Origin of the sequence: Anabaena sp. UHCC 0204 (genome assembly GCF_009711975.1) — a bacterium.
Classification (GTDB): domain Bacteria; phylum Cyanobacteriota; class Cyanobacteriia; order Cyanobacteriales; family Nostocaceae; genus Dolichospermum.
This window is the reverse complement of sequence record NZ_VIKW01000006.1, coordinates 29,611-144,953: the sequence shown is the minus strand read 5'-3', so window position 1 is coordinate 144,953 and position 115,343 is coordinate 29,611. Positions and strand designations below refer to the sequence as shown.

At 38.2% G+C, this 115,343-nt stretch carries 110 protein-coding genes, 2 tRNA genes and 3 pseudogenes (1 of these 115 running past the window's edge); 60 read left to right on the top strand and 55 right to left on the bottom strand.

Annotation, left to right across the window (positions count from 1 at the left end; all coding sequences use genetic code 11):
• The 3 genes from FJR04_RS07240 to FJR04_RS07225 all read left to right on the top strand — a co-directional run.
• Window positions 1–666: the 3' portion of an acyltransferase gene (locus tag FJR04_RS07240; RefSeq protein WP_168493156.1), read on the top strand. The gene continues 426 nt to the left of window position 1, outside the view; only the last 666 of its 1,092 coding nucleotides appear in the window; its start codon lies off the left edge, out of view; it ends in the stop codon at window positions 664–666.
• A 110-nt stretch (window positions 667–776) separates the two neighbouring features.
• The gene (locus FJR04_RS07235) at window positions 777–1,328 is read left to right on the top strand and encodes a 3'-5' exonuclease (RefSeq protein ID WP_168493155.1); all 552 of its coding nucleotides are present in this window, start codon (window positions 777–779) and stop codon (window positions 1,326–1,328) included.
• Window positions 1,329–2,024: 696 nt separating this feature from the next.
• The gene (locus FJR04_RS07225) at window positions 2,025–2,609 is read left to right on the top strand and encodes a carbonic anhydrase (RefSeq protein ID WP_168493154.1); all 585 of its coding nucleotides are present in this window, start codon (window positions 2,025–2,027) and stop codon (window positions 2,607–2,609) included.
• Window positions 2,610–2,861: 252 nt separating this feature from the next.
• Here FJR04_RS07225 and FJR04_RS07220 read toward each other — a convergent pair whose 3' ends face one another.
• From FJR04_RS07220 to FJR04_RS07210, 3 genes are all read right to left on the bottom strand, one after another.
• On the bottom strand, window positions 2,862–4,097 hold the full coding sequence (locus tag FJR04_RS07220; RefSeq protein ID WP_168493153.1) for a glycosyltransferase: 1,236 nt from the start codon (window positions 4,095–4,097) through the stop codon (window positions 2,862–2,864).
• Between the two features lie 181 nt (window positions 4,098–4,278).
• Entirely contained in the window at window positions 4,279–5,970 is a 1,692-nt protein-coding gene (locus tag FJR04_RS07215) for a glycosyltransferase family 39 protein (protein ID WP_168493152.1), read from the bottom strand.
• A 36-nt stretch (window positions 5,971–6,006) separates the two neighbouring features.
• The gene (locus FJR04_RS07210; RefSeq protein ID WP_168493151.1) at window positions 6,007–7,578 is read right to left on the bottom strand and encodes an LA_3751/LA_3752 family putative glycosyltransferase; all 1,572 of its coding nucleotides are present in this window, start codon (window positions 7,576–7,578) and stop codon (window positions 6,007–6,009) included.
• 24 nt (window positions 7,579–7,602) lie between these two features.
• Here FJR04_RS07210 and cofH point away from each other — a divergent pair, with 24 nt between their 5' ends.
• A complete protein-coding gene (gene cofH / locus FJR04_RS07205; protein ID WP_168493150.1) occupies window positions 7,603–8,748 on the top strand; it encodes a 7,8-didemethyl-8-hydroxy-5-deazariboflavin synthase subunit CofH in 1,146 nt (381 codons plus the stop codon).
• 321 nt (window positions 8,749–9,069) lie between these two features.
• On the opposite strand, the gene typA is transcribed toward cofH, so the two are convergent.
• The 3 genes from typA to FJR04_RS07190 all read right to left on the bottom strand — a co-directional run bounded on the left by typA (window position 9,070) and on the right by FJR04_RS07190 (window position 11,602).
• Window positions 9,070–10,860 carry a translational GTPase TypA gene (typA, locus tag FJR04_RS07200; RefSeq protein WP_168493149.1) on the bottom strand — a complete coding sequence of 597 codons (1,791 nt, stop codon included), beginning with the start codon at window positions 10,858–10,860 and terminating at the stop codon, window positions 9,070–9,072.
• 161 nt (window positions 10,861–11,021) lie between these two features.
• Window positions 11,022–11,408 (bottom strand): type II toxin-antitoxin system death-on-curing family toxin, encoded by a 387-nt coding sequence (locus FJR04_RS07195; RefSeq protein ID WP_174763514.1) that lies wholly within the window; start codon window positions 11,406–11,408, stop codon window positions 11,022–11,024.
• Complete coding sequence (locus FJR04_RS07190) at window positions 11,405–11,602, bottom strand: ribbon-helix-helix protein, CopG family (RefSeq protein ID WP_168493148.1); 198 nt, start codon at window positions 11,600–11,602, stop codon at window positions 11,405–11,407. Before FJR04_RS07190 ends, FJR04_RS07195 begins: the two co-directional genes overlap by 4 nt.
• 79 nt (window positions 11,603–11,681) lie before the next feature.
• Between FJR04_RS07190 and FJR04_RS26095 the strand changes: the two genes are divergently transcribed.
• Window positions 11,682–13,028: a serine/threonine protein kinase gene (locus FJR04_RS26095; protein ID WP_371418156.1), complete on the top strand. Its 1,347-nt coding sequence runs from the start codon at window positions 11,682–11,684 to the stop codon at window positions 13,026–13,028.
• A 155-nt stretch (window positions 13,029–13,183) separates the two neighbouring features.
• On the opposite strand, the gene glgB is transcribed toward FJR04_RS26095, so the two are convergent.
• The 4 genes from glgB to FJR04_RS07165 all read right to left on the bottom strand — a co-directional run bounded on the left by glgB (window position 13,184) and on the right by FJR04_RS07165 (window position 17,251).
• Window positions 13,184–15,475 carry a 1,4-alpha-glucan branching enzyme gene (gene glgB, locus FJR04_RS07180; protein WP_168493147.1) on the bottom strand — a complete coding sequence of 764 codons (2,292 nt, stop codon included), beginning with the start codon at window positions 15,473–15,475 and terminating at the stop codon, window positions 13,184–13,186.
• A gap of 285 nt (window positions 15,476–15,760) precedes the next feature.
• The gene (locus tag FJR04_RS07175; RefSeq protein WP_168493146.1) at window positions 15,761–16,075 is read right to left on the bottom strand and encodes a hypothetical protein; all 315 of its coding nucleotides are present in this window, start codon (window positions 16,073–16,075) and stop codon (window positions 15,761–15,763) included.
• 22 nt (window positions 16,076–16,097) lie between these two features.
• Window positions 16,098–16,766, bottom strand: a complete 669-nt coding sequence (locus FJR04_RS07170; RefSeq protein ID WP_168493145.1) for a glutathione S-transferase family protein — start codon at window positions 16,764–16,766, stop codon at window positions 16,098–16,100.
• Window positions 16,767–16,999: 233 nt separating this feature from the next.
• Complete coding sequence (locus tag FJR04_RS07165) at window positions 17,000–17,251, bottom strand: hypothetical protein (protein ID WP_254445225.1); 252 nt, start codon at window positions 17,249–17,251, stop codon at window positions 17,000–17,002.
• 341 nt (window positions 17,252–17,592) lie between these two features.
• Here FJR04_RS07165 and FJR04_RS07160 point away from each other — a divergent pair, with 341 nt between their 5' ends.
• The gene (locus FJR04_RS07160; protein ID WP_168493144.1) at window positions 17,593–18,234 is read left to right on the top strand and encodes a hypothetical protein; all 642 of its coding nucleotides are present in this window, start codon (window positions 17,593–17,595) and stop codon (window positions 18,232–18,234) included.
• Window positions 18,235–18,500: 266 nt separating this feature from the next.
• Window positions 18,501–20,327, top strand: a complete 1,827-nt coding sequence (locus tag FJR04_RS07155) for a penicillin-binding protein 2 (RefSeq protein WP_168493143.1) — start codon at window positions 18,501–18,503, stop codon at window positions 20,325–20,327.
• 24 nt (window positions 20,328–20,351) lie between these two features.
• On the opposite strand, the gene FJR04_RS07150 is transcribed toward FJR04_RS07155, so the two are convergent.
• Entirely contained in the window at window positions 20,352–21,452 is a 1,101-nt protein-coding gene (locus FJR04_RS07150) for a glutamate--cysteine ligase (RefSeq protein ID WP_168493141.1), read from the bottom strand.
• Between the two features lie 237 nt (window positions 21,453–21,689).
• On the opposite strand from FJR04_RS07150, the gene FJR04_RS07145 reads away from it, so the two are divergent.
• The 3 genes and pseudogenes from FJR04_RS07145 to ureB all read left to right on the top strand — a co-directional run.
• On the top strand, window positions 21,690–22,364 hold the full coding sequence (locus FJR04_RS07145) for a Mo-dependent nitrogenase C-terminal domain-containing protein (protein WP_168493139.1): 675 nt from the start codon (window positions 21,690–21,692) through the stop codon (window positions 22,362–22,364).
• A 204-nt stretch (window positions 22,365–22,568) separates the two neighbouring features.
• Window positions 22,569–23,606 (top strand): GTPase ObgE, encoded by a 1,038-nt coding sequence (obgE, locus tag FJR04_RS07140; protein ID WP_168493137.1) that lies wholly within the window; start codon window positions 22,569–22,571, stop codon window positions 23,604–23,606.
• A 299-nt stretch (window positions 23,607–23,905) separates the two neighbouring features.
• Window positions 23,906–24,103: pseudogene (gene ureB / locus FJR04_RS07135) on the top strand (urease subunit beta); the annotation flags it as partial.
• A 54-nt stretch (window positions 24,104–24,157) separates the two neighbouring features.
• Here the strand turns inward: ureB and FJR04_RS07130 are convergent.
• A complete protein-coding gene (locus FJR04_RS07130; protein ID WP_168493136.1) occupies window positions 24,158–26,851 on the bottom strand; it encodes a pentapeptide repeat-containing protein in 2,694 nt (897 codons plus the stop codon).
• A 232-nt stretch (window positions 26,852–27,083) separates the two neighbouring features.
• Between FJR04_RS07130 and FJR04_RS07125 the strand changes: the two genes are divergently transcribed.
• Window positions 27,084–27,218: a hypothetical protein gene (locus tag FJR04_RS07125; RefSeq protein WP_168536263.1), complete on the top strand. Its 135-nt coding sequence runs from the start codon at window positions 27,084–27,086 to the stop codon at window positions 27,216–27,218.
• A gap of 25 nt (window positions 27,219–27,243) precedes the next feature.
• Window positions 27,244–27,411, top strand: a pseudogene (locus tag FJR04_RS07120) (Uma2 family endonuclease); the annotation flags it as partial.
• 68 nt (window positions 27,412–27,479) lie between these two features.
• Here the strand turns inward: FJR04_RS07120 and FJR04_RS07115 are convergent.
• Window positions 27,480–28,610 carry an acyltransferase family protein gene (locus FJR04_RS07115; RefSeq protein ID WP_168493134.1) on the bottom strand — a complete coding sequence of 377 codons (1,131 nt, stop codon included), beginning with the start codon at window positions 28,608–28,610 and terminating at the stop codon, window positions 27,480–27,482.
• 127 nt (window positions 28,611–28,737) lie between these two features.
• Between FJR04_RS07115 and FJR04_RS07110 the strand changes: the two genes are divergently transcribed.
• Window positions 28,738–29,199 (top strand): peroxiredoxin, encoded by a 462-nt coding sequence (locus tag FJR04_RS07110; protein ID WP_168493132.1) that lies wholly within the window; start codon window positions 28,738–28,740, stop codon window positions 29,197–29,199.
• 104 nt (window positions 29,200–29,303) lie between these two features.
• On the opposite strand, the gene hpf is transcribed toward FJR04_RS07110, so the two are convergent.
• The gene (gene hpf, locus FJR04_RS07105) at window positions 29,304–29,939 is read right to left on the bottom strand and encodes a ribosome hibernation-promoting factor, HPF/YfiA family (RefSeq protein WP_168493130.1); all 636 of its coding nucleotides are present in this window, start codon (window positions 29,937–29,939) and stop codon (window positions 29,304–29,306) included.
• A gap of 668 nt (window positions 29,940–30,607) precedes the next feature.
• On the opposite strand from hpf, the gene lipB reads away from it, so the two are divergent.
• From lipB to FJR04_RS07090, 3 genes are all read left to right on the top strand, one after another.
• Complete coding sequence (gene lipB / locus FJR04_RS07100) at window positions 30,608–31,288, top strand: lipoyl(octanoyl) transferase LipB (protein ID WP_371717363.1); 681 nt, start codon at window positions 30,608–30,610, stop codon at window positions 31,286–31,288.
• A gap of 145 nt (window positions 31,289–31,433) precedes the next feature.
• The gene (locus tag FJR04_RS07095) at window positions 31,434–31,634 is read left to right on the top strand and encodes a hypothetical protein (RefSeq protein ID WP_168493126.1); all 201 of its coding nucleotides are present in this window, start codon (window positions 31,434–31,436) and stop codon (window positions 31,632–31,634) included.
• A 143-nt stretch (window positions 31,635–31,777) separates the two neighbouring features.
• Window positions 31,778–33,277, top strand: coding sequence for an ABC transporter permease subunit (locus FJR04_RS07090; RefSeq protein ID WP_168493124.1), 1,500 nt, complete (start codon window positions 31,778–31,780; stop codon window positions 33,275–33,277).
• Window positions 33,278–33,389: 112 nt separating this feature from the next.
• Here FJR04_RS07090 and FJR04_RS07085 read toward each other — a convergent pair whose 3' ends face one another.
• Window positions 33,390–33,956, bottom strand: a complete 567-nt coding sequence (locus FJR04_RS07085; RefSeq protein WP_168493122.1) for a thermonuclease family protein — start codon at window positions 33,954–33,956, stop codon at window positions 33,390–33,392.
• A gap of 128 nt (window positions 33,957–34,084) precedes the next feature.
• On the opposite strand from FJR04_RS07085, the gene FJR04_RS07080 reads away from it, so the two are divergent.
• Window positions 34,085–34,327: a hypothetical protein gene (locus tag FJR04_RS07080; protein WP_168493120.1), complete on the top strand. Its 243-nt coding sequence runs from the start codon at window positions 34,085–34,087 to the stop codon at window positions 34,325–34,327.
• 10 nt (window positions 34,328–34,337) lie between these two features.
• Here the strand turns inward: FJR04_RS07080 and FJR04_RS07075 are convergent, their stop codons facing one another.
• The gene (locus FJR04_RS07075) at window positions 34,338–35,120 is read right to left on the bottom strand and encodes an RNA methyltransferase (RefSeq protein WP_168493118.1); all 783 of its coding nucleotides are present in this window, start codon (window positions 35,118–35,120) and stop codon (window positions 34,338–34,340) included.
• Window positions 35,121–35,175: 55 nt separating this feature from the next.
• Window positions 35,176–35,257 (bottom strand) — tRNA-Leu (locus FJR04_RS07070).
• 344 nt (window positions 35,258–35,601) lie between these two features.
• Between FJR04_RS07070 and murA the strand changes: the two genes are divergently transcribed.
• Window positions 35,602–36,921, top strand: a complete 1,320-nt coding sequence (murA, locus tag FJR04_RS07065) for a UDP-N-acetylglucosamine 1-carboxyvinyltransferase (protein WP_168493219.1) — start codon at window positions 35,602–35,604, stop codon at window positions 36,919–36,921.
• Window positions 36,922–37,101: 180 nt separating this feature from the next.
• Here the strand turns inward: murA and FJR04_RS07060 are convergent, their stop codons facing one another.
• The gene (locus FJR04_RS07060) at window positions 37,102–39,930 is read right to left on the bottom strand and encodes a CHAT domain-containing protein (protein WP_168493116.1); all 2,829 of its coding nucleotides are present in this window, start codon (window positions 39,928–39,930) and stop codon (window positions 37,102–37,104) included.
• Window positions 39,931–40,068: 138 nt separating this feature from the next.
• On the opposite strand from FJR04_RS07060, the gene FJR04_RS07055 reads away from it, so the two are divergent.
• The 9 genes from FJR04_RS07055 (at window position 40,069) to FJR04_RS07015 (ending at window position 48,532) form a co-directional block, all read left to right on the top strand.
• A complete protein-coding gene (locus FJR04_RS07055) occupies window positions 40,069–41,250 on the top strand; it encodes a leucine-rich repeat domain-containing protein (RefSeq protein WP_168493114.1) in 1,182 nt (393 codons plus the stop codon).
• Window positions 41,251–41,444: 194 nt separating this feature from the next.
• Window positions 41,445–42,320 (top strand): M48 family metallopeptidase, encoded by an 876-nt coding sequence (locus FJR04_RS07050; protein WP_168493112.1) that lies wholly within the window; start codon window positions 41,445–41,447, stop codon window positions 42,318–42,320.
• A 103-nt stretch (window positions 42,321–42,423) separates the two neighbouring features.
• A tRNA-Leu gene (locus FJR04_RS07045) sits at window positions 42,424–42,507 on the top strand.
• Between the two features lie 577 nt (window positions 42,508–43,084).
• The gene (locus FJR04_RS07040; protein WP_168493217.1) at window positions 43,085–44,509 is read left to right on the top strand and encodes a hypothetical protein; all 1,425 of its coding nucleotides are present in this window, start codon (window positions 43,085–43,087) and stop codon (window positions 44,507–44,509) included.
• Window positions 44,510–45,156: 647 nt separating this feature from the next.
• Complete coding sequence (locus tag FJR04_RS07035) at window positions 45,157–45,966, top strand: DUF4231 domain-containing protein (protein ID WP_168493110.1); 810 nt, start codon at window positions 45,157–45,159, stop codon at window positions 45,964–45,966.
• A gap of 167 nt (window positions 45,967–46,133) precedes the next feature.
• Window positions 46,134–46,322 carry a hypothetical protein gene (locus FJR04_RS07030; protein WP_168493108.1) on the top strand — a complete coding sequence of 63 codons (189 nt, stop codon included), beginning with the start codon at window positions 46,134–46,136 and terminating at the stop codon, window positions 46,320–46,322.
• A 188-nt stretch (window positions 46,323–46,510) separates the two neighbouring features.
• Complete coding sequence (locus FJR04_RS07025) at window positions 46,511–47,026, top strand: inorganic diphosphatase (RefSeq protein WP_168493106.1); 516 nt, start codon at window positions 46,511–46,513, stop codon at window positions 47,024–47,026.
• Between the two features lie 208 nt (window positions 47,027–47,234).
• Window positions 47,235–47,618, top strand: coding sequence for an aspartate 1-decarboxylase (gene panD, locus FJR04_RS07020; RefSeq protein ID WP_168493104.1), 384 nt, complete (start codon window positions 47,235–47,237; stop codon window positions 47,616–47,618).
• 11 nt (window positions 47,619–47,629) lie between these two features.
• Window positions 47,630–48,532: an MBL fold metallo-hydrolase gene (locus FJR04_RS07015; RefSeq protein ID WP_168493103.1), complete on the top strand. Its 903-nt coding sequence runs from the start codon at window positions 47,630–47,632 to the stop codon at window positions 48,530–48,532.
• Window positions 48,533–48,569: 37 nt separating this feature from the next.
• On the opposite strand, the gene FJR04_RS07010 is transcribed toward FJR04_RS07015, so the two are convergent.
• Window positions 48,570–49,607 (bottom strand): anthranilate phosphoribosyltransferase family protein, encoded by a 1,038-nt coding sequence (locus FJR04_RS07010; protein WP_168493101.1) that lies wholly within the window; start codon window positions 49,605–49,607, stop codon window positions 48,570–48,572.
• 192 nt (window positions 49,608–49,799) lie between these two features.
• Window positions 49,800–50,723, bottom strand: coding sequence for a LysR family transcriptional regulator (locus FJR04_RS07005; RefSeq protein ID WP_168493099.1), 924 nt, complete (start codon window positions 50,721–50,723; stop codon window positions 49,800–49,802).
• A gap of 168 nt (window positions 50,724–50,891) precedes the next feature.
• Here FJR04_RS07005 and FJR04_RS07000 point away from each other — a divergent pair, with 168 nt between their 5' ends.
• Both FJR04_RS07000 and FJR04_RS06995 read left to right on the top strand, forming a co-directional pair.
• Window positions 50,892–52,613: a ShlB/FhaC/HecB family hemolysin secretion/activation protein gene (locus FJR04_RS07000; RefSeq protein WP_168493097.1), complete on the top strand. Its 1,722-nt coding sequence runs from the start codon at window positions 50,892–50,894 to the stop codon at window positions 52,611–52,613.
• A gap of 3 nt (window positions 52,614–52,616) precedes the next feature.
• Window positions 52,617–55,601 (top strand): S-layer family protein, encoded by a 2,985-nt coding sequence (locus FJR04_RS06995; RefSeq protein ID WP_168493095.1) that lies wholly within the window; start codon window positions 52,617–52,619, stop codon window positions 55,599–55,601.
• Here FJR04_RS06995 and FJR04_RS06990 read toward each other — a convergent pair.
• Window positions 55,598–55,873: a hypothetical protein gene (locus tag FJR04_RS06990; protein WP_168493093.1), complete on the bottom strand. Its 276-nt coding sequence runs from the start codon at window positions 55,871–55,873 to the stop codon at window positions 55,598–55,600. The two genes, FJR04_RS06995 and FJR04_RS06990, sit on opposite strands and share 4 nt — an antisense overlap.
• Before the next feature lie 246 nt (window positions 55,874–56,119).
• Between FJR04_RS06990 and FJR04_RS06985 the strand changes: the two genes are divergently transcribed.
• On the top strand, window positions 56,120–57,253 hold the full coding sequence (locus FJR04_RS06985; RefSeq protein WP_168493091.1) for a cyclopropane-fatty-acyl-phospholipid synthase family protein: 1,134 nt from the start codon (window positions 56,120–56,122) through the stop codon (window positions 57,251–57,253).
• Window positions 57,254–57,548: 295 nt separating this feature from the next.
• Here FJR04_RS06985 and FJR04_RS06980 read toward each other — a convergent pair whose 3' ends face one another.
• The gene (locus FJR04_RS06980; RefSeq protein WP_168493089.1) at window positions 57,549–57,821 is read right to left on the bottom strand and encodes a DNA-binding protein; all 273 of its coding nucleotides are present in this window, start codon (window positions 57,819–57,821) and stop codon (window positions 57,549–57,551) included.
• Window positions 57,822–57,846: 25 nt separating this feature from the next.
• Window positions 57,847–57,996, bottom strand: a pseudogene (locus FJR04_RS26090) (type II toxin-antitoxin system RelE/ParE family toxin); the annotation flags it as partial.
• An 85-nt stretch (window positions 57,997–58,081) separates the two neighbouring features.
• On the opposite strand from FJR04_RS26090, the gene FJR04_RS06970 reads away from it, so the two are divergent.
• From FJR04_RS06970 to FJR04_RS06940, 7 genes are all read left to right on the top strand, one after another.
• Window positions 58,082–58,309 (top strand): leucine-rich repeat domain-containing protein, encoded by a 228-nt coding sequence (locus tag FJR04_RS06970; RefSeq protein WP_168492932.1) that lies wholly within the window; start codon window positions 58,082–58,084, stop codon window positions 58,307–58,309.
• Window positions 58,310–58,415: 106 nt separating this feature from the next.
• The gene (locus FJR04_RS06965) at window positions 58,416–59,027 is read left to right on the top strand and encodes a Uma2 family endonuclease (protein ID WP_168493085.1); all 612 of its coding nucleotides are present in this window, start codon (window positions 58,416–58,418) and stop codon (window positions 59,025–59,027) included.
• A gap of 22 nt (window positions 59,028–59,049) precedes the next feature.
• On the top strand, window positions 59,050–61,653 hold the full coding sequence (locus tag FJR04_RS06960) for a CHAT domain-containing protein (protein WP_168493083.1): 2,604 nt from the start codon (window positions 59,050–59,052) through the stop codon (window positions 61,651–61,653).
• Between the two features lie 288 nt (window positions 61,654–61,941).
• The gene (locus tag FJR04_RS06955) at window positions 61,942–63,243 is read left to right on the top strand and encodes an efflux RND transporter periplasmic adaptor subunit (protein ID WP_168493081.1); all 1,302 of its coding nucleotides are present in this window, start codon (window positions 61,942–61,944) and stop codon (window positions 63,241–63,243) included.
• Window positions 63,244–63,284: 41 nt separating this feature from the next.
• On the top strand, window positions 63,285–66,407 hold the full coding sequence (locus FJR04_RS06950) for an efflux RND transporter permease subunit (protein ID WP_168493079.1): 3,123 nt from the start codon (window positions 63,285–63,287) through the stop codon (window positions 66,405–66,407).
• Window positions 66,408–66,980: 573 nt separating this feature from the next.
• On the top strand, window positions 66,981–67,700 hold the full coding sequence (locus FJR04_RS06945; RefSeq protein WP_168493077.1) for a DUF928 domain-containing protein: 720 nt from the start codon (window positions 66,981–66,983) through the stop codon (window positions 67,698–67,700).
• A gap of 12 nt (window positions 67,701–67,712) precedes the next feature.
• Complete coding sequence (locus FJR04_RS06940; RefSeq protein WP_371717348.1) at window positions 67,713–69,647, top strand: CHASE2 domain-containing protein; 1,935 nt, start codon at window positions 67,713–67,715, stop codon at window positions 69,645–69,647.
• On the opposite strand, the gene FJR04_RS06935 is transcribed toward FJR04_RS06940, so the two are convergent.
• The 8 genes from FJR04_RS06935 to FJR04_RS06900 form a co-directional block, all read right to left on the bottom strand.
• A complete protein-coding gene (locus FJR04_RS06935) occupies window positions 69,644–70,084 on the bottom strand; it encodes a ubiquinol-cytochrome c reductase iron-sulfur subunit (RefSeq protein WP_168493075.1) in 441 nt (146 codons plus the stop codon). The two genes, FJR04_RS06940 and FJR04_RS06935, sit on opposite strands and share 4 nt — an antisense overlap.
• 229 nt (window positions 70,085–70,313) lie before the next feature.
• On the bottom strand, window positions 70,314–70,823 hold the full coding sequence (locus FJR04_RS06930) for a DUF177 domain-containing protein (RefSeq protein WP_168493068.1): 510 nt from the start codon (window positions 70,821–70,823) through the stop codon (window positions 70,314–70,316).
• Window positions 70,824–70,886: 63 nt separating this feature from the next.
• Window positions 70,887–71,420 carry a R3H domain-containing nucleic acid-binding protein gene (locus FJR04_RS06925; RefSeq protein WP_168493066.1) on the bottom strand — a complete coding sequence of 178 codons (534 nt, stop codon included), beginning with the start codon at window positions 71,418–71,420 and terminating at the stop codon, window positions 70,887–70,889.
• Window positions 71,421–71,422: 2 nt separating this feature from the next.
• Window positions 71,423–72,568: a membrane protein insertase YidC gene (gene yidC / locus FJR04_RS06920; protein WP_168493064.1), complete on the bottom strand. Its 1,146-nt coding sequence runs from the start codon at window positions 72,566–72,568 to the stop codon at window positions 71,423–71,425.
• Window positions 72,569–72,856: 288 nt separating this feature from the next.
• Entirely contained in the window at window positions 72,857–73,243 is a 387-nt protein-coding gene (locus FJR04_RS06915) for a PH domain-containing protein (protein ID WP_168493062.1), read from the bottom strand.
• Window positions 73,230–73,619, bottom strand: coding sequence for a ribonuclease P protein component (gene rnpA, locus FJR04_RS06910; protein ID WP_168493060.1), 390 nt, complete (start codon window positions 73,617–73,619; stop codon window positions 73,230–73,232). Before rnpA ends, FJR04_RS06915 begins: the two co-directional genes overlap by 14 nt.
• A gap of 26 nt (window positions 73,620–73,645) precedes the next feature.
• Window positions 73,646–73,780: a 50S ribosomal protein L34 gene (rpmH, locus tag FJR04_RS06905; RefSeq protein WP_168493058.1), complete on the bottom strand. Its 135-nt coding sequence runs from the start codon at window positions 73,778–73,780 to the stop codon at window positions 73,646–73,648.
• Between the two features lie 262 nt (window positions 73,781–74,042).
• A complete protein-coding gene (locus FJR04_RS06900) occupies window positions 74,043–74,552 on the bottom strand; it encodes a DUF2808 domain-containing protein (RefSeq protein ID WP_168493056.1) in 510 nt (169 codons plus the stop codon).
• A gap of 518 nt (window positions 74,553–75,070) precedes the next feature.
• Between FJR04_RS06900 and FJR04_RS06895 the strand changes: the two genes are divergently transcribed.
• From FJR04_RS06895 to FJR04_RS06885, 3 genes are all read left to right on the top strand, one after another.
• A complete protein-coding gene (locus tag FJR04_RS06895; RefSeq protein ID WP_168493054.1) occupies window positions 75,071–76,225 on the top strand; it encodes a Re/Si-specific NAD(P)(+) transhydrogenase subunit alpha in 1,155 nt (384 codons plus the stop codon).
• Window positions 76,226–76,360: 135 nt separating this feature from the next.
• Window positions 76,361–76,654, top strand: a complete 294-nt coding sequence (locus tag FJR04_RS06890; RefSeq protein WP_168493052.1) for an NAD(P) transhydrogenase subunit alpha — start codon at window positions 76,361–76,363, stop codon at window positions 76,652–76,654.
• Window positions 76,651–78,054, top strand: a complete 1,404-nt coding sequence (locus FJR04_RS06885; RefSeq protein ID WP_168493050.1) for an NAD(P)(+) transhydrogenase (Re/Si-specific) subunit beta — start codon at window positions 76,651–76,653, stop codon at window positions 78,052–78,054. Before FJR04_RS06890 ends, FJR04_RS06885 begins: the two co-directional genes overlap by 4 nt.
• Before the next feature lie 89 nt (window positions 78,055–78,143).
• On the opposite strand, the gene FJR04_RS06880 is transcribed toward FJR04_RS06885, so the two are convergent.
• The gene (locus FJR04_RS06880) at window positions 78,144–78,965 is read right to left on the bottom strand and encodes a peptidoglycan DD-metalloendopeptidase family protein (protein ID WP_168493214.1); all 822 of its coding nucleotides are present in this window, start codon (window positions 78,963–78,965) and stop codon (window positions 78,144–78,146) included.
• 116 nt (window positions 78,966–79,081) lie between these two features.
• Between FJR04_RS06880 and FJR04_RS06875 the strand changes: the two genes are divergently transcribed.
• Window positions 79,082–79,342, top strand: coding sequence for a hypothetical protein (locus FJR04_RS06875; RefSeq protein ID WP_168493048.1), 261 nt, complete (start codon window positions 79,082–79,084; stop codon window positions 79,340–79,342).
• 155 nt (window positions 79,343–79,497) lie between these two features.
• Here FJR04_RS06875 and FJR04_RS06870 read toward each other — a convergent pair whose 3' ends face one another.
• From FJR04_RS06870 to FJR04_RS06805, 14 genes are all read right to left on the bottom strand, one after another.
• Entirely contained in the window at window positions 79,498–79,707 is a 210-nt protein-coding gene (locus FJR04_RS06870) for a type II toxin-antitoxin system HicA family toxin (RefSeq protein WP_168493046.1), read from the bottom strand.
• A complete protein-coding gene (locus tag FJR04_RS06865; RefSeq protein ID WP_006278807.1) occupies window positions 79,704–79,904 on the bottom strand; it encodes a type II toxin-antitoxin system HicB family antitoxin in 201 nt (66 codons plus the stop codon). The genes FJR04_RS06870 and FJR04_RS06865 overlap by 4 nt, the downstream gene beginning before the upstream one ends.
• Before the next feature lie 276 nt (window positions 79,905–80,180).
• A complete protein-coding gene (locus FJR04_RS06860) occupies window positions 80,181–80,345 on the bottom strand; it encodes a hypothetical protein (RefSeq protein WP_168493044.1) in 165 nt (54 codons plus the stop codon).
• Window positions 80,333–80,734 carry a type II toxin-antitoxin system VapC family toxin gene (locus FJR04_RS06855; RefSeq protein WP_168493042.1) on the bottom strand — a complete coding sequence of 134 codons (402 nt, stop codon included), beginning with the start codon at window positions 80,732–80,734 and terminating at the stop codon, window positions 80,333–80,335. Before FJR04_RS06855 ends, FJR04_RS06860 begins: the two co-directional genes overlap by 13 nt.
• Before the next feature lie 12 nt (window positions 80,735–80,746).
• A complete protein-coding gene (locus tag FJR04_RS06850; protein ID WP_168493040.1) occupies window positions 80,747–81,049 on the bottom strand; it encodes a hypothetical protein in 303 nt (100 codons plus the stop codon).
• Between the two features lie 299 nt (window positions 81,050–81,348).
• Window positions 81,349–82,158, bottom strand: a complete 810-nt coding sequence (locus FJR04_RS06845; protein ID WP_168493038.1) for a DUF3800 domain-containing protein — start codon at window positions 82,156–82,158, stop codon at window positions 81,349–81,351.
• Between the two features lie 230 nt (window positions 82,159–82,388).
• Window positions 82,389–82,751: a DUF5615 family PIN-like protein gene (locus FJR04_RS06840; protein ID WP_168493036.1), complete on the bottom strand. Its 363-nt coding sequence runs from the start codon at window positions 82,749–82,751 to the stop codon at window positions 82,389–82,391.
• A 7-nt stretch (window positions 82,752–82,758) separates the two neighbouring features.
• On the bottom strand, window positions 82,759–82,989 hold the full coding sequence (locus tag FJR04_RS06835; protein ID WP_168493034.1) for a DUF433 domain-containing protein: 231 nt from the start codon (window positions 82,987–82,989) through the stop codon (window positions 82,759–82,761).
• 148 nt (window positions 82,990–83,137) lie between these two features.
• A complete protein-coding gene (locus tag FJR04_RS06830) occupies window positions 83,138–83,506 on the bottom strand; it encodes a hypothetical protein (protein ID WP_217359236.1) in 369 nt (122 codons plus the stop codon).
• Between the two features lie 6 nt (window positions 83,507–83,512).
• Window positions 83,513–83,842 carry a hypothetical protein gene (locus tag FJR04_RS06825; protein WP_168493033.1) on the bottom strand — a complete coding sequence of 110 codons (330 nt, stop codon included), beginning with the start codon at window positions 83,840–83,842 and terminating at the stop codon, window positions 83,513–83,515.
• A 115-nt stretch (window positions 83,843–83,957) separates the two neighbouring features.
• A complete protein-coding gene (locus tag FJR04_RS06820; protein WP_168493031.1) occupies window positions 83,958–84,317 on the bottom strand; it encodes a DUF5615 family PIN-like protein in 360 nt (119 codons plus the stop codon).
• Window positions 84,314–84,646: a DUF433 domain-containing protein gene (locus FJR04_RS06815; protein ID WP_168493029.1), complete on the bottom strand. Its 333-nt coding sequence runs from the start codon at window positions 84,644–84,646 to the stop codon at window positions 84,314–84,316. The genes FJR04_RS06820 and FJR04_RS06815 overlap by 4 nt, the downstream gene beginning before the upstream one ends.
• 189 nt (window positions 84,647–84,835) lie before the next feature.
• Window positions 84,836–85,195, bottom strand: coding sequence for a type II toxin-antitoxin system PemK/MazF family toxin (locus FJR04_RS06810; protein WP_168493027.1), 360 nt, complete (start codon window positions 85,193–85,195; stop codon window positions 84,836–84,838).
• Window positions 85,182–85,412, bottom strand: a complete 231-nt coding sequence (locus tag FJR04_RS06805) for a hypothetical protein (protein WP_015083417.1) — start codon at window positions 85,410–85,412, stop codon at window positions 85,182–85,184. Before FJR04_RS06805 ends, FJR04_RS06810 begins: the two co-directional genes overlap by 14 nt.
• A 112-nt stretch (window positions 85,413–85,524) precedes the next feature.
• Here FJR04_RS06805 and FJR04_RS06800 point away from each other — a divergent pair, with 112 nt between their 5' ends.
• Window positions 85,525–85,776 (top strand): type II toxin-antitoxin system Phd/YefM family antitoxin, encoded by a 252-nt coding sequence (locus tag FJR04_RS06800; RefSeq protein WP_168493025.1) that lies wholly within the window; start codon window positions 85,525–85,527, stop codon window positions 85,774–85,776.
• Window positions 85,769–86,044 carry a type II toxin-antitoxin system RelE/ParE family toxin gene (locus FJR04_RS06795; RefSeq protein ID WP_168493023.1) on the top strand — a complete coding sequence of 92 codons (276 nt, stop codon included), beginning with the start codon at window positions 85,769–85,771 and terminating at the stop codon, window positions 86,042–86,044. The genes FJR04_RS06800 and FJR04_RS06795 overlap by 8 nt, the downstream gene beginning before the upstream one ends.
• Before the next feature lie 128 nt (window positions 86,045–86,172).
• Here the strand turns inward: FJR04_RS06795 and FJR04_RS06790 are convergent, their stop codons facing one another.
• Window positions 86,173–86,463, bottom strand: a complete 291-nt coding sequence (locus FJR04_RS06790) for a DUF29 domain-containing protein (protein ID WP_256366789.1) — start codon at window positions 86,461–86,463, stop codon at window positions 86,173–86,175.
• Between the two features lie 220 nt (window positions 86,464–86,683).
• Between FJR04_RS06790 and FJR04_RS06785 the strand changes: the two genes are divergently transcribed.
• Window positions 86,684–87,316 carry a bifunctional 4-hydroxy-2-oxoglutarate aldolase/2-dehydro-3-deoxy-phosphogluconate aldolase gene (locus tag FJR04_RS06785; RefSeq protein WP_168493021.1) on the top strand — a complete coding sequence of 211 codons (633 nt, stop codon included), beginning with the start codon at window positions 86,684–86,686 and terminating at the stop codon, window positions 87,314–87,316.
• Between the two features lie 173 nt (window positions 87,317–87,489).
• On the top strand, window positions 87,490–88,002 hold the full coding sequence (locus tag FJR04_RS06780; RefSeq protein ID WP_168493019.1) for a L,D-transpeptidase: 513 nt from the start codon (window positions 87,490–87,492) through the stop codon (window positions 88,000–88,002).
• Here FJR04_RS06780 and FJR04_RS26085 read toward each other — a convergent pair.
• Together FJR04_RS26085 and FJR04_RS06775 are read right to left on the bottom strand one after the other, a co-directional pair.
• On the bottom strand, window positions 87,947–88,210 hold the full coding sequence (locus FJR04_RS26085) for a hypothetical protein (RefSeq protein ID WP_254445222.1): 264 nt from the start codon (window positions 88,208–88,210) through the stop codon (window positions 87,947–87,949). The two genes, FJR04_RS06780 and FJR04_RS26085, sit on opposite strands and share 56 nt — an antisense overlap.
• Before the next feature lie 93 nt (window positions 88,211–88,303).
• Window positions 88,304–89,482: an MFS transporter gene (locus tag FJR04_RS06775; protein WP_168493017.1), complete on the bottom strand. Its 1,179-nt coding sequence runs from the start codon at window positions 89,480–89,482 to the stop codon at window positions 88,304–88,306.
• 62 nt (window positions 89,483–89,544) lie between these two features.
• Here FJR04_RS06775 and FJR04_RS06770 point away from each other — a divergent pair, with 62 nt between their 5' ends.
• Entirely contained in the window at window positions 89,545–90,468 is a 924-nt protein-coding gene (locus FJR04_RS06770; RefSeq protein WP_168493015.1) for an ion channel, read from the top strand.
• Between the two features lie 367 nt (window positions 90,469–90,835).
• Here the strand turns inward: FJR04_RS06770 and FJR04_RS06765 are convergent, their stop codons facing one another.
• Complete coding sequence (locus FJR04_RS06765; RefSeq protein WP_168493013.1) at window positions 90,836–91,657, bottom strand: DALR anticodon-binding domain-containing protein; 822 nt, start codon at window positions 91,655–91,657, stop codon at window positions 90,836–90,838.
• Window positions 91,658–91,930: 273 nt separating this feature from the next.
• On the opposite strand from FJR04_RS06765, the gene FJR04_RS06760 reads away from it, so the two are divergent.
• Window positions 91,931–92,689 carry a Crp/Fnr family transcriptional regulator gene (locus FJR04_RS06760; protein WP_168493212.1) on the top strand — a complete coding sequence of 253 codons (759 nt, stop codon included), beginning with the start codon at window positions 91,931–91,933 and terminating at the stop codon, window positions 92,687–92,689.
• Between the two features lie 262 nt (window positions 92,690–92,951).
• On the top strand, window positions 92,952–93,137 hold the full coding sequence (locus tag FJR04_RS06755) for a hypothetical protein (RefSeq protein WP_168493011.1): 186 nt from the start codon (window positions 92,952–92,954) through the stop codon (window positions 93,135–93,137).
• A 529-nt stretch (window positions 93,138–93,666) separates the two neighbouring features.
• On the opposite strand, the gene FJR04_RS06750 is transcribed toward FJR04_RS06755, so the two are convergent.
• Window positions 93,667–94,332, bottom strand: coding sequence for a biopolymer transporter ExbD (locus FJR04_RS06750; protein WP_168493009.1), 666 nt, complete (start codon window positions 94,330–94,332; stop codon window positions 93,667–93,669).
• Window positions 94,322–95,110 (bottom strand): MotA/TolQ/ExbB proton channel family protein, encoded by a 789-nt coding sequence (locus FJR04_RS06745; protein WP_168493007.1) that lies wholly within the window; start codon window positions 95,108–95,110, stop codon window positions 94,322–94,324. Before FJR04_RS06745 ends, FJR04_RS06750 begins: the two co-directional genes overlap by 11 nt.
• 188 nt (window positions 95,111–95,298) lie before the next feature.
• Between FJR04_RS06745 and FJR04_RS06740 the strand changes: the two genes are divergently transcribed.
• Together FJR04_RS06740 and FJR04_RS06735 are read left to right on the top strand one after the other, a co-directional pair.
• A complete protein-coding gene (locus FJR04_RS06740) occupies window positions 95,299–95,613 on the top strand; it encodes a YkvA family protein (RefSeq protein ID WP_168493005.1) in 315 nt (104 codons plus the stop codon).
• Window positions 95,614–95,706: 93 nt separating this feature from the next.
• Window positions 95,707–96,585: an Rpn family recombination-promoting nuclease/putative transposase gene (locus FJR04_RS06735; protein WP_168493003.1), complete on the top strand. Its 879-nt coding sequence runs from the start codon at window positions 95,707–95,709 to the stop codon at window positions 96,583–96,585.
• Window positions 96,586–96,625: 40 nt separating this feature from the next.
• Here the strand turns inward: FJR04_RS06735 and FJR04_RS06730 are convergent, their stop codons facing one another.
• Both FJR04_RS06730 and FJR04_RS06725 read right to left on the bottom strand, forming a co-directional pair.
• On the bottom strand, window positions 96,626–99,865 hold the full coding sequence (locus FJR04_RS06730; protein ID WP_168493001.1) for a COR domain-containing protein: 3,240 nt from the start codon (window positions 99,863–99,865) through the stop codon (window positions 96,626–96,628).
• A 94-nt stretch (window positions 99,866–99,959) separates the two neighbouring features.
• Window positions 99,960–103,166 (bottom strand): glycoside hydrolase family 15 protein, encoded by a 3,207-nt coding sequence (locus tag FJR04_RS06725; protein ID WP_168492999.1) that lies wholly within the window; start codon window positions 103,164–103,166, stop codon window positions 99,960–99,962.
• 35 nt (window positions 103,167–103,201) lie between these two features.
• Here FJR04_RS06725 and FJR04_RS06720 point away from each other — a divergent pair, with 35 nt between their 5' ends.
• The 6 genes from FJR04_RS06720 to FJR04_RS06695 all read left to right on the top strand — a co-directional run bounded on the left by FJR04_RS06720 (window position 103,202) and on the right by FJR04_RS06695 (window position 108,339).
• Window positions 103,202–103,990: a sulfite exporter TauE/SafE family protein gene (locus FJR04_RS06720; RefSeq protein ID WP_168492997.1), complete on the top strand. Its 789-nt coding sequence runs from the start codon at window positions 103,202–103,204 to the stop codon at window positions 103,988–103,990.
• Between the two features lie 105 nt (window positions 103,991–104,095).
• Window positions 104,096–104,593, top strand: coding sequence for an HNH endonuclease (locus FJR04_RS06715; RefSeq protein ID WP_168492995.1), 498 nt, complete (start codon window positions 104,096–104,098; stop codon window positions 104,591–104,593).
• Window positions 104,594–105,244: 651 nt separating this feature from the next.
• On the top strand, window positions 105,245–106,528 hold the full coding sequence (locus tag FJR04_RS06710; protein WP_168492993.1) for a bifunctional oligoribonuclease/PAP phosphatase NrnA: 1,284 nt from the start codon (window positions 105,245–105,247) through the stop codon (window positions 106,526–106,528).
• 108 nt (window positions 106,529–106,636) lie between these two features.
• Window positions 106,637–107,107, top strand: a complete 471-nt coding sequence (locus FJR04_RS06705; protein ID WP_168492991.1) for a DUF29 domain-containing protein — start codon at window positions 106,637–106,639, stop codon at window positions 107,105–107,107.
• Window positions 107,108–107,337: 230 nt separating this feature from the next.
• Window positions 107,338–107,658, top strand: a complete 321-nt coding sequence (locus FJR04_RS06700; protein WP_168492989.1) for a type II toxin-antitoxin system RelE/ParE family toxin — start codon at window positions 107,338–107,340, stop codon at window positions 107,656–107,658.
• Window positions 107,659–107,661: 3 nt separating this feature from the next.
• A complete protein-coding gene (locus tag FJR04_RS06695; RefSeq protein WP_168492987.1) occupies window positions 107,662–108,339 on the top strand; it encodes a Shedu immune nuclease family protein in 678 nt (225 codons plus the stop codon).
• Window positions 108,340–108,449: 110 nt separating this feature from the next.
• Here FJR04_RS06695 and FJR04_RS06690 read toward each other — a convergent pair whose 3' ends face one another.
• Complete coding sequence (locus FJR04_RS06690) at window positions 108,450–110,579, bottom strand: ATP-binding protein (RefSeq protein WP_168492985.1); 2,130 nt, start codon at window positions 110,577–110,579, stop codon at window positions 108,450–108,452.
• 735 nt (window positions 110,580–111,314) lie between these two features.
• Here FJR04_RS06690 and sixA point away from each other — a divergent pair.
• The 4 genes from sixA (at window position 111,315) to ndhI (ending at window position 115,317) form a co-directional block, all read left to right on the top strand.
• Window positions 111,315–111,809 (top strand): phosphohistidine phosphatase SixA, encoded by a 495-nt coding sequence (gene sixA, locus FJR04_RS06685; protein WP_168492983.1) that lies wholly within the window; start codon window positions 111,315–111,317, stop codon window positions 111,807–111,809.
• A 113-nt stretch (window positions 111,810–111,922) separates the two neighbouring features.
• Complete coding sequence (locus tag FJR04_RS06680) at window positions 111,923–113,059, top strand: citrate synthase (RefSeq protein WP_168492981.1); 1,137 nt, start codon at window positions 111,923–111,925, stop codon at window positions 113,057–113,059.
• A gap of 479 nt (window positions 113,060–113,538) precedes the next feature.
• The gene (gene nuoH, locus FJR04_RS06675; protein WP_168492979.1) at window positions 113,539–114,657 is read left to right on the top strand and encodes an NADH-quinone oxidoreductase subunit NuoH; all 1,119 of its coding nucleotides are present in this window, start codon (window positions 113,539–113,541) and stop codon (window positions 114,655–114,657) included.
• Window positions 114,658–114,741: 84 nt separating this feature from the next.
• Complete coding sequence (gene ndhI / locus FJR04_RS06670) at window positions 114,742–115,317, top strand: NAD(P)H-quinone oxidoreductase subunit I (RefSeq protein ID WP_168492977.1); 576 nt, start codon at window positions 114,742–114,744, stop codon at window positions 115,315–115,317.
• Window positions 115,318–115,343 lie beyond the last annotated feature (26 nt).

Sequence of the window (115,343 nt, the reverse complement as noted above, 5' to 3'; positions counted from 1 at the left end):
CATAATTTTTTAGCTACAGAACCACAATTTTGGAAATTTTTACTTATTCCTCAAGCATGGACTTTAAGTGTAGAACTCACATTTTACCTGATAGCCCCTTTTATAGTTCGTAAAAAAACTTGGATAATTTTATGTTTAATTCTGTGCAGTATTTTACTAAAGTTCTTTATTTATTTTTACATTGGCTGGAATAAAGACCCTTGGACTTATAGATTTTTCCCCACTGAAATTGCTCTTTTTTTGTTGGGTACAATCTCTTATAGGATTTATTCCTTCATAAAAGATAAACAAATTCAAAAAAAGGATTGGATAATATCAGTAACTTTTCTAGCTTCTATATTGTTTTACCAATTTATCCCGGCTTTTGATTGGAAAAATTGGTTGTTATTTCTTCTTGCAACTCTCTCAATTCCTTCTTTGTTTAAAATCTCTAAAAACTCTCGACAAGATGCAAAATTAGGCGAATATTCTTATCCTGTTTATATAGTTCATATGCTAGTAATATTAATCATTTCTCCTTACGTCCGTAGATTAGGTCTAGAAAATTCAAAAGGAGTATTAGTAGCAATTTTATCATTTGGAATTTCTTATTTTCTCATAAAATATGTATCTGAGCCAATTGAATTAATTAGAAAACAAAGATCCCAAAAGTTAAAAGCTGGTTAGTTTTTTGGTCAAAAAATAATATGCCTGTTATATTGTTCAAAACTTCATAAAAACCATCTAAATAGTCAGCACAATACCGAAATACCGAAATTTTAATTGTAAGGTTATTTATGAATCACTATTTTCTAATCATTGATCTTGAAGCTACTTGTTGTGACAAAAGAACTGTTCCCCGTCATGAGATGGAAATCATCGAAATTGGTGCGGTAATGCTAAATCGTCAAACATGGGAAATTGATTCTGAGTTTCAACAGTTTATTAAACCTGTCAGAAATCCCCAACTTACACCTTTTTGTACAGAACTAACCAGTATTTCTCAACCACAAGTTGACACAGCACCAAATTTCCCAGAAGCGATGTCAAAATTAACAGATTGGATGAATTTATTTCCTCATCATATATTCTGTTCTTGGGGTAATTACGATAAATCGCAATTTTTACAAGATTGTAAATTCCATCATATTGCTTATCCTTTTGGTGCAGAACACAGAAATATTAAACAGGAATTTTCTGAATATTTAGGTGTATCTCATAAATTTGGTATGGCACAAGCCCTTAAACATTTAGGCATAGAATTACAAGGTACACATCATCGAGGAATTGATGATGCTCGGAATATTGCTGCTATTTACCGTTATATGCAAACCACTAAAAAAAGTTAATTTTTTAGAAATCGCCCAAAAAACAAAATGACTGGGATTTGGCAGAAATTCAGCCCCATCTACTGGTAAATCAATGAGAGTGTAAATACTCACACCAATCAGATTACCAAAAAAGTTTCCTTCAACTTAGATTCAATGGTGTTATTGGATTGGTGTTTTAAGTAGTAATGCAAAATAAATTGAACATTTTAAAAATCCCTAAATCAATCAATTTTGTAGGGGCAAACCCCCTGTGGTTGCCCCAAATACCGGGGTAGGCACGGGGGCGCTACCCCTACATTAAATCCAAATCTTTTATATAATTAATTTTGCCTGCCTACTTAATAGTCTTAGCATTTGTAGAGATTTTTATCCTCAACCAAAGTGAATATACCCCCAGTATCGGCAAACACATCCACTTGGATGACTTAAAAACTAGAAATTTTTCTGGTAACGAGTCGCAAACAAGGCAACTACGTCTTTTACTCGATTCGTGATCCAGCTATTTTCAAAGTGCTAGATGCTGCACTGGAAGTGTTTAACAACCATCTTGTTAATGTGCGTGAGGCATTGGAAAAGATGGAATAACACATACTGTGTGCATCAACAAATTATGTATGAGAGTTTTTATTTCTAAAAACAACTGGCAAATTATTGACAATAATTTTAGTGCTAGGTTTAAACTTCAATGATCATCAAAAAATCTACTTATCAAAAATGAAGAATATCATCAATCAATTGCATAATCATCCATGTCCTTGTTGTCATCCCTTGGCTAGTCGTCGTTATTTTCTCAAATCGCTCCTTCCCGGAGCAGTAGCTTTTTCTGTTCTACAATCAGCAGCACCTGCTAGAGCCGTAACATATCAAGCAAAAGCTTTAATTCTGAGTTGTATAGACTTTCGATTTTTGACAGCAGAACGCTATTTTTTAAGAAATAAACATTTACTGGGTGAGTATGATTGGACAGCTTTAGCAGGTGCTTCTTTAGCTATAACAGGTTTTCCCCACCCAGCTGATGCTGAAGCATTTTGGGATCAGTTAGATCTATCCTATAGACTCCATCATATTAACAAAGTAATTATCATAGATCATCAAGATTGTGGGGCTTATGCAATCATGATTGATTCTAATTTAAGCAAAGATCCAGAAAGAGAGTTACAAGTACATACAGATTATTTAAATCGAGCTTATTGGTTAATTCGCAACCGTTATCCTCATATTGATATCGAACTTTATTTAGCGACTCTAAATCAAGATGAATTCAAAACTATCTTACCAAAACTTGAAAATCAGACCTGATTAATTAATGACCAATTTTTTGACGGTGATAATTCACATTGGTATTGTAAATATTACACATTTATCCTGGTGAGGGCTTGCTGAATCAAGCTAAAACTTAGATATATCAAGAGTTTGAAGGTTGAAAAGGTGAATCAGGTGCAAGGAATAAGCGTTGAAACTAGCAAAAACCTATCACTTGACCAGATTCAAAACTATTCTTCTCTTTTTCTAATTCTTCCTCGGTGACTCCTGACTTCTGGTTCTTGCCAATTATTTCACTTCAGTAACTCGCCAGCTTAGTTTTAGGTTAACCCAGAAATTCCAAATTGTGGCAACTGCGATCGCTATTAACTTAGCTAAATATTGATTCATACCCAAGCTATTAAAAAGGAAATTAACTACTAAAGTTTGAATGACTATCCCAGCTAAACAAACCATATTGAACTTCAAAAATCTTTTGAACCGCTGACGATTTCCTATCTGTTTGCGGGAAATATCACCAAAAGTCCACAAATCATTCCAGAGGAAATTATTGAGAATTGCGATTTCAGCAGACACAATTGTACTACGAGTTAAGCCCAAATTAATCACAGTCCGCATGACGTGAAATATTGTTAAATCAACAAATACCCCACTAAATCCCACCGCACCGAAACGAAGAAATCTGCCAATGGGAAAGTTAACTTTTCTGCGAATTTTTCCTATGCGTCCCGTAGATACCCGTAACCGGACTAGATGATGGATGTATTCTAAATATTGCTTCCATGTTACCTTGCTTTCGCCTTCTGTGCGTTCCCGGAATACATAACCAGCTTCAGCAATTTCTCCTACTCGTCCCCGGCCAATAACTTCCAAGAGAATTTTATACCCAACTGGATTAAGTGTTGCCCCGGCGATCGCACTCCGTTTTACCATGAAATAACCACTCATTGGGTCAGAAACTCTACCTAATACTCCAGGTAAAATTACTAAGCCCAAAACCTGCGCCCCCCGTGATAAAAAGCGCCTAATTATACTCCAACTACTCACACCACCACCGTCTACGTGACGACTGGCTAAAGCTAAATCTGCGCCTTGTTCTATCTTCTCTAATAGTTGTGTCAACACCTCTGGGGGATGCTGTAGGTCTCCATCAATCACACCTAAAATACTGCCTGTAGCCGCTTGCCAACCACGAATCACAGCCGAAGACAATCCCCGTTCCTCTTGACGACGCATTACCCGTAACTGGGGATAATCTGGAATCAGCGATTGTGCTACTTCCCATGTCCGATCTGGGCTATCATCATCCACTACAATTAGTTCATAATTACCAGGAATAGCCGCATCTAGTAACCCACTTAAGATATTAACGACATTTTCGATATTGTCACGCTCTTTATAAGTAGGAATAACTAAAGATAGAAGAATATGATGATCTCCATTCATATCCTCTGACTTAAATTCTGAAATTTTTAATGCACCAGTAGGGACGACTAACAGGGAATTAGATGAGTTTGTATTCATAAAATAAGTAGTAAATTCTAACTTGCCAAATCGTCTGTATAAAGGTTAACTATCAATAGAGTACAATACTCTTAGTATAATACGAACAATGGGTAAATTTTACAGCCGGAAACAGGATTGAAGATTTCTGGGTGTATGGCTTGAATCTTCAATTTTGTGCCTGATTAACCTGTAATCTCTGTTACGTTCCAGATGAGCGTGTATAAAGCTTGGCGGTAAATTTGTCAAGATTCATCGTCCCTGCCAGATTTTGAGTTGCTTTTAACTGAAATTGGGAGGATAAAATTTGTTGAATTTTTTTTTGTTCAAGTTCAACTTCTGCTTGTGTTTCCAGTTTAGACCAGAGAGGATATTCACTATCTAACCAAAGAACCCGAAAATATTTTTCTGGTTTTTCTTTGAGAACTTGTTCTAAAGAAGTAGCTAGTTTGGCTGGAGTTTGAGATAGAAGCATCACAGAAGAGTCTGTGGGTATGTAATAAGCAAGACGATTGACATGACCCCAAGCTTTAGAGTTCATAGCAATTAAAGTGGGTTGATTTACGTCTTTTGCAACTAATTCGGCAATTGAACGAAAAACTGTGCGATTTCGCAAACTCAAATCGCCGATACTAATAGTTAGATATATCAGCAATAAACCAGACGCTATCAGGGTACGCCATTGTTTAGCAATTGCCTTTTCTACCCACAAAGCTATTAATAATAAACAGCCAGGGAGAATAATGATCATTGTTCTTCCAAAACCAAAACCCAAGGTAAACTTTTTACTAGCTATGTCTACGCATAAAGCCAGTAATATCGGCACAATCCCCAATATTAAAACTATGCCTAAATTCCTTTTTTCATCTTGTTTCCACAGATGGATACTAAAACTAACAAATGCCAATATTACTAAACAACCAGCTAAAGTAATGACAATAGGATCTAAACTAGTTGCCCAGTCTCCTATCAGTATATCAGTACCTAAAGTGTTAGCAAAATCCTGTAAATGTCTTAACAAGGGAGGTGATGTAGATTGGGCTTTACCAAAACGATCTAAGTCAGCATTACGAAGTTGTTTGATTGTCCCCCATAGTATCCAAGGTATGGTGAGTAAGACTCCAGCACCTAAGCGTAAACCATGTTGAAACCAATGTCGTCTATCTAAATAAAGTACCAATACTCCTAAAACTATTATCCAATAGGCATATAAATAAAAAGTCATTAAACCAGCAGCAATAGAAATAATCAGGAGTCCGTTCCATAACAACTGACTGCGACGACTGGGGCTAATGTCAGAATTTTGTTGTGCAATCAGATGGAGTAATGCCCATGTACTCAGAATTACCCATAATACTAGAGGTGCATACATTCTGACATTGAGAGAATGAAATAAATAAAATGGATTAAGCGCCAACAAAGCTGTAAATAATAGTCCACCCCGATGTCCTAAAACGAATTTTCCTAAACCATAAGATCCTGCTATTGCCCCAATGCTAAATAATGTGTTTAAACTCCGCATTCCGGCTTCACTATTACCAAAAAGACGTAACCAAAAATGTTGACTCAAAAAGAATATGGGAGGATGAGGTTCTCCCCGTAACAAACTTTTAATTAAATCTACGATAGTTAATAAGAAGTCGCGGATACTTCCTTCATTGGGTAAATTTAATAAGGATGTGTATTGTGATAAAACTACTGGTAAATCCCCTGGGGTTTTGTAGAGACTGTTTTTACTGGTAGATAGAAGTAATGATAAAACTTCGTCATACCAAAATTCTCTACTTCCTAGATTAATGATTCGTAGAATTACGCCTAAAGCGATCGCTATTAGGGCTAATTTCTCTATGGAGAAAAACTGTTTCAGGTTATTATTTGGTAAATTTGTCTTCATTATTTTTATATTTTTCTGAATTTGATTTTATTGACTTTATTGTGCAGTAATCGTAGCTTCTTCTATTCTGTATCTTTGATTTTCTTGAATTTTTTTGATCTGAATAGTTAGATTGTTCGGTTTTGCAGCTAATTCTAATTTCTCAGGTATTTGGGGAGAGGAAAAGCATTGATCATAACCAGGACATATATAGATAAATTTTTTATAACCTTGTTCATGCAATGTTAAACCTAATTTACGCATATCATCAGGTGTTTTAGTGAGAAAAAATATTTTTTGTTTAAAAGCAGTTTCAAAACTTTGTCCAACATACTGGTTGGCTACAGCTACGATTTTATTACTATCTTTTTGCAAAAAATTAAGAACTTCAATATTGTCATTTCTAAATTTTCCAGGAGAAGCTGCTGTAATTGTATTGAGATTAAATCCCAATATTAATGGGACAAATAAAATTCCTAAACTAATATATTTTATTCCCAAATCTTTGATTTTCCAAGTTTTATCTAAACCAGAAATTGCTATAAAATTTATTAGTGGTACAAGGATTAATAAAAATCTTGGACCCCATTGTTTACCGCCATCACTAGGAATCAGAATAGGAACTATCAACAGAAATAAACCTGATATTAATAATATTTGATTAACCGCAGGTTTTAATTTGAAATCGTGTCTGAATAAGGAAATGATGAAAATTACCCCAGCAAAGTATGTAATAGGGAAATATTTTAGGAGTTCGTTTTTGAGAATATTAAAAAATTTGATTGATTTCAATATTCTTTTTTGTAGAGAAAAATTTTCGACAACTTGGAAAGCGTGAGCGCCTAAAGGATGACCATAAATCATTGCGTTCATGGCAAAAAAGCACAAAATAGTAGATATTAAACTAACAAGAAATATTATTTCTTTATATTGGATAATAGTGATAAAATTGAGCTTGGTTAAATAGGAAGCAACTACTAATACCACTAAAATAACTACTAAGGCTAAAAATTCTGGTCTAAACCAAACTGATAAACCAATGAATATACCACTGAGGATAGCTTCTTTGTTGGTAAATTCTTTTTCTCTGTTGGCAAAAATAATAACTAAGCCAGTAAATGCCAGAGATACTGCAAGTGTATGTTCCCAATACATGGAACTATACATAGTTAGGGGAGATGCAAAAATTAGGGTAATTAAACCAATGGATATAATTAGCTGATTAAATTTAAAAGATTGACAGAGACGATAAAAATTAACCCAGATTATCCATGTGGAAACTAAGGGAATTATGTAAAATCCTCTATAACCAAAAATGGCATAAAATGGGGCAGTAACTAGGGGAAATGTAAAAGGAAATGTGATATAATAAAGGTTATTAATTTTATAGCTAAATGGGGCTTCAAAAGGATATAACCCATCATTCCATAGATTATGCACCCATTGGGGTACTTGTAAGTCTAAATCAAAGCGCAGATTACCAGAACTAAGTTGTTTAGCTAACAATGCTTTGAGTCCACCATCACCACTAAAATAAATATCATCTGGTACTTGCCATACCAGATATAAAGAAAAAATCACACCTGATAGAATTATCAACAAGGGCGCTGTGGCTTTTAATTTATTCATACGTTAATAAAATTTTAATGACCTGTGACTAATATAACTTTGGATAGTATTCTGGATCATTCATTGCTAGGGTTTAATATATCACAATCGGAAGCAGTAGTATTATTAAAACAGAGTGACCCAGAAGCGATCGCTCAAATTCAATCTACAGCAGATAAACTCCGGCAAAAACAAGCTGGGAATCCGGTTACTTACGTAATTAATCGCAATATTAATTTTACCAACATTTGTGAACAGCATTGTAGCTTTTGTGCATTCCGCCGGGATGATGGTGATGCTGATGCTTATTGGTTAAATTGGGCGCAAATTTTAGAAAAATCTACAGATGCAGTGCATCGAGGCGCAACGGAAATCTGTATGCAAGGGGGATTACACCCCCAAGCACAAATCAATGGTAAATCATTACCTTACTATCTCAAGTTAGTAGAAACCATTAAAAGCGAATTTCCTCATCTACATTTACACGCTTTTTCTCCCCAAGAAATCCAATTTATCGCCAGATTAGATGGAATTTCCTACACTGATGTCATTATCGCTTTGCGAGATGCTGGTGTCGGTTCGATGCCGGGAACAGCCGCCGAAGTGTTAGATGATGAGGTACGACGGGTATTATGTCCAGAAAAGATTGATACAGCCACTTGGCTAGAAATTGTGAGTACAGCCCATAAATTAGGTGTCCCAACTACTAGCACCATGTTATCGGGGCATATTGAAACCCCAGAACAACAAATTGGCCATTTAGAAAAATTGCGATCGCTCCAACAAAGGGCGATAGAAACAGGATACCCGGCGAGAATTACCGAATTTATTGTTTTACCATTTGTCGGACAAGAAGCACCTAAATCCTTACGACGACGGGTAGGACGAGATCAACCTGTACTAGCTGATGCCCTGTTATTAACAGCCGTAGCCAGAATTTATTTAGGAAATTACATACCCAATCATCAACCAAGTTGGGTTAAATTAGGGCTAGATGGTGCGACAGAAGCCTTAAAATGGGGTTGTAATGATATAGGTGGTACATTAATGGAAGAACACATTACCACAATGGCCGGGGCTGTAGGTGGGACTTGCATGGAAGTGGAAACTTTACAAAGTGCGATCGCTTCCCTGAAAAGACCTTACAAACAAAGGGATACCTTGTATCGAGAAATCGGTAATGGTGAATGAAGTTATTCTACACATTCAACATCTCGGAGAAGTATAAATCTCTCTTGTTTCTCTCCGCGTCTCTGCGTCTCTGCGTGAGAACAAATAATCTTAAACCCTATAGCAACGCCTTGTGATTTTAACTAAAAATACCAGAAAAAAAATTCCGTGTCAATATCAATCGCTGAAAAAACCAAACTTCGTCAAATAATTGAAAATATTATCAATAATATCGAGAATAGAGGCTGCTTATTGCAAAAATACAAATTTTCCTAAAATTGATATAAGCCCTAATTATGAATCACCAATAAAAAAGGATGGGGTTTCCCCCACCCATACAGATTAGCGTTTCACCAATTTCTTCGACATCTTGCGAAGACGAATAGATTCAGGTGTAACTTCCACCAATTCATCTTGAGCAATGTATTCCAAAGCCCGTTCCAAATTCATGTCTATGGGTGTTTGTAACTGAGTAAGTTCTTCACCACCAGAGGATCTATGGTTAGTTAACTGCTTAGTTTTACAAACGTTCAATTCCAAATCTTGGGGACGATTATGTTCACCAATAATCATCCCTTTGTAAACCTTAGTTCCTTCACTGATAAAGAATGCGCCTCTATCTTCACAGTTTTTCATCGCGTAGGCAGTAGAAACACCTTCTTCAAAGGAGATGAGAACGCCTTTGTTGCGGGCTTCAATATCACCGCAAAGGGGACGATAATCAAGGAAACTGTGGTTCATGATGCCTTCACCACGAGTCATTCGCATGAATTCACCCCGGAAGCCGATTAAACCACGGGCTGCGACGATAAACTCTAGTTGGGTGCGATCGCCGCCACCAGGCTGCATATCTTGCATTTCCGCTTTCCGTTGTCCCAACCGTTCAATACAGCTACCAACTGCATCAGCGGGAACGTCTAAAGCTAGGAGTTCATAAGGTTCGCAAGGTTGACCGTTAACTGTGCGGTAAATTACTTGAGGTTGAGATACTTGGAACTCAAAACCTTCACGGCGCATGGTTTCGATTAATATGCCTAAGTGTAATTCACCACGACCAGAAACCAGGAATTTATCGGGAGAGTCGGTATCTTCAACGCGCAATGCTACGTTTGTTTCTAATTCGCGGTACAAGCGATCGCGGATTTGGCGAGATGTTACCAATTTACCTTCTTGACCAGCAAAAGGCGAATCATTCACCCAGAAAGTCATTTGTAAAGTTGGTTCATCCACCTTAATTAATGGTAGAGCCAGTGGTTCATTAGGATCTGTAATAGTTTCGCCAATGTAAGCATCAGCAAAACCAGCCACAGCCACAATATAACCTGCGGTAGCTTCTTGCATTTCTATCCGCTTCAAACCATCAAAACCCATCAACTTGGTAATTTTGCCCTTGACAATGCTACCATCTTCTACTACTAGAGCGGCTTGTTGTCCGGCGCGGATAGTTCCATTGTGAATTTTACCAATGATAATCCGTCCTAAATATTCAGAATAATCTAGGGTGGTAACTTGCAATTGCAGCGGTTTGTTAGGATCTCCCACGGGTGCAGGGACATGGCGAAGAATCGCATCAAATAGGGGCTGCATATCTACCCCTTCTTCTTCCAAAGTTTCTTTAGCGAAACCAGCCATACCGGAAGCAAACAGATACTTAAAGTCGCATTGGTCTTCATCTGCGCCTAATTCTAAGAACAGATCCAACACCTTATCAACAGCAATGTGGGGGTCAGCTTGTCCACGATCAATCTTGTTAATAACAACGATAGGACGTAGACCTTTTTCCAAAGCCTTTTTAAGTACAAAGCGGGTTTGGGGCATTGGTCCTTCATTGGCATCAACAATCAGCAAACAACCGTCTACCATGCCGAGTACCCGTTCTACTTCTCCGCCGAAGTCAGCGTGTCCAGGAGTATCAACAATATTGATCAGCGTTTCTTTGTAATGAACTGCTGTATTTTTAGAAAGAATCGTAATTCCTCTTTCTCTCTCCAAATCGTTGGAGTCCATGACACAATCCGGAACGTCTTCACCTTCACGGAAAATGCCGGACTGTTTGAGGAGAGCATCAACCAAGGTGGTCTTACCATGGTCAACGTGAGCGATGATGGCGACGTTACGAATTGGGAGCGTCATAGAGGGTTTCGGTAAACTTTAGTGTTTTTAGATTAGTAGCTAATTTTTGGCTCTTTTAACAGAGTTGGGGATGATTTTTCCATTCTGTAACGAACCTTTAATAATTCTACCTCAATTGTCACAAATATTGTTATTTTGATAATAAATATCAAAAGTACGGTTTAGATTGGTCTAACTTTTTCCTGCAACCAACCAGTCCAATCTTCACGCCCTAACTGGCTATCTGCTAACATCAGTACCATTTGTTCTTGCTCATCAAGCGTAGCAACGATTTCTAACCCGTTCAAAACCAGAAAAGTTTCCATGGCTGCATGAGCAGTGCGCTTGTTACCGTCAACTAAGGCATGATTCTTGATGAGAGAGAAACCCAACGCAGAAGCCTTATCAATAACTGTAGGATATAAATCTTGTCCCCCAAAAGTCATTTTGGGTTGAGCTACAGCAGATTCTAATAAACCTAAATCGCGGATACCCAAAGCTCCACCAGACTGGTTGATTACTTGACGGTGCAGATACAGGACTTCAAGTAATGTGAGGTAACGTATCATGCGAGACGACGGTACAATTCAGAATTTTTCTTGAGTACATAATTTGCAGCTTGCTCAAAATCAGTTTTTGGATAATTGAGCCAGTCTTCTATAGTAGCACGTAATAATTCTTCAGGAGAGATACCGTTTGCTTGTGCCATTACTTGCAATTGTTGTAATTGTTCCTCTGGAATATTGATAGTGATTGCAGCCATAGGAGTTTTTGATAGAAGTTAGTGTTTTCTACTATTTTAAACAGAGAACAATCTGTAATTAGCACTTACAACTGAAATTGTGCCAAAATTAACTTATAAATCTATAAATTTACAGGTTATGGCTTGGTTATCAGGACAGCAATTACAAAATGGTAAATACACCATAGAAAAAGAATTAGGTGAAGGTGGTTTTGGTATCACATATCTTGCTAGAGATAATAATGGAAATTTCGTGGTTATCAAAACGTTGAATGATGCAATACAACGACGTGCTGATTTTGCTAAATTTCAACAAGATTTTATTAACGAAGCGATTAAATTAGCTAAATGCACTCATCCCCATATTGTCCAAATTTACGAAGTCATTAATGAAAATGATCTTTGGTGTATGGTGATGGAATATATTGATGGTGAAGATTTAGGAACTTTAGTAGAAAATCATGGTGTTTTGTCTGAAGATATAGCCTTAAAATATATTCAACAAATAGGAGAAGCGTTAACTGTAGTTCATAATAATGGTTTATTACATCGAGATGTAAAACCGCAAAATATAATGATACGTTCGGGAAAATCAGCAGCGGTATTAATTGATTTTGGGATTGCAAGGGAATTTTCCCATAATTTGATTCAAACACATACGCAAATGTTAGCTGATGGTTTTGCACCAATTGAACAATATGATAAAAGAGCAAAAAGGGGAGCATTTACAGATGTTTATGCTTTAGCTGCAACTTTGTATTCTTTGTTAACTGGAGAATTACCAACTATATCACCAATGAGAGCAATTGGTACAGAATTGGAAGAAGCGAAAGAGATAAATTCAAAGATTAGTGACAGAGTGAATCATGCCATAATTAAAGGAATGGAAATCAAGCCGGAAAATCGTCCTCAGTCAATAATTGAGTGGTTATCTATTCTGAATATTACAAGCATTCCAACTACAAATATCAATTTGTCATCTTTTGAAATAGTCCAGTCTCAATCAATAGATGATATCGTCGGTGAATTTCAAATTCATGTTAATTATAATAGTTCTAATGCAGGATATCTGATACATCATAGAGAACATCGCAAAGATCCTACACTGCATTATCACATAACTAGATCTGATACTCACGCCTTTAACTTTGGTGGAAATGGATTTGCTATTTTCCCGATTCCGAGAAAAGCTAAAAGAGCAAGAGATATAAAATTATTACCCAGAAAAGAAGTTCTTGATAGATGTTTAATAGCTTATGAATTATTCAAAAATTGGGACTATGGTATATTAGGATGGAACTGTGAACACTTTGCTAGATTGGTCACAACCAATGAAGCAATTAGTTATCAAGTGAAAGAGTCTATTTTAGCATTTTTCAATAATAATGGATATCATCCATTAGCAAAAGAAATGATGGACAAAGCTTGTAGAAATGCAAAATACTAATTTTAGTTGAAAACAATAAATTCTCTCTTCTTCTTCTCTTCCTTCGTGTCCTTCGTGTCTTCGTGGTTCAATCCTTCTAAACCTCAACACCAAACCGAAAATACCCGATGTTCCTAAGAAATCGGGCATTTATGGTCTAGGTGTTACTCACCGTATTATTCCATCACTTGTGCTGACTTTTGTTTATCCAACTTGAGCATTAATACTCCCAAAGGTGGTAAACATAAATCCAAAGAATAAGGACGATTGTGCAAAGACCAATCATCAGTCCACTTACCACCTAAATTGCCCATATTACTACCGCCATATTGACGGGCATCACTATTGAACAACTCCGTATAGAAGCCCTGCTCAGGAACACCGATACGATAGTGGGAATGGGGTTGGGGTGTAAAATTACAAACAACAATCAGGAAATTATCAGAATTTTTGTCACGACGGATAAAAGAAACGACACTATGACGGTTATCGCTACAGTCAATCCAATCAAACCCTTCTTGCTCAAAATCTTGAGTGTATAAAGCAGGTTCAGAACGGTAAAGATGGTTAAGAGACTGGAAAAAATCTTTTAACTTTCCGTGTGGTTCATGTTGTAATAGATGCCATTCCAAATCAGCCCAAACATTCCACTCACTCCACTGTCCAAATTCCATGCTCATAAACATGGTTTTTTTGCCGGGGTGAGCGAACATATAAGTAAACAAACAACGGATATTAGCTAACTTCTGCCATTCATCACCCGGCATTTTGCCGATCATATTACTCTTACCATGCACCACTTCATCATGGGACAGAGCTAACATGAAATTCTCGCTGTGGTTATACCACATACTAAAAGTGATGTTATTTTGATGGAACTGACGAAACCAAGGGTCCATGCTGAAGTAGTCCAGCATATCGTGCATCCAGCCCATATTCCACTTTAAGTTAAAACCCAATCCTCCTGTGTAAGTAGGCCAAGATACCATTGGCCAAGAGGTGGATTCTTCCGCGATAGAAAGCACACCGGGAAAATAGCTGAATAGCAGGTGATTAACTTGACGAAGAAAATCCGCAGCTTCTAAATTTTCTCTCCCACCGTATTCGTTAGGCAACCATTCTCCTGGTTCTCGACAATAGTCAAGGTAGAGCATAGAAGCGACAGCATCAACGCGAATTCCGTCAATGTGGTATTTATCAAACCAGAACAGGGCATTAGCCACCAAGAAATTCCGAACTTCATGGCGATTGTAGTTAAATACTAAAGTTCCCCATTCTTTATGTTCACCTTTACGGGAGTCAGCGTGTTCATACAAGTGACTACCATCGAAGAAAGCTAAACCGTGACCATCTTTGGGGAAGTGACCAGGAACCCAGTCTACAATTACACCAATGCCATTTTTATGACATTCGTCCACAAAATACATGAAATCTTCTGGAGTACCAAAGCGGGATGTAGGAGCAAAGTAACCAGTTACTTGATAACCCCAAGAACCATCAAAGGGATGCTCTGCAATTGGTAGTAATTCGAGATGGGTATATCCTAATCTCTTAACATAGGGAATGAGTTTATCGGCTAATTCTCGATAAGTCAGAAACCGTGCGCCGGTTTTTAGTTCGGAAACGACAACTACAGCTTCAGTTTCTCCATTCGGTAATTTGGCAGGTTCAGCACTAGCGGCGTGTAACCAAGAGCCTAAATGGACTTCGTAGACGGAAATGGGTTGAGTCAAGGGGTCCGTATGTCGCCGCTTTTCCATCCAGTTTTCGTCTTTCCAGGTGTAGGAATTTAAGTCGGTAACAATAGATGCTGTTTTCGGACGTGGTTCTTGTTGGAAACCATAGGGATCAGATTTTTCGTAAATATGTCCTTCAAAATTTTTGATTTCGTATTTGTAATGTTCTCCTACACCTATTTCCGGAATAAACAATTCCCAAATGCCTGTATGTCCTTTCCGCATTTGGTGTTTGCGTCCATCCCACAGGTTAAAATCTCCCAATAAGGAAACGTTGCGGGCATTGGGGGCCCAAACGGCAAAATAAACCCCTTTAACACCATCTACTTCTGTGGTGTGCGCTCCTAGTTTCTCATAAATGCGGTGGTGGTTGCCTTCACTAAATAGATGGAGGTCAAATTCTGTTAAGTGGGCAGAGCGGAAGGCATAAGGATCATAAATGACTAGCTCATGTTCTCCTTCTTTAATGCGTAACTGATAGTTTTTCAGTTCTGCTGTTTCAATGGTGCATTCAAAAAAGTGAGGATCATGAACTGTGTCCATGGGGTATTCTTTGCGTTCTTCTGGAACTACTACCCAGGCAGCGATCGCATTTGGGAGGTATGCTCGCACAGCCCAAACAGTTTTACCATTTTGCTCGATGATATGAGAACCCAGAATTTCAAACGGATTGTGATGTTGATTCCCAACAATACTTTGAACCTGTTCAGGGGCGACCGTGGTTATGGACATGAAGCTACCTATGTGAAATATGGTGATTGACTAAATCTACTTTTTTAAAATCTAAACCCCGTCTAAGTTAAAACCTATAGTTTTTCCAAAGGGGATATTATTCGGTTCTGTTCTCGCTTGAGTTGTCAGATGTACTCTAAATTACAAAAAACTACGGTTCTCAAGGTAGACGCGGTTTATATATATTCTTTACATTTATTTGCATTTTTTTCGCCACCGTTATCGTACATCAGAATGTGTACTGATTCTTCTCGGTAGTGAAATAGGTGATTGGCGATCGCCTGACTAAATGTTTAAAAACGGGAAAAGTTGTAATAAGCCTTTGCGTAGTTGTAACAAGAATATTTGCTCACGGAGGTTAGTATTTAGTTTTGATGGAGGGCTTGTTTGTAATTTTGCTTGTAGGTGGCTATATTCTGCGGCTGTGATCTGATTGCCATTAATAGGCGATCGCGCTTCTAGTATAATCTGTGTCCGCAATATTTCCTCTGGTATATCCTCTGGTGGCGGTAATGCTATCACTGCTTGACCATGATGACCAGTTAACCCCACTAAAATGCTAGTAGTAACGCTTAAAACAATCAGCAGTATGCGTTTCATCAATTTTTTTTATTTCTAATTTCTAAAGTCCTGGTGGTAATGGTTCTCCACATAGTTGGTGAATATTCATAATTCGGGCAAAAACCTGTGGATATTTCTGGCGATAATCAGGAATCAGTGCCAGAGGACTCAACAAAGCCGCGGCTGCAATATCAGCTACACTCAAGCGCCCACCCACTAAATAATCACTTTTTTGCCAATATATAGATAATACTGATAAAGCATTGGCTAGTCTTTTCTGAGCTAATTCAACGGTAGTATCATTAATACCATATTGTTGTCTAACTACCTGAATTACCATTTGGCTAAACAGTGATGGGTCAATTGCTTTCCCTGCACCAGCCCGGAATTGATAATATACAAACCTGGTAGCCGTCCCGATACTTTCATCTAACCAATCTTCTAACATTGCCGCTTGGATTTGCTGTTCTGAATCAGGTAAAAATAAAGCAGGTTCAGGCTGATAACTTTCTAGAAATTTGATGATTTCTGTAGAGTCAGCGATCGCTTGGGGTTGTCCGACAACTTGTGGTAATAATACTGGTAGTGTCGTTAATCCGGTTAGTGACTTTACCTTGAAGATATGCAGCCCTGGAGTTAGATTTTCAGTCTGATAACAAATTCCTTTATAACCCAATGCTAACCGGGCTTTACGACAATAATGAGATGTACTAAATTGCAGTAACAACATATATATATCAATATTATTTTGGTTACTGACAAAATCAATTAAAAAACTCCAACTGGGCAAGAACTGAATCTAGCCCAGTAGTCTAACCTGATGAATTTCCCTGCTTTTAACCCAACTTGACATTATAAGGCAGTTGTATCTTGAGTTTTTATCTACAAAATCGCCAATTTTGTCAACAGAGTTTTGTATTCAAAGATATCAACTACTTATCTAGATTGATGTACTAACCCATACTAGGGTGTTTTGGGAGTGGCCGCGGGAGATGCTGTCGTTGCTGGTGTAGCACCTGTATCTGCTGGTTCTCCACCTGTTGTAGCTGCTGGAGAACTAGTAGTATCAGCAGGAGGCTGAGTGCCACCATCACAAGCTCCAAGCAAAGTACCCAAACTTAACATTAAAGCCAAACCAAAAATCTTTGTCTTCATAACTCCTCTTTCACCAATTGTGGCAATAAAATCTTTCACCTGTTGAATAACATACCTCATTTATTGATTTTTTTTCACGGCTTTCTGATTACAGATTTTCAACTATCCCTCTTTGAAACATTTTTGTAATCTATATGTAATACAAATAATGGCGATTCAACCTTTTTTGACGGTTACATAAATATTCAGCAATTGCAAAGTTCAGTCACAAAGCGTGCTGAGAGACAAGAGCGTTTTTAAACACCTTCAGTCATCTACTATCAAATATACTGTGAGAAGTAGTATAAGATTGGAGGCAAGAAAGTAACTTTATCCCAAGTTGCTAGTTATCCAATCATGGACAATAATCCCTTCTCTATTGCTTCTTGAACGAAAATACAGTATTTAATATCAGAAAAATTATGGTTTTTGAACGTAAATCAGCAGTTTTCGCAAAAAATACTTGGTTTTGGCGCAAATCTCCATTGTCATTCAATAGGCGACGTTCTCGGAATCTGGATACAAAAACACAGAAGTCATCCCGGCTTGGTAGTGAACCGATAGCAGTCAAATCGTCCAGTCCCCGGAACGCTTGGATAAATTTTTTGGGTTCTCGGAGAAGTAACACAGCAATCCGCACTTCAACCCCAGAACCAGGGAAAAAACCAACTACTAGTGTATACAAGATGGGCAATACAGGAACTATACCCACATGGTTACTACGTCTGTATACAGTAAATCGCTACTCGTCAGTTTTAGCATTTTTATTAGTAATATCAACGTTAATAGTTTATGGTTGGACTGTATATGCCCAGGAGCTTTGGAGCGAATCTTATGGAAAAGTAAAAAGCTTACAACGTCATGAGCGGCAGTTAAACACTACCAATGCAACACTGACTAGCAAGATGGCACAGGAAGCAGAAAATCCTGGTATGGGGCTAGTATCACCAACTTCTGAAGGGGCAATTTTTTTACCGCCAACATCTAATAGTAATCCTAATTCGTCATTTTCAACTTCTCAACCAGAACCAAAACCAGAATCTTCTTCTCCACTTGGATATTAAAATCTAATAGGTGATTGTTCATCAGTTATTGGTCACTCGATTTTGGATTTACGATTTTGGATTGACTCCACCAAACAAGTGTAGAGCTTGAAAATTTTGGATTTGGGATTTATGTTAGCGAAGCGTACGCAGCGCAGCGAGTATTTTTCCGTCAGTAGAGGACGGGGAACATATCCCAAATTTTTTAATTAATCTAAAATCTAAAATCTACAATTTCCGGTCATTGATAAAATTCTTACTTATCACATTTCACCTATGTTTCTCCAATGCCGAAGCCATTAAGTAAAACAAAATTCAGAAACTTACGTAATTTAGAATTTAAAAGAGAACGAAAATTCTCTAAACAACCTCAACCGGGAAATATTGATCCGAAAATACCAGAAAACCCACCCAACATTAAATCCCGACTGTTGTTAGTATGGGGTGTTTTAATGGTTTCTTTGCTAGGGTTGGCATTCAACTTATATAATCTCCAAATTCTTCAGGGAAAAAAGCTGGCTGAACGGGCGCGAAACCAGCAAATGGTCAATGTACGTCCTTATATGCCCCGTCGTCCGGTGGTGGATCGGGGTAATAATATGTTAGCCATTGACCGTCCTGTTTATAACTTATATACTCACCCCAAATTATTTGATCAATCCCAGGAGGAAATTGCTGAGAAAATTGGTCCGATTATCGGTAAAGAAAAAGCCGATTTAATTAACATATTTCAAAGTAAACGTAGTGGAATTTTATTAGCTTCTAATGTATCAGAAGCTATTGCTGATAAGTTAATATCACTGCGTTTAAATGGATTCGAGTTTATTCAAAAATACTCTCGATTTTATCCCCAAGATGATTTGGTGGCGGACGTGGTGGGCTATGTTAATCTTGATCGTCGTGGCCAAGCCGGTGTGGAATACAGTCAAGAGAAGCTTCTGGAACGTTCTGGACAAACGGTGCGGATGAGTAGGGCTGGTAATGGGGCATTAATGCCCGATCATGCTCCAGAAGGATTTCTAAATTCTGATGATTTGAAACTGCAATTAACTATTGATAATCGCCTGCAAAGATTAGCTCGCGCAGCTTTGAAAGAACAGATGACCAAATTCAGTGCTAAACGTGGTGCAGTGATTGTCATGGATGCAGTTGATGGTTCTTTACTGGCGTTGGTTTCTCAACCTACTTACAACCCAAATAGATATTCCCAAGCCGATATTTCCCTGTTTAAAAATTGGACTGTAGCTGATCTTTATGAACCGGGATCAACTTTTAAACCTGTGAATGTGGCGATCGCTCTCGAAAATGGCGCAATCAAGCCAGATGATTCATTTGAAGATCCTGGTTCTATCCAAATCGGTAAACATACCATCAAAAATGCGGAAAGAACTGGTTATAGAAGACTGACTATTGCGGAGATTTTACAAACTTCTAGTAATATTGGTATGGTCAGAATCATGCAACGATTAAAACCTTCCATATACTACAACTGGTTAGAACGTTTAGGACTAGGACAAAAAGTTGACACGGATTTACCTTTTGAAGTAAGTGGTCAACTCAAAAGTCAAGAAAAATTTATCACTTCAAACATTGAACCAGCTACTACATCTTTTGGACAAGGCTTTTCTCTAACTCCATTACAACTGGTACAAATACACGCAGCATTAGCTAATGGGGGCAAATTAGTTACACCCCATGTAGTCCGAGGATTGATTGATGCTAAAGAACGAATACACTATTCAATTCCCCTCCCAGAACCACGGCAAATTTTCTCAGCCACAACTACTCAAAAAGTAGTGGAAATGATGGAAACAGTAGTTAGTCAAGGTAGTGGTAAAGCCTCAAGAATTTCAGGATATCGGATTGGTGGAAAAACGGGAACAGCCCAAAAAGCTAGTCCTAATGGTGGATATATTAAAGGTGCAAGAATTACCAGCTTTGTCGCTATTTTGCCAGTCGAATCTCCCCGTTATGTCGTGTTTGCAGTTGTGGATGAACCAAAGGGAGAAAATGCCTATGGTTCTACTGTAGCTGCACCAATTGTCAAAAATGTAATTGAAGCACTAATTCCGATTGAGCAAATTCCACCTAGTAAATTGACAATTGACAATTGACAATTCTCTCAATGACCAATGACCTTATCCATTATAGGTTTGCTGGAGAGTGGCTTCGATTGAGCCTAAATTTTGGAATAACTTAATTAAGTCATGAGATTTAGTTTTTTGCTCTAATAAAATTCCTTTCAGTGGTGTTAAAAATTGAATATCAGGATCATCTAATAGGGCAATTTCAGCAGCTTGTAATATTTTGGTGGTATTAGCAAAAATATCTGTATTTTCAAAACCAGATTTTGCCGAAATTTGGTGTAAACTAGCATCAGGTATAATAGCTCTACCTGATAAAGTTTCATCTAAGATTAAACCTTTTAATAAAGCTAATAAGCCTGCATAAATAGCGAAATTATCACAACTATCACAAGCTTTAAATTCTATTCGCCCTACCTCTGAGGGAATACGGGCAATTTTTGTTAATGAGGGGACACTTTGGATTAGTTCTGCTGCTGTTTTTACAAAAACTAATGTCGCTGATCTTTTTCCTGTTCTAATAAAAGTCCTTACTGATAAACCTTCCCATAAACAACCATTGTAAAAAGGAGAACTATAACTAAAAGGAATGATATAAGGACTGTAATAAGTTAACTTTTTACCAATATCAATTAACTTTTCCGTAGACAAGTTTGCCAGAGAAATATTTAAATCTGGTCCATAGGAAACCATATAAATATGAGCAGTTTGTTCATCTGGATAAACTTGTAATTGTTTAATTTCAAAATCATTTAATGGAGGATGTGGTTTAAAAACACAAGTATAAGGATTAAAACTGGCTAAAACAGGTGAAAAACCAAAACTAGCAGCAACATCACTTAGTAAACCAAAACTTGTTGTTAATTCATCAATTGCTCCTTGAATAGTAGAGTGGATAGTTGTTCTAATTTCGATACCTTTAGCTACACAATCAATTACTTCTTCAGAGTCACTAAATCTTTCAAATCCTTCAATATACCAACGCTTTTTTTTAATCCCTGCATCACCAACTCTTAATTGTGGGTAATCATCAGGATATACGGGTAATTTATCAATGATTTGATTGAAATCTGCAAATTTTGTATTATGAAAATCTGCAAACTTTCCTTGATGATTGAGAAAAGCAACTTCATGTTCAACACCAAATGAAAACATACTCAATACCCAGTTAATGAGAAATATAATCAATTATATCCATAATTGATCCTATTGTGAATAATATGGGAGGAGAAATAGGAGTTAATTATTTAAACATTGGACAGACTATAGATACCTGATTTGTAATTATTAGCTATACAGAACATATATTTTTGCCAGTTCAATGTACAGAAGTTCAGTCCTTTTCAAGGTAGCTTAATATTAAATAAGAAAAATTACAAGGCGTGAGTTTTTATGACAAGTGCTGCTCAAACTCCTTACAGTAGCGAACAAATTTCGGCTTGGTTACGAGGACTTTTGACTATTGCTTGGGCTGATGGTAACTTTGATGCTCAAGAACAGGAAGTAATTACTAATCTTACCAAAGATGAATTAGCTCCTTCCATTGACTGGGATTCTCTAGAGATCATCGAACCCGATGAATTAGCGGCTATATTAGGTAAAGGTACACCTGTAGCGGAAAATTTCTTGCGGACAGCGGTCATGGTAGCGATCGCTGATGGTATATACTCTCCTAGTGAAGATGAAGTTTTACACCAATTCTGTCAAAAATTAGAACTGCAAGAGAATTTACTCACAGCCCTGCGTCATACTCTAGAAGATACCGCACAAACTGAAGATTTTCCATCGGCTGAACTTGTACCTACACATCCAGACGCTTTAAATCCCTTGCGTCACTGGTTAGACGGGTTAGATATTCAAGATCCCAGAGTTGCCAAATTTTTGTGTAAGATGATTCCTTCCCAGTGTCCCTTTGAAAGAGATGTCACCCTATTTGGCAGGAAAATAGTTCATATTCCGCCATTATGTAAAATTAACCCCCTCTATGAACAAATGGTAGGTTTACGTTTCCGCGCCCTCTCCTACCTAGCAGACGACTGTGGTGAGGATATTACACCTTATATATAGTCATTCGCCAGTAGTCAGTAGTTAGGTGACATAATAAGAAGTAGAAGATTTCCGGAATCACGAATATATTAGCAATCAAAAAATTGGCTGCTAATATTTGGAAAATCGTTAACGAAGAGTCATTAGCGCAAAATATATTGGTAATCTTTCAAAAAAAGAATGACTAATGACAACTAACTACTAACTACTGACAACTGACTAATTATGCAATTTATAGACCAATCAATAATTGAAGTAGAAGCAGGTAACGGAGGCGATGGTATTGTCGCTTTCCGCAGAGAGAAATATGTACCAGCAGGTGGTCCCTCTGGTGGAAATGGCGGAAAAGGTGGTTCAATCATTTTTGTCGCTGATAGCAACCTCCAAACCTTACTAGATTTTCGCTACAAGCATTTGTTTAAAGCCCAAAATGGTGAACGTGGCGGACCAAATAATTGCACCGGTGCAGGTGGAAAAGATTTAATTGTCGAAGTTCCTTGTGGTACTGCTGTTTATGATGGAGAAACGAGTGCTTTACTCTGTGATTTAGTTGAACCTGGACAAGTTTTTCGAGTTGCTGAAGGTGGCAAAGGTGGACTAGGAAACCAACATTTTTTGAGTAACCGCAATCGTGTTCCAGAATATGCACTTCCTGGTTTAGAAGGAGAAAAGAAGGTATTACGTTTAGAGTTGAAATTGTTAGCAGAAGTAGGAATTATTGGTTTACCAAATGCAGGTAAATCAACTTTAATTTCTTCTCTATCTGCTGCACGGCCAAAAATCGCTGATTATCCGTTTACTACTTTAATTCCTAATTTGGGTGTAGTTAAAAAACCCACAGGTGATGGTACAGTTTTCGCTGATATTCCCGGTTTAATTGAAGGTGCTTCTCATGGTGCAGGTTTAGGTTATGATTTCTTACGTCACATTGAACGCACAAGGATTTTATTACACTTAATTGATGCGACAAGTGAAGATGTAATTGCTGATTTCCATACTATTCAAGAAGAATTAAAAGCCTATGGAAGGGGTTTAGCAAAACGTCCACAAATTTTAGCATTAAATAAAATAGATGCTGTTGATAGGGAATCTGTAGATTTAGAAGCTTTAGCTAAACAATTAAATCATCTGGCTTTAGCACCTGTTTTCATAATTTCGGCGGTAACTCGCACTGGATTAGATCCAATGATGCAAGAAATTTGGCGGATTTTGGATGAAGTTAATGCGTTGGAAGCTTTGGAAGCTGCGGAGGTAGCGGTTTAATTGATGGGTTGATTTTGTTGAGTAAAAGTCCGCGTTTGCGGACTCATTTTTAGCATTTTTTAAATTTTTTGAAAACAATAATTAAGAAGTGATTTTGTCAGAAGATTCTTTTCCACAAGCAGCAGGAAGGCATTTATATCCCACATTCCGCAGATGTGACTCAGATTATTGATATTTTTGAAAAATCCCAGCCAGAAAAATTTTATCTACCTAATTTTTTTGGTTAAGTTTAACTTTATCTGCCAAAAAATAGAGGATATGAGTATCATCGCTTTAACTACAAGTCCAGCGATAACTTTGGTTCACATTTTCACTTTTACGAAGTTAATAATGCCTTATTATTTGATAGAGAAAAAGCCAGAGGAATGAGATTAGATATCCCCGCAGGTACAGCAGTGAAATTTGAACCGGGAGATGAAAAAGAAGTTACTCTAGTTCCTGTAGTTGATAGCCGTCAAATTTATGGATTCAACGGCAAAATTAATGGAAAACTGTAAAAAAAATAAGTTTCAATTGCATAATTAGAGCAGAAATTATATCTGTTTTAACTTTTATTCATCTGCTAAGAAACTTTCTCCCCATTTGACTTCAACTTTACCGCTAGGACTAAATACAACCTTAAATTCAGTCACAGAATTATTGATTACTAGTTTAGTAGGTAAGATGAGAGTTTCATCTTTTGCTTTACCGTCATCAGGTTTAGATAACAATTTAGGTAAAGGTGTGGTTTGCAGTAAATCAATCGCTAATTTATCAATTGGTTCATAGGAAACAACTGCTCCTTCAGAATCTATCAGTACCCGATAAACCAAATCTCGATCAAAATTAACAGATGTTTCATCAGCTTCTTTGTTGTTAGATATTTGCCAATTCTTGACAATGATTTTTTGTAAATCTTCTTGTAATTTCTGGATCTTTTTCTCATCAGTAATAGCTCTGAGAGAATCAGCAACGGAAGGATCTAAACTAGAGGGAATTTCAGTAGGTATCAGACTAGCTCCAGCTTGCAGGGGAATTGGTTTTTTGAGAGTGTTTTTCTCCAAATCTAGCGCGTCACCAATTAAAGCATTAACTTTTGTGCGATCGCTCACAGTCAATAACCGATGTTGGAATACTACGTGCTTATATTCCTTAGAAATTTTCCCTTCAATTACATTAATTGCGTGTTTAGCAGCTTCATTAGCCGCATAGCTGGGTGCTTCATCCACAATTGATTGCAGAGGTTGATTAGGATCGAGCAGCATATTTGCCAACTTACGAGTTAAAGGAACAATTCCATACACACTTACCTTTTTGCTCAACCCCAACTCCCTAACAGCTTGGAGCGCAATTTCTGTGGTCATTTCTGAACCACCCCACAAAACATTAATCTTTGGGTGACGCTTGAGCATCGCTTTGACCTTATCTACATCTTCCGGTGTTCTGCCATCTGTCGTTCCCGTTTCGGTCCATTTTGCACCAGAATCTTCTATACCTTTGATAAATCCCTGTAAATAAGGATAAAGACGAGTTGAATCTGCCCCATCTACTAAACCTACATTTAACTCTTTAATCTGTTTATTTCTCCTATTTAATACCCCTTTCCCCATGTATCTGCCAAGGTCGTAACCCATAGCTAAAGAATCGCTTTCATAACAAGCAAATACTACTTTCTGGGATTCTTTGGGTAAGCAATCACCGATATTAACCACCACCACACCAGCAACATAAGCCTGGAGAATACTTGGTACAGATTTCTCAGGATCTAATGGTCTCATGATGATTATATCTACATCTTGGGTGAGTAGCTGTTTGATTCCGTGAGTCTCCTCCTGAACACTTTCTCCGGTTTTAATGGGGATAATTTCAACTTGCTTATTTTCCTTAGCCAGTTTTTCTAAACCTTGTTGGTATAATTTATAAGTTAAGTTATCGTTAGGAAGAAGAAACCCAACTTTATACTTTTCTGGAGTTTCTTTAATAATTTTTGCTTCCCAATCTTTATCTTTAGCGGCTTGTTCCCAGTTATAAGATCGTTTCAGTTGATCTACTGACCAAAACTTACCTCTTTTCAGGTTAGCACGCTCGAATTCAGTCCCAATTGTAATTGTTTCCTTACGCATATCCACATAGCGAAGGGAAGCTCCCCTAAAGTTAGCTTTGTAGAGATCAGCACTTTGAATATTAGCACGGCTGAGATTAGAACCTTGGAAATTGGTTTGATTGAGATTTGCCCCTTGTAAATCAGCCCATAGCAACCGGGAGTTAATTACTGATGCTTTCGTCAAATTTGCATCTCTTAAATAAATCCGGCTCATGCGACTACTATCAAGATTCGCTTGCTCTAAATTGGCTTTTTCTAAATAAGCCGCTCGAAGAATTGCCCCTTTGAGGTTCGCACCCTTCAAATTTGCCCCCTTGAGATTTGCTCTTTCCAGGTTTGCACCCTCTAGATTAGCTTTTTCCAGGTTTGCACCCTCAAGGTTTGCTCCGCTTAAATTCACGCCAGATAAATCCATTCGGGAAAGATCAAATCCCTCATACCTGTAAAACTGCGGTGGCCACTGGGCAATCCTCCGCCAATTCCATTCAAATTTATAACACTTATTTAGTTCAATTCCTTCTAAGTTGGCCTTGGAAGCTTGTTCTCCTAATAGACTTTCACAGGACTGATTCAGATATTCCATAGCCTCAATTCTTGATTCAGAATATTCAACTTCCTTCTGATTTCTAATTTCTTGTCTAGCATTATCAAGAGCCTCTTTCTCTCTCTGCGGTGCTTCCACAAAGTAAGCTCCCATTGCTGCTAACAGTGTAAATTGACCAATAACGGTTGCCAAGCTATACAGAGAAACATTTTCACACCATTTAACAAAATCTCCCAGTCGCTGATCTAAAAACGTCAGGGGGTTGAACCAGGAATGTTTTGCTTTTGCCGGTTCTTTTTCCAATTCTAAAGAGTAACCTGCCCACATTCGCCGATAGGTTTCATGTGGCATATCCAGTCTTTTCGCTTCCTGAAGTATTTTGTACTCCCGTTTGACTGGATCTTCAATAGTAGCAATTTCTTGGAAGCTAGTCTCTAAATTTCGGATAACTCCTTCCAACTCAAAGATTTCAGCTTGTTCTTGGGGTGATATCCTAGTGTTTGTTTCCTCCGTTGTTTCTGTATCTCTTATCTCTTCTGTCTGGTTTTCAGATGTAGTACTTTTTTGTAGATGTTGAGCATTTGTGGTTCTTCTAAATATGGAAAAGCGACTAGACATAATTATTTAGTGTATTTGGTAAAAAAAGTTAAACTTAGCTAATTTTATTAAATAGCATACTTGTTTTCTAATTGGGACAATATGTTACGTATTTTTATAAATTTCAATTCTTGCTAGTAATGATAATCTTTTTATTTTTATAACAATCTCCAAAATTTTAGAAAAGAGTTAAGAGAAATAAAAATATGACAAACTTAGAAAGTAGTAAGTAGGTGATTGTATAAGTTATAAAATGAATCGTTCCGCTTATGCGGAGACTTATGAACTCACAGTAGGCGATAAAGTTAGATTAAGTAATGAGACAAAATTAATTACACAAACATTTGGACTAAAATCCTTGATTGGCAAAGGATTGATAAATAACTAATATGTAATTAATTCTGTCCAGGTACTTAGTTGACCAATATACAATGCACGTTGAACAATATTATAAAGCTGATAATAACAAATGGATTTTTTCGGAATATTCAGATAGTGATGATTCTTTAAATTTAGCTTCTGTTGCTTGTCAAATTTTGCTTGCAGATATTTATGATAAGGTAGATTTTGAAGTTAAATAATAAATCTCACGCCAAGACGCTAAGGCGCAAAGTTTTTATTAGTATCTTTACGCCTTAATTATCTAAATTTACACTTTAAGAAACCAGCGTTTCTGATACATCAAGACAGCAACAGCGTACCACAAGAATAAGGTAACAAGTGCAAACAAAAATGAGCCGTTGAAATTTCCCGCCCAAGAGGCAAAGATATTTTGGTAAATCCAATTGTAGATACTAATGGCGGTTTCACCTGTGCCAATTTGGGTTTTGGCTGTGATTTTGATTAACATTACAGAAGCAACAAAAAGAGCGATCGCATTTAAGCCCATAATCTCAAATGGTTTACTCCAGCGTTTTATTAACCTCACTTCTATCAATTCATAACAAGCTGCTAATAACATTAACGCCCAACCAGTGGTAAACACAACATAGGAACTAGTCCATAGTTTCTTATTCATGGGAAATGCTACATCCCAAATAATTGCAATTACTAAGCAACACAAACCAAATAATACTAAATCCATACTTGTTTGCGAATTAGCCTGTTTTTTATCTTTAATCCATTCTCCGGTAAAATAACCAGCTAAAACGTTAACTATCGCTGGAATGGTGCTAAAAAGTCCTTCAGGATCTCCCAGCAAATTAAAGCCATCACCTTTATATAAATGTGCTTTGGGAATAATTAATCTATCAATAAATGCGCCAAAATTACCTTCCCTTGTTAGCACTCCTGCACCATAATCAGGAACTGGAATATACATCATTGTCAACCAATAACCAATTAGTAATCCTCCTGCTACTAACCATTGACTTTTACGAGGTAATTTTAAAACTATCAAAGATGTAAACAGGTAAGTTAAACTAATTCGTTGCAATACTCCCATGATTCGCAAACTACTAAAGTCAAAAGTCCAAACACCTTTATTCCAAAAACCATTTAATAGTAAACCCAAAGCAAATAATATAGCAGCACGGCGTAACAGCAGTAAGTAAACTGTTGTGGTAGGTTTATTCTCTGAGCTATACTTTGACAGAGAATAAGTCATTGCTACACCAACAATGAATAAAAAGAAGGGAAATATTAAGTCAGTGGGTGTACAACCGTGCCATTGAGCATGACTAAGGGGAGGATAAACATTATCTACGACTCCGGCCATGTTAGCAAGAATCATTGCTGCAATAGTAATACCACGAAAAACATCAAGCGAAGTCAGACGCATAGACGGAATAGTTTTTTTGATGACTATTTACCTTACCCCGCTTGAGGCAACTTCTCAAGAAAAATTGATATCCTAACTTACAAGGTAAACTTTTATTAAGTAATGTTTGAATTGGGAATTTTTTAATATGGCTATCAAAGTTGGAGATACCGCACCTGATTTTAATCTACCCGCCCAAAATGGTGCAAATATCAGCCTGGCGGAATTTCGTGGTCAAAAATCTGTTGTCCTCTATTTTTATCCCAAGGACGATACACCGGGATGTACTGTGGAATCTTGCGCTTTTCGAGATCAATATGAAGTGTTTAAATCCGCTGGGGCTGAAGTGATTGGTGTCAGTGGTGACTCTAGCGACTCTCACCAAAAGTTCGCAGCTAAGTACAATTTACCTTTCACACTTTTAAGTGATAAAGGCGACCAAGTGCGAAAACAATATGGTGCAACTACCGCTTTTGGTTTTATCCCCGGCCGGGTGACTTATGTGATTGACCAAAACGGCGTTGTTCAATACGTATTTGATTCGATGTTGAACTTTAAAGGTCACGTTGAAGAAGCACTGAAAACATTGCAACAACTAGCAACAAAGTAAATTTTTGACTGGGGACTGAAAAAGTGAGGGGACAGGGGGGAGTAGGAAAGATTAAACTCTTTACTGTCACCTGTCACCTGTCACCTGTCACCTATTCCCTGAAATTAGGCTTTAGACTTTTCGGGAACAGCAACGTTGGAGTTAGCTGATTTGCCGTTTTTGCCGTTGCCGTTATTGCGGGGTTGAATTACTCCATAACCACCGTGATTACGTTCATAAATGACGTTAATATCTCCGGTTTCTGCGTTATGGAACATATAAAAATCGTGTCCCACAAGTTGTAGTTGTTCTTGGGCTTCTGCCAATGTCATGGGGGGCATGGAGAAGTATTTGGTGCGAACAACCTCTTCGGGTAATTCAGGGGTGCGATCGCCTATTAAATCTGCTGCTACAGGTTCTGGCGCTACTACTTCATTAGTTGCTATCGGTTGGGTTTTGTGATCCTGCCTTCTTTCTTTATATTTCCGTAATTGCCGAGCAATCTTATCTGCAACTAAGTCAATACTTGCATATAAGCTTTCGCTGCTTTCCTCGGCACGGATGATGCTACCATTAGCATAAATAGTTACTTCCGCCGCTTGTTTAGTATTTATTCGGGGATTGCGAGCTACGCTCAAATGGACATCCACTTCATTGGTGATGTTCTGAAAGTGACTAACTGCTTTTTCAATCTTCTGATGCACGTATTCCCTGATTGCATCAGTGATTTCAATATTTTTACCGTGGATGACAAGCTTCATGTAAACTCTCCCGCTCAATATTATAAATGATGTTTTTGGGTAGGAATAGAGATTGCGGTAAGGTCTATAATTGCCGCCAACACAAATCGTAACCTATTCTTAACACACTGCTCTTTAGTATTCTCAACGCTTCTTGCATCTTAAGCATCTTAAAGTTTGTGCTATTCATCGTCTCGATTTTAGTTTTTATTCTCTACGATGATTCCCAACTGGTTGCCAAACAATTGGCTATTAAAGCAAAACTATGGAATTAGGCAATTTTGAGATATGGTTCTTTTAACTGCCTATTTCTATGGAACTTTACAAAAATAGGAGTGTTTGCTCTTGTTGTTGTTCCCTAGTCTTGTTCCCTATTGTATAGAAGATACGACCCTTTTGGGAAGTTTGATCCTGATTGATACAAACAAATTTTTGAGATGTGATCAGTCAGTGTATTGGTTTCTATTGTCTTGGCTTAATGTTTATTACAGAGAACTCCTCCCAACACCATTGAGTTATATATTCAAACTAGCACTTTGTACGGTCCAAAGTATATTCCCTTGACGTTCCTTTAAAATCCTTTGCATAGCTTGACATTTGTTAGCTATTTTTTTGTGACATTTTGTAAAATTTTGTGAGATTACAACTATTTAAAGACGCAAAGACGCGGAAAATATTTATAAGGAATGATGTCTAACACTTTATTTCATCCGTACCGTTGTTTACTATATGATGTTGAGTTGATGCCGTACTTAACGGCTCATCAGTGGCAGCGATCGCTAGTAACAGAACGCATTAACAACCCAGAATTAGATGATGTCCTAATTTTACTAGAACACCCCCCCGTCTATACTTTAGGCACAGGAGCAAACTCAGAATTTATTAAATTTAATATTGACAAAAGTAACTATGATGTGCATCGCATTGAAAGAGGCGGCGAAGTTACATATCATTGTCCTGGTCAATTAGTCGGTTATCCGATTTTAAATTTGCGTCGTTATCGTCAAGACCTGCATTGGTATTTGCGCCAACTTGAGGAAGTATTAATTCGCGTTTTAGCAAATTATGATTTGCAGGGAGAACGTCTGCCTGGTTTTACTGGTGTTTGGCTAGAAGGATACAAAGTTGCTGCTATAGGCATAAAAGTTAGTAAATGGATTACAATGCACGGATTTTCCTTAAATGTTTGTCCTGACATGACAGGATTTAAACAAATTGTTCCCTGTGGCATTGTTGATAAACCTGTTAGCAGTTTAGCCGCATGGATTCCTGGCATTACTTGTAACCAAGTACGTTACTCCGTAAACCATTGCTTTGCCGAGGTATTTGGTGTAGATATAGTGGATTGTAAGTATGAAAAAATTATGTAGTCTTAGTAAAGTTACATAATATGGCGTAAATATTATTATAATGATCATGATCAACATCACTTTGGTTTTTAACCAAACAGACTAAAATTAGTTTGTTTGTTGTTGATCATGCTCACTTTTTGTAAAACTAACCAAAACCGTGCTTGTGAATTACTCAAATAATCTACAGGTAAGTTTTTCCTCGTTGAACTCCTTGAGAGAACGCGATTGGGAAGCTTTAACTTCACTATTTGACAGAGATGATAGTGATGAAATTGAAGCCGAAATTAAAAGTAAGTTGGTGTGGTTAGTCCCCGAACCTTGTTGGGAAGATAACCCTTTCGAGTTTTTGCGTGAGTTTCTTTAACACCTGTCTCACAGCTACAAAAACAACCAGGTGACACAGTTTTCTTCTGTATCGCCGTTAATCTCACTTTTCCCATTCTCCATGACTTTGTTGTAGTGTTGGCAATAAACTACTCTGAACACAAAATACACAAAGAGGGGGAGATGGTGAAATTTAGATTTGGTCGTTTGTGGGTGATCATTGGTTTAATTTGTTGCTTATTGGCTGGTTGTAGTGAAAATTCTCGCGGAAATCAAATTCTCCGAGTAGCGACTGAACCGGCGTTTCCACCTTTTGAGTTTCAAGGTAAAGGTGGGGAATTAGTAGGGTTTTCTATTGATTTGATGAGGGCGATCGCCGATGGGTCAAATTTCCAGGTAGAATTTCAGAGTTTGCCTTTTGATGGCATTATTCCCGCACTACAAGCCAAAACCATAGACGCGGCGATTAGTTCCATGACGATAACTGAAGAAAGATCCAAGACGGTAACTTTTTCTCGTCCTTATTTTAAAGCAGGTTTGGCGATCGCTATTCGCGCAGATCATCAAAATATTACCGGATTTGACAGTCTCCAAAATAAAAAAATTGCCGTCCAAATTGGCACAACCGGCGCAGAAAAAGCTAAAAGTTTAACTGGGGCGCAAATTCGCAGTTTTGACTCTGCACCATTAGCCCTGCAAGAATTACAAAATGGTAATGTTGATGCAGTTATTAATGATGCACCCGTCACCTTATACGCTATCAATACAGGTAATTTGCAAGGAATCAAAGTCATAGAACAACTATTAACTGAGGAATTTTACGGAATTGCTACTGCTAAAAATTCTCCTTATTTATCTTTGATTAATCAAGGTTTAACAAAGATATTAGAAAATGGTAAATATCAGCAAATTTACGAAAAATGGTTTAAATCTGCACCGCCAACATTACCAGAAACATTACCATTTATAAATAAGAATACGGCTAGATTAAATTCTCTGAGTATATTTTGGCAATCCTTACCCACTCTATTAAAGGGTGCATTAGGAACATTGCAATTAGCATTTATCTCAGGTTTATTCGGTTTAACAATTGGTTCTCTAATTGGTATAATTCGCCTTTCTCATATTAAATCTTTGCGTTTTTTATCCAGGGCTTATATAGATTTTTGGCGAGGAACACCGTTATTAGTGCAGATATTTATGATTTATTTTGGCTTACCGGCAATTTCTCAAGAGTTAGGTTTTACTTTTACTTTAAACCGTCTTCTCGCTGGGGTAATTGCTTTAAGTTTAAATAGTGCAGCCTATATTGCCGAAATTGTCCGTGGGGGCATTCAATCTATTGAAATTGGACAATCAGAAGCAGCAAAATCACTAGGTTTAAATCCTCTGCAAACAATGACTTATGTAATTTTTCCTCAAGCATTTCGGCGCATGATTCCACCTTTAGGAAATGAGTTTATTAGTTTATTAAAAGATACTAGCTTGGTTGCGGTAATCGGGTTTGAGGAATTATTTAGAAAAGGACAATTAATTGTTGCAGAAAATTATCGCGCTTTTGAAGTTTATGCGGCTGTAGCTATAATTTATTTATGTTTAACTCTGATTTCTTCTCAACTTTTTAGCCGGTTAGAAATATGGATGAATCCAATCGGTAAAAAAGATGCAAAAGGGAAAATATAAAATAAGTAATCAGGAAAAACGTTATTTATAAACATTGTAGAGACGTTCCATGGAACGTCTCTACATTAGAGAATGTTTGGAAAATTAAATTATGTCCGATAGAGGTGAAAAGTTATGGTTTACTTGCTTTTCTATAATCCCAAGGATCAACAAATTTGCGATCGCTCCAAATCCCAATTTTTTGCTGTTTCGCTTGCGTTTCGGCTTGTTGTACAATATCTTTACTGGGACATTTGCTTAAATAGGGACGATATACTTTAGCTAATCCTTCTTCTAACAAAACTTGTTGTAAAAACGTACCATTTGGTAACCGGACTTCTGCAACTTTTCTACCATAGCGATCGCTATCTGTAATATTCAATTTTACACGATTATTTGTGGCTTGAATTAGTTGCTCTATCCGTGTTTGTGCTTTCACACCCCAAGCAAACTGATTTACATCTTTAGTAATTTTACTGTTCTTTTCTTTCTGAGAATGAGGTATTTCTGGTGCATCAACACAAGCAAACCGCACCGTAAATTTTTGACCATCTGCATTTCTTAATACTAATGTATCACCATCACTGATTCGTTCAACTAGATCCCCTTGAGGAGCAAACAAGCGATCGCACGCAATTAAACTCACAGAAATCGCAGCAATACCTAGCCAAATTAACCCTCGTTGCATTAATTTATTCATAATTCACTAAGTTTGCAATTTAGCCTATTAATGTTTACAATTGATACAGATTAAATAATTGTCAGCCAATACGTATAATAGTATTAAATCTCTCAAGCTATCTAAATCATGATTCTCCTCTAAAGATTATGAAACCTATTCAGCACCATCAACGTACTTTTGCTGATCAAGATTTTCAGCAATCCCTAAATCAGTTAAAAGATATTGTTCAAGCTAACAATGAAGAGGTGACAGAATCAAATACTAGTGATTCTCTCCATCAAGTCATCAGCAAACATACTGATATTATTGATTTGGATGCGTGGGAGGATGCAGTTGCTGATATTGAACAGTATTTACAGCAAAAAACAAATAAAAGCAAAAAGCCATAACTAACTTAAATTATTGAGACATTTTCTGTCTTTGAGCTTCATATAACATCAAAGCAGCAGTTATTCCCACATTTAATGATTCTACCCCAGGATTCAGGGGAATTTTGACTTGGATATCTGCTAAAGCGGCTAAATCTGCTGATAATCCCGCCCCTTCATTACCCAATAATATTAAACTAGGTTTACGCCAATCCACTTGCCAATAAGTTAAATCGGCGGTTGGTAAGGTAGCTATTACCTGCATTCCTGCTTGCTGACTTTGTTGAACAGTCGCTTTTAGATCCTCGCTGACAGCCATATTCAAGCGAAACCATTGGCCAGCAGAAGCACGTAAAACTTTAGGATTATCTAAATCTACACTATCTTCACTCAACCACAAACCTGATGCACCTGCTGCGGCTGCTGTGCGAATCATAGTTCCCAAGTTACCAGGATCTTGGACAGTTTCTAAAGCCAGAACTAAACCAGAAAAAGGAATTGTTGTTGGTTGTGCATCTCGTTGAGCCATGGCTACTATACCATCAGGATTGACAGTTGTAGCGATCGCTGTTAAAACTTCTGGACTAACAACTTCTACGCGATCGCACTGATTACAAACAACTTCCCACAATTGAGGATGTGTTATTTGCCATTGAAGAGTACAACATACCGTATCTAAAGGATAACCAACCGCACAAGCTTCTTCCAGCAAATGCGTTCCTTCCAATAAAAATAGCCGTTGCTTATTTCTCTCCTTAGCGGAGTGCAACTTCCGGATTTGTTTAACTAGGGAATTTTGTAAACTTGTTAACACAATCTTAAATGTTAAATTTCGGATTTGACATTAATCCAAAATTGTTATATTGATATGCGGAACCCGGGACTTGAACCCGGAAGCCTTGCGGCACTAGAACCTGAATCTAGCGCGTCTGCCAATTCCGCCAGTTCCGCTGGCATCGAATTCTATTCACAGTTTATCATTATTGCCTAACTGTTTCAAATTGTCAAGAGAAAACTTATCAACCGAGATCACAAGCTAGATTTAAATTTTTCTCACATCTGAACAATCCCCATTTTTCCCATCCAAGCAGCCATACTGCATGATAGAATCTAACGACTTTATGGGATTTGATAACTTAGAGAAAAATCGTCCAGCGTCAAGCTAGATGATCGTCAATGTAGAATCAAAACCAACATCAAACTTTATAATTACGTATTTTTTTGGAGGTAGGCTTATTAATTCTTCTAGCAGCTTACCAGATGCCAAGTCTTCATTAGAAGCAGACTCCTCAGTCTTGCAAATCTATGGTGGGCATCCTTTGGGAGGTCATGTAAAAATTAGCGGGGCTAAAAATTCCGCCCTCGTCATCATGGCGGGAACTTTCCTGTGTTCCGGTGATTGTCGGATTCGTAACGTTCCCTTATTAGCGGACGTAGAGCGGATGGGACAAGTTTTATCTGCTTTGGGATTACGTCTAAAAAGAGAAGGGGATATATTAGATGTTGATGCTAGGGAAATCACCACATCTAAAGCTCCTTATGAACTTGTTACCCAATTAAGAGCAAGTTTCTTTGCCATTGGTCCAATTTTAGCACGGTTAGGAGTAGCGCAGATGCCCTTACCAGGGGGTTGTGCCATTGGTGCTAGACCAGTAGATTTGCACGTCAGAGGACTGCAAGCAATGGGCGCAGAAGTGCAAATTGAACATGGTATTTGTAATGCTTATGTTCCCGGAAACAATGGCAGATTAAAAGGAGCAAAAATCTACTTAGATACTCCCAGTGTCGGCGCGACGGAAACCTTAATGATGGCTGCTACCCTAGCAGACGGGGAAACAATCCTGGAAAATTCTGCCAGAGAGCCGGAAGTAGTAGATTTAGCTAACTTTTGTAACTCAATGGGAGCAAAAATTCAAGGTGCAGGAACAAGTACAATTACTATAGTCGGTGTTCCTAAATTACACTCTACTGATTATACTATTATTCCTGATCGCATAGAAGCAGGAACATTTTTAATCGCTGGAGCAATTACCCGTTCTGAACTGCTGCTATCACCAGTTGCACCAGATCATTTAATCCCAGTCATTGCCAAGTTGCAAGAGATTGGTGTATCAATTATTGAGGAAGGAAAAGACTGTTTACGCATCTTACCAGCTAAAACCCTCAAGGCCATTAATATTGATACCTTACCTCATCCAGGGTTTCCCACGGATATGCAAGCACCTTTCATGTCTTTACTGACATTGGCTGAAGGTGATAGCATCATTAATGAATCAGTCTTTGAAAATCGCCTGCGTCATGCTTCCGAGTTAAACCGTTTAGGGGCAGATATCCGTGTTAAAGGTAACACTGCTTTTGTTCGGGGAGTACCCATGTTGTCGGGTGCGCCAGTCATAGGCACAGATTTAAGAGCGTCCGCAGCTTTGGTTTTAGCAGGATTAGCTGCATCAGGAACAACCACAATTCAAGGATTACATCATTTAGATCGGGGCTATGATCGCCTAGATATGAAGTTACAGCAACTAGGAGCAAAAATTATCCGTGTAAATGAAGCATCAAAGGATGGAAATTTACTGGCTAACAACAGTAATCCACCAGCTTCTGTATCTATCTAGAGTTAGGATATTGTTTCAGAGGGAACAGGAAACAGAAAAAACTCATGTTTAAAAACATGAGATGGAAATAATCTGTTCCCTTTTTTTTGTAATGGCGGATTTTACCAGTTAATGAAATATCAAGTTGGTAACTTTCGCCATTAAATTACTTTTTTGCTTTTTTTGGTGAGTGCGATCGCTTCACAATCCATTCCCAACTAAAATAAATGGAGACCAGTAAAAAGGATGACTTAGCTCATTACTCATCTGTGACGGTAAATTATCAGAGATACCTCGTTGCTGACCTATATTTGCATAATTTCCAGTAATCAGAGCTATTTGAGCTTGACGCAAAGCTTCGGCTTTAGTAATGTTTCCCTGTTTCAAAACCGCATAAAAGGCATTCATCAAAACTTGTGTACCCCCATCATCTACAGACCATAAAGAGGCGATCGCCGCTCTTGCACCTGTTTGCTGCATCTGATAGCCAAAACCGAGAATTTCCCTACCGTCTCCTAATCGCTCACCTAATCCGGTTGCACAAGCTGAAAGTACGACTAAATCAACATTCGGCAACCGCCAATTTTTGATATCTTGGAGGGTAATGCGATCGCCATTACCAAACAAAATAAACGATTCTTCCGGCTGTCCCAGGGTAAATGCTGCGTGAGTCGCTAGATGGACGATAGAGTAATCATTCATCTGGAACACAATATCTTTCGTGAATTGTTGGTCTAGTAATTTTGTAGTGTTAGGAATAGTTTGAGCCAGAGTTTCCACTTCACGACCGGCAAAGGGCAACCCAGAGAAGTTAAACTCCTGATCTCCTGCCTTAAAACTATAGTTGCCTTTGGTAAAAGCAGCCGCTAACACATTTAACTGATTTTGGGGTTTAGTGTTGAGGTCAGTCAAACTTATCGCAGTTATATTATTGATGCGAAAGCGTTCGACTAGCCATTGCTTACCATCATGCAGTGCTGCTAAAGGAATATAACGCAATTGTCCATCAGGGGCGTAAATAATGGTTTTGGTTTTTGCTTGAGCTAAGTCAGCTTCCAAAGGCTTTATCAGCCAATTATAGAGCTTTTGAGCAGGAATTTTAGGATTACGGGTTGGCGTTGTGACAGTCGAACGAAATTCAGCAATAACTCGGTTAAATTCTTCTCGTTTAACAGGAACAGTGCGACGCAGTGGAGGAGTGTAAGGAGAAATTAAAATGAGTTCCAAGCGATCGCCCAGCACTAATGGATAGATAATTACAGCATCTTGCTGAATTTTTCTGAGGTTGTCTTGCAAAGTAGTCGCATCAGCATTTAAATTAAAACTTTGTCCTTGGGAAGTTTGCTGAAGTTGAGCTATCCATTCTTGAACTTGTGGGCTTTTTAGAAATGTCTCGAACTGTTTAGTAATTTCTTGTTCGCTTTTTCTTAATTCAATGATTCGCTGTTTTTGTTGTTCTGTTCTTTTATTGATAGTAATATTTTCCAGCAGAGCGAGTTCTTTACCTTGAGAAATGGCTTGATCTATTTTTACCGCAATACCTTTTCTAATTTCCTGCTCTTGGGTTCGTTCTGTTATACCTTGAATATTATTATTACTTCCCCGCACGTCTTTGAGATAATCTGCTAGTTCCTGAACTTTGAGTAAATCTAGAACCTGTTGTGCTTCTAAAACTCGATTATTTTGTAAAAATAAATCAGCTAAATGGCGATAATCTTCGGCAATAGTTTCAGTATATGATTGTTGCTGTTCTTGTGGCAGTCCTTTGATATTATTTCTAATTGCTTCTCTTACATTCACAGATTGTTTAAAAAACACAATGGCTAACTCTGGCTGATTTTGTTTCTCTAGTAAATAACCAATATTATTTAGTACCTTAGCTTCACCTGCTTTATGGCCGATTTCCTGCACAATAATCAAAGATTGCTGATATGAATTCCATGCTGATTCATATTTGCCTTGTTGAAAATAAACTTTACCAACACTATCTAACATTACACCTTGGGAAAGCTTATCACCTAAAGATTTGACAATAGTTAAACCTTGCTGCAAAAATTTTAGAGATAATTCATACTTACCTTGATCTAAATAAACAATCCCCATATTATGAAAAGTCCATGCTTCCAGGAATTTTTTATCTTTTTTGTTTTTAATTCCTTTGACTTTTGACAAAGCTTGTTCATAAAATTCCAATGCTAAATCGTATTTCTTCAACCGATAATGAATATTCCCAATAGCATTAATATTTTTTACTTCTGAGCCAATTCTGTGTTTTTGAGCTAATTTCAATGCTTGTTGATAAGTGCTTAAAGCTCGGTCATATTCTCCTAATGATTGATAAATATCACCCATGTTGAAAAAAACTGTCCATACCCAAGGAGTTTTTTCTACTGGGTATGATGAAACTTGTTGCAGGACTGATAAAGATTTTTGATAATATTCTAAAGCAGATTCATATTTTCCCAAGGTATGGTAAATCATGCCAATTTGGTTGAGAGTAAAACCCTCTTCGATTTTCAGTTCCAATTTTTTATTCAAACTGAGAACTTCTTGGAATTTATTTAAAGCTGTTTCATATTCACCTTGTTCAAAAAGTTGGCGACTTTGTTCACTATAAATATTCATGATTTTAGTGAGAGTTTGTTTTTCCCCATCACCATCTCCTAATTGTCTTTGAATTGGTAAAACTTGCTGATAATAATTCAAGGCTTGTTGATATTCTTTTTTGAGATAATAAATCCAGGCTATATAGTCAAGACTTTTAGCAATACCTGCTTGATCACCTATCTTTTGATAAACCAATAAAGCCTTTTCAAAACTACTGATAATTCTCTGATGATTATTTCTATATCTATTGCCATTAATAAAGAGATAAAAAGCTTCTCTAAACAGCCTATCAGCTTGAGCTTTTTCATCTTGTTTGTTAAATTCCTGGGCAACTACAGGAGCAAAATTACAGGTATGTGTTAAAACAGCAGTAGTTACCGAAAACAGCAGAGTCACAAAACTGAGGCTGAATAGATTACGCATGAGAATCAATTAATGAATGAATGTTAAAAAATTAACTAAATCCATAGTTAATAGTTCTATAATAAGTACCATAACAGGTGATGTAAGACACAGGGTAAATTTTGAAAAAAATCTATACAAAAGATGAGTATATTAACTATGAAATTAAGCAGTGCGGTTGGTCTGATGATGAGTGTGTGGGTATGCAGTGCATGGGGCGTTACTCAAGCTTCTGAACCTCAGCGGGGGAGTTCTTTTACTGAATTGTGTCGTCAACAAGCGAGTTTATCAGCAGATGGCAGAATTACAGTAGAATTATTATTAGCAAAAGCAGCAACTAATGATTGTGATATTGCTGCTAAAAAATTGTTAAATCTAACTCAGCTTGACCTGAGAAATCAGCAAATTGTTGATTTAAGTCCTTTAGCAGGATTAACAAATTTAGAATCTTTAAATCTTAATAGTAATGAAATTTTTGACCTCAGCCCCTTAGCAGGATTAAAAAAGCTCAAATCGCTGAATATTGGCAATAACAAACTTATTGATATTAGTCCCTTGGCAGAACTTAAAAACCTCAAGTCTCTGACTATGGGTAGAAACCAAATCAAAGATATTAGCGCCATAACTGAACTGAAAACTCTAGAATCTTTATCTATAGATAATAATGAAGTTATTGATATTAACCCTCTAGCAAAACTTACTAATCTTAATTGGCTGATTCTCAGTAAAAATTCAATTACAGATATTAGTTCTCTCCAGAATCTGATTAATTTGACTGGAGTTTTTTTGGAAGATAACCAAATTAAAAATATTACTTCTCTAGCGAGACTGACAAAACTAACTCGGTTACAGCTAAATTACAATCAAATTAAAGATATAAGCCCTTTGGCAAATCTAACAAATTTAAAAAGGCTGAATTTGGAAGGTAATCAAATTGAGGATATAAGTCCTTTGGCAAGATTAACAAACTTAAATCTTCTGTTTTTAGAAGATAATAAAATTAAAGATGTTAACCCTTTAGGAAACATAAAAAATTTAAATCGTCTGATTCTTACTTACAACCAAATTACAGATGTTAGCCCTTTAGGAAAACTGAATAATTTGACGTTGCTAGTATTGCGTTTGAATAAAATCAAAGATGTCAGCCCTTTAGCAAAACTGACAAATTTAACTGAGCTTGTACTTGAAGACAACGAAATCACAGATATTAGTGCTTTATTAAACCTAACTAACCTGACTCGGCTGAAACTTGACTATAACAAAATCACAGATGTCACTCCCCTATCAAAACTTACTAATCTTGAAGAAGTGAGTTTCCAAGGTAATCCCGGTATTAAATAATCGGCGTTGCTGAATTAGGGTATGAAATTCAAAAATCAATGATTTCAAACTCTTACTCTCTGTAGACTCTGCGCCTCTGCGTGAAACAAAATCATACTCTTAATCAGCAACGCCAAATAATCTTTGTCCACTATTGCCTTGTGCAATCGCTATACTAGCTATGGGAATTATATTTTTTATTGATGACCATAATTATGTCTTTAGTTAAAACGCCGCTAATTGGTTTAAAAGCTGACTCATTTCGCCATACCCTAGACTTGGAAGCTACTAAAACTCTTAAGCAAATTCCTGGTTTGGATATGATGGTGCGAAATTTACTAGGTCCAATGGCAGAACAGGTTTTTTATGTAGAAAATATCGCTTCTAGTATTTTGGTAGGAGAAAAACAACTACCCCACTTACATAAATTATTATTAGAAGCCTGTCAAATTTTAGACGTTGATCCGCCTCAGTTGTATGTCCGTCAACATCCAGCCCCTAACGCTTATACCTTTGCCATGCGAGGTAAACAGCCTTTTGTAGTTATACACACATCCTTAATTGATATCCTCACCCCAGAAGAAATACAAGCTGTGATTGCCCATGAATTGGGTCATCTCAAGTGTGATCATAGTGTGTATTTAACACCAGTGAATTTATTAATTCTCGCAGCGGCAATTGTGCCAAATGTCGGTACTATTTTGGCTCAAGCAATCCAGTCACAGTTATTAGAATGGGTACGTTGTGCTGAGTTTACCTGCGATCGCGCCGCTTTACTAGCTACCCAAGACCCTAAAGTTGTCATGTCAGTGTTAATGAAATTAGCTGGCGGTTCTCCCACCTTAGCACCCCAACTTAATTTAGAGGCCTTTGTTGCCCAAGCTCATGCCTATGATGACATTAGCAAAACAGAATTAGGGGAAATGGTCAAATCCGCCCGAACAGCCCAACTAACCCATCCTGTCCCCGTGCTAAGAGCGCGAGAAATTGACCGTTGGGCAAGTAGCACAGAGTACCAAAATTTACTACAAAATCAGGGATTAAAATCTGGGAGTGCAACTTTATCCAACGGTGGATGGCGCAATTGGTAAGTAAATAGAGTAGGGTGCAGCGAAATATTGTTTTTGGCAAAAATAATCTAAATACCTATTGCCAAAATAGAAAAATAGGCTATAATAAGAAAGTTGCACCCAAGGGCGGGTGGCGGAATTGGTAGACGCACCGCACTCAAAATGCGGCGGCCGTGAGGTCATAGGAGTTCGATTCTCCTCCTGCCCATTTGTAAATATTACACATAACAAAGCCGCACATAACTTTTACACTTAAAAAAGTATTTGCGGCTTTTGATGTTTGCATAAATGAGATATTCAAACCTGCGCCATTTGTTAAATTTGGCAAACATAAGTACCTGGACAAAATTAATTTAACATTTTTGGAACAAACAAAAATCTCTGTATTCCTTATCTGTTCCCTGTTCCCTGCGATGCACTGAGCTTGTCGAAGTGTTCCCTGTTCCCTCTCCCAAATATAAAATTTATTTTGCACGACTACTTATTGATCTATTAAATCAATGAAAAGGGTTAAAATCGTTAAACGTGCTGATGGTTTCTATGTTCAACTTTGTGGGAATATTAGACATCTGGTAAAAAAGAATGTAGAGACGTTCCATGGAACGTCTCTACTCGATGACGCATATTTAATTTATGGAGATTTCTATTAGAGATTAACCAGAAATCTATAGCTGCTGATTCAAATCGTAGTTATCAATAAACCTGTTCAAAAAATAAATCCCGCAGAAATTTTATTCCTGTTCAAAAATAACTAAATATTTCGACGTAGGTACTTATAAGAAATGATGAGTAAATTAAAAACTTTTCAGGGGAAAAACCTATGGTTTGAAAGAGTAATGGCCATTACTGCTACCGTCAACCTAGTGTTAGTTTTATTTGATTTAAGTTACATACCAGGGCGAGATTTTTACTTCCGCAGAGTTCCTGAAATTACTAAATTGTACGATCCAATTAAAGGTATTGAACCTCATCGTGATACAAAACAATATCTAGAAGCAGTAGACGAACTAGAAACTCAGATAATCCAAACAGGTTTAACCTCACCTCAAGTCAAAACTAAGTTGGCGGAACTTCGCCGTCTTAGCACGGAGATGATTGAAACTAATCCTTTTGCAAGTGCGGGAAAGAGTGGAACTCTGGAAAAAATCAAAAACCGAATGGGGGAACACATAGGAGAAGAATCTGCAAAAGGTGCATTTAATACTTTTTGGAGTCAGGAATATTTATCTGAACGCAATTGGGATCAGGAAAAATATTTTTTCAATCAAAAAATTCGCCCAGGAATTGCTAAAAACTATTATCGTAAAATTGGTGAAAATGGTGAATTGTTCGATGATTTTTGGATAATTGATTTACCATTTGTACTTCTATTCGCTACAGAATTATTAGTAAGGACGTTTTTAATCAAACGTAGATATAGTCACTTAAGTTGGTTAGAAGCAGTTATGTGGCGTTGGTATGATCTATTCTTACTAATACCCATTTGGCGATGGTTAAGAATCATCCCAGTTACAATACGACTTGATCAGGCAAAGTTAATTGATCTTTATGTAGTTAGACGGCAAATTCATCAGGGTATTCTTGCTAATTTTGCAGAAGAAATTACAGAAATTGTCGTTGTTCAAGTAATTAACCAAGTTCAAGGCTCAATTAAACGAGGTGAAATTACACGCTGGCTATTACAGTCAGATAATGTGCGTTCTTATATAGACATTAATAATATCAATGAAGTAGAAGCAATTACTGGATTGTTAATTAAAACTGTTGTTAATCAAGTATTACCAAAAATTCAACCAGAAGTAAATGCGATTTTGTGCCATAATATTGAAGTTGCTTGTCAGCAATTACCAGGCTATAAAAATATTCTCATGTTACCAGGTGTAGGAAAAGCACAAACACAAATTAGTGAACAACTAGCTACACAAATTACTACTAATATTTATAGTGCTTTAGTTAGTACCATTAAAGATCCTGTGGCAGCAAAACTTTCTAATCAGCTAATAGAAAAATTTACAACTGCATTCTCTTCGGAAATTTTGCAAAAACAAGTGTTGGTAGAAATTCAAAGTTTGCTGAATGATCTTTTAGAAGAAATCAAAATTAACTACATTCAACGTTTATCTCAAGAGGATATAGATAAAATTCTGGAAGAAACTAGAAAGATGCGGATTGAACCATCTAGCAGGGCGGAATTAAAAATTAATAATTAAGTTTGGGCGACTATAAGTCGCAGCTAAACAGACAAAACCCACGCAGGTGGGTTTGGAAACCTTGTTTGTGTAGTGGTGATTTATCATCGCCAGAAAATTCACAAATGAATTGAATTTTGTCAATTAAGTAAGTGGAAGTCTCTAATCAAAATGTGTGAAGAAAAGTAAATACGACTGAAACTCTTTTTCCCCCTGCTCCCCGCCTTGCCCCAACGACAATTTTTAACGCCAACCTACCTCTAGGAATCCGGTTTGATTCCTGAATTTTCCTACGTAGGAAGGCAAGAAGCAAAAGGATTCGAGAATATAAAGGTGTACCGAGTTCCGTTCAAGAATCAAATAGGAGTCCTATAATTTAATGTTTTTAGCTTAACCGACAATTATTGGTATTTAATCACATACTTACGTGATCTGCGATACTGCCATTTAAGCAACTTGTAAGTAATCATAGTTTCATGTAAGATACGGAGTTGTTTGTAAAAAATATTTGTCCAAAATCATCTTCTTTTCTAGCACCAGTCAATGTCATGAGTTTGTGCAAGCTCTCACGACTCAAATTAGATGACTATATCAGGTAATAATTAATTATCTGAACGCTGATTTTCAATTTTTGACAAGTCCAGTTCACGTTATACACTAGGAGAAAAATGTTGTCTGTTTTCAAATTAATTGATTATTTATTAGTGGCAGTTGCTCTGACATCTGTTCTGGTCATTTATGTTGATTCTAGTAATCAACAATATGTAATTGCTGCGGCTGTTGCTTTAACTGTTTCTATTGGGTTGTTTCTCTTCAATAGACAATCAGTAAAGAATGCTCAAAAGGAAGGACAAAAAGCTGAGATATCTAAAAAGGCTGAACTCTATACTTCTTTGTTAAGTAATGGAACTACCTTGGATTACAATACAGTTTTACCAGCAAGAGCAAAGGCTTTAGAATATTGTCAAGAACTGATTGATGATTATAAAGGCTCTAGAGACTTGGCTAGAACTCTTTACTATGTTCTACAAATTTCCACAGTAATTTTATCGGGTATTACACCTATTTTAGTGCTTGTGGATAAGTTGGAAGCGGGACAAACATGGTTAAAATGGCTGCCTGTAATTTGCCCAGCCATTGCTTCTATTGTTGCTAGTATAGTGACATCATTTCCTTTTGAAAAAAATTGGATGGCTGCTAATAAAGCAGTGGAATTGTTAGAAGCTGAACAAGAAAAGTTTATTTTGGGAATTAGCCCAGCTTATCGTTGTTATGATATTTCCGAGGAAGGTAAACAGCAACAAAGGGTAAGTCAAGCTATCGAACTATTTATTAATCACGTGAATAATATTCACCTCCAACAAGTACAACAAAGTACGGATTCAGAGCAGGAAAAACAAGAGACTCCAAAACCTGAAGAATCCAGCAAAGAAGTAAAAGGAGAAAAAATAGAAAAAGAAGAAAAAGTAGCCGCATAGCGGAAATTTTGGGCGCAAACCCTGCGCCCCTACGAATGCTAAGAGTAATCCAAAATGTCAGGGATAACTGACATTCCGGTTTATAGCCAAAAAATAGTTAAAATAGAATAGAGACTCTTTTTAGGAGAGTCCTGTCTACTAGTGATTTGACTTAACCGCAACTTTGTATGAATTTAAACAGCCAGTCTGCCAATTCTCCCGATACATATTCCCAACGCTTGGCAGACATTGTGGGAACAGCGATCGCTCTTATCACCCTGACTTTACCCGTATTTATCATTGCCTACTATTCTGCGCCCAATGTGGAAATCAATCAGCCATCCCTAATCTATAATCTGTCTAGCAATAGAGATTAAATTGAGATGTTAGCTATTTAACCAGTAATAATACTTATGATAGATTAAAAAACAAAACTTAACATAGTTTAAGCAACATCATCTGACAAAGGATTCTTGAGGAAGAAGTCCACAATTGTCCTAAAATCTTAGACTGGGAGCGAAAATGTGTGCTACCGCTGATTCAGTTTTAGTAGAGGAGTTTTATTGTGGATTTATCTTTGATTCCTGCCCAACCGAAACCGGGCGTGATTAATGTCCTAATTGAAATTGCTGGTGGAAGTAAAAATAAATATGAATACGATAAGGATTTACAAGCATTTGCCCTAGATCGCGTACTCTATTCTTCTGTCAAGTATCCTTATGACTATGGTTTTATCCCTAATACCTTAGCAGATGATGGCGATCCGTTGGATGGTATGGTAATAATGGATGAACCAACCTTTCCCGGTTGCGTCATCGCCGCCAGACCAGTTGGTTTTCTGGAAATGATTGATGGTGGCGATCGCGACGAAAAAATTCTTTGTGTTCCCGATAAAGATCCCCGCTATGCTCATGTAAAATCGCTCAAAGACATATCTCCTCACCGATTAGAGGAAATTGCCGAATTTTTCCGTAGTTATAAAAATTTGGAAAAAAAGGTGACGCAAATTCTCGGTTGGCAAGATGTGGACAAGGTAGCACCCTTAGTAGAAAAGTTCATCAAAGCTGCTGCTAAAGCATAATAGATATGGGTAATGGATCATGACCATTACCCATAAAACTAATTACTATGTAACAATCAGTAGAAACTTACGGATTTATAGCCAGCGACAGAAGTATAACAGTCCTTTGATATTTAGGTTTAATCAATCATCAGTTGATGTCATAACCCTCTTAGCAATTGCTATAATTCCACAAACTTTCCCAGGTTGCAAAACAAAACAAAACAAAATGCAGCGCACTCTTTTGTTGGCAAAAATTCATAACTGTACTCTCACAGCAGCCAATATCAACTATGTGGGTAGTATCAGCATTGACGAGATCCTCTTGAAAAAAGCTGGTATATTCCCCTACGAGCAAGTACAAGTAGTGAACATTGCCAATGGTGAGCGTTTTATTACTTATGCTATCCCTGCTCCCGCTAATTCAGGAGCTATTGAATTGAATGGAGCGGCGGCACGTTTGGGTATTATTGGCGATCGCTTGATCATAATGACTTACGGGCAGTTTACTATAGAAGAGTTAAAATGTTACTCTCCTACTGTAGTAATTGTTGATGAAAAAAATCAGTTATTAGAAGTGCGGCACTACGATGATCTGCTTAGTAAGCTCTAATTTTCAAGAAGATGTCAAATTTTGAGTTGTCCGATTCTCAAATATATGTTGCTGAACAACTAAGACCCATGCCCAGCAGTCAATCTGAACCATTTCAGGTGCAATTTTGGGGTGTACGAGGATTAATTCCTACTCCTAGCACCCATAACAGCCGCTATGGTGGTAATACTGCCTGTGTGGAGATATCTGTAGCCGGAAAACGCTTAATTTTCGATGGCGGGACTGGGTTACGCATTTTGGGAGGAATTTGGCAGGAACTAGAGCAACCTCTAGAAGCACATTTATTTTTTACTAATTCTCAATCTAATCGCATCCAGGGATTTCCTTTTTTCGCACCGGCATTTATCTCCGGCAATTGTTTTCATATCTATGGAACAGCAGCCTCCAATGGTGCATCAATTAAACAATGCCTGTGTGATCAAATGCTCCAGCCTCACTTTCCGTATCCCTTACAGGTGATGCAGTCAGCATTAGAATTTTATAATCTGACTCCAGGTAAATTAGTTGAGTTAAATAAAGATATCAAGATTACAACAGCATTAATTAATAAAACTCAACGTTCCATTGGCTATCGAGTGAACTGGGGGGATTACAACGTAGCTTATGCGACGGATTTGCACAAAATTATTGATTCAGACGAGCAAAAACGAATCTTACAAATAATTGAAGATGCTGATTTATGGATTACTAATGCCAACTATACTCCGCCTACAAATAATAAGCATGAAGCTACTGAATCATTTTGGAAAATAGCCGTGAATATGGCTCAAGAGGCTGGAGTAAAACGGTTAGTAATTTCCCATCACCACCCTGATGATGATGATGATTTTCTTGATCATGTTCAATCGGAAATTCAGTCAGTATTTCCCAAAGCATTACTAGCACGGGAAGGACTGATATTAAGTGTTAATTGATTAGCAATCCTTAATTAAGAACAAATGGGTAATGTATTTAACCCAGCAACATCTTGATTTGTTGGAGTTTAGCAGCTATTAAACCACTGCTAATTAATGCAGATGCTTGATTGATACCAGCTTGCATATTGGGACAGATTCCACTCCGCCATAGATAAAAACCACCATTCCATAGGGCTGTTTGCGTCAATTCGCTTTCTGTTCCCCTGAGAACCCCTTGCATATCCTTGATAAGTTCTTCTGTGGTAGTAAGAGGAACATTTTTAGTTGTAAAGCCATATTCACGGGGTGAAAGTTGTAGCCGAGTTAATTCTGCTGGATTTGGTGAAGATAAGCCGATAATAGCAGTGCGATCGCGTGGTAAATCACAACTGCCTTCTAATCCCTTCACAAAGGCAAATTTCGTAACCCCACGTAACCCTAGAGCCTCCTGAAACATGGCTTCGGTTGGGGGGTGAACAAAACCAGCAATAATATGAGCATCACCCATATAGGGACACCAAATTAACTCCATTGTTGCTAATGGTGGACGTTTTCCCAATTGCTCCCGATATTCCCATAAAGTTTGATTTAAAGGAAAATGCTTTGGTGTGTAAATAAAGCCAATTCCTGTTTCTTCAAAAACCTGTTGAGTTTTTGTCAGTGTTAAACTAGTCCAATCTGCTCCTAAACCTTGCCAAATCTCGATTATAGGTAAACCATACTTTGTTGGTAAGCGATCGCTCCCGTGCATAATTACAGGTTGTCCCGCAGCAGCTAATAACAAAGACGTAATTACATTAATTGGTGCGGTGCGGGTTCTGCCATCATAGGGTATCCCTAAAACGATCACAGGTTGTGCGATTGGTTGCAATTTGGGACCAAGTTCATCATAAGCATCTAACATCCCCGCTAACTCTTCCCCAGTCGGACGTTTAATACGATGAGCGATTAAAAACGCACCAATTTGGGCGGGTGTCGCTTCACCTAATAACATCATTTTTGTAGCAATACCAGATTCAGCGCGAGTTAAATTTTCGGAAGTATGACTACCACTACCTACTTTTTGAATAAATTCTCTAAATTTATGTGTCATTTGTCAGTTGTCAGTTGTCAGTGGAAAAAGGCAATAAGTAGAACGGACTGAATAATTCCTTTGTAGTGAGGACTTTAGTCCTCATTTAAGGGCTGAAGCCCTTACTACCAAATCATCTCAATATTTTTTACATTACTTAATCTAAGTTTGATTTATTTTTGTCTAGTTACTTAGTTAATAGCGCGTATTTCTTTAATTTTGAATTGCAGGAATATTATCCTTAACAAGTTGCCAAAAATGTTGAATAGGAGGAATCTGAAGACGATCTTGAGTTGTTACCATGACTACCCGACGGGTTAAACTGGAATGATCAGTTAAATTACTATTATTGGCTAGGGGACGAACTGCAAGGGTGGGATCATATCTAGCTTCTATTAATGCTGACTGGGGGAGTAAAGCAATCAGTTCTCCTTGACGAACTACTCCCCGAAAAGCATCGAGAGTATTGACTTCTAAGGCTGCTTTTAAGGTAGCTTCCATCTGTTCAAATCGATCTTGAATCAGACGTTGCATTCCATAGCCATCTTTAAATACTACTTGGGGATAACGAATTAACTCCAACCAAGGGATAGATTCATATTCAGCTAGGGGATGATTTGCTGCGGTGAGGACTTCTATGGGTTCATCATATAGGACTTCTACGGCCATTTCTTTGCCAGACATTAAGAAGCGATTGTGCATAACAATTGCTAAATCTACTAATCCATCTTTGAGAACTTTCAGAGAGCGATCGCTTCCTAATGATGTTACTCTCAATTGTACTTCTGGATAATCATGGCAAAATTTTTGTAACACTGGTGGTAAGTAGGAAGCACAGACAGAATGAATAGCTGCAATACATAATTCTGGTTGTTTTCCCCCCATTAAATCTGTCAATTCTTGTGTAGCAGATTCCCATTCTTGGCAAATTTTACGCACACGGGGCAGCAAACGTTCACCCCCTAAAGTTAATTTAGCATGGGTGCTGCGATGAAATAGTTCTATGCCTAAATCTGCTTCTAATCCCTGAATTTGCCTACTGATAGTAGATTGAGTCACACCACATTTTATTGCGGCTTGTTGAAAACTACCACTTTGAGCGATCGCCAAAAAGGCTTGCAACTGCTCTAAACGCATTTTGATATAGCCTAAGTATAAATTTATAACTTTTATTAATTTAACGGTTTCTCGGTATAATTTGAATTTAATTTAATTTTTCATCCAGTATTTAATTTACATCATCACATTAGCAAAAATACTTGCTCAGAGTTTTCTTTAATTTTAAGTTCCGCAGAGCGTCTAAACATGACCTATGGAGTAAAAATACTATTTGGGGTAACGGTGGTATCGCTGCTGACGTTATGGGGTAAACCAGCGAAAACAGCAGTTATTGATTATATCGCTCAACTACCTAACCCAATTATTCCCACAACACCAGAATTAACTCCTGTTAATCCCCAACAGTCTCCACTGTCTCCCCTGGATACAAATCCACCCACACTGCAACCGGGGGAAATATCACCACAAATTCCGGGGACAATTCGCGTAGAAGGCTTTGAATTTCAGGGAAATACTGCTTTTAGCGATCGCCAACTTACAGAAGTCACCAAGCCCTTTACAGACCGGGAAATCACCTTTGCTGAACTCATAGCGGTAGAGACAGCGATAGCGCAAAAATATATAGAAGCTGGATACATTAATTCTGGTGCGGTAATTTCCGCTAACCAAACCTTTCCCAAAGTTGGAGGAGTGGTAAAAATTCAGATTATTGAAGGAGAATTAACCGAAATTCAGATCATTGGCAATCGTCGCCTCAATTCCAATTATGTGCGATCGCGCTTAGAAATTGCCACAAAAAAACCCCTCAACCGTAACCGATTATTAGCAGCATTACAAATACTGCAACTAAACCCTTTAATTGCCAATATATCAGCCGAACTCCAACCAGGAACTCGTCCCCAGCAAAGTCGCTTACAAGTGCGAGTTAAAGAAGCGGATACATTTAGTAGTGAAATATTTACTGATAACAATCGTTCACCCAGCGTTGGTAGTTTACGCCGAGGGATAAAGATTAATCAAAGCAATTTACTAGGTTTAGGAGATGGATTAAATTTATCTTATACTAACAGTGATGGTAGTAATGCCTTTGATGGTAGTTATACATTACCTATCAATGCCCGTAATGGCACAATTGAATTTACCGCAGATTTGACCAATACTAACATTATTGAACAGCCATTTAATCGCTTGGATATTACCGGAAAATCACGCACATACCAACTTACATATCGTCAACCTGTTGTTCAAAAACCAAATCAAGAACTAGCTTTAGGGTTGACTTTTTCCCGCCAAAAAAGCCAAACTTCCCTATTAAACGAACGGTTTCCCCTATCTCCAGGAGCGAATAATCAGGGAGAAACCAGTATTTCCGCTTTCCGCTTTTTTCAAGAATATGTGCAACGGAATCCGCGTCAAGTTTTCGCAGCGCGATCGCAATTTTCACTAGGAACAGATATTTTCAATGCTACAGTTAATAATAATGCCCCAGACAGTCGTTTTTTCGCCTGGAGAGGACAAGGACAATATGTGCGTTTATTAGCACCAGAAACCTTGTTAATTCTGCGTTCTGATATTCAGCTATCTACAGATTCATTATTATCCTTAGAACAGATCGGAATTGGTGGTGCAAAAAGTGTGCGAGGATATCGTCAAGATCTAATTTTAACAGATAATAGTGCGATCGCATCTGCCGAAATACGTTTGCCTATTTTACGTTTACCAGAAATCAACAGCATTTTCCAAATAGCTCCTTTTATTGATTTTGGAGTCGGGTGGAATCATACTGGAGAAAAAGCAAATTCCCAATCAAATAGTTTACTGGGTACAGGTTTAGGGATAATATGGCAAATGAGCGATACCTTAAATGCTCGTTTAGATTATGGTATTCCTTTGATTGACGTAAAAGCAAATAATCAATCTTTACAAGATCAAGGTTTTTATTTCACTATTAATTATTTTCTATTTTAAATTATGAAAAGATTTTTTTTCACGCAGAGACGCAGAGACACAGAGAGAATTCAAGAGTTTAGGTGGAAATCTTCCTTTGCGCCTTTGCGCCTTTGCGTGAGACTCATTTCTATTTATTTACTTATTCCTTTCCCAGCCTTATCACAAATTATCCCAGATAATACTCTAGGTTCAGAAAATTCCCGGATTATCAATAATTCACTATCTGATCATATTGAAGGGGGAGCAATTCGTGATTCTAGCCTATTTCATAGTTTTCAAGAATTTAATATTGGTGAAGGTAGAGGAGCATATTTCACAAATCCCAATAATATCACAAATATCTTTACCCGCGTTACAGGTAGCAATCCTAGTAATATTTTTGGAACATTAGGAGTTTTAGGAAATGCAAATTTATTTTTCTTAAATCCCAACGGAATTGTTTTTGGAAAAAATGCTCGATTAGATTTGCGTGGTTCGTTTTTTGCTTCTACAGCCGATAGTCTGGTATTTAGTAATGGTTTTGAATTTAGTAGTCATAATCCTCAACTACCTTTATTAACTGTCAATATTCCTATTGGATTAAGATTTCGAGAAAATCCGGGGACAATTATCAATCAATCACAAGCAACAGGAATATTAAATTTACCAACAGTATCCCAACCTATTCCCATATCAGATCATCTCGGTTTAGCAGTAGACAACGGTAAAACTTTGGCTTTAATTGGTGGGAATGTTCAACTTGATCATGGTAATTTAACTGCTAATAACGGACAAATTATTTTAGGTAGTGCGACAAGTCCAGGTTTAGTTAATTTGACATTAACCCCAGAAAATTCAACTTTCAATTATGACAATATTCAGGATTTTGGCAATATTGAAATAACCAATAATTCACTGATTAATACTAGCGGTATTGGTGGTGGAAAAATAGATTTAAAAAGTAATAATATTCTTTTAAATAGTTCTCGTCTTTTGGCTTTAACTTTAGGAAATTTAGATGGAAAAGGCATAAATATCAATGCTCAAAAATTCCGCGCCCAGACAGGATCACAAATATCCACTACAACCTTTGCTGGTGGCGCTGGAGGGGCTGTAAACATCCGCGCTCAAGATGCTGTGGAACTCAGCGGTGTCGGCTTCTCTAGTCTGCAAACCTTGATAGCTACGTTTCTAATTACGGGAACAGTAAACCCTTTTGATTCCCCAGTTGTTTTAAGTAATAATACTTTTAGTAGCGGAACTGCTGGAGACATCACAATTGATACTGGTCATCTATTTTTAGAAAATGGAGCAGTCATAGGAGGTGGAACTTATGGACCTGAAAATGGCGGAAAACTCAATATCAATGCCAAAGTTGTCGAATTAGTCCGTTCAGGAATTAACAGTGGTACTTTTCAGGGAAGTACCGGCACAGGAGGAGATATTTTCATTAATTCAGAACAGTTAATAGTGCGTGATGGTTCTAGTTTGGCCAGCTTAAATCGGGGTGAAGGAGCATCAGGAAATATCAATATTCAATCCTCTGAATCAGTGGAAATACTGCGTACTCCGGCTGGAAGTGTATCACAAACCCTGATTGGAACAACTTCCTTTGGTGCAACTAGCAAAGCTGGAGATATTACCATTGATACTAAACGATTACTGGTATCTGATGGCGCGGGAATTACCTTAAGTAGTGGTGTGGCTATCGGTAATATTCTGCTCAATCCGACGGGGGGACCTGGAGGTAATTTAACAATTAGGGCGACAGAATTAGTAGAATTAGCGGGTGTGTCTGGGGTTTTGGCTAATGGAGGCCGGAGTATTAGTTTCCTCAGTACAGATACTTACACCAACAGTAGAGGAGGTGATATTTACCTTTCTACACCGATGTTGACTCTGGAGAATGGGGGGATAATTTCGGCGGCTTCTTTCGGTACAGGTGATGCCGGAAATATTACCATTGATGCTGGGCGTGTACAACTTTTAGGGAGTGAGAATGGAGAGGGATTAAATAGTAGAATTCAAGCTTCTGTGGGGATTGTGGGTGAGTTTATTAATCCCCAAGCTACAGCAAATGCAGGTTCATTAAATTTGAATATTCAACAATTGCTTGTCCAAAATGAATCTACAATCAATGTTCAGGCTTTAGGAACAGGGACTGCTGGGAGTATTAATATTATTGCTGAGGCGATCGCTCTCAATAATAAAGGTAGTATTAATGGTAGTACGGATGCAGGTGGTGGGGGAAACATTAATATCACAGCCAAAGATGTACAGTTACGTCGAGCCAGTACAATTACCACTGATGCGGGTAGTTCTGACGGTGGTAACATAAATATCAATAGCGAGATTCTTTTAGCATTTCCCCAAGAAAATACCGACATCACCGCCAATGCGCGGACAGCCCAAGGTGGCAAAGTTACAGTCAATGTCCCCTATATCTTCGGTTTTACAGCCGTTAGTCGAGAACAAGTCAGAGAGCGTCTAGGGCTGACAGATGCCGAATTTACAGCTTTACAAGTAAGTCCCACATCCTTGCTGATTACCAGTGATATCGCCGCTTTTTCCCAAGTATCAGGACCGTCTTTACAAGGGACTGTTACCTTTAGCACTTCTGGGGTAAATCCCGCCCAGGGTTTGGTAGAAATACCCCAAAATGTCGTTGATCCTAACACTTTAATTGCTGCTAATCCCTGCACAAGAGGCGCAGGAAGTGAGTTTTCTATCACTGGACGCGGAGGAGTACCACCAAGTCCAAATGACGCTCTCAGCGGTAATTTTCAGCAGTTTGCGTGGGTGGAGGCAGGGGAGCGGGGGAGCAGGGGGCAGGCAAGAGTGATTACCAATCACCAATCACCAACCCTTCGGCTACGCTCAGGGCAAGTCACCAATCACCAATCACCAATCCCTGCAAAAGGTTGGGTAATGAATGAAAAGGGAGAAGTAACGCTTTTAGCTTATGAACCAACAGGGCAATTTTCTCAACGTGATTGGCGACCTTTATCTCATTGTCAGCCACATTAACGAGACTCTGTTCCTTGGTTCGGAAGTCCAGGTCTTGTTACAGCAGCCCCTGCCGATTCTGCTTCAGCACCAGGACGAACATCACTACCCGATTCTTGACCAGTCATGCGATATCTTTCATCCATAGGAGTATCACCCTCTTCTGTAGTTGGTACAGTCGTCTCCATTCCTGGGTTATCTTGTGGTTCATTTCGAGCCTGATTTTCTCGCTGATCTGGAGGAGTTTTTGATCCCTTTGATGTTTTTGATGTTTTTGATGTCTTCGATGTCATGGATTTGTACCTTTTGAAGAAGTGATTCCATAACACTAGCTTTTAGTTTCTCATAAGTTTTCTATCCTCTGATAGGACTTGTCCTATGAGTAATACATACCTGAATCTCACTCTGTGGATAGATTGCTATTGAGGAAAAAGAACTATTAAGCTTAATAATCATCTCTTAATAAATCAGCAATCAAATTAAACTAAATATTCTTTTCCCTTGTCCGAAATTTTTTTCAATAAAGTTTGGAAGATAATATGACTTCATCAACAATTTTACAAAACTTTGAAAAACATATTCCCATTGTGGGAGATATTTCTAAAAAAAGTCCAGTGGCTTACCGAGCAACTCGTCTCTCCGTCAGTGCAGTAAACACTATGCAAATGGCAGTAGCCGAGTCTTATATCAACGGATTAGAAGTACCTGATTCTGTATTGCGATCGCTGTTTGATAGTTGTATGCCTGTCTTTTTTAAGTATTTTCCATCTCTGCTTGTACCCTACGAATGGGTATTAACAGAAACAGAGCATACTGCTGAAGGTGCGCCAGATTTAATGAAAATTCAGTATGATTTACCTCAAGCTATGCTGAATACCATGTTAGGTGATGGAAAACTCATTTATCCTAAATATAGTATGGGATTGTGGGAAAAAGGAGCAGCTAATCTTGAAGAATCGCAAATGCACATGATTGATGATGTCATTGATAAGTTAGAAATAAAAGATGGCGATAATATTTTAGATTTTGGCTGTGGTTGGGGTTGCGTAGCAAATTATATTCTTGCCAAATTCCCTAATGTCAAGTTTACAGGAATTAACTTGAGTCATGAGCAATGTGAATATATGCGTCAGAAAATGCAAGCTCCTGAAAGTTACCTTAGTTCTGGTCGTTTTACTCTCTATGAAGGAGATTTAAACGATGCCCAATTTGCAACAAAATTTGATAAAATTCTCTCACTTGGCGTTTTTTGTCATGTAGGTAATTTAACAAAAGCTTTCCGAAAGCTGGCATCTTTTCTCAAGGATAACGGACGGGTTTTTATTCACATTATCACAGTCCGCACTCCTAATAATATCTCCAGTGTTTTTACTCATAAATACATTTTTCCCCATGGCCGTTACTGGCAATATGATGCAGTTCCCAGCCATAATCAAGACCTAAAAACTATTAATCAATGGTATCTCAATGGCTCTAATTACTCCCGAACTATTACTGATTGGCTGAAAAATTTTGATGATTCTCAGGCAATAGTTAAAGATTTAGACTACGGTATTGAATATGCTAAATTTCGCCGTATCTGGCGGTTTTATTTGATTTGGTTTATCTCTAATTTTGCAAGTTGCAACGGTGAATATAACGGTAATGGTCAATATTTAATGGTTCATGCCTAATCTTTGATTTTAGTTGTTTTAGTTGGTTATTTTAGACATTGCTAGATCGCTCCTAACCCCCCCTTATTAAGGGAGGAAATAGAGTAAAAATCCCCCTTTTTAAGGGGGATTTAGGGGGATCAGATTAATTATAGCAGTATGCACTTGAGTGAGATACAGTCAGTAAATCGCAAAGCCTGTAGGGGCGCAGGGTCTGCGCCCTCGATTGTATTGCATCCTAGCGATAACCGCTATATTTAGTTTCTGTAAATTGAATTGAGAATAGACAGAGAAATTTTATTTACACCCTATTTGATCATTCTTTAGGTACTAAAGCAATACGATAACCCAAAGCATCTAAAAATTCAATTAAAGTATAAATTTCATTTCCGGCATTTTCTGATAATAATTTATCAAGTTTTTCATAACGTTCTTTGGCTATTTCTGAGAGATTATTAGCCAATATTCTGGCATCAATAATATCTTTTAAACCTGCACGCAGTAATTCTGGTTCACGTCCTTCCTCATCTAATTCTAAAAAAACTGCTAAATAGTCTCTAGCGTGTTCTTCATTTTGAAGAGAGGACATGAGATAATCATGTTAACTTCTGCTTTTAGCTGTTGCTGTTTTCACTTCTTTCATAATCTCTCCAATATTCTTTAGCTGTCAATATGTTTTGTTCTTGGGTGCTTTTATCACCACCACAAAGCAAAATTATTATTTTTGATCCGATTTGTCCAAAATAGATCCGATAGCCTGATCCATTGTAGGGGCAAACCCCCTGTGGTTGCCCCAAATTGCCCCAAAGATAGGGGTAGGCACGGGGGCGCTACCCCTACTGCGCTGAGGTGTTTGCGCTGACTTGGTTAGAGGAATTGAGTTTAAGCGACAACCAAATTACAACATTGCCAAATGCGATCGCCCAACTCCATAATCTTACATACCTGAGTGCTTTACAATTGCGTAATGATGAACGTTTATCAGATGAATCATTTTTAGAATTGATGAAACTGGTAATTGAACAATTACCATTAATTGGTAATGTCGTTAACCAACTTACATCTAAAGACAAATAAAGTAACTTAAATTAGGGTGTAACAGCGATAAAGTAACACACCCTACTAAATAGAATGATTTATTGAAAATAGTGTAAAATAATCATAATCATTCAAGAGGTGAATCATGGTTCAAACCTTAACTAAACCAGTAACCTTTGACGAATTTATCCAATGGTATCCAGAAACAGGATTACGCTATGAATTACACAACGGAGTAATTATTGAAGTGAACCCACCACTAGGAGATCATGAATTAGTTATTGGTTGGTTAGTCCGTAAATTATCAGCACAATTAGATAAACTTAACCTTCCTTACCTAATACCAAAAACAACATTTATCAAACCATCAAACTCTCAATCTGCTTATTCACCTGATATTTTATTACTAAATCCTGAAAACTTAGTTAATGAACCCTTGTGGAAAAAAGAATCAACCATTACTCAAGCGGCTTCTGTTCCTTTAGTCATAGAAATAGTTAGCAGTAATTGGCAAACCGATTATTCCACTAAAACAAATGATTATGAATCAATGGGTATTCCTGAATATTGGATAGTTGATTATGCTGCTTTTGGTGGGAGAAGATTTATCGGTAATCCTAAACAACCCACTATTTCAGTTTATTCCTTAATTAATGAAGAATATGAAGTTAATCAATTTAGAGGTGATGATCAAATCATATCTCCACTTTTTCCAGATTTGAACTTAACTATTTCTCAGATTTTACAAATAATATAAATATGGTAATTTAGATTTATTAATGAAATTTACTCAATCGCTTTTAAAATCAATTTTATTGTTTTTCTTCTCTCTGTTGTTGATAATTGGCGTTACTCCTGTAATGGCTCAAATCCAACAACCACAGACAATTATTCAACAAGCTCGGATTCTTTATAATGCGGGAAAATTTCCAGAAGTTATCCCTTTATTACAACAAGCTGCAACCAGATTTAAAAATCAGGGAGACTTCTTACATCAAGGTATGGTATTAAGTAATCTCGCTGCAACCTTCGGACAATTAGGACAATGGAAACAAGCAGAAGAAAATATCAATTCTAGTCTTTTCCTCCTCAAATCTCAAACTCCGACTTCCGAACAACAGCGCATACTTGCCCAAACTCTCGATATTCAAGGACAATTACAACTAGAACGGGGTAAAATTCAAGATGCTTTAGATACTTGGATTATATCAGCTAAAATCTATCAACAGCTAGGAGAAAAAGACCGAATTATCCAAAATCAAATTAACCAAAGTCTAGCTTTACAATCATTAGGATTATATCCCAGAGCTTGCCAAATACTATTACTATCTTTAAATTTAGAAACATCAACCTGTGAAGTTGATTCTGCAACATTAGCAACTTGGAAAAACCAATCATTCTCTTTACAGAATATACAATCTCTAAATGCTTTAGGTCATGTTCTGCGAGTTTTAGGACAGTTGCATGAATCCCAACAAGTTTTAAATTTGGGTTTACAAGCTGCTGAAAAATTAAATCTTCCTCAAATCCCAGCAGAAGTTTATTTAAATATTGGGAATACAGCCCGTGCTTTTGCTAATCAACCCGGTTTAAATAAACAACAAAAAAGCCAATATCAAGAAACTGCAATTGCGGCTTATATTAATTCTGCTCAATTAGCAACTCGTCAAAATACTCAAATTCAAGCTTTATTAAATCGTCTCAGTTTATTGGTAGATTTGCAAAAGTGGCAAGAAGCGCAAACTTTATGGTTAACAATAAAACCACAAATTAACCAAATCTCTAATAATCAAACTGGAATCTATGCTCAAATTAATCTAGTTGAAAGTTTAATCAAATTAGCAATACATTCTTCTGAATCATTTACAGAAATTGAGGAAATTCTCAACCGCGCTTATCAACAATCCCAAAAATTAGGAACTCCCCGTACTCAAGCTTATATATTACTCACCCAAGGAAAATTATCGGAACTACAAAAACAATGGAAAAAAGCCGAAAATTATACAACTGAAGCATTGAATTTAGTACCATCTTTTGAATATCCTGATATTGCTTATCAATTATTCTGGCAATTAGGACGAATTCAACAATTACAAAAAAATCCTGAAGGGGCAATTTCTCAATATACCCAATCTATTAAAATCCTGGGTTCTTTGCGCGGTGATTTGGTGACAGTTAACCCTGATGTCCAATTTTCTTTTCGGGAAAGTGTCGAACCAATTTATCGGGAGTTAGTGGGATTATTATTAAAAGAAGAATCTCCCAGTCAGGCTAAATTGCAACAAGCACGGCAGATAATTGAATCTTTGCAATTAGCAGAATTAGATAACTTTTTCCGTGATGCTTGTGCAGATGCTAAACCGAAATTAATTGATCAAATTGATCCAACTGCGGCTGTTATTTATCCGATTATTTTAAATGACAGACTAGAAGTTATTCTCTCTATTCCTGGTAAACCTTTACGTAAATATACAACTGATCAACCCCAAGCAGAATTAAAAACTACCATTAAGCAAGCCCGAATTTCTCTGAGAAGGACGGCTTTTCCCCAAGAGCGATTACCCATAGTTCAAAAACTCTATAATTGGTTAATTCGTCCCGCTGATGCTGATTTAACCGCTAATGGTATCAAAACTTTGGTATTTGTCTTGGATGGTTCTTTGCAGAGTTTACCAATGGCCACGCTTCATGATGGTCAACAATATCTCTTGGAAAAATATAACATTGCTCTGACTTCTGGACTCCAACTTCTTGAACCTAAACCCCTCACCCAAGTTAAACTCAAAGCTTTAATTGCAGCACTCACAGAAGCACGTCAGGGTTTTCCCGCTTTACCAGAAGTGGCTACTGAAGTTCAGCAGATTTCATCGGAGATACCCACAAATACCCTTTTAAATCAGCAGTTTATAGTTGAGTCCCTACAAAAGCAAATTAAAGCCGTATCTTTTCCCATTGTGCATTTAGCTACACATGGTCAATTTAGCTCTAATGCCGCAGACACCTTTATTTTGACTTGGAATCAGCGGCTAAATGTCAATGAATTAGACCACTTATTGCGAGAATCGCGCAACGATAACCAAAAACTTCCCATTGAGTTGTTAGTTCTCAGCGCCTGTGAAACGGCTTCTGGTGATGAACGTGCGGCGTTAGGTTTGGCAGGTATAGCAATTCGTTCGGGCGCTCGTAGCACTGTGGGGACTCTCTGGCAAGTTAATGACGAATCTACATCTATTCTCATGAGTGAGTTTTATCGGCAATTGGCTAAATCTAAAGTTAGTAAAGCCGAAGCTCTGCGTAATGCTCAACTATTGCTCTTAAAAAATCGCAAATTCCAAAATCCTTATTTTTGGTCTCCTTTTGTGTTGGTAGGAAATTGGCAATAGTCATTAATTACTCTGTCACGGTTGCTCTCTGCTTTCGGCGAGAAATGTGGGTTAAAGAGGTTTATCTCAACAAATGTGGGTATAAACTTGATATTAACCGCTATAAAAATAATGATTTATAATTAATTTCTTATGGATTGTAAAAAATTGTAAACCTTGTATATTTAAAGAAGTTAATACATAATTTATCTTTGCTAGTTTCTTGTCTGAAATCAGGAATTTCAAAATCAACATCAGACAGATACAAATCAAGTTTTAACTATTCGTTACTTTAACTTTCTATTATCTATGACATTACCTGAGCCTCAAACTGATATTCCAGAAATTACCCAGACACCTGCCAAATCAAGCCGTTGGCCACGGTTATTTTTAGCTGCACTATTATTGATTGGGGGTGGAATGGGAATTGCTTGGAAATTGCTAACTCCTGAAAATCCCACTCCAGCAACGGCTAATGCCCGACCTCCAGCGGTAAAAGTTAAACTATCAGCAGTGCAAACAGGCACAGTTGAAGAGAGTACAGAATATATAGCCAGTCTAGAATCTCGGCGTTCAGTTAATCTGCAACCTAGAATTCAAGGACAAGTTGCTCAAATATTCGTGAAATCAGGAGATCCAGTTTCCGCTGGGACTGCTATTCTGCAAATAGATTCTAGACAACAACAAGCCGCAGTTAGTAGTTTATCTGCTGCTGGTCAGGGTTCGCAAGCACAACTAGAAAACGCTCGCGCTACCCTCAAATCTTTACAAGCAGAACGGTTAGCTAATGTTGCTGATGTGCGCTTAAATCAACTAGATTATAATCGCTATTCTGAATTAGCTGCACAAGGGGCTGTATCTCGCCAAACGCAAGATTTATATGCAAATAAACTGGCGACAGCTAAAGCTCAACTTGGGGCGATAGATTCCCGCATTCAAGCCCAAATAGCCACTATATCCCAGGTAGAAAAGTCTTTATTACAAGCTGATGCCAATATTAGACAACAACAAGTAGAACTTCAATATTACAAAATTACTGCCCCCTTTACCGGTACTGTTGGCGATATTCCCGTAAAAGTAGGGGATTTTGTGAATACTTCCACACCCTTAGCGACAATCACCCAAAACGGACCTTTAGAAGTTAAAATTCCTGTCCCCCTAGAAAAAGGTCCGCAATTGCGTCAAGGATTACCAGTGGAATTAATTAATGCTCAAGGTCAAATCATTGGCAATAGTCGCGTATTTTTTATATCTCCCAATATCACTAATAATTCTCAATCAATTTTAGTTAAAGCCCTTTATAACAATACTAATGGACAACTGCGAGCAGATCAATTAATTCGGGCTAAAATAATTTGGAATCAGCGTTCTGGAGTTATAATTCCCACGACTGCTATATCTCGAATAGCGGGAGAAAACTTTGTATTTGTAGCCGAAACCCAAAAGTCTCCTGAAGGTGTTTCCCAATTAATAGCCAGACAAAAACAGGTGAAGTTAGGCAATATCAAAGGTAATGATTACCAAGTAATTTCAGGATTACAACAAGATGAAAAATTGATAATTTCAGGTGTGCAAAATCTCAGAGACGGAGTACAAATAATTGACAATTGACAATTGACAATTGACAATTACAAATTACTAATTACCAATTTATGTTTGTTGACTTTTTTATTAAGCGACCTGTATTTACCAGTGTCTGCGCTATTATCATTTTGCTGGTTGGTGCAATCAGTATTCCGACATTACCCACCGCCCAATATCCAGATATTAGTCCAACGCAGATTATTGTCAGTTCTAATTATGTCGGTGCTACTGCGGAAATTGTTGAAAGTACCGTAACGACAATTTTAGAACGGCAGATTAACGGTATCGAAGGCATTAAATATATGACTTCGAGTAGCAGTAATGACGGCACTAGCACCATTACTGTGACATTTGATGCTTCACGGGATAAAGATATTGCTGCGGTTGATGTGCAGAACCGTGTTACCTCGGCTGAACCTCAGTTACCAGAAGCAGTGAAGCAAACAGGAGTGACTGTGAGCAAACAGTCTAATAATATTCTGCTAGGGATGGGTTTGTACAGTGATAATAAAGGCTTAGATAATGTCTTTTTAAGTAATTATGCTGATTTATATATAACAGATGCCCTGAAACGTATTAAAGGTGTCAGTGAGGCGCGGATTTTTGGTGAACGCCGCTATGCGATGCGTCTGTGGCTGAATCCGAATAAACTGGCTACGCGGAATTTAACTACAGACGATGTGATTAATGCCCTAAATGAACAAAACTTACAGGTAGGTGCGGGGCAAATTGGACAGCAGCCAGCCCCAGATGGTCAGATGTATCAAATTGACTTGAGGGCAGTTAGTCGGCTGACGGAAGTAGAGGAATTTGATAATTTAGTTATTAAAACTGCGGCTGACGGTAGTTTGATTAAGTTGAAAGATGTGGGGAGAGCGGAACTTGGCGCTCAAAACTATAGCTCATTTCTCCGCTTTAAGGCGAATGAAGGTGTAGGGATTGGGATTTTTCCGACACCGGGAAGTAATGTCTTGAACGTTGCTAATTCAGTCAAAAAAGAAATGGAGCGATTGTCCCAAAGCTTTCCACCGGGGATGAAATATCAAGTGGCATTTGATACCACTACGATTATAGAAGAGTCACTAGCAGAAGTGATAAAAACATTATTAGAAGCGATCGCTCTGGTTGTTCTTGTCATCTTTATTTTCTTACAAGATTGGCGCATTACTCTAATTCCTGTAATCACTATTCCCCTGGCTTTAATTGGGACTTTTGCTTTTGTTAAAGCTTTTGATTTTTCCATCAACATCTTAACCATGTTTGGTTTAACTCTCGCCACGGGAATGGTAGTTGATGACGCAATCATCGTAGTTGAAGATATCTCCCGTTTAATTCAAGAAGAAGGAATACCACCCCGCAAGGCCGCTTCTTTGGCTATGTCCCAATTAACGGGGGCTGTAATTGCGACTTCGCTAGTATTAATGGCTGTGTTTGTCCCAGTAGCCTTTTTCCCTGGTTCAACTGGACAAATTTACAAACAATTCGCCCTGACAATTGCCTTTTCCATCACCATTTCTACATTTTTAGCTCTGACCCTTACCCCTGCTCTTTCGGCTTTACTGTTGCGACCTAGACCCCAACCCAAAGGCATTTTCGGCTGGGTATTCGGTCGCATTAACTGGTTTTTAGAAGCCATGCGCCGGGGATATGAGCGATCTTTAAGGTTTTTAACAAAAATCAAAGCCATTGTGGCGATCGCATTTATTGGTTTATTAGGTGTCACAGCTTGGCTTTACATAACTGTACCCACATCATTTTTACCGGACGAAGACCAAGGTTATTTCATTACAATTATCCAAGGTCCAGAAGGTTCTTCACTCAAATACACCAGTAAAGTCATGAGTGAGGTAGAAGCACAAATCCTCAAATTACCAGAAGTTGTAGGTACTTTCGCCGTTGGTGGCTTTAGTTTTAGTGGAAATACGGCTAACAGTGGCATAATTTTCACTACTCTCAAATCCTGGGACGAACGCACCAAACCAAATCAGTCAGTCCAAGCCCTGATTAGTCAATTAAGACAAAGCTTCTCAGGAATTACCGAAGCCAACGTTTTTCCAGTCAATCCCCCCGCAATTCGCGGTTTAGGTAGTTTTAGTGGTTTCCAATTTCAGTTACAAGACATAGCCGGCACTAACAGCTTAAATTCTATGCTGCAAACGGTGGGTCAGTTCATGAGAGAGGGAAATCAAACCCCAGAACTGCAAGCTGTATTTAGCACTTTTAAAGCCAATACACCGCAAATCTTAATTGAAGTTGACCGCAATAAAGCTAAATCTCTGCAAGTTTCCATTGACGATATTTTTAAAACCCTCCAAACTTATTTGGGTTCACGATATGTGAATGATTTTAATTTCCTTTCTCGCACATATCGGGTATATATCCAAGCCGATGCTCAATTTCGATCAAATCCTGATGATATCGGTTTATTAAATGTCCGTTCTGAAACTAATCAAATGATTCCTTTGAGTAGTTTAGTAAAATTAACTCCAACAACTGGAGCGCAAACTATTAATCACTATAACTTGTTTCGTTCTATTGAAATTAATGGTTCTCCTGCTCCTGGAACTAGTTCTGGACAAGCAACTTTGGCTATGGAACAACTAGCTAAAAAGATTTTACCCACAAGTATGGGATATGAATGGTCAGGTATTGTTGCTGAGGAAAAAGAATCTGGTGGACAAGCACCAATCATTTTTGGTTTAGGCTTAGTTTTCGTCTTTTTAGTCTTAGCTGCTCAGTATGAAAATTATGTTGATCCTGTGATTATTCTGTTGTCAGTTCCCTTAGCTATTATGGGAGCTTTAGCATCACAATCATTACGGGGTTTAAGTAATGATGTGTTTTGCCAAGTAGGGTTAGTGATGTTAATTGGTTTAGCAAGTAAAAACGCAATTTTGATTGTAGAGTTTGCTAATCAATTACAAGAACAACAAGGTTTATCAATTACGAAAGCAGCGGTAGAAGCAGCACAAGGTCGTTTACGTCCAATTCTCATGACGGCTTTTTCCACTTTGCTGGGTATTTTTCCCCTAGCAACTGCCACAGGTGCAGGTGCAGCAAGTCGTCAATCTCTTGGTACGGCTGTGTTTGGGGGAATGTTTGTGGCGACTTTTCTAAGTTTGTTTATTGTGCCAATTCTTTATATCATTATTGGCAAAATTCGCCAGCGTTTGCAACCTGTTCATAAGTAGGGCTTGGAGAAGGTGACAGGTGACAGGAAAGAAGGAATGAACCACGTTCGCGAAGCGTCCCGTTAGGGATAGGAACGAAGGACACGTTCGCGCAGCGTCCCGTTAGGGATAGGAAAGAGAGTTTGAGAGATATTTGGCGTAAGTCCTAGTTCTTAGTTGTCAATTGTTCAGAAGTCACTGAGGAAGAATGAGAAGGAGATCAGATAATTTTCGCCAGATGTGTACGCAAATGAGGAGAAACTCTGTTCCATTGTTTTTTGTGCTACAGATTGTAGTGTGAAATGTAGTTTTAAAGTTATGATGAATTTTCCACAAGGGTATTTTATTTTCTCTGAGTTTTCAGTATAATCACATTAGTTCTGATAAAAATGAAAATTAATTTATCTCCGTAAGCTGTATAAACTAAAAAAGGAGTTGTTTCTGAACTCCTGCTACGCCTAGCTAATAAATCCTTTCTCAGTAAATACCGATAATATCCGTCCATGGAAAAATACTTAGAAATTAACAATCATCATGGCGGAAATGTCGTAGATATACCTTGTTTATATAATTAGTAACTTTCACTCCTAAATTATGAATATGCAAAAATTATCTCGTTCTTTATTATCTCTGCTCTTTACCGGACTGGTTTTACTGCCCTTAGCACCAGCCGAAGCTGTGACTTTTCGCGCTAAAGGTAGTCCCAATAAAACCGCAGGGGGAGCAAGTAGAGGCATTTGTCAGCAACTGGGAACGGTATCTTCCCAACCAATTTTAACGGCATTAATACCAGCTACAGATAAGGAATTAACGACTGCGGCTTATCCCACAGTTTTAGTAAAAATATCTGAACCAGCAACTCGCAAGGCTGAGTTAACTTTATGGGATGGAGAAGGAAACGGCATTTACCAAACTGTCGTTGATTTGGCTTCTACCCCTGGTATTACTAGCTTTAAAATTCCGAAAGCGGCAGGACCATTGGCAGTTGGTAAGCAATATAAATGGAATCTGGCTTTGATTTGTGATCCTGAAGAACGACAACGGGATATTGTTTTGGAAGGAACTTTAGAACGAGTCGAACTCAGTTCTACTCTGAATAGTAGTCTCGCCACTGCCAGTCCGTTAGAAAAAGCTAAACTCTATGCTCAAAATGGGTTATGGTATGACACTGTAGCCACAATGGCTGATTTAAAGCGATCGCTTCCCCAAAATACTCAAATTGGTGCTGAATGGCAAGAACTACTTCAGTCGGTTGGACTAACTGAACTTAGTCAAGTTCCTCTAGTTGATTGTTGTCAACAGCCCAAAAATTAAACTTCCGCTGATGTGATTAAACTCAAACAGTTCCTCAATAGCTGGCGAGCAGTATTGGTAATCTCTCCATCAGTAGCGGGTTTCATCATTCTCATGCGGGTTCTGGGGCTGTTTCAAATGATAGATTGGGCAGCACTTGATCAGTTTTTTAAACTGCGTCCCCCAGAGCCTCCCGACTCCCGCATTGTGATAGTTACTATTGATGAAGACACCATTAGAAAAGTTGGAACATGGCCTATCCCTGATGCTGTACTTGCAAAAATGTTGGATAAAATCCGCCAACAAAAACCTATAGCAATTGGGTTGGATTTATATCGAGATTTACCTGTACAACCTGGTAATGACAAACTAATTGAGATTCTCAAATCTACACCAAATCTAATTGGCGTAAAAAAGGTAGTAGGAGATGGATTAGGACCGGAAGTAAATCCTCATCCTATCTTGAATAAACTTAATCAAATAGCGGCTTCCGATTTATTACTAGATGCTGATGGGAAAGTCCGTCGGGGTCTAATTTCTCTTGAGTCTAAATCGGATGAGCAAGTGATGAGTTTGGCAACCACACTATCTTTAATGTATTTGGAAAATAAGAATATTCAGTTACAAGAATTAGATGCAGATAAACGTCATTATCAATTAGGAAAAGCTACATTTATTCCGTTTGAAAAAAATGATGGTGGTTATATTCGCACTGATGATCAAGGTTATCAGATTTTATTGAATTTTCGTGGTAGGGAAGACCAGTTTCCAACATATTCAATTATGGATGTGATCAATGACAAAGTACCAAAAGATTGGGGACGCGATCGCATTATTTTAATTGGGGCAACTGCGGCAAGTTTACATGATGATTTCTTCACTCCTTATAGTAGTTCTGTTAGTGCTTTTCCAGAAAGAATGCCTGGGGTAGTTATTCATGCTAATGTTGTTAGTCAAATTTTGAGTGCTGCACTAGATAATAGACCCATGATGCGGGGTAGTTCCCAAGCAATACAATGGTTATGGATTATTTTATGGTCTTTTATTGGTGCTATTCTCGGTTGGACTTTGCGTTCTCAAAAATTTATTCATAGAAATATTTCTTATAAAGAAACGATATTAAGTTTAATAGTGGCTGGAAGTAGTTTAATGTTCGGTTCTTACTGGGTTTTTCTGCAAGGTTGGTGGATTCCTGTTGTCCCACCTTTGCTAGGTTTAGGAGGATCGGCGATCGCTATTGCTATCTACACTACCAGTTTAGAACGTCAAGACCGATACACTCTCATGGCACTATTCAAACAGCAGGTTACATCTCAAGTCGCCGATGAAATCTGGACTTCTCGCCATAATTTACTCCAAAAAGGGTCCATTGTCGGGCGAGAAATGACTGCAACCGTACTCTTTTCAGATTTGGAAGGTTTTACCTCAATTGCCACAACTATCAGTCCTACGGCTTTAATGTCTTGGCTGAATGAATATATGCAAGCCATGGCTGATATCGTTTTGGAATATAACGGGATGGTAAATAAATTTATTGGTGATGCCGTAATGGCGCTGTTTGGTGTACCAATTGAACGGACAAGATTAGCCGAAATCGCTATTGATGCTCAGAATGCCGTTGCTTGTGCTTTAGCAATGGCCGATAAATTGCGATCGCTCAATCAACAATGGCAGTTATCAGGTAATCCCACCGTCGCTATTCGTATTGGTATTGCCACAGGAACAGTCGTCACCGGTATGTTAGGCAATGCCCAAAGAGCCGAATATACAGCCTTGGGAGATACTGTCAACGTAGCTTCTCGTCTAGAAAGTTATGATAAATCTTTCAATAGTGGACTTTGCCGAATTCTCATTAGTGAAGAAACTTATCAACATATCAAAGATAAGTTTCCTACCAAATTTATCGGCAGTTGTCAGTTAAAAGGACGGGATGAATTAACTCACATCTACCAAGTTTTAGGATCTTAAGCTGTCTTCACAAAAACAGAACCAGCTTCAATTTTAGCTTGATAAGTTTTCAGAGGTTTTTCCGCAGGACTCTTTTTGACCTTACCATCACGAGCAAATTCTGCACCATGACATGGACAGACAAACTTACTTTGTTTTGCTTTCCATTCAATCGTACAACCTTGATGAGTACAGTTAGGATTCACAGCAATCAATTTTTGTGTTGCTTGAGAAGTTCCCACTACTAACACTGCACCAACTGGCGAATTCTCGGCTAATAATTGACCAGTTTTATCTAATTCTGCAATACTACCCACCTTTTGCCAGCCTTTGTTAGTATCATTAGATCCAGAAGTAGCCGATGTACTGGTTTCAGGAGAACAAGCAGCGATCGCCACAGGTAGAGAACTAGCTAAACAACCCAATCCCACCCAATTGATAAACTCACGACGTTTCATAGTTGCTTGTAATTAATGTGTTATTTTTCACTCCCATCTATTATTACTGTTAAACTTTGATACTGTCATTTAAAAAATTTAATCACAAATAATGAGATCCCCTACTTCTCAAAGAGGTCGGGGATCTGGGTGTTATATTTAGACATCAAAAAAATTTAAATATGCGTTATTTAGAATCCTTGTAGAGACGTTCTATGGAACATCTCTACATTTTTTCACCAGCTATCTATTAATTATCCGGGATTTGTTTCTTCAAAGCCTCTAATGAAGCCCAACGGCTATCAATAGGTTGGTCAGAAAGACTAGGAGCAGTATTTAAAATCCCTGGACAATTAATATTACATAATTGACGCTGTGGCAACGTTAAACACATCTGCTCATATAGCCATTCACTCGGATAAAAATAACCATCCGGTACTAATGTTTCCAGCAAATCTTCTACAGCTACTTCCCGTTCTAAAGGCAAATCTTCAGTTTGATTAGCGGTTTCATCCAACCAAATAATTTCCTGAGTATTGAGAACCACACGATGGTTATATTGCTGCAAACAGCGGTTGCAGGTGCAAGTAACAATTGCTTCTGCCTGACATGAAACTTCCAGATAATTACCCTGATGTTTAACTTGGATAACTCCGCGAACTGGTGTCAATGTTTCTAAACCAGGCAGAAACTCTTGCACTTGAATTTCCTCTGTCCGCTCCGGGGCTTTAGTTAGCTGCGGAATCAAAATAGCGTCCATAGGATTTTTTGAGATACCCTCAAGAAGAAATTAATGGGTGGTAAATGGTGATGAAAACATCACCTATTCCCTATCCCCTAATGATGGTTCAACTGCTTGACGAACCACTAAATGACGATGAGGTTCTTTCCCAGAACTGAAGGTTTCTAAATCAGGAAATTCCTTCAATAATGTATGAACCTGTCGCCGTTCAGCCGCACTGAGAGATTTAAGTTCTACTTCTCTCCCAGAAAATCGCACTTCGGCGGCAGCAGTCTCAGCTAAAGTACGAATTTCGGCTTCTCGTTTAACACGATAACCATTTAATTCAATAGTGTAAGATGTCTGATTTTCTTCTGGTTGATTCAAGTTGAGAACGGAATTTGCTAGATATTGAATTCCATCTAACACCGCACCACCAGAACCAATTAAAACCCTAATTTGTTCCGGCGTTAAATTGGTTTCATCTATTGTCAACCAGTAGCTTTCTCCTGCTGGTATATCTTGTTCAAAAGATGGGATAGTTTGCACCTTAGCCCGCACTTGAGTAGATACACCCGTCAGGAGTAGCAAATTTTGTAGCCATTGTTCACCACTCTGCATAAAAATGTCGCTCATAATCAACCAGTAGCCTTTTTCTTAGAACTTTTGGGTTCAAATGGCAACGCTTTCACATCTACGGTTTGCGCTTCTTTCTCCTGTGAGTCTACGATTTTTTGTATTTCTTCTGGTAGAGGTTCGCGGGAGAGAATATAGGTTTGTATGGTTTGGAAAATATTACCAATTACCATATACATTAATACCCCTGCTGGTAGGGGAAAGAATAAGAACATCCCAGAAAAGATGACAGGAGTAATTTTATTTACCGTATCTTGTTGAGGGTTGCCGCCACTGGAATTTTGCCCAGAAAGCATTTGACTGACATAGAGACTGATACCAAAGAACACGATCATCGCCACAATATCCCAATGGACTGTGTTATCGGGATCAATAGCACCTACTCTTCCCAAGGCATCAATAAAAAGAAATCCTTTGTCTGCCGCTAGTCCGGGAATTGTCCCTTGAATGGTTACTTCTCCAGGCTCTAAGGCTTCTATATTGCCTTGGGCATCAATTTTGATTCTTTCTTCGCCTTTAGTGATTTTCCATTCTGGTGTTAACTTGGTTTCTGGATGTTCTACTAAAAGCGCATCAAAAGGTTTCCCTTCTATGGTTTGATATTGAATCTTCGTCTTTTCTCCCACCGCTAATTTGTTACCAGCAGGGAGGATAGCGGTAACTTTTGTATGTTCTCCATCAGCAATGTAGATGTTTTGCGGGGAAGTAGCAAAAGCTTGGGGTTGAATGCGTTCAATCTGTTCAGAGGGGAATACTTCTAGGTTCACAGAGTAGTTAACACCGGAAAAAGGTGAACCTCGCAAGGTTGCAAATAGGGCTAGTAATACTGGCATTTGCAACAACAAAGGTAAACATCCTGCTAAGGGATTACCAAATTCCTTTTGAACATTGAGCATTTCCTCTTGTTGCTTTTGCGGATCGTTTTTAAAGCGTTCTTTGACTTCTGCCATGCGCTTTTGCATCAGAGGTTGCACAACTCGCATCCGTCGCATACTGCGAATAGAGCCAGCACTCAGGGGATAGAGTGCAAAGCGGATAATCAATGTTAGTGCTACTATCGCCAATCCATAGCTAGGGACAAAACCATAGAAAAGGTCTATGATTGGCAACATCACGTTGTTCGAGAGAAACCCGATACCAAAATCCATTATTCTGAATTAAACCTGCGGTACTTTGACACTTCCACCCCTTTTAGGAGTGGCATTCTTGGTTGATCCTGTCCTCTGATCATAGTTAAAGTTGCCTTGCTATGGTGGAGGTGGTTCTATCCCAAGCTTTTGCTCTATATTGTAGAGGTTTTTGTTAAGCATTGCGGCGACTATCCACAAGCTAGGGAAGCTACGAATAGCCGCACATTATCTCAAAAGGTGAATGATAAAATCATCTTTTAGGAATTGTGCTGAGTAGAAAAAATTATAAAACTCAGAACAATTGACTTATTTAGCACTGCTATATTGGGGATTTTTAGCAGCGACTTTTTCATTAATGTAGTCATAGACTTCCCGGAAATTAGGAATAGCCCGCATTTCTATGAGCGTTCCATTTTTGAGGGTGATGGCCATGTCGCCCCAGAGGCCAATACCACGGGGAACTTTGACAACTTTCACGATTTCTGAATAAATGACATCATAGCGATCGCGTCCCATCCAACCCCCAGTTACACAAACCCGCCGATCTGTGATCCGGAAGCGTAGCCATATAGCCCTAACAATTGCTCCAACAGCTAATGGTATCCCCACCACTGTTAACCCAATCAGCAAATTGAGAATTAAATCCCCAATGTGAGGGCCACCTTCATAATAGACTTCTTCACGAATGCCCATTTAATACCTCAGTTTGTGCCAACAACTGCTCTAATTCTTGCAGAAATTTATGACTTCCGCACGCAGATTCTATGGTTGTTGGTTTCACAATTAACACTAATCGCCATCCTGGGACTAATTCTGGCAACAACTGATGTAATGCGGCTGTAATTTGCCTTTTAATTTTATTGCGAACTACGGCGCGTTTACTGACTTTTGTACTAATGGAAATACCAATTTTTGTAGCAAGGGGGGCAGTATCCAAAGAAGGTTCTGTGGAAAAAGCAGGTTTTAAAGCTCTCAATGTGAAATGAGAACTCTGTCGCCGAATTCCTTCCCGGAAAACTGCCTGAAAATCCTGGCGGGATTTAAGTCGATATGCTTTTGGTAAAGCCACAACTGTAATTAATCGCTGAATTTACCCTACACGCTCAAACGATGCCGTCCTTTTTTTCTTCTAGCAGTAATGACGTTTCTACCGTCTGGTGTCCGCATTCTGGCACGAAATCCAGATGTTCTTTTCCGCTTCCGACAAGTTCCTCCCAGGGTTCTTTTCATACCTTTCTCCTTTTAGGCGATTTTCATAAAAAGTCACAATCTGCTATCTTATCACTTTACAGGCGATAATATTCAGCTTCAGCATAAAGTAGTTCCAGCAATTTAGGGAGGTTGATAACTACAGGACTTACGCACAAGTCACGAAAGAACGAACCACGTTCGCGAAGCGTGCCGAAGGCATAGGAACGAAGGACACGAAGAAAAGAAGGTTTCAGAGATATTTTGCGTAAGTCCTAAACTAGCTTAAATTCTATTCCCTAGATTAATTAATGCTCAAAATCCAATAACCTAATGGACGGAGAATGGGGACATCACCAGGTGAAAGAACCAGACATCTAAAATTGTACATTCCACCAAAAGCTGGGTTCAGAACGTTAGATAAGACTAATGTTACCTCTTGTCCTGCGGGAACAGGTTCTTCGGGAAAAATTTCTAGTACACGGGCTTCTTTATCCCATTTAACTTCTGATACAGGTAAACTTTTGCCCTTAACTCTGATTTCTACTTTTTTGGTATCAAAGCTACCATCGTAATAATTAGGATAGCTGATCGCAAATTGAGCTACTGCCAATTGCATCTTTCCACGAGGAATTTTGAGTCTGTAACGGTCTGTAGCGTTAGCTTGTCCATTAAAGTCTAAGCTAAAGGGGAGGCGGTTTTCAGTTCTCACTCCGCTAAAGAGGGTAAATCCCTGTCCACCGGCCCAAGTAAGAGCGGGGAAAGCAGTTAGTAAACAGCCTGTCATGGCCAAACTAGAAAGTACACGTTTCATAAATTAAGTTTCCTTTAGTTGATAGTTTTGTAACTTAGCGTTAGTATTTGTAACTAAACTTTACTACTATATGCTTGACAATAGACGGAAGTTAGAAGTAAAAGTGCCATTTTCCGAAAAACTCCATTCATCTAGTCAAATTATGGTTATTTATAGTAAATGTTGTTAATTATATTACCCAAAAGATAATTTTTGTTGCTAATTCTGGAGTGAATTTCACAAAGACTGAGATTTTTTTAAAATATAAAATAATCTGAAGAATAATATACAAAATATGGGGATCGGCATAGGATGTGCAATATCTAATTTTAGCTGTAGCTATTTTGTCAAGATGATATCTGCATACCGTCAAGTTGAGGTTGTGATTAGAAAACGAAGATTGTAAAAACAAAAGTTGAAAATTCTATCTACAAGGGTAATTCATGGTTGATCATCCCATCAGCTTGATGATACTAAGTTGACATAGAAAGTATTAATAGTTAACGGGTGATGTTAAGTATTTATTTCCAGGAGATTTCATGAAAATAGCAGTAGCTAAAGAAATAGAAGTTTGTGAACGGCGTGTAGCCTTAATTCCCGACACCGTAGCCAGATTAGTCAAACAAGGCTTAGAGGTTTTTATAGAAGCGGGTGCGGGAGAAAAAGCATTTTTCAGCGATAGTGATTATGAAGCAGCAGGGGCTAAAATTATCAGCGACACTGCTCAATTATGGGGAGAAGCAGATGTTTTGCTCAAAGTTAGCCCACCGCAAACTAGAGAAGATGGACAATCAGAAATTGATTTACTCAAATCAGGATCTGTATTAATTAGCTTCCTCAATCCCTTAGGTAATCCCGTAGTCGCTCAACAATTGGCAAATCGGCAAATTACAGCTTTGAGTATGGAATTAATCCCCCGTACCACCAGGGCGCAAAGCATGGATGCTTTATCCTCCCAAGCTTCACTAGCTGGATATAAAGCGGTATTAATTGCAGCGGCAGCATTACCGAAATATTTCCCGATGTTAACCACCGCTGCGGGGACAATTCCTCCCGCCAAAGTATTTATTATGGGAGCAGGTGTGGCAGGATTGCAAGCGATCGCCACTGCTAGAAGGCTAGGAGCAGTAGTAGAAGCCTTTGACATCCGCCCAGCCGTTAAAGAAGAAGTCCAAAGCTTAGGCGCGAAATTCGTCGAAGTCAAACTCGAAGAAGAAACCGTTGCTGCGGGTGGTTACGCCAAAGAAATCTCTGAAGACAGTAAAAAGCGTACCCAAGAACTAGTAGCCAGCCACGTCAAAAACTCCGATGTTGTAATTACTACTGCCCAAGTACCAGGAAGACAAGCCCCCAGACTGGTGACAGAAGAAATGGTAGCGCAGATGAAACCCGGTTCAGTCATAGTAGATTTAGCCGCAGAACAAGGTGGAAACTGCGCCTGTACTGAAGCAGGTAAAGATATTATTTGGAACGGTGTCACCATTATCGGACCAATTAATTTACCCTCATCAATGCCAGTACACGCCAGCCAACTGTATGCAAAAAATGTCACTTCATTAATGCAACTGTTGATTAAGGATAAAGCCTTAGAAATCAACTTTGGTGACGATATCGTTGATGCTGCTTGTGTTACTCATGGTGGAGAAATTAGAAACCAACGAGTAAAAGACGCTTTGCAGACAGTAGCGGTGTAATTCAACATAGATTGAATGAACCACGAAGGAGCGAAGAACACGAAGGAAGAAGAGTTTAAGAGAGTTCTTGCGTAAGTCCTATCTTTCTTTCCTTTGCGCCTTTGCGTGAGCCTTATTCTTAAATCCAAAAATCACATGACACAAGCATTACTTCCAGCCTTATTCGTACTCGTTTTAGCCTCTTTCATCGGCTTTGAGGTGATTAACAAAGTTCCCCCTACTCTTCACACTCCTTTAATGTCGGGTTCAAACGCCATTTCCGGGATTTCCGTAATTGGTGCAATCCTGGCTGCGGGGGAAAGAAACAGCAATTTATCGGTAATTCTCGGCTTAATTGCGGTGATATTGGCAATGGTTAACGTTGTCGGTGGTTTTTTAGTAACTGACAGAATGCTGCAAATGTTTAAAAAGAAGGAAGTTAAAGCATGAGCGACTTTTTACCAACTGGGATTCAGCTAACTTATTTAGTCGCTGCATCATTATTTATTCTCGGTTTGAAAAAACTCGGTTCTCCCGCTACAGCTAGAAACGGTAATCTTGTGGCTGCGGTGGGGATGTTGTTAGCTGTTGTTGCCACTTTATTAGATCAGCACGTATTAAATTACGAGATGATATTGATAGGCTTGGTGATTGGTTCTATTATTGGAGCGATCGCAGCTTACAAAGTGCAGATGACTGATATGCCCCAAATGGTGGGTTTACTCAACGGTTTGGGTGGTGCTTCTTCCGCACTTATCGCTGTTGCTGAATTTTGGCGGTTATTAGATGCTTCTCAACCTATCCCCCTCGATGTCAACATTTCCATGTTATTGGATGTGTTAATCGGTGGTGTGACTTTAACAGGTAGTTTTCTGGCTTTTGCCAAATTACAAGGTTTAATCAGCGGTACACCAATTACCTTTCCTTTGCAGCAACCTTTTAACCTCTTGCTGTTGGGTTCTTATTTAGCTGGAAGTGCCTATTTAATCATTACACCAGATAGCCTCCCCGTATTTTTGGGAGTGGTGGCTGTTTCCTTGGTGTTGGGTGTGATGTTTGTACTGCCTATTGGTGGCGGTGATATGCCCGTTGTTATTTCGCTGTTAAACTCTTTATCAGGTGTAGCTGCGGCGGCTGCGGGTTTTGTGGTGATGAACAATATGTTAATCATCGCCGGTGCTTTGGTGGGCGCTTCTGGTTTAATCCTTACAGAAATTATGTGTAAGGCTATGAACCGTTCTTTGTTCAGTGTCTTATTTAGTGCTTTTGGTTCAGTTTCTACTGCTGCTGCTACGGCTAGTGGTGGTGCAAGTAGTCAACCCGTTCGCAGTATTGATGCTGAAGAAGGGGCGATGATGTTGGGATATGCTCGTTCTGTGGTAATTGTCCCAGGTTACGGTATGGCGGTTGCTCAAGCACAGCATAGCGTCCGGGAGTTGGCAGATCAACTAGAACGCATGGGTGTGGATGTGAAATATGCGATACATCCGGTTGCGGGTAGAATGCCGGGACACATGAATGTTTTATTGGCGGAAGCTAATGTGGCTTATACGCAGTTGTATGATATGGAGGATATTAATCCCCAGTTTGAACAGGCTGATGTGGCGTTGGTGATTGGTGCTAATGATGTGGTCAATCCGGCGGCGCGTAGTGATAAGAATAGTCCTATTTATGGGATGCCGATTTTGGAGGTTGATCGCGCAAAGCAAACTATTGTGATTAAACGCGGCATGAGTGCTGGTTTTGCTGGTGTTGATAATGAGTTGTTTTATAAGGCTAAAACGACGATGTTGTTTGGTAGTGCTAAGGATATGGTGGCTAAGTTGGTTAGTGAGGTGAAGCAACTTTAGGTTAATTTTAGGGGGTAGGGGCATATTATTATGCCCTTGCTGGTTTTTTGCAAGCAAAAATGTATTTGTTTGAATCAGAAGTTAATAACCTAGTTTTTCTTTCTAAATTTTACTAGTACACCAGCAACAGCTAGTGAAAATAGACCTAAAACTGATGACGGTTCAGGAACAGAGGTACTATTTGAATTATATGTTTCAGGATCTGTAAAGGATTGACTATTACCATTAGATAAATCTTCACTAGACCACGAGATTATTGGATAAGTCTTAATATAGTTTTTAGCATCTGTGGCATTGATGATTTTACCCCCACTGTCTTTAACCCACCATCCTTGTTCAAATGGATTTTTAGAGCAAGCATTTGTGCCACAAGAAGTTGAAACTTGAAAATGCAAGTGAGAATAAGCTCCTGGATAACCTAAGCATCCACCGGTTGAAACGGTTTGATTACCACAAGTGTAGCCAGAATTTGAACCGTATCCTAATAGCTGACCAACGCTTATGGAGTCATTAATTGCAACTTTAACGTCACTTGTTAAGTGCAAATACCAAGTGTAAAATATCTCACCATTTATATCATGTCTGAGCTTGACATAGTTTCCATTTGCTGGATTAATTACCCTTTGATTCCCAAATGGCTCATTATTATCAAGATTAATAACTACACCATCAGCCGCTGCATAGATTGGTGTTGTATTATCTGTATTAACACCAATATCAATACCAACGTGTCCATCGTAACATCCATAGCCACACTCTACACCAGTATTACTTGGTACAGGCCAATATATAAAAGAGGCTGCTTCTGCCTTGTTAGACATTCCTACTAATAAACAACCAAAAACCAATAAAGCATTTGTGCTTGAAGCCAGACGAGAGAGAATTAGGTTACGGAAGTATTCAGAATTCATGACTTTCCCTGATAAACACTTAATTATATGAAAAAGTAAGGGTTTTTTGGTACATTTCTTGTTGATAATTAAAAATTATTTACATAATATCCAAATCAAAGTCTAAATGGACAGTTATGAATTTAAAGTGCTGTTCAGAGTTTTTCAAAAAGCGATCGCTCTCTTCTCTTCTTCCTTCGCTCTCTTCGTGTCTTCGTGATTCGTTAAAAAAGGATGTTGGGGAAGGGATGCGATCGCTGTTTGGTAGGGTGAAGGGATGCGATCGCTTTTTCTCTGTGTCCTCTGTGTCTCTGTGGTTCGTTAAAAAAGGATGTTTGGGAGTTGAGGAGTGCGATCGCTCTTTCTCTGCGTTCTCTGCGTCTCTGCGGTTCGTTTAAAAAAAGATGATGGGAAGTTGAAGGGAGTGCGATCGCTGTTTGGGGAGTGAGGAAGTGCGATCGCTGTTTGGGAGTTGAGGGGATGCGATCGCTGTTTGGGAGTTGAGGAGGTGCGATCGCTGTTTGGGGAAATTGAAGGGGTGCGATCTGCGAAATTAATCTAAATCTTCCTCAGTCAAACTAGCATCTTTCAAAATACTTCTGAGTGTACCAGTAGGTAAATCACGATTACCATGAACAGGTATAGAAAGAATCACACTCATACCTTCCTTAACATAGATATGATGACTACCTGTAATCCTTTTTAGATTCCATCCATAGCGTTCAACAATCTTACACAGAGACTTACCAGAAACCGATTTCATAAAGATAACTCAATCAACTGTTTTTGTGGTTCAACTTCTTCTTGCTGACTAGCAACTTCTAACCAACCTTGAACAGCATCTTTCAACATTTCTAATAAATGTTCGTAGCTTTCACCCCAGGTATGACATCCTGGTAAAGCTGGTACAGAACCACACCAGACACCGTCTTCTTCCCAAATAATTGCTTTTATTTTCATAGCCAATTCCTTGAACTAAGGATATTTTACCGCAGGGGGAATCAGACGTACCAGTTTAATAAAGATGAATAATCGCTTTTGGGGAGTTGAGGGGGTGCGATCGCTGTTTGGGGGGTTGAAGGGTGCGATCGCTTTTTGGGTAAGTTGAAGGGTGCGATCGCTCTTACTCTGTGTTCTCTGTGTCTCTGTGGTTCGTTAAAAAAGATGTTGGGGAGTTGAGGGGGTGCGATCGCTGTTGGGAAGTTGAGGGGGTGCGATAGCGCAAGCGCTGACTTGTCAGTTCGCTTTTGGGGAGTTGAGGGGGTGCGATCGCTGTTGGGAAGTTGAGGGGGTGCGATAGCGCAAGCGCTGACTTGTCAGTTCGCTTTTGGGGGGTTGGAGGGAGTGCGATCGCTTTTGGGGTGTTGAAGGGGTGCGATCGCTGTTTACTAAATCTCCCAATCTTCTAATTTTAAATTATCAATTCTACTAAATTCTCTAGTATTGTGAGTAATTAAAGTTAAATTATTAGCTATAGCAATAGCAGCAATATGTAAATCATTATTTCCTATAGGAGTACCTTTAGCAGCCAATTTACTACGAATTTCACCATAAATTACAGCACATTCATCATCAAACTTCAAAGAAATAAAACGATTTAAAAATTCCTGCTGCTTTTGCAGAGTTTTCGCAGGATTATGAGTTCTCATTGCACCATAAAATAATTCCGCTTTGACAATAGAACAAACTACTATATCTATATCGGATAAATCTTGAAGACGCTGAATAATCTTTTCTGATCTTTGATTAAGATATTGAATACAAACATTACTATCTAATAAATATTTCATCAGTTTGTATTCCTAACAATTAATCATTTCTTCTAAGCTATCATCTAAAGTATCATCAATACCTAAATTATCCAGAATAATTGGATCATCTGCACAACTTCCTGCTGTTTTATTAATAAATTCTTGCCACTCTAATTTGTGTTTTTCTGTCGTTATCAAAGTTGTTGGTTTATTGATCAAGTTTTGACGAAATAAACGGACAATTTCCAATATCTCCGGTATATATTCTTCGGGAGTTTGAGCAATTTCTAATAATAAATCATTCCAGGGTGTAGTTGAGGATGTTTCTGTGATGAGTTGGTGATTATTAATCATAAAATATTAGATTTGATTATTTTTACATATTATCAGTATATCAGATCAGAATCAGCAGGTGTAACTTACCCAAATAACGATACTTTGGGGGAGTTGGAGAGATGCGATAGCGCAAGCGCTGACTTGTCAGTTCGCTATTTGGGGAGTTGAGGGGGTGCGATCGCTTTACCAAAACAATAAAAACCTCAATCAGACATTGACAATTAACAAATCAGAAGATAATATAAAGGTAGGCATAGCCTGGGGGTAGTCGTATGACTGCCGCATCATAAACCGCTCACGTAGCGGTTTTGTTGTTTTTAGGGGCTATCAAAGCAATAATACTTAATTCCTAAAGTAGTAACTTGATCCTGTCGTAACCTACAATCCACAAGCAAGTTAGCATTTTTAAGAGCTAAAAACGCTTGATTATCAGGACTATCTTTACTACGCACAACTGGATACAAACATAAATCAGCAATTTGCATAACAGAACTAGCTTTTGTTTTGCTGTCTATTCCTCTTAATAATTTTGATAAATCATCAGCAGATAAAGGTGAATATTTATCAGATGTTGTAACATTAAAAGGTTGACCTTTAGCTCTTAAATCGTAAAAATATTGTTTTAGTAGATTATCTTCATTTTTACCTGCTGCTTCAAAATAAACCATTAAACTACCATTATTAATAGCTGCATATTTAGCACTACGTTCTATTAAAATAGAAAAGGCACTTTTCATCATTTCCCAAGTATTTTCACCATACTTTTCTAAGTAACGATTGAGATATCCTTGACGAGAAATAACACAAGCATGAACAACTATAGGACAATTAATTATAGTTTGTGTCAAATCTTCAAAAAATTGCTCCTGTTGAACTTTAGATAATTTACCTAACCAAGCAAATCCTTTTTTCTTAGAGCGTATTTCGTTACCATGTAAAGGTTGTTCTTGACTAATATTCCAACGACTTTTAAAATCTATTACCAATTGATTAATAATTTGTTCATCACTTCTTTTAATTAAAACTCCACCCATAGCAAAAACAGGACATTCATCTTTAGGATTTGGTTTTGCACTACCAGATTCATCAATATATATAGCAAATTCAATATTATCTTGTTGGTTCATTTTCTAGTTTTGTTACATTTAATAAATTTCCTAATAGTATTACATATTTAATGGCAAAAAGGGATACTTGACTGGAAAATGCAAAATTCGCTCTCTCTTCTTCCTTCGTGTTCTTCGTGTCTTCGTGGTTCGTTAAAAAAGGATATTGGGAAGTTGGAGGGAGTGCGATAGCGCAAGCGCTGACTTGTCAGTTCGCTGTTTGGGAAGTTGGAAAGGGTGCGATCGCTCTTCTATATGGGTAATCTTTTAACACGAAAAGTTTCATTATTTACAGAAATAATTGCTCCCGCTACCAAATCTTCCTGACATTGGCTCAAAATTTCTGTTAAACATTGATTAATTACATGATAATTTTCATTACCTAATCGAAATAAAATTACACTGGGTAAGCTATCTCCACTGACAGCTAAAAGTTGAGCAAAGTCTAAATCTATAGTTAATATAATTCGCTCTTCGGCACAAGCCTTGATTAAAATTTCATAATCTGGTAGTTTTTGCAACCCCTGTTCTCGCAAATGCACCACATCATAACCACCACTACGCAACCAAGATACAGTTCGTAGTGAAATTCCCATATCAGCTAAAAACTTCATTTTAATATTACGCAGTTTTAAAAGAATAAACCCGTTCTTGAGTCAACCACGCTGCATAAAGCAAAGATTGACGAATATCATCAGCTTCTAAATCAGGATATTCTTCTAAAATCTCCTCTAGTAGTTTTCCATTAGCTACTAAATTTACCACTAAAGAAACAGGTATTCGCATCCCCCGAATACAAGCTTGTCCTGCCATGATTTGCGGATCAAATGTAATCCTTTCTAGATTTAACATAGAATTACTTATTTGTAATATTTTTGATTGTATCATAAATTTATGAAAATCTTTATATCTAAAGACGCTGAATAATCTTTTCTGATCTTTGATTCAAATATTGAATACAAACATTATTATCTAATAAATATTTTATCAGTTTGTATTCCTAACAATTAATCATTTCTTCTAAACTATCATCAATGCCTAAATTATCCAGAATAATTGGATCAGTAGATTTACCTTGATTTCTCACTTCAGCCCATAATTCTGCTGCTTTTAACATTACTTCTGTGGTAATAGGAAGATAAATAATTTCTGATTTAAGTTGATTAAGTTTTCTAATTCCTGATAACTTATTTGCCCTCAATAATAATTCCCGTCTAATTTCATAATCTATAATTTCTGGTAAAATGACTTCATGACCTCTTTCAAAAAGACTATAAAACCATTCTTGACATTGCACAGCTAGAGGATTCGCTTTAGGATTAGTAATTAGTCCCACAGGTGCAGAATCTAAAACAATAACCTTACTCATTTTATTTTAAATTAAAATACCATTCATGGATTCAATAATTTCCAAAGTTTCTTGTTGTTCTTGTTGATCATCTGATTCATTCCATGACTCGAACAATCTTTTAATATTAGTTTTTCTGTGTTCTTTTTTAATTGCGTCACTTTCATTAATTTCATTAATGGCATTTTCCCAATTTTTCAAAGATGTCTGTTTCAGCGTGACACTTTGACGAAATAACCGGACAATTTGTAGTAATTCGGGTATATATTCTTCTGGAGTATGTTCAATTTCTAGTAATAAATCATTGCGGGGTTTTGCTGATGATTTAGATGTAATGGATTGGTGATTGTTAATCATAAAATCCTAGATTTGATTATTTCGGTATATCAAAAACTTAATAAAATATTAGTATCTACCAGATATTTCATAACATTTCATCTTCTCTGGTATAAATACTATCTCGACTAATAGCTTAAAATGGAATCCATTCCAACTTATCAATCCATTCTTCCGCTTCTGTAGCTTCCCAGACAAACACAAGCTCCTGTGCTATTTTTGCTATTGGTGTTCGGGGACGCAACCAAAATAAACCCCAAATATGGCCACCTTCTCCCCAATGTGCTTCCAAATGTCCTGGCATACTAGCACGATTATCTGTTACTAAAACCCTTTGAGATAATTGTAAATAACGCAAAATGTCAGGATCTAAAGTACCTGTTGGTGGTGCATTATCTTCACCCACACGCAAAATATCTATTTCGGAATTTAACCTTAAAATAGCTAATTTCAGACGGGGTGGCAAATTTTCATCAAGTAAAAAACGCACCTTCACAATACACTTACCTGCTGTTGAAATTTTGCACTTTTCAATTTTCTCAATCTTTGTAACAAAGGTGAAGGATGAGTAATTGATTCTTTATAACGTTGTTCTCTATATTTTGCCAAATTAGAAAGATAAGAATCAACTTGAGGACGATTATGTAAATAATAAGTAATAGTCGCGTAAATTTGCTCCAAACTCAAATCAGGAAAATTAGCACCGATTTCTTCGGGTGTATATCCTTCTAAATAATAATCAAGTACATTATCAATACCAATACGGTGTCCTTTCAGTCGAATATCTCTTTCTGAGATAAAGTCAAAATAACCTTCTAATTGCATTACTCTAACCCTACAAATTTTGTTGCCATATTAATTTATAATAAGTCATTATATACTGTTTGGGAAGTTGGAGGGGGTGCTATCTCTGTTAGGAGAGTGAGGAAGTGCGATAGCGCAAGCGCTGACTTGTCAGTTCGCTTTTGGGAAGTTGGAGGGGTGCGATCGCGTTCGCGGTAGCTATCTCTCAACTTAAACCCCAAAACCCAAAACCACATCCAAAGCAGTACGAATTTCTTCCCAATATTCAGCTTCTAAAATCCCCACCAACCCCAAAACTCGACGATAATCTACAGAACGAATTTGAGCAACATCAATAAAACGATCTTTATCTAATCCATTAGTTGCTGTTGCTTTGACATTGATAATATAGGGAGCTTGCTTACTTCCTGGTCGAAATGGCATCACAATAGTTAATAATCCATATTGATTCATAATATCATTTTGAACTATTAAACAAGCACGGATTTTTTGTGCTTCTGCTCCCACAGTTGGATCAAGATTTACCCAACGAATTTCACCCCGGTTATAAGTTAAATTACCCTCTGGCATTAATACCATCTCCAGCTACATTATCCCAAGCAGAAATCTCATTTTGATATTCTAAATCTTTCGCATCTTCTTGGAGTGCTGCAATTATTTCTGCTTCTAAAATTTTGCGTCTTTGTTCTGCTAATAGTGCGTTAATATAGGCACTACGATTACCTTTTGCCTGTTGGTCAATAAATCTGAGAATGTCTTCTTCTAAAGTAATTGTGACTTTCATCATAGGTATTACTTACTTAACTTACTAAATAATCATACCATAATTTTGTACAATTTGCAAAAAACAGACAAATAATCTATAATCTTATGTAACCCTATAAATTTTGTGAGGCGCTATGTCTGTCATCAGTGCAAGTGAAGCGCGTGCTAATTTTCCTGATATTATGAACCGCGCAGAATATCGTGGAGAAAGAATTTTAATTCAGCGTCATGGTAAACCTGCTGTAGCGATGATTAGTATTGAAGATTTAAAACTATTAGAAGCAATAGAAGATGCAATAGATTCTGCTAAATTGCGACGTGCAATAGAAGAAAATACAGGATTTACCACCATAGAAGAAATAATAGCAAAACATCCCAATGAGTGAACGATATACATTGAGGATTGCGAAAACTGCGGAAAAAGACTTATTAGATTTGCAACCAAAACAATATAAACAAGTTGTTTCTAAAATACTATCACTTCAGGGTAATCCTCGTCCTCAAGACTATGCAGCTTTAAAAGGTTATCAAGGTGGTTATCGTATTGATCAGGGTGAATATAGAATCTTGTACACCATTGATGATGATCATAAATTAGTTGATGTTTTTCGAGTTGGTAAACGTAATGATGATGAAGTTTATAAAAATTTGTAACTTGATCGCTGTTCGGGAAGTTGAAGGGGTGCGATAGCGTATCCCTGTCGGGACTCGAAGAGATAGCGCGTCCTAGTAATCGCTGCTGAGTGGTTTGCGATCGCGTAAAACAGAAAAGCAAAACCTAATTAAATAGGAAAGAAATCAGCATCTAAGATTTCATCAGATGAAAAAGGACTCTCTTGAGGAAAAATAGACAAAGGAAGTCCTGTTTCAATAGATGCTTCTTTGCGAGCGTGTTGATAACAATTATCCAAAACTTCCAGATAATAGCTTTTTAAACTAGGACTATCTAAAAACGTTTCCTGTATTCTTTGACGATGTTCATAGATTGTATATAACCAGCTATTGGATCTATTTTGAGGTTGGAATTTGTATTTTAGCACGTGCATAATTAACACGCGCAAATTACTTTTCAAAGCATACCAAATATATAGCAATCCTATTTGAGAACTTGTTTAATTGTTATTTGATATTGTTCTAGTTTATCCATTGTAATATCTCCTCTTTTTCAAGATTAACTACAATCATTAAAATTTGATTTAATTGGACATAACATGGTATTTTGTCAAGATAATTTAGATGCGTTTCCCCTGGAGTGAGGCGTGGGGATGCTGCTATTCCTAAATCACAGTAAAAATGTTTAATCAAGTTTGGTTATCACAGTTAAAAAAACACCGAGCGATCGCTGTTATTCGCGCTCCCAAAATGGTATTAGGTGAGCAAATGGCGTTAGCGGTAGCATCTGGGGGGATGAGACTAATTGAAATTACCTGGAATGGCGATCGCGCACCCGAATTAATCTCCCAACTCCGCGCCCAATTACCTGACTGTCTCATTGGTACAGGGACCTTATTTAATGTCCAACAATTGCAAGAAGCGATCGCCTGTGGGGCGCAATTTCTCTTCAGTCCCCATACAGATCCAGCCATGATTCAAGCCGCAGTAGCCAAAAATATCCCCATTATTCCTGGTGCGTTGACACCTACAGAAATTATTACAGCTTGGCATTATGGGGCTAGTTGTGTAAAAGTTTTTCCTGTCCAATCACTAGGAGGAACTAATTATATCAAAAGTTTACAAGCGCCTCTTGGACATATTCCCCTAATACCTACAGGCGGAGTGACATTAAAAAATGCTAAAGATTTTTTACAAGTTGGTGCAGTGGCCGTGGGCTTGAGTGGTGAATTATTCCCGCCAGAATCAGTGTTACAGGAAAATTGGACTAGCATAACACAGCAAGCAAAAACTCTCATACGGAGGTTACAATAGTATCGCTGGATAAAATTTAAAATTAAAAAAGCAGATGCAAATCGAGGTATATAATAGTTCCCTCCCCACTTACTAGGAGGGAGTTGGGGTTTTGATACTTCACTCGACAGAAGACCGCTATTACCAGGAAATTCAGCTGCTATACCAACAGACAGAAGAGGAGTGTGTTTACCATGCAAAACTTAATTTATACTCACTGGGGAAATCCCCTCAAAATATTTCTCGCGGGTGCAGTCATCTCTGCGAGTATGATTAATCCTGTATCTAGTCAAGTTCCAGCCAATTCTCAACCACAAAAAATTGCCACAGCTATTCAAACACTCAAACAATCTAATAATCGTTGGATTCAAATCAATCTCTCCAAGCAAAATCTAACTGCATGGGAAGGTGGTAAACCAGTTTATGCAATTACCATTTCTTCTGGGAAAAAATCCACACCTACTCGCATTGGTACTTTTAAAATCCAAACCAAACTCAAAAAAACTCGAATGCGGGGTAGAGGCTATGACGTTCCCAATGTCCCCCATACTATGTATTATCAAGGTGGATATGCTATTCATGGCGCATATTGGCATAAAAGATTTGGTACACCTGTAAGTCATGGCTGTGTAAATCTCGCACCTAATCATGCTAAGTGGATATTTGAGTGGGCTGATATCGGCACACCAGTAGTAATAAATAAGTAGCGACTGTCTTGATTAGGTGCGAGATTTGCTTGGAGTCAGAAACTAAAGTGGTAGAAATAACTTGACCAATACCAGGAGTAGTTTTGAATAAATTGACTTTATCAATCCATTGTTGATTATTTTGGGTCAATGTCTCAATTTCTTGATTGAGTTGTTGAAGACGTTGCTCCAGATAATCAATATGAGATTCAATATCGTTAGTAGACACATCCTCCTGAAAAGTTTACGTTTAGTTAAAACTTTTGATCAAAATAGTAATTTTATGCTTATTCTTGTTTCTTCTAACTTCAGCAAATCCTACTTATCTTTTTGGTGTATATTGTTGACGAGTAGTTATTGCCAACATTAAAACTAAAAACGTCAAAATACCTGCCAGATATAAAGGATAGCCATAAGTGACAGGTTTGGACTGTTGAACTATCATGCCGGCAATTACAGGTCCAATACCATTAGAAATACTTAAATAAGATGCGTTTGACCCTAAGACAGTTCCCTGATCTTGTGGTTGAGCATTGAGAGAAATTAAGGTACTAATCATCGGTTGGACTAGAGCATTAAATAAAGCGAATAATATACTAACTGTGACAAAATAAGTGATACTAGGCCAAACAGGCATCAGCACAAATGATAAACTGCGAACAAATAAACCTAAAAATAATATTTTGACGACATTAAATTTACGACTGAGAACAGATACTCCCCATGTTTGCATAATTACTCCTAATGTGCCAAATACTAGAAATAAAAGTGTTAAAGATTTACTATTTTGATCTAAAACTTTAATAAAATAGGGTTGAAAAGCATAGGTAAACATAGTAAATGTTGTCCCTGTACAAAAGTTAATTAATAGTAATATGCCAATTCCCGGCATGGCAAAACCTTTGATTAAATTTTCTAACCCTAAATCAAAGATATTGGTAGCTTTTGGAGATTTTTTTTCTAAAGTTTCTGGTAAGAAGAATATGGTCATGAACATTGCTATTAAAGCAACTACACCGGAAACTAAAAATGCCGCTCCCAAGGATACTTGCTGGGCTACTAAACTGATTGCTGGTCCAAGGATAAAGCCTAATCCCATTGCTGCACCATAAATCCCAAATGCCTGAGCGCGATTTTTTTGACTGGTAACATCAGAAATAACAGCTTGAGCAACAGAAGCATTTCCACCTGTGATACCATCTAAAAATCTGGCTAAAAATAGTAAAGTTGCTGTTGTGGCTGTTCCCGCTATAGTGTTAGCAATAACTGTTCCGGCCAAACTGATTATTAATAATGGTTTCCGCCCAAATCTATCAGAAAGTTTGCCAATCACTGGAGTGGCAAAAAACTGAGCAATGGAATAGGTAGAAAATAATAAACTAGTTTGGAAATCGTTTAAACCAAATTGTTTACCATAAAGATAGATAATAGGAATTAAAATTGTAAAACTAAGGGAGTTAATAAAGGCAATTAAAGCAGTAATCCAAAAAATTCGATTCATTGTTAATTAAACATATTTATCTTTAGTCATCCTACCATTTACTAGACTTTTACCTACTGCTCATGAAATTTAAATTACAGAGATTTTTCAAGAAGCAAGGAAAACATTTGCCTCTACGAGTTCATATTCAGATCCGTAATGGACAATTTGAGATTATGGGTATGGGTGCATGGTATTCCTATTGGGGTGATCCTTACCATTTATTGCTAACTATTCCTTGGACTGGCTTTTTTTTGCTAATTTGTAGTTTATATGTGGCTATTAATACTTTATTTGCTTTTGCTTATTGGCTAGGTGGTGATTGTATTGCTAATGCTAAAGCAGGTTCTTTTTTAGATGCTTTTTTCTTTAGTGTACAAACTTTGGCATCTATAGGATACGGGGCAATGTATCCCAAAACAATTTATGCAAATGTAATCGTGACGATTGAAGCGATGATTGGTGTAATGGGAGTTGCTTTAATGACGGGATTAGCATTTGCGCGGTTTTCTCGTCCAACTGCCCGTGTAATATTTAGTCGTATGGCAGTTGTTACACAACATCAAGGGATGCCAACTTTGATGTTTCGCACGGCTAACCAGCGCCGCAATATGATTCTAGAGGCACAGATGGGGGTGTATTTGATGCGAGATGATATCACCGTAGAGGGTGAATTGATGCGGAAAATATATGATCTTAAATTGATCAGAAATCAGACACCTAGCTTTTCTTTATCTTGGACAGTGATGCACATTATTGATGAGTCTAGTCCTCTGTATGGAATGACATCGGAATCACTCAAACTGACTCAAGCTTTACTCATTATTTCTGTTAGTGGTATTGATGACACGGTGGCACAGATTGTCCATGCTCGTCATAGTTATAGTGCTAATGAGATTTTGTGGAACTATCAGTTTGTGGATATTATGCACCATACACCCGATGGACATCGTTACTTTGACTATACTCATTTTCACGATGTTTTACCTTTGAATGAGGTGGTTTAATTTAGAGACTTCAGGTCTATGCGTTACCCACATCTTTCTTAACATTCTTGAAATCCTTGTTGTATAAGGAATACAAGATTTTAAAATTACCCACCTATTGACAAGAACCTCATTTTATTGAGAATAAACAACAGAGGATTAAGGGTTGGGGTTTTGGTGAGCGATCGCTTTCACAAAATGTAACTTATAAGACTTACGCACAAGCAACGGAAAAACAAACCACGAAGGCACGCGGAGCGTCTCGAAGAGATAGAACACGAAGAAAAGAGGGTTTGAAAGGTATTTTGCGTAAGCCCTATTTAGAATGAAATAGCCCTAGCAGGACTATATATATCTGTAAAAATAATTTTGTCTGAAAACTGATCAATTAGAGTTCTTCAGGTGCAACAATCCCTAATTTGCCTTCTAACACAGACTTTAAAACTAACTGATTCACTATCAGCAAGCCTAATCTAGCTTGGGCTAATTCTGGATCATGAATTTTCACTTCACCCCAAATTCGACAACTACACCAGAACTTTTCAAAAGCTTGACTCAAGTTCCAACCTACTGTTTCCCAATTAATTGAATTATTACCATCAGCACAAACTAAATCGTCTACCACCTTAACTAATTGGTGAATGAGAAAACTTTCATCAGGGTGATTGAGACGTAGTTTTTGATCACTATTTAGCCAAGGTATAGTTTGTTCCCATGCAATTAGTCCTTCCTGGTATCCCAACCGTAATAGAGAGCAACAGCGTGAATGAGCATATTGTATTGTAAAAATTCTTAATGAATTTAATGAACTTGGTGATTGCTGAAGAAAAACATTATTTACCAAGTTGCCACTTTTTTTGACAACTATCAGATTTTGTAACCAAGCCGCCAAGGTAGAGTCAACGAGTTCTATATGAATCCAACCAGGAGACACTACATTAACCCTAAATAAATTATCACTGTTCTGAGATAAATGCAGAGCGATCGCTCCGGCAACTGCCAATGAATTCTGAGATTTTGATCTCCCCATTGCCACACCAGAGATATATAAAATTTTTTGATTATATCCACCTTGATAGAGAGGAACTTTTTTACCTTCTATGCGTGTAATTTCCCTATTATTAGTACAAACACTGAACGCAGATGTTAAATATCTATTTACTAACTGTTTAACTGCTATGTTTTCGTCAAAAAGTAGTTTACAATACACGTATTTTTTTGTAAAAAATTTATGGAGTGCATCATTTTATCCTGTTCCATCTACCTTGAGATAGAAGTTTGTTATAGGTAAAGAAAAATGAGAGTAGGATAAAATTTGATGAATAATCTATAAATGATGGGTAAACTTTACTACCTTCATTGTACAGTAGGAAGTATAAGAAAAAAATAGAGAGCAATTAAGCTTTCTATCTCATTGGAGGGCTGGCGCTGTTAGGCGTTAAGCCTACCCCGTTAACACAAAGACACTCCTTGCACTTTTCTTATAACGTCTTTGTTTTCAGCCAAACACTCTTTGTTACCTATGCAATCTCAATCCTCCTTTTCCGAAGCTTCACGTCCTTTCTTGACTTGGCAACGCATTCTCGACTGGGCCCAAGAACACTACCGCTGCCGCACCTTCAGTAAAGATGAGCGCATTCCCGCTAGACCTGGTTTGCTCTATTTAGTCCAAAGAGGTGCTATCCGCATGGTAGGAACTGCCCAAGTAAGTGCTACCGCAAGTCAATTAACATCTAGACGAATTAACAGAACCCCAGAAGAGGCTTTCTTAGGTTTTGTCGGAGCAGGACAACCCTTTGAAATTGTCGCTCAGTCTCCATTCACACTCCAATCCTATGCCCACGTTGATCAAACAGCCGTCCTGTGGATGTACTGGCATGATTTAGACAATTGGCCTCACTTCCGCCGCGAAGTCATGGATGCCTTTAGATACCAACATCAGCGCAAGTTGCTCTGGTTAAGTGCTTTAGGACAACGACGCACAATTGACCGACTCTTAGGATTTCTCACCCTCCTAATTGAGGAATATGGAGAGCCATCAATGAGCGAAACTGATCCAGATGTCATTCGTGGTTATTGCCTACCCTTCCCTCTTACCCATGCCCAAATTGGCAGCGCCATTGGTTCAACCCGTGTTACTGTCACTCGTTTAATGGGTAAATTACGTCAACGCGGCTTAATCCTTACCCAAGGCGATAATTTGATCTGCTTACCCGCAGAATCCATTAATAGAGCCAGCTAAAACGTAGTCCAACTCTTTAATGAGCAGCAGATTGATAGATGTTGACTGAGAGTTTGCCACTCTCTAAGACACCAATGGCAGGTATCAGTGGATTTTGAAAAACCCAGATTGGGTAATTATTCCTGAACCTGCTCAATTGATAATCAGTTGGCGTACACCAGCCTGCTTCTCATTTTGACCAATCTGTTTGACCACCATCAACAGATTCTGGGTAATCGGGTTTAATCAGTGATTAAAGACCAATCTCTGAGGCTGAAGCATCATGAACACCACCAAGACTATCGGCGATCTTTTTGAAAGCCCCGGTGGTTGTCAAGATGTTGCCATCATGAATGCGGCGCAAGTAAGGCTTGATCGGCAGATTGGGGCCACCCACCTGGTTCCAATTATTGATCTTGCCAATAAATATAAATTTTACTTTGTTCTCAATCCCAATAAATTTTCTTAGGGATTCGTTAAAAACAATTGACAATTGATAATTGATAATTAACAACGCTTAATAACCCAAATTTAAGACTATTCTGATCTCCTTCTTCTTCTTTCTTTCTGATAGCGCAGCGTGGTGTAAGCCATTATCCTCACTCCTGTACGGACGAAAAATTATCCATTTTTCCCTCGTAGGGGCGAAGCATTTGGGCGATTAATTATCGGTTTTTTCCCAAGTTTATTTTCCGAATGCTTCGCCCTTACACCGAATGCTGATGCTTCCAGCACGCTTCGCGAACGCCCTTACATCTAATGCTTTCAGATCATGTCAGGGATACGCCCTTACACCGAATACTGATGCTTCTAGCCCTAACAGAAAGACTTTTTCCGCAAGCCCTAAATATTATTTGCAAAAAACATTTATATCCCCAACTTCTTCAAGAAGTCGGGGATATTATTTTTGACAATTAAACTAAAAAATCTCCCCACAATATCCTTAACAAAGACAATTTGGGGAGATATAAATATACAAAATTTATCAAAATATGATGTTAATTTTGAGCAGGAGAATTATTATTTCCTGGTGCTACAGGTGCTTGAGGTACAGTGTTATTGGGAACTAAAGGTGTCATACCAGGATTAAATTCGTTCCCTGGTGCAGGAAATGGATTTGAGTTTGCAGGTGGTAAAGGATATAGGTTTCCTGGTGGATTAATTTCTGGGCTGGTAGGCGCATTAGGTATTCCAGGAATAGGGATAGTAGGTAAATTTGGTGAATCCGTAGGTGGTTGAGATGAACCGGGGATAATTCCCAAAGAAACACGATTTCCACCCACTTTTCGCAACACATCTAATGTTTGAATAACATCGTTATAAGTAGCTGTACGCGAAGCATTCAATACTAAAATCCCATCTGGATTGGTTTGGATATATTGCTTTAAACGGGCTTCTAATTCTTCCCGTCTCACAGGTTCTTTTTCTATGTATGTCACCCCAATTGCATCAATTGTCACGGGTAATATATTGCTATTGATTTGGGAACTAGCCGCAGAATTTGTACCTGTACTAGCTTTCGGTAAGTCAACATTAATTGCTTGTTGACGAGTAAATTGTAAAGCGGCTAATAGAAAGAATGTCAGAATACAAAAAACAACATCAATTAAGGGGATAATTTGAATCTGGAGTTCTTCACCGGGAGTATCTAGCTTAACTTTCATCTTCTTGTTCTGGTACAGAGTTCAACCGAGAATTATGAATTGTGTCATCTGTCTCAATTGGAGAATTTTTGGTAAATGATTTTTTATCTAACCCAGGGGGTGAACGAAAACTATCAGAAGTAGATTTAGCAACTATTTCTGTCGGAATTTTGTGAGGATCGGGAGGATATTGACGATATAGCAATTCCAGTTCATTGCCGGCTTTGTTGAAAACTTTAACTTGGTTAACAACAAAACTTTGGAATAGGCGATAAAATACCAAACTGGCGATCGCTACTATTAATCCTGCTGCTGTACTAATCAGAGATTCCCCAATCCCAGTGGTGACACCGGCTGTAGATTCAGTACCTAAATCACCAATGCGAATTGAACGCAAAGACTGAATCAATCCTAGAACTGTACCCAATAATCCTAACAGTGGCGAAAGGGCAATTACAGCTTCTAAAAGTTTTTCTCCCCGTCGCATTGATGCTATCTCATCTGCTGCGGTTGATTCTAGGGCTAATCTAAAGGTTTCTGGATCATTTTTTTGTAAGCGTAAAGGTGCGTATAAGAAACGGCCAATGGGCTGATCAGTTGCTTGTTGGGCTATTGTCTGGGCTATTTCCCAATTCTCACCCGCAGCATCAAGAACACGATTCACAATTTCTTTTTCTTGGGTGATAATTCGTAGCCAGAACCACAGACGTTCAAAAATCACGCTTAATGATAGGACTGATAAAACTAGCAAAGGCCACATGGCTGGCCCGCCCTTCTTAAACAAATCTAAAATATCCACTATGTAGGTTTCCTCCCTCCATTTCTAGTAGTCAAAGCATTTTCATTTTAGAGAGTTTTGCATTCCTCTCAAACTTTTCTCATTAATTACTCAGGAGTAACATCTTCTATACACAATATGACGGTTATTCCCACCGGGAGTTTAGATGATTATTTGCCAAAATAAAAAAATAACTGGAGGTTAAGAATATGAACTTCTCAATCCAATCCCTATATACATGGTATCGGAACACACTACGCAATCCTAAATACCGTTGGTGGGTAATTATCGGTACAGTAGCTTATTTAATTAGCCCTTTGGATATTTCTCCAGATTTTATTCCTATTATTGGGCAAATTGATGATGTTTTACTTTTAACTTTATTCGTTACTGAAGTTTCTGGATTAGTTATTGATGGTTGGAAGGCAAAAAAAGGGACTGTAGAAAATAGTACCAGCAATACGGCTAATCCTGCGCCCTCCTCTGGAGAGACTGTGGATATTGATTCGGTTTCGGTTAAGTAGTTTGTGAGCATAAAAAGGAATGCGATCGCCTTTGGTTAGATTGGCGATCGCTATTTCTGATAATGTATATGAAAAGGTGATTTCTACTTTTATATGCGGCGTGACTCTATTTTTTATTATTTATTTCAAAAATATCCGACGCTACTGTTTGAGTTATTGGCAAATCCTCCAGTAAATGCGGCTAGTTATCGCTTCGACTCGGTAGCGGTAAAAGAACCAAAGTTTGAAATTGATGGGGTGTTTTTACCACCAGAAACGGAAACTCCAGGAGTTGTTTATTTTTGTGAAGTGCAGTTTCAGAAAGATGAGCGACTGTATGAGCGGTTATTTGGGGAATTATTTCTCTATTTTTACAGAAATAGGGAACGTTTTCAAGATTGGCAAGCGGTGTTAATTTATCCAACTCGTAGTATAGAACAAGGGGATATTCACCCCTATCGCGCACTTTTGAGTTCAGAACAAGTCCATCGAGTATATTTGGATGAGTTGGGAGAAATTGAGCAATTACCCCTTGATGTCAGTTTGTTGGTATTGACAACTCTAAACCAAGACAAAGCACCAGCAGCAGCGCGATATTTAGTCAACCGTTGTCAGCAGGAGTTACAAGCACCAGCAGATAGTCGTGCGATAATGGAAATAATTACCACGATTATGTCTTATCGGTTTACTCGTTTAAGTCGTGTGGAGATAGAAGCAATGTTAGGTATAACTTTTGAGCAAACTCGCTTATATCAAGAACTAAGAGAAGAAGCAACGGAAATAGGTCTGCAACAAGGTAGACAGCAGGGAGAAGTAACTCTTATCCTGCGGTTGTTATCTAAAAAATTCGGGGAAGTTCCTAGTCAGCTAAAAATGCAGATTGAGAAGTTATCTCTGGAACAATTGGAAGATTTAACTGAGGTGTTGTTAGATTTTGCAAGTTTAGATGATTTAGTTGGTTGGTTGCAAAATTTAGAAGTTTCTGAGAAGTAGAAGCGCGGTTTTTATCTACTGTAAAAGTTGACTCTAGAAATTAATATTCATTTACAAATTGAGGATGAACCCACAAAAATTCACGGCGTTTATTCTGCACTCGTACTAAACTACCAAAACTAGGATCTTTTTGTTTCAAGAGGGCGTGTAATTCTCGTAAAATCGAGCCTTGGGCGCGAATTGCATCACCTTCTGCAAAGGAAGCATGATCAGACTTTTCAACTAAAGCCATATCACCCCCTTTTAAGGTAGATTCAATGGTTTTTTGTCCTAAATCTAGTTGTTCTTCAATGGCTTTGTAGGCTGTGTCATCTAACATTAACTTGGTTGCTGAACCAGCTACAGGTAAAACTAAGCTGAGAGTTCCTGTTAAAAGTTTAAGATAAGGGACTGCTTTGGTAAACCACTCACGGGGTAAGTCTAATTCATAGACTCCCTTTTTTGGATCATCAGGATTTAAGACTGGAAGCGGTTGACGTGCGTGTTCACACCAGAGAGTAAGTTGAAACTTGGCACTTATCCATTTGGGTTTATCGAAAAATTTCGGATCAATGGGTTTAAAGCTAAACAAACGAGGTCCATCTTTGGCTTCATCTGTGAGCATTTGCATTAATATTGCAAATTGTTGATCAACTTGGCTGAGAATAGTACGTTGTTCTTGAGACAATTCCTGAAAGCGTTTTTCATCTCGACTATCTAAAATAACTAAATCTTGACGGATGACTTTCAACTCGTTTTTGAGAACATCTCGAAATTGCTCAATACCAAATACTTGTGATGGGGGCGGAGTTGTGGGTGCGTTATTTAGCAAACAATCAATATTTTGCCATTCATCACATCCTGAAACTGTACAGAGAAACTCATTACGATTCTTCTTTTTACTCTTAATTAATTTCTCTACCTCAAATAATCCGTTTCCAGGTCTATTGATGCCGCAAGGCGCAACACAAGCAACCATAACGTTACAACGCAAACCTTCCCAGAAATTTTCGACCAGCCATTTAATTTCTTCCGTGAGGTAGGATAAAAAGCGTTCTGGATAAGCTGCCCGGACTGTGATTTTTACATCACTGTCCACATACTCTAGCAATGCTCGACCGTTGTAGCCATTGTCAAGCATTAAACCTCGTTGCCAGTGGATGCTGTTGTTGTAATTATTCCGTCCAAGTGAATATTTATGTAAGCGGACAATCAACTGATAAAACAATCCTTCTGCCACTGCAAACTGTCCCCGACTATCCACAATGCGGCAAATTTGTACCTGTTGTCTGTCTCCTGGTTCTGGTTGTTCTCCCCAATTTGGTAATTGGTCTGGGCGTGTATCAGGAACAAGTTGAGCAATCAAGCTCGTATTGCTAGGCTCAGATGGATTAAAAACCACTTCATAGGATAAATCAAAGCGTTTCATCAGTCCCAGAAATACTGAATGTAGTTCTTTCGGATAACCTTCTTCTCCTTCAAATGGGGGATGACTCCATAATTGGCTGAGATGGTCAAATGCTGCTAAACCGTTGCGTTTGCGTGTCATTTGATCATCCAACACAAAGCTGATTGCCTTTGCTAACCAGTCGGGTTTGAGGATGACGATATTGCGGAGTACAGAGTCGTGGTAATGAATAAAATGACCTGATTTACTGTAAATCACAATAAATAATTCTGCTTGCTGCTCATCAATTCCCTGTTCAGCGCAGATGGCAATAACCTCATTGTATGCCAGATAGGCTTGATCACTGGTTTTCAAGATTTCTCTTACCCGTTGCCATTTAGCAGGAACAGAACGCCCAACTTCAGGAAGAGATGCAGCAATACGAGCAATAGTATCTTTTAGTCTTGCCAGTTCGGTGTCATCTGTCGTATTTTCCTGGGGTTTGCTGTCTACATGGAAGAAATCAACCACCGTATCTTTACCGAATTGATCCAAAATTTCCTGTTTGTCAATATCTGGTTGTCGCTGTTTGGGTCCGCCGTGGGTTGCAACTATCAACACCTTGGCATCCGGCGCTCGATGTTTGATCAGTGTGATCCACTCTTTTACAAAATTTTGCTGGATTCCTTCCCGTGGTTTCCAGACTACCAGATACACGGCTGGTGAGCTAAAAAACAACTGGTGTGTGGGACGATAAACCCTCTGACCACCAAAATCCCAACCATTTAAAGTGATTTCTGTTCCGCTATCGGGATCTGTGACGATGACAGGTTTAATTTCAATGCCGTGGGTGGTGGGGCGACCTTCTACCCATTCATCCCCCCGTAACGCCCCTAACAGGCAACTTTTGCCCACTTCACCCTCACCAACTAAGATTAGTTTGGCTTCATTGAGTATTATTTGTTGCTCTGCTTTGGCTCGCAAATATTCCAATACAGCTTGAGTTCCTTGTTCGTAGGCAGCAGCAAGTTCAGGATTGAGGGGATTTTCATGAAGTTTAAGAGTCTTGAGTTTAGGAAGTTGCCCTAGAGATACTGGTAAGTCAGTTAGCTGGTTTGCAGACAATTGTAGACTTTCCAGTGATATGAGTTCGCCTAACCAATCAGGTAAAAAATCTAATGAACAAGCACTTACTCCAAGGAACTCCAACTTTTTTAAATGCCTAATACATTCAGGGATCTGGCCTAGTGGATTACCGTAGCCCTGCTCCTGTAGCTCTCCTAACCACAGAATTTCTAGATTTTTCAATTCACCAAATGAGTCTGGAAGTGAGTGGAGCTTATTACCATGTAATTCAAGATAATTCAATCTTCTTAGTTTACCTATTGATGCTGGTAAAGTTTCTAGTTGGTTTTCAGCAAGACCAAGGGTTTGCAACTCTGTCAGGGATGTAATTGCCTCTGGCAATTCTGTCAATTTGTTTGCATAAAAGGAAAACGATTGTAGCTGAGTCAAGGATAAAATCACCTTTGGCAGTGCGGTCAATTGGTTATAAGAGAGATTAAGTTCTTGCAACTGAGTCAGGGAGGCGATCACTTCTGGCAGTTCTGTCAGTTGGTTGTCTGAGAGGTCAAGCTCTTGTAACTGAGTCAGAGAGGCAATCGCATCTGGGATGGCTGTCAGTTGGTTGTTGGAGAGGTCAAGCTCTTGTAACTGAGTCAGGGAGGCAATCGCATCTGGGATGACTGTCAGTTGGTTATTGGAGAGGTCAAGCAGTTGTAACTGAGTCAGGGAGACGATCTCTTCTGGAATCTCAGTCAGTTCCATATCGCTGAGATCGAGTTTTATTGCTCCCTCTTGCCGTGCCTTTTCGATACGCTGCGCTGCTTTCTGATAAGCCTGATCTCGTGCCATAACCAAATCTTTTCTCTCACTACCAAAATCGAATTATTATAGTCAAACCTATTCTGGGTAACAGCCTACTATATATTAGGCAGAAAGTCTGAGTTTAAACATCCTGAACAAACTCCGTCAAGAACCTAAATGCTTTCAAAATATAATTAGCGCAATCTTGAGGAGAGCTATTATAAAATGATGGCCATGCACTGGTTTTATCTTCATCATAATAATCATTACGATGGGGATGATTTTCTAACCACGCTAACCGCACCGCATGACCGATTAACACATCTAAAACTATATATTCTTCAATTTGCAAGCTGGGGTTATTAGCGACGATTGTAGCCAATTCCATCAAAGCTTCTACATTTACTTGGCGATATTCTGGGGCTTCAATTTTATTTAGCAAATGTTCAACTAATAAAGCAAAATTTCTTTCTCCTGCTGTCATTTCTGAAAGCATGATTTCACTTTCTAAGCGATTTCGGCGTTCTAATTTATCACCAATCACTAAACCTTTGCAATGCTGCATTAATAGCCAAACTTCTTTAAAAAAGTCTTTGGGTACACGGTTCAATGCGCCTTCTGCTTGACGAAATCTCCGCCAACCATCAGGAGGAACTTCCGTTTCTTCTCTAATTACAGGTAACAAAACCCAAGCAATATCACTTTCTTTTTGTTTGACGTGCAATGATTCCTGTTGACGTAATAAACTACTCACGCCACTATATCCAGTTAACACTTGACGCAACCGCATTTTCACTTCAAAAGGCGATAATTGCATTAATTGTTCATAAGCTTCATCTTGGGTAAGGATGAATTCTCTGGCTATTTCACTAGTAATTAAAAGAATCAGATAACCGACTCTTAATGTCAGAAAACCGCGAAATAATTCTGGTTCTGATTTGATTAAAACACCGAGATAAATTAATATTTCTTGGGTTAAAACGCGATCGCGGATATCCTCACGACAAAAGTTATTAATTTTCTCAGCAATCTCACCACCAGACATAGGAACAACCATCAAGGAAGCTTGACTGTAAGCCCTTCCAACTGCAATTTGCTTTCCTTGAACCAAAATACTCGTTACCGCGTCTGATAAGCCAATATCAAGCATTTGGCGTAAACCCGCAGCCCGTCGCACCACCGCCCAAATTCCTAAATCTCCGGCTTTGGTATAGACTTCATCGAGTAAATCAGCTACGGTGACAGGATGACTTGGACCAGCATATCCTGTATCAAATTCTAAACCCTGTAACCGAGTTAATGTTTGCAGTAATTCAATTTGCTCATAAATATTTTCTGATGAACGTAAATGTTCTAATAATAAATCTAAGTTAGTTTCGCATTCCATTTGGAATTCTTGGGTATGTCCCAAAGACCAACTTTTTTCTAAATGAGAAGTCAGGTAATAACAACGAATTCCCCTATTTATGACTGGAGACTGAGACAATATTGTATCTGATAAAAAATCAATTCTTTGCATTGCTGCTGTCAGCATTAATTGATTTAGTTTTCCTAATTTTACCTTGACTCCGTTACAAATACCATCTTTGAGTTCTTGCATTAATTCTAATAATGCTTCAGAACCAGTTTCTAGCATTGTCCGAGTAATCATTAAAGTCAAAGTCGGACGACCTAAATCACTCCAATATTTTTGGATGTAAGCTAATTCACCTCTAATTTGATCTACTAAGAAGTGATAATCAAGGGTTAAATAAAATTGCTGAGAATCTAAAAATGATGGTAAAAAGACAACTGTTTGATCTCGAATCCGAAAAAATTTCGATATTGTTAAACTTCTGAGTCTTCGTAATGGACGGCCTGTTAACCCAAGTTGATCATTTCTGCCAATTTGTGTATAAATTCGGGAAAGTTCCTCAGATTTTCTCACTTGAATTGGTGCTACTTGAGTCGGTGTTTGGGTTTCAATTCCATATACTTCTAACTGGGTTTGTAATTCTTCATCTTCTGCTATTAAAGCAATTTGGACTAACGCACTGCGCTTTTTTCCTAAGTTCAAATGTCTACCTAAAGGATCAATATCTCCGAGGGAAATTAAGTTTTCACTTAACATTTCACCCAGATAATATAAACTTTGCGCCCATACTAAAGGAACGTTTTCATTAGGTAAGCGTAATTGAGATTGGGGATTTAATTTTTCAGCTTCTATATTTTCCTCAGGAACATAATAAACTTCTGGTAATAGCTGTAAACCACCTTGTTCTACTAATAATGATTGTAAAAGTTTTTGATATTTCTCAACTTGTGATTTTTCACCACGAAATAATCCGTCAAGAACTAAATAAGTGAAAAATAATGGCCATTCACATTCAATATGCTCAAATTGTTTTAGTTCACTAGGTTCATAATGTAAGCGTTCTGTGTCTTCTAAAACGGTTTGATGTCCATCTCGTAAAAACCGTTTACAACCATATTTTCCGCCTAATTTCTGAATAATTTCTTTAAAAGTTCGTTCTCTTAGTGCTTCATCTTTCACAGCAAAAGCGGGATAACTAATAATACTTAATAACGCCGCATCAACTTCTTTAGAACCTGATTCTCTGGGTAATAAAGATTCTAAAGTAATTCTAGCCCTAGCGATTTCATCTGGTAAAACATGAATTACTGATGCTTGACTACCATGTACACCAAATAAATTCAAACCATTCATGGATTCTAATGCTGCTTTGGCCATTCCCAAGGAACTAGCGTTTAATTCTGCACTACCATGATTAATTTTATTACCCCGTTCCCAAATACCAAAATCTGGTGTTCGGTAAGCTCTACCAATATAATAAACAAGGTTTTGGACAAAGTTAACTTCATCCAATGTAAAAATAATTGATAATCCGCCGGCGGTCATTTGTGCCAACATCAATAAAAATATAGATGTAGCGTCAAGTTGCAAATGTCCCCATTCATCATCACCGACAACAATATCACCTGTGGCTGTATTGTATTTGGCGTGAAGTCCGTCCAATAAAGATTGTGTATGTTTAAATGTTTCTACTTTATGGGCTTGTCGCATCATAGAAAACAACAAACCTCGCATTAACTTGACTACGCTATGTTCAAGTTCATAAGTCCGCCCATCATCATGATCTAATTTGCGATAAGCTAAGGCTAAACCCCAAACTGCCAAAATACTATAAACATTATCTCGCACCCAGGCATCTGTATAATCTCCATGAGCAGTAATAGCGGTACTAGCTGGTAACAACCCTGTAATCGGATTTTGACGCGCTAGAATAATTGTCTTGATTTGCTGGTAGTAAAAATCCAAGCGAGTTGGTAATGTGGTGGATGTGTTCATTATGTCGCTGTTGCAGTGTGAGTTTGGAGATTTAGATGCGAAATATTTGGGCGTTTGTTTGGGGTGCTTTAGTGGCAGTTCTTGGTGGACTAATAGGTTTAGGTGGTGCAGAGTTTCGACTACCTGTACTAATTAGTATTTTTAATTATCGCACTCTTCCAGCAATTATCATCAATCTCATTGTTAGTTTAGTTACTGTTACCTGCTCTTTTGTTTTTCGTAGTGGTATTATTGGTATTGAAAATGTTTTTGCTAACTTTGCAGTAATCATCAACATTTTGGCAGGATCTCTAATTGGTTCTTACATTGGAGTTCATTACGCTACGCGAGTCAATGAACGACTTTTAAATCGTGTCGTTGTTGTTTTTCTAGTTTTTCTTAGTATTGTACTGATTGGGCATAATTTTATCTTCAGTTTTGGTAGTTTGCAATTGCCGAGTTTGTTGAGAATCAGCCTGGGATTTGTGGCGGGTATTGTGATTGGCATATTTAGTAGTATGCTTGGTGTGGCGGGTGGTGAGTTGATTATTCCCACAGTGATTTTGCTATTTGCAGTTGATATCAAATTAGCAGGAAGTTTGAGCCTAGCAATCAGCATTCCCACTATTATGATGGGTTTGTTTAAATTTAGAAGTCAGCAAAGATTAGAGGAAATTAAATCAGAGCAAAAATTTATTGTTTTTATGGCTGCTGGTTCAATTCTTGGTGCTTTTGTAGGTAGTAATTTGTTGAACTATGTATCAAGTTCTCAATTGTATTTGATATTAGGTACTATTCTCTTGTTATCCGCCCTGAAGTTGGCAAAGCATAAGCCAGCCGGCTAAAAGTCAATTGATAAGAGTAATCCCTTATGTATAAATTATTCTCATATCCCAAGAAGAGGATATGTGTGTTAGTATATTTAAAACTAATACCTTGAGCGCAGATTCATGGGGAAGGTTTTAGTCCTGAACGCCTCTTACGAACCGCTCAACATTACCAGTTGGCGACGGGCCACGGTTTTGTTGATTAAAGGCAAGGCTGAACGCTTAGAATACAACGGCAAATTCCTTTACTCGGATTTCCCGCTACCAACCGTTATCCGGTTGCGCCACTATGTCCGCGTTCCTTATAAGGAAATTCCTCTTACCCGTCGAAATATATTGCATCGTGATAGCCATACTTGTCAATATTGTGGTTACACAGGGGATGGGTTGACCTTAGATCATGTGATGCCGCGATCGCGTGGAGGAGGTGATACTTGGGAAAACATCGTCACTGCTTGCGTCCGATGCAATGTCAAAAAAGGTTGTCGGACACCGCATGAAGCCCGGATGCCTTTGCGTCATTTACCCCGTCAACCTTACAGTAGTCTCTACTTTGAGGTAACAAAGCATCTAAAAAGTGGACTTCATCAAGAGTGGCAAAAATATGTCATAGGTCTTTGATATTACACCCAATCAACTACAAAAATTCAGGAAAGACTTCACCTGTACAAAATCTGCCTGACTAAAGTCATTAGCAGTAGCTACAAGTACGGTTTTTACTTGTTTTAAGTTAGGGCTAACAACAGCTTATGGTCAATTTCCACTAAGCTGATATTTTTATGTCCACAGAACTTGACATTTTGAATATCTTGATCTTAGGGAATCTCTGTCTTGTTTCCAAACAACGATATATAGATAGCTTTTGTTCTTAACTGATAATTTGTTACAATTATAATTACACGATTCGCCACTGAGAAATTGAAAAATAAATTTGCATACAGAATAGAGATTTTACCACAAGTCAAATAAATATTCAAGATGATTATTCAATTTTCGTAAAAATCTGCATATTTGTTTCGACAAAAGCACAAAATTTGAGGTCGAATATACTTCCAAGTCTTACGACATACTTGATTTCCAGCATCTCTATGCACTGTAGGTGGATGTAATAGATCCTTGACTCATGCTATTGACAGAAAATAAACCCCCTACACAGTGCCAAAATTAATTTTAGATTTTTACCAAGTCTCATGTAGCTAAACAAGCGCATGATCACTTGGATTATATCTAAATGGATAACACAACCTTTCACATTTAGAAATACAGTTCCTTATGTACGTGAATTATCCGCCTTCTCAACTTGAAAGTTTATCATTAGCCACAGATCCAAAACAGGAGGAAGTAGAAATAGAGAAAGAGCTAATTGAACTTCCTCCTTTAACCAGAGCTACCTTATCATCCTCTAATGGTGATGGTAGTATCTATTTAGCCCAACGTGGCAATTCCCTAGCGGCTCAGAAATCCGAAGAGTTACAAAAAACCCTACTTGGACATCGCCATGAGCGCCAGTTAGTGATTTTACAAGATTTTCCTGACCCTGATGCGCTTTCCTGTGCTTGGACTTACCAATTAATTGCTCAACAGTATGATATCAAGTGTGACATTATTTATGCAGGAACTTTAAGCCACCAAGAAAATATTGCTCTAGTTAAGCTCACTAATTTACCGGCTCAACGCTGGACAATGCAAACCTTAAAAAATAAAGATTTGTCATCTTATCAAGGATTTGTGTTAATTGACAACCAGGGAACTACTTCTCAGTTATTACCCGCAATACAACAAGCCGGAATTCCTCTAGTCGTGTTAGTGGATCATCATAGTTTACAAGGGGAACTCAAATCAGAATTTGTTGATGTTCGTCCTTATGTGCGAGCAACTGCCACAATTTTTACTCAATACTTACAAGCAGGGTTGCTGACTTTAGACAACAGCATTAGCCAGCACGTCAAATGTGCTACAGCTTTAATGCACGGTTTACGATCAGATACAAATCGGTTAATGCAAGCCCAAGAAGAAGATTTTATGGCCGCTGGGTATCTAAGCAGGTTCTATGATGCTCAGTTACTAAATGCTATTCTGCAAGCAAATCGTTCTAAACGGGTAATGGATGTGATCGAGCGATCGCTTAAAAACCGCATCGTTCAAAATAACTTTTCCATAGCTGGTGTTGGTTACTTGCGCTATGATGACCGGGATGCAATTCCCCAAGCCGCTGATTTTCTCGTCACTGAAGAAAATGTGCATACAGCAGTAGTTTATGGCATTGTTCATGATGAAGATGACGAACTAGAAGTAGTCATAGGTTCTCTGAGAACTACAAAACTTACCTTAGATCCTGATGAATTTATCAAAGAAGCCTTTGGACAAGATAGCAGCGGGCGATTTTTTGGTGGTGGAAGAACAGGTGCAGGAGGCTTTGAAATTCCCATGGGTTTCTTATCTGGTGGTAACGAAAATTCGGCTTATGCCAAAATGAAATGGGAAGTTTATGACGCACAAATTAAGCAGAAATTGTTGAGATTGGTAAATCCTAGAGATAATCCCATTCAGTCTTAAAACAGATGCAAAAACTTTAGTGATTTAGGGTTTAGCAGTGCTGAACCCATGCAAATGAATTTATTGGCAGTAAAATCTTAACTAGAAAGTAGTACATAAGGTAATCCTATGAAGACTCAAAAACCGCAAATTCTACAAATACTATATGAGCAAGATTTTTATGCTTGGGTAGAACAAACAACAGAGATTTTAAAATCTCGAAAGTGGGAAATACTAGATTTAGAAAATTTAATTGAGGAAGTAGTGGATTTGGGTAAAAGTCAACAGAGAGCTTTGCAGAGTGCATTAAGGTTAATATTGTCGCATTTACTCAAGTGGAAATATCAACCAGAAAAACGTAGCAATAGTTGGCGAATAACCATTACCCGTGAGCGACTGAATCTAGATGAATTATTCACAGAAAGTCCTAGTTTGCGACGTTTTTTAAATGATGCTGAGTGGATTAATACTACTTATCAGAGAGCGCGAAAAGAAGCAATGGTGGAAACTGGTTTATCAGCGGATAATTTTCCTATTGTTTGTCCTTTTGTTGCTGATGAGATTTTAGATTTGGACTTTTATCCTCATAGTGAAGAATAATTGTAATATTTTTTCCATTGAAATATCAAAAGAAGATATTGGATTAAAGGAAATAATTTCATCTACAAAAGCAAGAGATTTATTGGAAACATACCTGAGCTTTAGGCCTCGTAGCTATCATCTTAATAATAAAGGAGGCGATTCAAATAAATAATCTTCCAAAACATATAGTAGTCAAAGTCTCAATAGTAGTATAATGTGGATATTATTTAGAAAAATTCTGTCATGTTATGAATTCAGGTATTGAATCTAATAACCAACAGTTAAACAACAACCAAGTAGTCTTACTTAATAAAGCACAAATAGCACTTGATGCTTTACCAAGCAAAGATCAAGGAACAGTTATACGTGCAATGAATTGCTTAGAAGAATTTCCTTTTTGTTCACAAACTCAAACTTATAAGCTGAAATCTATTCCTAATTATTTCATTGCGCGAGCAGGTATAAAATATAGAATTATATTTAAATTTCAAGATAGGGAAGTAACTATTGTTGATATAGTTAATCATGACCGACTTGAAAAATTCTATGGCTCATTGAAAGAGGCATAGAAAATGAAAGGACTAGACTCATTCAATTTAGACATTAAAAAGTGCTTATTTGAGCTTGAAGAATTTGAAAATTTACTTCTCAATAATAAGGAATTAAAAGAAAGTAAGGATATACTTCCTTTTTTCAAACAGAGACTACATTTGTCTGCATTTATTGGTTTTTACGTTCCTCAGATCATTAGATTCAACCAAATCAAACATGAATTTACATTTTTTGGAGATTTTCGTGCTGATTTGGCCGTTGGTGATTCTGTAAATAATACTTACTGTTTCATTGAATTTGAAGATGCTACGGAAGATAGTATTTTTATAGAAAAAGGAAGAAGTACATCAGATTGGTCGCCTAGATTTGAACATGGATTCAGCCAAATCATTGATTGGTTTTGGAAAATTGATGATTTTAAGAATACTTCTTTAGCTCGTTCTATTTTTGGAAGTGAGAATATAGAATTTTATGGCATTCTTGTTATAGGTAGAGATGCTTTTATATCTCCTATTGATAAAGCAAGATTGAATTGGCGTTTAAATAAAGTTTTAGTAGACTCACGCAAAGTAATTTGCATAACATTTGATCAATTAGCTAGAGATATGAGAGATAGACTTTCACTATATCCACTGATTTATGAAACCGAATCAGAGGCTGAACAAAATATTTCTACAAATGAGAGCGATCTATCATAGGTTGGTCGCTGAATAAGACAAAAGAACACAGGGATTTTGATCACTCGTGTCCCTTACCTTTCAGGTCTACAAACAAGCTCGTTTCTTGCATACTGCGTGTCCTGATGACATTATCCTCCTCCTTCCACAAGTTGCACAACAGATGCAACTAACTTTTCTGCGTTTAGGGGTTTAGATAAATGGATTTGATACCCTGCTTTTATTGCTTGTTGCTGGTCATAATCTCTAGCATAAGCCGTTAAGGCGATCGCGGGAATTTTTCCACTAGCTTCTGGAGTGAAAGTTCTCACTTGACGAATTAACATATAGCCATCCATATCAGGCATACTAATATCACTGACTAAAACATCTGGCTTGATCTGTTTTAAGACTTGCAATGCTTCAAAAGCCGAAGATACAGCGATCGCTTCAGCCCCCTCTTGCTCTAAGACAAAAACCACAAAATCCCGCGAATCAGCATCATCTTCAACAATTAAAACTTGCACACCAGCTAAAGGCAAAGATTTAGTTGTCAACAATGATACGTGATTTTCTCCATCTGGCATACTTGGGCTTTGATCTTGACGCAGCGGTAAACTGACAGTAAATGTTGCCCCTTTCCCTTCACCAGGACTTTCTGCTGTAACGAATCCGCCATGTATCTCTACGATATTACGGACAATTGCTAATCCCAGTCCTAATCCACCAAATTGTCTCACAGAACTGCTATCAGCCTGTTGGAAGTAATCAAACGCATAAGGTAAAAACTCAGGGTGAATGCCCTTACCTGTATCAGTCACGATAATTTGAACATAACCATCAGCTTGCCTTAATTGCACCTCTATCTTTCCCCCCTTGGGTGTAAATTTGACAGCATTAGAAAGGATATTCCAAACGACTTGCTGCAAGCGAGTAGAATCACCCAGGATTATGCCCACATTCGATGCAAAGATTGTTTTCACCTGAATTGACTTGGTTTCTAATGCTAACCGCATAGTTTCTAATGCAGACAACACCGTAGATACTAAATTGATATTCGTAATCTTTAGCGTCAATTTTCCCTGTAAAATTCTCGAAGTATCCAACAAATCCTCAATTAGCTGAACCTGTAATTTAGCATTGCGCTCAATAGTAGCTAGTGCTTGTGATGTCTTTTCCCGATCAAAACTATGGGTTTGCAATAACTGAGACCACCCCAGAATCGCATTAAGTGGAGTGCGTAACTCATGAGAAAGTACAGCCAGAAATTCATCTTTAATGCGATTAGCTGTTTCAGCTTTAGCTCGTGCAGTTTGTTCTAATTTCAGTAGTTGCGCTCGTTCTTGTAGAATTTGTTTGTGTTCGTCAATATCCGTGCAAGTACCAAACCATTTTACTACATGACCTTGCTCGTCCTTGAGTGGAAAACCTCGCCCTAACTGCCAACGATAAGAACCATCATTAATCCGTTTGAAGCGGTATTCATTTTCATATAAAGACCCCTTATTTAGAGCATTTGACCACACTTGACCTGCGCTTTCTACATCATCTGGATGTAAAGCTGCTAACCAACCATAACCTACAGACTGCTCCTTGGAAAGTCCAGTGTATTCATACCAATTCTGATTGAAATAATCACAATTCCCTTCTGCATCAGCAGTCCATACAAGTTGGGGAATTGATTCAGCCAAATAACGGTATCGTTCCTCACTTTTTCTGAGAATTAAGAGAATGCGCTGACGCTCAGTAATTTCTTGTTGTAATTGCTCATTGTTCCTAGTAATTTCATGGGTGCGAAAAGCAACTAACTCCTCAAGATGATTTTGGTATTTTCTGAGTTCTTCCTCTACCTTTGATCGTTCGAGTATTTGTGTTTGCAGTTCTCTGTTGGCTTGTTCTAATTGAGATGGACTCTTCAGTGCTAGAGCTTGAGGAACTAATGGTATAAGTTCTAAGGCTGTGACTAGAGACAGCATTGCGGTTACTGCTTTAATTAACCCCGACAGCCAATAAGTTGGATACCAAAGTGTCCAAATTTCCATAATGTGAGTAGTGCCGCAAGCTAAGATAAATCCACTAAACAGAAGAAACATCCAATGAAATGGCAAATCTCGCCGTTTACGAACAAAGCAAAAAAGTGTCGCGGGAATAGAATAATAAGCTAGGGCAATCACCAAATCAGATACTAAATGTAACCAGACTAAATCCGTTTTCCATAAATAGCAGTGTCCGTGAGGGATAAACGGACTAGAGGTAAATAAATTAGTCCATGCTTCTAACATAGGTATAACTTTTTTATGAATAAAAAATTAATGTTATCTGGTGCTTTTATGTTTATTGCTTTTGTCGTCATCAAATAGTATTTAAAATCCTTCATGAACAACTTAATATGGCCTCTGCAACGCTATCAGTAAAACCTATTTAAGTAGGTGAACAGAAAAATTTAAAGGTATGTGAAGAAAAGTAAAATCGCCAAAAACCTCTTTACTCTTGCCTTTTGCCTCTTGCCTTGCCATAACGACAATTTTTAACGCCTACCTATTTACAGCTATATCCAAAATTCAACATCTACAATCATTCTTAACTGAACCAGATTTTTTTAAGGTCTTCTAGACTATTTTTGATTGGAAAATAATAACTCATGTAACCATGGATATAGAATCGAATTATTCACAAAAAATAGCGACAAAATTATTCTATTGATAGAACACAGTTAAGTGTCTATACCAGTTATAATATTTCTCATCCAAAGAAATCTTGTAAAATGTGATATCTGCCGTAAGCCTCACTTCTTACGGCTAATATTTAGCCCGATTAACTATTAATTATAAAGGAAATATAAGATTGTTACCAAAATTATTTAATGAGTATATATACTTGAAATCACCTTTAACTCGGTTTTTTCCTGCTTCGCCCTTACATCAAATGCTTATGCTTCAATCTCCCGTCATGGATACCTCCCTACGATTCCTGACTCCCGCTGTCAGCCTAAAAATATCTAACTCAACATTAAACCTATGGACTTATATTTAATTCGTCATGGCATTGCTGAAGAACATCAACCAGATATAAAAGATGAAGAACGGCAACTTACCGCAGAAGGACGACAAAAAACCGAGAAAGTAGCCCAAAAATTAATAAAACTAGGATTTCATTTTGATTTAATTCTCACCAGTCCTCTAGTCCGTGCTTACCAAACAGCAGAAATACTGATTGCGACTGGACTTAGTTCTCAGTTGGAAGTATCTGAGCATCTTAGCCCGGAGGGTGATATTCAGCGTTGGCTGCAAGAATGGCTAGAACCCAGAAATTATCCTCATCAAACCCAACTAGCATTGGTAGGCCATGAGCCTAATTTAAGCCATTGGGCAGAAATTCTCCTATGGAGAGAAGCAAAAGACCGCCTCATCCTCAAAAAAGCAGGTATGATTGGAATAAAACTACCAGATGATGGTTCTTGTTTGGGTCGTAGTCAAATGTTCTGGTTGACACCACCCAAGTACCTGCTGTAATAGTTGTTCGATATGAACGCATAGAATAGTTGTGATATCGGCAATTCTTATGGTGAAAATAGTCTCTGGTAAGTTAGCGTGAGCAGATATTTTACAAAGTAAATGGTGTTGCCATGACGGTATGCGAATACAAGCCTGGTTTAGAAGGCATTCCCGCAGCCCAGTCGAGTATTAGTCATGTAGACGGGCAGAAAGGAATTCTAGAATATCGTGGTATCAGGATTGAGGAATTAGCCGAAAAAAGTACATTCCTAGAAACTGCATATCTCTTAATCTGGGGTGAGTTACCAAATCAAGATGAACTGAAAGCGTTTGAGCATGAAGTTCTTTTCCATAGACGCATTAAATACCGCATTCGGGACATGATGAAATGTTTTCCCGAAAGTGGTCATCCTATGGATGCTCTCCAAGCTTCGGCGGCGGCTTTAGGTTTATTCTATTCTCGTCGGGATTTACATAATCCGGTCTATATTCGGACAGCCGCTGTCCGTTTAATAGCGACTATTCCCACGATGGTAGCAGCGTTCCAGTTGATGCGGCAAGGTAATGACCCCGTTAAACCCAGGGATGATTTAGACTATGCTGCTAACTTCCTGTATATGCTCAACGAGAAAGAGCCTGATCCTTTAGCAGCCAAAATCTTTGATGTCTGCTTAATACTTCATGTTGAGCATACGATGAATGCTTCCACCTTTAGTGCTAGAGTCACAGCTTCGACATTAACTGATCCCTATGCGGTAGTTGCTAGTGCTGTGGGTACTTTAGGTGGTCCCTTGCATGGAGGAGCGAACGAAGAAGTCATCCAGATGTTAGAAGAAATCGGTTCTGTCGAAAATGTTCGTCCTTATGTAGATGATTTGATGCAACGCAAAGCCAAAATTATGGGCTTTGGGCATCGGGTTTACAAAGTCAAAGACCCCCGCGCGACAATCTTACAAAACTTAGCAGAGCAGTTGTTTGAGAAGTTTGGGTATGACGAATACTACGAAATTGCCCAAGAAATGGAAAAGGTAGTTTCGGAAAAACTAGGTAGCAAAGGGATTTATCCTAATGTTGACTTTTACTCCGGTTTAGTGTATAGGAAAATGGGAATTCCTACAGACTTGTTTACACCAGTATTTGCGATCGCGCGTGTAGCAGGTTGGTTAGCACACTGGAAAGAACAACTTGCAGAAAACCGGATTTTCCGTCCTACCCAGATTTACAACGGTCGTCATGAAGTCGCTTATACTCCCATTGACCAACGTTAATTTCCGGATCATAAATTTTGGATTTTGAATTCATGCCTTGTAGTGGACAGATTAATAACTGTCATATCTTCTTTCCATTCAGGCTTCTAGTCCAAAAAAATCTCAAACCGCTAAAATTGGCACATTTACAACAGCAGCCAGTCAGGGAAAGTCAGACAATTTAGATAAAGCAGACAACCGTTACCAACATGGAAACGGTTACGCTTTCTTCGCTTTGTCTTGTCTGAGGAACAAGTAATGGGTAAACTTTTTCCAGTCTTCACTCACCAATCACTAATTCCCAATCCCAATCATAAGTAGAAGTTGTCCTGTGGAGTCTCATAGCATAAACCATCCAAGGATATACTAAACTCATGAATTGGCAATAAATCTACAATCAGGCATCATCTCAGCAGAGATTATTACTTAAGGATGAAAACTGGAATAACTAATTTCATACTTCAGAGTTCATCAGACCGTTGACTTAAAGAGCAGCAAACATGAATCCAGGAATTGACCTCCAAGGAACTTTTATTCAATCTGTCAAGGACTTAGGCGTACCACCGGGGACAGCTAAAGTCCTATGGATGCCATTACCAATGGTCCTGATGCTAATTGGGGCAACAGTAGGTGTTCTAGTTGCCACATGGCTAGAACGGAAAATTTCTGCGGCTGTACAGCAACGGATTGGTCCTGAATATCAAGGACCATTTGGATTGTTAGTACCTGTAGCCGATGGACTGAAACTGGTATTTAAAGAAGATATCGTCCCTGCCAAAGCAGATCCTTGGTTATTTACCATCGGTCCAATTATTGTCGTTTTACCAGTATTTTTGTCCTATTTAATCGTGCCATTTGGACAAAATATCATCATTACTAACGTCAGCATGGGCGTATTCTTGTGGATTGCATTATCCAGTATTCAGCCCATAGGCTTATTAATGGCAGGTTACGCCTCCAATAATAAATATGCCTTATTGGGAGGATTACGGGCAGCAGCGCAGTCCATCAGTTATGAAATTCCCCTAGCCTTGAGTGTACTAGCGATCGCCATGATGTCCAACAGTCTCAGCACCGTTGACATCGTAAATCAGCAATCTAACTTTGGCATTTTCGGCTGGAACATTTGGCGACAACCATTAGGTTTCATGATTTTCTGGATAGCCGCCCTAGCAGAATGCGAACGCCTCCCCTTTGACTTACCAGAAGCCGAAGAAGAACTAGTAGCCGGGTATCAGACCGAATACTCAGGTATGAAATTCGCCCTCTTTTACCTCAGTTCCTACGTCAACCTCGTACTTTCTGCCTTACTCGTAGCAATTTTGTACCTTGGTGGTTGGCATTCTCCCATCCCCATTCATATCATCACTGATTGGTTCGGTGTCAGTGAAAGCGACCCTGTAATCCAGGTAGTCACAGCGGGAATAGGCATCACCATGACCGTAATCAAAGCCTACTTACTAGTATTTCTCGCTATCCTCATTCGTTGGACAGTACCACGGGTACGGATTGACCAATTGCTAGACTTAGGATGGAAATTCCTTTTACCGATAGGTTTGGTAAATCTCCTCTTAACTGCCGCCTTCAAATTAGCCTTTCCCTTCGCCTTCGGTGGGTAAACAGCAGTAGTCAGTGGTCAATGTCATAATTATTGGCAACTGACAACTGACAACTGACAACTGACAAAGAAAGAGACAAAAACAATGCTCAAGTTCCTCAAACAAGTTGGTGATTACGCCAAAGAAGCAGTACAAGCAGGTCGTTATATTGGTCAAGGATTAGCCGTCACCTTCGACCACATGAGACGAAGACCCGTCACTGTCCAATATCCCTACGAAAAATTAATTCCTGGTGAAAGATTTCGCGGTCGCATTCACTACGAATTCGACAAATGTATTGCTTGTGAAGTCTGTGTTCGTGTTTGTCCCATCAACCTCCCTGTCGTTGATTGGGAAATGGACAAAGTAGCCAAAAAGAAAAAACTCAAACACTACAGTATTGATTTTGGAGTTTGTATTTTCTGTGGTAACTGTGTGGAATATTGTCCCACTAACTGTTTATCCATGACAGAAGAGTATGAACTAGCTACCTACGATCGCCATGAACTGAACTACGATAGCGTAGCATTAGGACGTTTACCCTATAAAGTTACAAACGATCCCATGGTGAAACCACTACGGGAACTTGTTTACCTACCTAAAGGCGTAATGGACCCTCACGGAGTCCCCGCTGATGCCCCTCGTGCAGGTTCTCGTCCAGAAGACCTAGTCGAAAAATAATTGACAATTGATAATTGACAATTGAC

Excerpts from the sequence above, each read along its gene's own strand:
- FJR04_RS07235 (WP_168493155.1), top strand. The coding sequence starts at position 777 with ATGAATCACTATTTTCTAATCATTGATCTTGAAGCTACTTGTTGTGAC.
- FJR04_RS07225 (WP_168493154.1), top strand. The coding sequence starts at position 2,025 with ATGAAGAATATCATCAATCAATTGCATAATCATCCATGTCCTTGTTGT.
- FJR04_RS07220 (WP_168493153.1), bottom strand. The coding sequence starts at position 4,097 with ATGAATACAAACTCATCTAATTCCCTGTTAGTCGTCCCTACTGGTGCA.
- FJR04_RS07215 (WP_168493152.1), bottom strand. The coding sequence starts at position 5,970 with ATGAAGACAAATTTACCAAATAATAACCTGAAACAGTTTTTCTCCATA.
- FJR04_RS07210 (WP_168493151.1), bottom strand. The coding sequence starts at position 7,578 with ATGAATAAATTAAAAGCCACAGCGCCCTTGTTGATAATTCTATCAGGT.
- typA (WP_168493149.1), bottom strand. The coding sequence starts at position 10,860 with ATGACGCTCCCAATTCGTAACGTCGCCATCATCGCTCACGTTGACCAT.
- FJR04_RS07195 (WP_174763514.1), bottom strand. The coding sequence starts at position 11,408 with ATGATACGTTACCTCACATTACTTGAAGTCCTGTATCTGCACCGTCAA.
- FJR04_RS07190 (WP_168493148.1), bottom strand. The coding sequence starts at position 11,602 with ATGGCTGCAATCACTATCAATATTCCAGAGGAACAATTACAACAATTG.
- glgB (WP_168493147.1), bottom strand. The coding sequence starts at position 15,475 with ATGTCCATAACCACGGTCGCCCCTGAACAGGTTCAAAGTATTGTTGGG.
- FJR04_RS07175 (WP_168493146.1), bottom strand. The coding sequence starts at position 16,075 with ATGAAACGCATACTGCTGATTGTTTTAAGCGTTACTACTAGCATTTTA.
- FJR04_RS07170 (WP_168493145.1), bottom strand. The coding sequence starts at position 16,766 with ATGTTGTTACTGCAATTTAGTACATCTCATTATTGTCGTAAAGCCCGG.
- FJR04_RS07165 (WP_254445225.1), bottom strand. The coding sequence starts at position 17,251 with ATGAGGTATGTTATTCAACAGGTGAAAGATTTTATTGCCACAATTGGT.
- FJR04_RS07160 (WP_168493144.1), top strand. The coding sequence starts at position 17,593 with ATGGTTTTTGAACGTAAATCAGCAGTTTTCGCAAAAAATACTTGGTTT.
- FJR04_RS07155 (WP_168493143.1), top strand. The coding sequence starts at position 18,501 with ATGCCGAAGCCATTAAGTAAAACAAAATTCAGAAACTTACGTAATTTA.
- FJR04_RS07150 (WP_168493141.1), bottom strand. The coding sequence starts at position 21,452 with ATGTTTTCATTTGGTGTTGAACATGAAGTTGCTTTTCTCAATCATCAA.
- FJR04_RS07145 (WP_168493139.1), top strand. The coding sequence starts at position 21,690 with ATGACAAGTGCTGCTCAAACTCCTTACAGTAGCGAACAAATTTCGGCT.
- obgE (WP_168493137.1), top strand. The coding sequence starts at position 22,569 with ATGCAATTTATAGACCAATCAATAATTGAAGTAGAAGCAGGTAACGGA.
- FJR04_RS07130 (WP_168493136.1), bottom strand. The coding sequence starts at position 26,851 with ATGTCTAGTCGCTTTTCCATATTTAGAAGAACCACAAATGCTCAACAT.
- FJR04_RS07125 (WP_168536263.1), top strand. The coding sequence starts at position 27,084 with ATGAATCGTTCCGCTTATGCGGAGACTTATGAACTCACAGTAGGCGAT.
- FJR04_RS07115 (WP_168493134.1), bottom strand. The coding sequence starts at position 28,610 with ATGCGTCTGACTTCGCTTGATGTTTTTCGTGGTATTACTATTGCAGCA.
- FJR04_RS07110 (WP_168493132.1), top strand. The coding sequence starts at position 28,738 with ATGGCTATCAAAGTTGGAGATACCGCACCTGATTTTAATCTACCCGCC.
- hpf (WP_168493130.1), bottom strand. The coding sequence starts at position 29,939 with ATGAAGCTTGTCATCCACGGTAAAAATATTGAAATCACTGATGCAATC.
- lipB (WP_371717363.1), top strand. The coding sequence starts at position 30,608 with ATGTCTAACACTTTATTTCATCCGTACCGTTGTTTACTATATGATGTT.
- FJR04_RS07090 (WP_168493124.1), top strand. The coding sequence starts at position 31,778 with ATGGTGAAATTTAGATTTGGTCGTTTGTGGGTGATCATTGGTTTAATT.
- FJR04_RS07085 (WP_168493122.1), bottom strand. The coding sequence starts at position 33,956 with ATGAATAAATTAATGCAACGAGGGTTAATTTGGCTAGGTATTGCTGCG.
- FJR04_RS07080 (WP_168493120.1), top strand. The coding sequence starts at position 34,085 with ATGAAACCTATTCAGCACCATCAACGTACTTTTGCTGATCAAGATTTT.
- FJR04_RS07060 (WP_168493116.1), bottom strand. The coding sequence starts at position 39,930 with ATGCGTAATCTATTCAGCCTCAGTTTTGTGACTCTGCTGTTTTCGGTA.
- FJR04_RS07055 (WP_168493114.1), top strand. The coding sequence starts at position 40,069 with ATGAAATTAAGCAGTGCGGTTGGTCTGATGATGAGTGTGTGGGTATGC.
- FJR04_RS07050 (WP_168493112.1), top strand. The coding sequence starts at position 41,445 with ATGTCTTTAGTTAAAACGCCGCTAATTGGTTTAAAAGCTGACTCATTT.
- FJR04_RS07040 (WP_168493217.1), top strand. The coding sequence starts at position 43,085 with ATGAGTAAATTAAAAACTTTTCAGGGGAAAAACCTATGGTTTGAAAGA.
- FJR04_RS07035 (WP_168493110.1), top strand. The coding sequence starts at position 45,157 with ATGTTGTCTGTTTTCAAATTAATTGATTATTTATTAGTGGCAGTTGCT.
- FJR04_RS07030 (WP_168493108.1), top strand. The coding sequence starts at position 46,134 with ATGAATTTAAACAGCCAGTCTGCCAATTCTCCCGATACATATTCCCAA.
- panD (WP_168493104.1), top strand. The coding sequence starts at position 47,235 with ATGCAGCGCACTCTTTTGTTGGCAAAAATTCATAACTGTACTCTCACA.
- FJR04_RS07015 (WP_168493103.1), top strand. The coding sequence starts at position 47,630 with ATGTCAAATTTTGAGTTGTCCGATTCTCAAATATATGTTGCTGAACAA.
- FJR04_RS07010 (WP_168493101.1), bottom strand. The coding sequence starts at position 49,607 with ATGACACATAAATTTAGAGAATTTATTCAAAAAGTAGGTAGTGGTAGT.
- FJR04_RS07005 (WP_168493099.1), bottom strand. The coding sequence starts at position 50,723 with ATGCGTTTAGAGCAGTTGCAAGCCTTTTTGGCGATCGCTCAAAGTGGT.
- FJR04_RS07000 (WP_168493097.1), top strand. The coding sequence starts at position 50,892 with ATGACCTATGGAGTAAAAATACTATTTGGGGTAACGGTGGTATCGCTG.
- FJR04_RS06995 (WP_168493095.1), top strand. The coding sequence starts at position 52,617 with ATGAAAAGATTTTTTTTCACGCAGAGACGCAGAGACACAGAGAGAATT.
- FJR04_RS06990 (WP_168493093.1), bottom strand. The coding sequence starts at position 55,873 with ATGACATCGAAGACATCAAAAACATCAAAAACATCAAAGGGATCAAAA.
- FJR04_RS06985 (WP_168493091.1), top strand. The coding sequence starts at position 56,120 with ATGACTTCATCAACAATTTTACAAAACTTTGAAAAACATATTCCCATT.
- FJR04_RS06980 (WP_168493089.1), bottom strand. The coding sequence starts at position 57,821 with ATGTCCTCTCTTCAAAATGAAGAACACGCTAGAGACTATTTAGCAGTT.
- FJR04_RS06965 (WP_168493085.1), top strand. The coding sequence starts at position 58,416 with ATGGTTCAAACCTTAACTAAACCAGTAACCTTTGACGAATTTATCCAA.
- FJR04_RS06960 (WP_168493083.1), top strand. The coding sequence starts at position 59,050 with ATGAAATTTACTCAATCGCTTTTAAAATCAATTTTATTGTTTTTCTTC.
- FJR04_RS06955 (WP_168493081.1), top strand. The coding sequence starts at position 61,942 with ATGACATTACCTGAGCCTCAAACTGATATTCCAGAAATTACCCAGACA.
- FJR04_RS06950 (WP_168493079.1), top strand. The coding sequence starts at position 63,285 with ATGTTTGTTGACTTTTTTATTAAGCGACCTGTATTTACCAGTGTCTGC.
- FJR04_RS06945 (WP_168493077.1), top strand. The coding sequence starts at position 66,981 with ATGAATATGCAAAAATTATCTCGTTCTTTATTATCTCTGCTCTTTACC.
- FJR04_RS06935 (WP_168493075.1), bottom strand. The coding sequence starts at position 70,084 with ATGAAACGTCGTGAGTTTATCAATTGGGTGGGATTGGGTTGTTTAGCT.
- FJR04_RS06930 (WP_168493068.1), bottom strand. The coding sequence starts at position 70,823 with ATGGACGCTATTTTGATTCCGCAGCTAACTAAAGCCCCGGAGCGGACA.
- FJR04_RS06925 (WP_168493066.1), bottom strand. The coding sequence starts at position 71,420 with ATGAGCGACATTTTTATGCAGAGTGGTGAACAATGGCTACAAAATTTG.
- yidC (WP_168493064.1), bottom strand. The coding sequence starts at position 72,568 with ATGGATTTTGGTATCGGGTTTCTCTCGAACAACGTGATGTTGCCAATC.
- FJR04_RS06915 (WP_168493062.1), bottom strand. The coding sequence starts at position 73,243 with ATGGGCATTCGTGAAGAAGTCTATTATGAAGGTGGCCCTCACATTGGG.
- rpmH (WP_168493058.1), bottom strand. The coding sequence starts at position 73,780 with ATGAAAAGAACCCTGGGAGGAACTTGTCGGAAGCGGAAAAGAACATCT.
- FJR04_RS06900 (WP_168493056.1), bottom strand. The coding sequence starts at position 74,552 with ATGAAACGTGTACTTTCTAGTTTGGCCATGACAGGCTGTTTACTAACT.
- FJR04_RS06895 (WP_168493054.1), top strand. The coding sequence starts at position 75,071 with ATGAAAATAGCAGTAGCTAAAGAAATAGAAGTTTGTGAACGGCGTGTA.
- FJR04_RS06890 (WP_168493052.1), top strand. The coding sequence starts at position 76,361 with ATGACACAAGCATTACTTCCAGCCTTATTCGTACTCGTTTTAGCCTCT.
- FJR04_RS06885 (WP_168493050.1), top strand. The coding sequence starts at position 76,651 with ATGAGCGACTTTTTACCAACTGGGATTCAGCTAACTTATTTAGTCGCT.
- FJR04_RS06880 (WP_168493214.1), bottom strand. The coding sequence starts at position 78,965 with ATGAATTCTGAATACTTCCGTAACCTAATTCTCTCTCGTCTGGCTTCA.
- FJR04_RS06875 (WP_168493048.1), top strand. The coding sequence starts at position 79,082 with ATGAATTTAAAGTGCTGTTCAGAGTTTTTCAAAAAGCGATCGCTCTCT.
- FJR04_RS06870 (WP_168493046.1), bottom strand. The coding sequence starts at position 79,707 with ATGAAATCGGTTTCTGGTAAGTCTCTGTGTAAGATTGTTGAACGCTAT.
- FJR04_RS06865 (WP_006278807.1), bottom strand. The coding sequence starts at position 79,904 with ATGAAAATAAAAGCAATTATTTGGGAAGAAGACGGTGTCTGGTGTGGT.
- FJR04_RS06855 (WP_168493042.1), bottom strand. The coding sequence starts at position 80,734 with ATGAAATATTTATTAGATAGTAATGTTTGTATTCAATATCTTAATCAA.
- FJR04_RS06850 (WP_168493040.1), bottom strand. The coding sequence starts at position 81,049 with ATGATTAATAATCACCAACTCATCACAGAAACATCCTCAACTACACCC.
- FJR04_RS06845 (WP_168493038.1), bottom strand. The coding sequence starts at position 82,158 with ATGAACCAACAAGATAATATTGAATTTGCTATATATATTGATGAATCT.
- FJR04_RS06840 (WP_168493036.1), bottom strand. The coding sequence starts at position 82,751 with ATGAAGTTTTTAGCTGATATGGGAATTTCACTACGAACTGTATCTTGG.
- FJR04_RS06835 (WP_168493034.1), bottom strand. The coding sequence starts at position 82,989 with ATGTTAAATCTAGAAAGGATTACATTTGATCCGCAAATCATGGCAGGA.
- FJR04_RS06830 (WP_217359236.1), bottom strand. The coding sequence starts at position 83,506 with ATGAGTAAGGTTATTGTTTTAGATTCTGCACCTGTGGGACTAATTACT.
- FJR04_RS06825 (WP_168493033.1), bottom strand. The coding sequence starts at position 83,842 with ATGATTAACAATCACCAATCCATTACATCTAAATCATCAGCAAAACCC.
- FJR04_RS06815 (WP_168493029.1), bottom strand. The coding sequence starts at position 84,646 with ATGCAATTAGAAGGTTATTTTGACTTTATCTCAGAAAGAGATATTCGA.
- FJR04_RS06810 (WP_168493027.1), bottom strand. The coding sequence starts at position 85,195 with ATGCCAGAGGGTAATTTAACTTATAACCGGGGTGAAATTCGTTGGGTA.
- FJR04_RS06805 (WP_015083417.1), bottom strand. The coding sequence starts at position 85,412 with ATGATGAAAGTCACAATTACTTTAGAAGAAGACATTCTCAGATTTATT.
- FJR04_RS06800 (WP_168493025.1), top strand. The coding sequence starts at position 85,525 with ATGTCTGTCATCAGTGCAAGTGAAGCGCGTGCTAATTTTCCTGATATT.
- FJR04_RS06795 (WP_168493023.1), top strand. The coding sequence starts at position 85,769 with ATGAGTGAACGATATACATTGAGGATTGCGAAAACTGCGGAAAAAGAC.
- FJR04_RS06785 (WP_168493021.1), top strand. The coding sequence starts at position 86,684 with ATGTTTAATCAAGTTTGGTTATCACAGTTAAAAAAACACCGAGCGATC.
- FJR04_RS06780 (WP_168493019.1), top strand. The coding sequence starts at position 87,490 with ATGCAAAACTTAATTTATACTCACTGGGGAAATCCCCTCAAAATATTT.
- FJR04_RS06775 (WP_168493017.1), bottom strand. The coding sequence starts at position 89,482 with ATGAATCGAATTTTTTGGATTACTGCTTTAATTGCCTTTATTAACTCC.
- FJR04_RS06770 (WP_168493015.1), top strand. The coding sequence starts at position 89,545 with ATGAAATTTAAATTACAGAGATTTTTCAAGAAGCAAGGAAAACATTTG.
- FJR04_RS06755 (WP_168493011.1), top strand. The coding sequence starts at position 92,952 with ATGAACACCACCAAGACTATCGGCGATCTTTTTGAAAGCCCCGGTGGT.
- FJR04_RS06750 (WP_168493009.1), bottom strand. The coding sequence starts at position 94,332 with ATGAAAGTTAAGCTAGATACTCCCGGTGAAGAACTCCAGATTCAAATT.
- FJR04_RS06740 (WP_168493005.1), top strand. The coding sequence starts at position 95,299 with ATGAACTTCTCAATCCAATCCCTATATACATGGTATCGGAACACACTA.
- FJR04_RS06735 (WP_168493003.1), top strand. The coding sequence starts at position 95,707 with ATGCGGCGTGACTCTATTTTTTATTATTTATTTCAAAAATATCCGACG.
- FJR04_RS06730 (WP_168493001.1), bottom strand. The coding sequence starts at position 99,865 with ATGGCACGAGATCAGGCTTATCAGAAAGCAGCGCAGCGTATCGAAAAG.
- FJR04_RS06725 (WP_168492999.1), bottom strand. The coding sequence starts at position 103,166 with ATGAACACATCCACCACATTACCAACTCGCTTGGATTTTTACTACCAG.
- FJR04_RS06720 (WP_168492997.1), top strand. The coding sequence starts at position 103,202 with ATGCGAAATATTTGGGCGTTTGTTTGGGGTGCTTTAGTGGCAGTTCTT.
- FJR04_RS06715 (WP_168492995.1), top strand. The coding sequence starts at position 104,096 with ATGGGGAAGGTTTTAGTCCTGAACGCCTCTTACGAACCGCTCAACATT.
- FJR04_RS06710 (WP_168492993.1), top strand. The coding sequence starts at position 105,245 with ATGTACGTGAATTATCCGCCTTCTCAACTTGAAAGTTTATCATTAGCC.
- FJR04_RS06705 (WP_168492991.1), top strand. The coding sequence starts at position 106,637 with ATGAAGACTCAAAAACCGCAAATTCTACAAATACTATATGAGCAAGAT.
- FJR04_RS06700 (WP_168492989.1), top strand. The coding sequence starts at position 107,338 with ATGAATTCAGGTATTGAATCTAATAACCAACAGTTAAACAACAACCAA.
- FJR04_RS06695 (WP_168492987.1), top strand. The coding sequence starts at position 107,662 with ATGAAAGGACTAGACTCATTCAATTTAGACATTAAAAAGTGCTTATTT.
- FJR04_RS06690 (WP_168492985.1), bottom strand. The coding sequence starts at position 110,579 with ATGTTAGAAGCATGGACTAATTTATTTACCTCTAGTCCGTTTATCCCT.
- sixA (WP_168492983.1), top strand. The coding sequence starts at position 111,315 with ATGGACTTATATTTAATTCGTCATGGCATTGCTGAAGAACATCAACCA.
- FJR04_RS06680 (WP_168492981.1), top strand. The coding sequence starts at position 111,923 with ATGACGGTATGCGAATACAAGCCTGGTTTAGAAGGCATTCCCGCAGCC.
- nuoH (WP_168492979.1), top strand. The coding sequence starts at position 113,539 with ATGAATCCAGGAATTGACCTCCAAGGAACTTTTATTCAATCTGTCAAG.
- ndhI (WP_168492977.1), top strand. The coding sequence starts at position 114,742 with ATGCTCAAGTTCCTCAAACAAGTTGGTGATTACGCCAAAGAAGCAGTA.